The sequence below is a fragment of the Pandoraea norimbergensis genome (assembly GCF_001465545.3).
GTDB classification, from domain to species: domain Bacteria; phylum Pseudomonadota; class Gammaproteobacteria; order Burkholderiales; family Burkholderiaceae; genus Pandoraea; species Pandoraea norimbergensis.
In genome coordinates, this window is sequence record NZ_CP013480.3 from 346,030 (window position 1) to 460,386 (window position 114,357).

At 63.1% G+C, this 114,357-nt stretch carries 106 protein-coding genes, 1 tRNA gene, 3 pseudogenes and 1 riboswitch (2 of these 111 cut by a window edge); of the genes and pseudogenes, 55 read left to right on the top strand and 55 right to left on the bottom strand.

Annotated features, from left to right (window positions below):
- From AT302_RS01475 to AT302_RS28010, 4 genes and pseudogenes are all read left to right on the top strand, one after another.
- A protein-coding gene (locus tag AT302_RS01475; protein ID WP_167365768.1) for a peptidase domain-containing ABC transporter crosses the window boundary here: on the top strand, positions 1–265 show its 3' portion. It extends 1,859 nt beyond the left edge of the window; the window shows 265 of its 2,124 coding nt (coding positions 1,860–2,124); its start codon lies off the left edge, out of view; its stop codon occupies positions 263–265.
- A 128-nt stretch (positions 266–393) separates the two neighbouring features.
- Positions 394–882 (top strand): annotated as a pseudogene (locus AT302_RS28395) (TolC family protein); the annotation flags it as partial.
- Between the two features lie 170 nt (positions 883–1,052).
- The gene (locus AT302_RS28005; RefSeq protein WP_058376894.1) at positions 1,053–1,277 is read left to right on the top strand and encodes a hypothetical protein; all 225 of its coding nucleotides are present in this window, start codon (positions 1,053–1,055) and stop codon (positions 1,275–1,277) included.
- Complete coding sequence (locus AT302_RS28010; protein ID WP_237172040.1) at positions 1,261–2,022, top strand: TolC family protein; 762 nt, start codon at positions 1,261–1,263, stop codon at positions 2,020–2,022. The genes AT302_RS28005 and AT302_RS28010 overlap by 17 nt, the downstream gene beginning before the upstream one ends.
- On the opposite strand, the gene AT302_RS01490 is transcribed toward AT302_RS28010, so the two are convergent.
- Positions 1,946–3,394 carry an aminotransferase-like domain-containing protein gene (locus AT302_RS01490; RefSeq protein WP_058380021.1) on the bottom strand — a complete coding sequence of 483 codons (1,449 nt, stop codon included), beginning with the start codon at positions 3,392–3,394 and terminating at the stop codon, positions 1,946–1,948. The two genes, AT302_RS28010 and AT302_RS01490, sit on opposite strands and share 77 nt — an antisense overlap.
- 327 nt (positions 3,395–3,721) lie before the next feature.
- On the opposite strand from AT302_RS01490, the gene AT302_RS01495 reads away from it, so the two are divergent.
- The gene (locus tag AT302_RS01495) at positions 3,722–5,050 is read left to right on the top strand and encodes an aspartate aminotransferase family protein (RefSeq protein ID WP_157125653.1); all 1,329 of its coding nucleotides are present in this window, start codon (positions 3,722–3,724) and stop codon (positions 5,048–5,050) included.
- Between the two features lie 37 nt (positions 5,051–5,087).
- Positions 5,088–6,614 (top strand): CoA-acylating methylmalonate-semialdehyde dehydrogenase, encoded by a 1,527-nt coding sequence (locus tag AT302_RS01500; protein WP_058380023.1) that lies wholly within the window; start codon positions 5,088–5,090, stop codon positions 6,612–6,614.
- A 51-nt stretch (positions 6,615–6,665) separates the two neighbouring features.
- Here AT302_RS01500 and AT302_RS01505 read toward each other — a convergent pair whose 3' ends face one another.
- The 6 genes from AT302_RS01505 to AT302_RS01530 all read right to left on the bottom strand — a co-directional run bounded on the left by AT302_RS01505 (position 6,666) and on the right by AT302_RS01530 (position 11,195).
- Positions 6,666–7,475, bottom strand: a complete 810-nt coding sequence (locus AT302_RS01505; RefSeq protein ID WP_058376895.1) for a CmcJ/NvfI family oxidoreductase — start codon at positions 7,473–7,475, stop codon at positions 6,666–6,668.
- Between the two features lie 11 nt (positions 7,476–7,486).
- Positions 7,487–7,939, bottom strand: coding sequence for a VOC family protein (locus tag AT302_RS01510; RefSeq protein ID WP_237172041.1), 453 nt, complete (start codon positions 7,937–7,939; stop codon positions 7,487–7,489).
- Between the two features lie 101 nt (positions 7,940–8,040).
- Entirely contained in the window at positions 8,041–8,781 is a 741-nt protein-coding gene (gene pxpA, locus AT302_RS01515) for a 5-oxoprolinase subunit PxpA (protein WP_058376897.1), read from the bottom strand.
- A gap of 42 nt (positions 8,782–8,823) precedes the next feature.
- Positions 8,824–9,840, bottom strand: coding sequence for a 5-oxoprolinase subunit C family protein (locus tag AT302_RS01520; RefSeq protein ID WP_058376898.1), 1,017 nt, complete (start codon positions 9,838–9,840; stop codon positions 8,824–8,826).
- The gene (gene pxpB / locus AT302_RS01525) at positions 9,837–10,490 is read right to left on the bottom strand and encodes a 5-oxoprolinase subunit PxpB (protein WP_058376899.1); all 654 of its coding nucleotides are present in this window, start codon (positions 10,488–10,490) and stop codon (positions 9,837–9,839) included. Before pxpB ends, AT302_RS01520 begins: the two co-directional genes overlap by 4 nt.
- A 3-nt stretch (positions 10,491–10,493) precedes the next feature.
- Positions 10,494–11,195 carry a 5-formyltetrahydrofolate cyclo-ligase gene (locus AT302_RS01530; RefSeq protein WP_064675016.1) on the bottom strand — a complete coding sequence of 234 codons (702 nt, stop codon included), beginning with the start codon at positions 11,193–11,195 and terminating at the stop codon, positions 10,494–10,496.
- Positions 11,196–11,219: 24 nt separating this feature from the next.
- On the opposite strand from AT302_RS01530, the gene AT302_RS01535 reads away from it, so the two are divergent.
- The 4 genes from AT302_RS01535 (at position 11,220) to AT302_RS01550 (ending at position 16,236) form a co-directional block, all read left to right on the top strand.
- Positions 11,220–13,235: a lytic transglycosylase domain-containing protein gene (locus AT302_RS01535; RefSeq protein WP_058376900.1), complete on the top strand. Its 2,016-nt coding sequence runs from the start codon at positions 11,220–11,222 to the stop codon at positions 13,233–13,235.
- Positions 13,236–13,286: 51 nt separating this feature from the next.
- Positions 13,287–14,237, top strand: a complete 951-nt coding sequence (locus AT302_RS01540; RefSeq protein WP_058376901.1) for a complex I NDUFA9 subunit family protein — start codon at positions 13,287–13,289, stop codon at positions 14,235–14,237.
- A gap of 104 nt (positions 14,238–14,341) precedes the next feature.
- Positions 14,342–14,986: a glutathione S-transferase family protein gene (locus AT302_RS01545; protein WP_058376902.1), complete on the top strand. Its 645-nt coding sequence runs from the start codon at positions 14,342–14,344 to the stop codon at positions 14,984–14,986.
- Complete coding sequence (locus AT302_RS01550) at positions 14,983–16,236, top strand: multifunctional CCA addition/repair protein (RefSeq protein WP_058376903.1); 1,254 nt, start codon at positions 14,983–14,985, stop codon at positions 16,234–16,236. The genes AT302_RS01545 and AT302_RS01550 overlap by 4 nt, the downstream gene beginning before the upstream one ends.
- A gap of 3 nt (positions 16,237–16,239) precedes the next feature.
- Here the strand turns inward: AT302_RS01550 and AT302_RS01555 are convergent, their stop codons facing one another.
- The 4 genes from AT302_RS01555 to AT302_RS01570 all read right to left on the bottom strand — a co-directional run bounded on the left by AT302_RS01555 (position 16,240) and on the right by AT302_RS01570 (position 20,020).
- A complete protein-coding gene (locus tag AT302_RS01555) occupies positions 16,240–17,304 on the bottom strand; it encodes a YopJ family acetyltransferase (protein WP_084655970.1) in 1,065 nt (354 codons plus the stop codon).
- Positions 17,305–17,400: 96 nt separating this feature from the next.
- Complete coding sequence (locus AT302_RS01560; RefSeq protein ID WP_058380024.1) at positions 17,401–18,312, bottom strand: glutamate/aspartate ABC transporter substrate-binding protein; 912 nt, start codon at positions 18,310–18,312, stop codon at positions 17,401–17,403.
- Between the two features lie 268 nt (positions 18,313–18,580).
- Positions 18,581–18,775 (bottom strand): DUF2905 domain-containing protein, encoded by a 195-nt coding sequence (locus AT302_RS01565; protein ID WP_058376905.1) that lies wholly within the window; start codon positions 18,773–18,775, stop codon positions 18,581–18,583.
- A 30-nt stretch (positions 18,776–18,805) separates the two neighbouring features.
- Positions 18,806–20,020, bottom strand: coding sequence for a class I SAM-dependent methyltransferase (locus AT302_RS01570; RefSeq protein ID WP_058376906.1), 1,215 nt, complete (start codon positions 20,018–20,020; stop codon positions 18,806–18,808).
- Positions 20,021–20,259: 239 nt separating this feature from the next.
- On the opposite strand from AT302_RS01570, the gene AT302_RS01575 reads away from it, so the two are divergent.
- From AT302_RS01575 to AT302_RS01600, 6 genes are all read left to right on the top strand, one after another.
- On the top strand, positions 20,260–21,105 hold the full coding sequence (locus AT302_RS01575; protein WP_237172042.1) for an SDR family oxidoreductase: 846 nt from the start codon (positions 20,260–20,262) through the stop codon (positions 21,103–21,105).
- Positions 21,106–21,126: 21 nt separating this feature from the next.
- Positions 21,127–21,522 carry a dihydroneopterin aldolase gene (locus tag AT302_RS01580; protein WP_058376907.1) on the top strand — a complete coding sequence of 132 codons (396 nt, stop codon included), beginning with the start codon at positions 21,127–21,129 and terminating at the stop codon, positions 21,520–21,522.
- 1 nt (position 21,523) lies between these two features.
- Entirely contained in the window at positions 21,524–22,480 is a 957-nt protein-coding gene (ttcA, locus tag AT302_RS01585; RefSeq protein WP_058376908.1) for a tRNA 2-thiocytidine(32) synthetase TtcA, read from the top strand.
- A gap of 128 nt (positions 22,481–22,608) precedes the next feature.
- Entirely contained in the window at positions 22,609–23,970 is a 1,362-nt protein-coding gene (gene glmU / locus AT302_RS01590; protein ID WP_058376909.1) for a bifunctional UDP-N-acetylglucosamine diphosphorylase/glucosamine-1-phosphate N-acetyltransferase GlmU, read from the top strand.
- 96 nt (positions 23,971–24,066) lie between these two features.
- A complete protein-coding gene (gene glmS, locus AT302_RS01595; RefSeq protein ID WP_058376910.1) occupies positions 24,067–25,896 on the top strand; it encodes a glutamine--fructose-6-phosphate transaminase (isomerizing) in 1,830 nt (609 codons plus the stop codon).
- Positions 25,897–26,200: 304 nt separating this feature from the next.
- Positions 26,201–26,788 carry a hypothetical protein gene (locus AT302_RS01600; RefSeq protein ID WP_058376911.1) on the top strand — a complete coding sequence of 196 codons (588 nt, stop codon included), beginning with the start codon at positions 26,201–26,203 and terminating at the stop codon, positions 26,786–26,788.
- 215 nt (positions 26,789–27,003) lie between these two features.
- On the opposite strand, the gene AT302_RS01605 is transcribed toward AT302_RS01600, so the two are convergent.
- The 3 genes from AT302_RS01605 to AT302_RS01615 form a co-directional block, all read right to left on the bottom strand.
- On the bottom strand, positions 27,004–27,774 hold the full coding sequence (locus AT302_RS01605; RefSeq protein ID WP_058376912.1) for a COG4705 family protein: 771 nt from the start codon (positions 27,772–27,774) through the stop codon (positions 27,004–27,006).
- A gap of 248 nt (positions 27,775–28,022) precedes the next feature.
- On the bottom strand, positions 28,023–29,120 hold the full coding sequence (locus AT302_RS01610) for an asparaginase (RefSeq protein ID WP_058376913.1): 1,098 nt from the start codon (positions 29,118–29,120) through the stop codon (positions 28,023–28,025).
- A gap of 191 nt (positions 29,121–29,311) precedes the next feature.
- A complete protein-coding gene (locus AT302_RS01615) occupies positions 29,312–30,463 on the bottom strand; it encodes a porin (RefSeq protein ID WP_058376914.1) in 1,152 nt (383 codons plus the stop codon).
- Positions 30,464–30,909: 446 nt separating this feature from the next.
- Here AT302_RS01615 and AT302_RS27805 point away from each other — a divergent pair, with 446 nt between their 5' ends.
- The 4 genes from AT302_RS27805 to AT302_RS01635 all read left to right on the top strand — a co-directional run bounded on the left by AT302_RS27805 (position 30,910) and on the right by AT302_RS01635 (position 34,813).
- Positions 30,910–31,698, top strand: coding sequence for a hypothetical protein (locus AT302_RS27805; protein ID WP_058376915.1), 789 nt, complete (start codon positions 30,910–30,912; stop codon positions 31,696–31,698).
- A gap of 32 nt (positions 31,699–31,730) precedes the next feature.
- Entirely contained in the window at positions 31,731–32,024 is a 294-nt protein-coding gene (locus tag AT302_RS28400) for a putative toxin (protein ID WP_167365770.1), read from the top strand.
- Positions 32,025–32,034: 10 nt separating this feature from the next.
- Positions 32,035–32,844, top strand: a complete 810-nt coding sequence (locus AT302_RS01625) for a hypothetical protein (RefSeq protein WP_157125654.1) — start codon at positions 32,035–32,037, stop codon at positions 32,842–32,844.
- Between the two features lie 871 nt (positions 32,845–33,715).
- Positions 33,716–34,813 carry a saccharopine dehydrogenase family protein gene (locus AT302_RS01635; RefSeq protein ID WP_058376918.1) on the top strand — a complete coding sequence of 366 codons (1,098 nt, stop codon included), beginning with the start codon at positions 33,716–33,718 and terminating at the stop codon, positions 34,811–34,813.
- Positions 34,814–34,947: 134 nt separating this feature from the next.
- Here AT302_RS01635 and AT302_RS01640 read toward each other — a convergent pair whose 3' ends face one another.
- Positions 34,948–35,433 carry an Lrp/AsnC family transcriptional regulator gene (locus AT302_RS01640; RefSeq protein ID WP_058376919.1) on the bottom strand — a complete coding sequence of 162 codons (486 nt, stop codon included), beginning with the start codon at positions 35,431–35,433 and terminating at the stop codon, positions 34,948–34,950.
- 139 nt (positions 35,434–35,572) lie between these two features.
- Here AT302_RS01640 and AT302_RS01645 point away from each other — a divergent pair, with 139 nt between their 5' ends.
- Positions 35,573–36,601 (top strand): histone deacetylase family protein, encoded by a 1,029-nt coding sequence (locus AT302_RS01645; protein ID WP_058376920.1) that lies wholly within the window; start codon positions 35,573–35,575, stop codon positions 36,599–36,601.
- A 404-nt stretch (positions 36,602–37,005) separates the two neighbouring features.
- Positions 37,006–38,076: a porin gene (locus AT302_RS01650; protein ID WP_058376921.1), complete on the top strand. Its 1,071-nt coding sequence runs from the start codon at positions 37,006–37,008 to the stop codon at positions 38,074–38,076.
- 34 nt (positions 38,077–38,110) lie between these two features.
- Here AT302_RS01650 and AT302_RS01655 read toward each other — a convergent pair whose 3' ends face one another.
- On the bottom strand, positions 38,111–38,929 hold the full coding sequence (locus AT302_RS01655) for an AraC family transcriptional regulator (protein ID WP_064675017.1): 819 nt from the start codon (positions 38,927–38,929) through the stop codon (positions 38,111–38,113).
- 221 nt (positions 38,930–39,150) lie between these two features.
- Between AT302_RS01655 and AT302_RS01660 the strand changes: the two genes are divergently transcribed.
- The 9 genes from AT302_RS01660 to AT302_RS01700 all read left to right on the top strand — a co-directional run bounded on the left by AT302_RS01660 (position 39,151) and on the right by AT302_RS01700 (position 48,937).
- On the top strand, positions 39,151–40,074 hold the full coding sequence (locus AT302_RS01660; RefSeq protein ID WP_167365771.1) for an alpha/beta hydrolase fold domain-containing protein: 924 nt from the start codon (positions 39,151–39,153) through the stop codon (positions 40,072–40,074).
- Positions 40,075–40,132: 58 nt separating this feature from the next.
- The gene (locus tag AT302_RS01665; protein WP_058376924.1) at positions 40,133–40,774 is read left to right on the top strand and encodes an FMN-binding negative transcriptional regulator; all 642 of its coding nucleotides are present in this window, start codon (positions 40,133–40,135) and stop codon (positions 40,772–40,774) included.
- A gap of 133 nt (positions 40,775–40,907) precedes the next feature.
- The gene (locus AT302_RS01670; protein ID WP_058376925.1) at positions 40,908–42,050 is read left to right on the top strand and encodes a C45 family autoproteolytic acyltransferase/hydolase; all 1,143 of its coding nucleotides are present in this window, start codon (positions 40,908–40,910) and stop codon (positions 42,048–42,050) included.
- Positions 42,051–42,134: 84 nt separating this feature from the next.
- Positions 42,135–43,004, top strand: coding sequence for a hypothetical protein (locus AT302_RS01675; protein ID WP_058376926.1), 870 nt, complete (start codon positions 42,135–42,137; stop codon positions 43,002–43,004).
- Positions 43,005–43,124: 120 nt separating this feature from the next.
- The gene (locus tag AT302_RS01680; protein WP_058376927.1) at positions 43,125–44,069 is read left to right on the top strand and encodes an ABC transporter permease; all 945 of its coding nucleotides are present in this window, start codon (positions 43,125–43,127) and stop codon (positions 44,067–44,069) included.
- Complete coding sequence (locus AT302_RS01685; RefSeq protein ID WP_058376928.1) at positions 44,066–44,887, top strand: ABC transporter permease; 822 nt, start codon at positions 44,066–44,068, stop codon at positions 44,885–44,887. Before AT302_RS01680 ends, AT302_RS01685 begins: the two co-directional genes overlap by 4 nt.
- Complete coding sequence (locus tag AT302_RS01690) at positions 44,884–46,653, top strand: ABC transporter ATP-binding protein (RefSeq protein ID WP_237172043.1); 1,770 nt, start codon at positions 44,884–44,886, stop codon at positions 46,651–46,653. The genes AT302_RS01685 and AT302_RS01690 overlap by 4 nt, the downstream gene beginning before the upstream one ends.
- Complete coding sequence (locus tag AT302_RS01695; RefSeq protein ID WP_064675018.1) at positions 46,650–47,345, top strand: GntR family transcriptional regulator; 696 nt, start codon at positions 46,650–46,652, stop codon at positions 47,343–47,345. Before AT302_RS01690 ends, AT302_RS01695 begins: the two co-directional genes overlap by 4 nt.
- A gap of 65 nt (positions 47,346–47,410) precedes the next feature.
- Positions 47,411–48,937, top strand: a complete 1,527-nt coding sequence (locus AT302_RS01700) for an ABC transporter substrate-binding protein (RefSeq protein ID WP_058380027.1) — start codon at positions 47,411–47,413, stop codon at positions 48,935–48,937.
- Between the two features lie 98 nt (positions 48,938–49,035).
- Here AT302_RS01700 and AT302_RS01705 read toward each other — a convergent pair whose 3' ends face one another.
- From AT302_RS01705 to AT302_RS01720, 4 genes are all read right to left on the bottom strand, one after another.
- Entirely contained in the window at positions 49,036–50,121 is a 1,086-nt protein-coding gene (locus AT302_RS01705; RefSeq protein ID WP_058376929.1) for a porin, read from the bottom strand.
- Between the two features lie 97 nt (positions 50,122–50,218).
- Entirely contained in the window at positions 50,219–51,289 is a 1,071-nt protein-coding gene (locus tag AT302_RS01710) for an ABC transporter ATP-binding protein (RefSeq protein ID WP_058376930.1), read from the bottom strand.
- Positions 51,282–53,045 carry an ABC transporter permease gene (locus AT302_RS01715; RefSeq protein WP_058376931.1) on the bottom strand — a complete coding sequence of 588 codons (1,764 nt, stop codon included), beginning with the start codon at positions 53,043–53,045 and terminating at the stop codon, positions 51,282–51,284. The genes AT302_RS01710 and AT302_RS01715 overlap by 8 nt, the downstream gene beginning before the upstream one ends.
- A 151-nt stretch (positions 53,046–53,196) precedes the next feature.
- Positions 53,197–54,300, bottom strand: a complete 1,104-nt coding sequence (locus tag AT302_RS01720) for an ABC transporter substrate-binding protein (RefSeq protein WP_058376932.1) — start codon at positions 54,298–54,300, stop codon at positions 53,197–53,199.
- Positions 54,301–54,454: 154 nt separating this feature from the next.
- Between AT302_RS01720 and AT302_RS01725 the strand changes: the two genes are divergently transcribed.
- The 3 genes and pseudogenes from AT302_RS01725 to AT302_RS01735 form a co-directional block, all read left to right on the top strand.
- Positions 54,455–55,162: a response regulator gene (locus tag AT302_RS01725; protein ID WP_058376933.1), complete on the top strand. Its 708-nt coding sequence runs from the start codon at positions 54,455–54,457 to the stop codon at positions 55,160–55,162.
- Positions 55,163–55,211: 49 nt separating this feature from the next.
- Positions 55,212–56,624: a sensor histidine kinase gene (locus AT302_RS01730; RefSeq protein ID WP_058376934.1), complete on the top strand. Its 1,413-nt coding sequence runs from the start codon at positions 55,212–55,214 to the stop codon at positions 56,622–56,624.
- A 130-nt stretch (positions 56,625–56,754) separates the two neighbouring features.
- Positions 56,755–57,912, top strand: a pseudogene (locus AT302_RS01735) (cysteine desulfurase family protein); the annotation flags it as partial.
- A gap of 92 nt (positions 57,913–58,004) precedes the next feature.
- Here AT302_RS01735 and gcvA read toward each other — a convergent pair.
- Complete coding sequence (gene gcvA / locus AT302_RS01740; RefSeq protein WP_058380028.1) at positions 58,005–58,919, bottom strand: transcriptional regulator GcvA; 915 nt, start codon at positions 58,917–58,919, stop codon at positions 58,005–58,007.
- A 172-nt stretch (positions 58,920–59,091) separates the two neighbouring features.
- Here gcvA and AT302_RS01745 point away from each other — a divergent pair, with 172 nt between their 5' ends.
- The gene (locus AT302_RS01745) at positions 59,092–59,868 is read left to right on the top strand and encodes an SDR family NAD(P)-dependent oxidoreductase (RefSeq protein ID WP_058376936.1); all 777 of its coding nucleotides are present in this window, start codon (positions 59,092–59,094) and stop codon (positions 59,866–59,868) included.
- A 186-nt stretch (positions 59,869–60,054) separates the two neighbouring features.
- Positions 60,055–61,524, top strand: coding sequence for a catalase (locus tag AT302_RS01750; RefSeq protein WP_058376937.1), 1,470 nt, complete (start codon positions 60,055–60,057; stop codon positions 61,522–61,524).
- A 95-nt stretch (positions 61,525–61,619) separates the two neighbouring features.
- Here the strand turns inward: AT302_RS01750 and AT302_RS01755 are convergent, their stop codons facing one another.
- On the bottom strand, positions 61,620–62,168 hold the full coding sequence (locus AT302_RS01755) for a Clp protease/crotonase-like domain-containing protein (protein WP_157125655.1): 549 nt from the start codon (positions 62,166–62,168) through the stop codon (positions 61,620–61,622).
- The gene (locus tag AT302_RS01760; protein ID WP_058376939.1) at positions 62,165–62,740 is read right to left on the bottom strand and encodes a restriction endonuclease; all 576 of its coding nucleotides are present in this window, start codon (positions 62,738–62,740) and stop codon (positions 62,165–62,167) included. Before AT302_RS01760 ends, AT302_RS01755 begins: the two co-directional genes overlap by 4 nt.
- Before the next feature lie 166 nt (positions 62,741–62,906).
- A riboswitch (Fluoride riboswitch) is annotated at positions 62,907–62,985 on the top strand.
- Positions 62,986–63,132: 147 nt separating this feature from the next.
- On the opposite strand from AT302_RS01760, the gene AT302_RS01765 reads away from it, so the two are divergent.
- On the top strand, positions 63,133–64,470 hold the full coding sequence (locus AT302_RS01765; protein WP_084655975.1) for a voltage-gated chloride channel family protein: 1,338 nt from the start codon (positions 63,133–63,135) through the stop codon (positions 64,468–64,470).
- On the opposite strand, the gene AT302_RS01770 is transcribed toward AT302_RS01765, so the two are convergent.
- Positions 64,456–65,469, bottom strand: coding sequence for a DUF72 domain-containing protein (locus AT302_RS01770; protein WP_084655976.1), 1,014 nt, complete (start codon positions 65,467–65,469; stop codon positions 64,456–64,458). The two genes, AT302_RS01765 and AT302_RS01770, sit on opposite strands and share 15 nt — an antisense overlap.
- 124 nt (positions 65,470–65,593) lie before the next feature.
- Here AT302_RS01770 and AT302_RS01775 point away from each other — a divergent pair, with 124 nt between their 5' ends.
- The 5 genes from AT302_RS01775 to AT302_RS28345 all read left to right on the top strand — a co-directional run bounded on the left by AT302_RS01775 (position 65,594) and on the right by AT302_RS28345 (position 69,809).
- The gene (locus AT302_RS01775) at positions 65,594–67,690 is read left to right on the top strand and encodes an ATP-dependent helicase (RefSeq protein WP_058376940.1); all 2,097 of its coding nucleotides are present in this window, start codon (positions 65,594–65,596) and stop codon (positions 67,688–67,690) included.
- A complete protein-coding gene (locus AT302_RS01780) occupies positions 67,677–68,153 on the top strand; it encodes a GNAT family N-acetyltransferase (RefSeq protein WP_058376941.1) in 477 nt (158 codons plus the stop codon). Before AT302_RS01775 ends, AT302_RS01780 begins: the two co-directional genes overlap by 14 nt.
- Before the next feature lie 156 nt (positions 68,154–68,309).
- On the top strand, positions 68,310–69,101 hold the full coding sequence (locus AT302_RS01785) for a bestrophin-like domain (RefSeq protein ID WP_058376942.1): 792 nt from the start codon (positions 68,310–68,312) through the stop codon (positions 69,099–69,101).
- A gap of 32 nt (positions 69,102–69,133) precedes the next feature.
- Positions 69,134–69,412 carry a DUF1653 domain-containing protein gene (locus tag AT302_RS01790; protein ID WP_058376943.1) on the top strand — a complete coding sequence of 93 codons (279 nt, stop codon included), beginning with the start codon at positions 69,134–69,136 and terminating at the stop codon, positions 69,410–69,412.
- Between the two features lie 226 nt (positions 69,413–69,638).
- A complete protein-coding gene (locus AT302_RS28345; protein ID WP_322788735.1) occupies positions 69,639–69,809 on the top strand; it encodes a DUF6726 family protein in 171 nt (56 codons plus the stop codon).
- 289 nt (positions 69,810–70,098) lie between these two features.
- Here AT302_RS28345 and AT302_RS01800 read toward each other — a convergent pair whose 3' ends face one another.
- From AT302_RS01800 to AT302_RS01835, 8 genes are all read right to left on the bottom strand, one after another.
- Positions 70,099–71,271, bottom strand: coding sequence for an alpha/beta fold hydrolase (locus tag AT302_RS01800; protein WP_058376945.1), 1,173 nt, complete (start codon positions 71,269–71,271; stop codon positions 70,099–70,101).
- Positions 71,272–71,326: 55 nt separating this feature from the next.
- Positions 71,327–72,727 carry an HdeD family acid-resistance protein gene (locus AT302_RS01805; protein ID WP_058376946.1) on the bottom strand — a complete coding sequence of 467 codons (1,401 nt, stop codon included), beginning with the start codon at positions 72,725–72,727 and terminating at the stop codon, positions 71,327–71,329.
- Positions 72,728–72,970: 243 nt separating this feature from the next.
- The gene (gene argG, locus AT302_RS01810; RefSeq protein WP_058376947.1) at positions 72,971–74,305 is read right to left on the bottom strand and encodes an argininosuccinate synthase; all 1,335 of its coding nucleotides are present in this window, start codon (positions 74,303–74,305) and stop codon (positions 72,971–72,973) included.
- 102 nt (positions 74,306–74,407) lie between these two features.
- Complete coding sequence (locus tag AT302_RS01815) at positions 74,408–75,304, bottom strand: LysR family transcriptional regulator (protein WP_058376948.1); 897 nt, start codon at positions 75,302–75,304, stop codon at positions 74,408–74,410.
- Positions 75,305–75,425: 121 nt separating this feature from the next.
- Positions 75,426–76,274, bottom strand: coding sequence for a DMT family transporter (locus AT302_RS01820; RefSeq protein WP_058376949.1), 849 nt, complete (start codon positions 76,272–76,274; stop codon positions 75,426–75,428).
- A 191-nt stretch (positions 76,275–76,465) separates the two neighbouring features.
- The gene (locus AT302_RS01825; protein ID WP_058376950.1) at positions 76,466–76,648 is read right to left on the bottom strand and encodes a hypothetical protein; all 183 of its coding nucleotides are present in this window, start codon (positions 76,646–76,648) and stop codon (positions 76,466–76,468) included.
- 104 nt (positions 76,649–76,752) lie between these two features.
- Positions 76,753–77,709, bottom strand: a complete 957-nt coding sequence (locus AT302_RS01830) for a pyridoxamine 5'-phosphate oxidase family protein (RefSeq protein WP_058380030.1) — start codon at positions 77,707–77,709, stop codon at positions 76,753–76,755.
- Positions 77,710–77,787: 78 nt separating this feature from the next.
- Positions 77,788–78,471, bottom strand: a complete 684-nt coding sequence (locus tag AT302_RS01835) for a glutathione S-transferase family protein (protein WP_058376951.1) — start codon at positions 78,469–78,471, stop codon at positions 77,788–77,790.
- Positions 78,472–78,638: 167 nt separating this feature from the next.
- Here AT302_RS01835 and AT302_RS01840 point away from each other — a divergent pair, with 167 nt between their 5' ends.
- Entirely contained in the window at positions 78,639–79,559 is a 921-nt protein-coding gene (locus AT302_RS01840) for a LysR family transcriptional regulator (RefSeq protein ID WP_058376952.1), read from the top strand.
- Between the two features lie 237 nt (positions 79,560–79,796).
- Here AT302_RS01840 and AT302_RS01845 read toward each other — a convergent pair whose 3' ends face one another.
- From AT302_RS01845 to AT302_RS01870, 6 genes and pseudogenes are all read right to left on the bottom strand, one after another.
- Positions 79,797–80,087 (bottom strand): PXPV repeat protein, encoded by a 291-nt coding sequence (locus AT302_RS01845; protein ID WP_058376953.1) that lies wholly within the window; start codon positions 80,085–80,087, stop codon positions 79,797–79,799.
- Between the two features lie 337 nt (positions 80,088–80,424).
- A tRNA-Val gene (locus AT302_RS01850) sits at positions 80,425–80,501 on the bottom strand.
- A gap of 136 nt (positions 80,502–80,637) precedes the next feature.
- Positions 80,638–81,402, bottom strand: a pseudogene (locus AT302_RS01855) (NYN domain-containing protein); the annotation flags it as partial.
- 33 nt (positions 81,403–81,435) lie between these two features.
- Positions 81,436–82,839 carry an MFS transporter gene (locus AT302_RS01860; protein WP_058376955.1) on the bottom strand — a complete coding sequence of 468 codons (1,404 nt, stop codon included), beginning with the start codon at positions 82,837–82,839 and terminating at the stop codon, positions 81,436–81,438.
- 96 nt (positions 82,840–82,935) lie between these two features.
- A complete protein-coding gene (locus AT302_RS01865) occupies positions 82,936–83,121 on the bottom strand; it encodes a hypothetical protein (protein ID WP_058376956.1) in 186 nt (61 codons plus the stop codon).
- 66 nt (positions 83,122–83,187) lie between these two features.
- Positions 83,188–84,891: an FAD-dependent monooxygenase gene (locus tag AT302_RS01870; RefSeq protein ID WP_058376957.1), complete on the bottom strand. Its 1,704-nt coding sequence runs from the start codon at positions 84,889–84,891 to the stop codon at positions 83,188–83,190.
- Positions 84,892–85,086: 195 nt separating this feature from the next.
- Between AT302_RS01870 and AT302_RS01875 the strand changes: the two genes are divergently transcribed.
- Complete coding sequence (locus tag AT302_RS01875; protein WP_058376958.1) at positions 85,087–85,542, top strand: MarR family winged helix-turn-helix transcriptional regulator; 456 nt, start codon at positions 85,087–85,089, stop codon at positions 85,540–85,542.
- 184 nt (positions 85,543–85,726) lie between these two features.
- On the opposite strand, the gene AT302_RS01880 is transcribed toward AT302_RS01875, so the two are convergent.
- Positions 85,727–87,436: an acid phosphatase gene (locus tag AT302_RS01880; RefSeq protein ID WP_058376959.1), complete on the bottom strand. Its 1,710-nt coding sequence runs from the start codon at positions 87,434–87,436 to the stop codon at positions 85,727–85,729.
- 169 nt (positions 87,437–87,605) lie between these two features.
- Here AT302_RS01880 and AT302_RS01885 point away from each other — a divergent pair, with 169 nt between their 5' ends.
- Positions 87,606–89,231, top strand: a complete 1,626-nt coding sequence (locus AT302_RS01885) for a Fic family protein (protein ID WP_237172151.1) — start codon at positions 87,606–87,608, stop codon at positions 89,229–89,231.
- A gap of 1 nt (position 89,232) precedes the next feature.
- Here AT302_RS01885 and AT302_RS01890 read toward each other — a convergent pair whose 3' ends face one another.
- Positions 89,233–90,165, bottom strand: a complete 933-nt coding sequence (locus AT302_RS01890) for a LysR family transcriptional regulator (RefSeq protein ID WP_058376960.1) — start codon at positions 90,163–90,165, stop codon at positions 89,233–89,235.
- A gap of 156 nt (positions 90,166–90,321) precedes the next feature.
- On the opposite strand from AT302_RS01890, the gene AT302_RS01895 reads away from it, so the two are divergent.
- Both AT302_RS01895 and AT302_RS01900 read left to right on the top strand, forming a co-directional pair.
- Positions 90,322–91,062 carry a DsbA family protein gene (locus tag AT302_RS01895; protein WP_058376961.1) on the top strand — a complete coding sequence of 247 codons (741 nt, stop codon included), beginning with the start codon at positions 90,322–90,324 and terminating at the stop codon, positions 91,060–91,062.
- Positions 91,063–91,135: 73 nt separating this feature from the next.
- Positions 91,136–91,756 (top strand): NAD(P)-dependent oxidoreductase, encoded by a 621-nt coding sequence (locus AT302_RS01900; RefSeq protein ID WP_058376962.1) that lies wholly within the window; start codon positions 91,136–91,138, stop codon positions 91,754–91,756.
- A 116-nt stretch (positions 91,757–91,872) separates the two neighbouring features.
- On the opposite strand, the gene alkB is transcribed toward AT302_RS01900, so the two are convergent.
- From alkB to AT302_RS01925, 5 genes are all read right to left on the bottom strand, one after another.
- Positions 91,873–92,541 (bottom strand): DNA oxidative demethylase AlkB, encoded by a 669-nt coding sequence (gene alkB / locus AT302_RS01905; protein WP_058376963.1) that lies wholly within the window; start codon positions 92,539–92,541, stop codon positions 91,873–91,875.
- The gene (locus AT302_RS01910) at positions 92,538–93,284 is read right to left on the bottom strand and encodes a 2OG-Fe(II) oxygenase (RefSeq protein ID WP_058376964.1); all 747 of its coding nucleotides are present in this window, start codon (positions 93,282–93,284) and stop codon (positions 92,538–92,540) included. The genes alkB and AT302_RS01910 overlap by 4 nt, the downstream gene beginning before the upstream one ends.
- Positions 93,281–94,516: a bifunctional DNA-binding transcriptional regulator/O6-methylguanine-DNA methyltransferase Ada gene (gene ada / locus AT302_RS01915; protein ID WP_084655977.1), complete on the bottom strand. Its 1,236-nt coding sequence runs from the start codon at positions 94,514–94,516 to the stop codon at positions 93,281–93,283. The genes AT302_RS01910 and ada overlap by 4 nt, the downstream gene beginning before the upstream one ends.
- 105 nt (positions 94,517–94,621) lie before the next feature.
- Positions 94,622–95,611 (bottom strand): copper resistance D family protein, encoded by a 990-nt coding sequence (locus tag AT302_RS01920; protein WP_058376965.1) that lies wholly within the window; start codon positions 95,609–95,611, stop codon positions 94,622–94,624.
- The gene (locus tag AT302_RS01925) at positions 95,611–96,051 is read right to left on the bottom strand and encodes a copper resistance CopC family protein (RefSeq protein ID WP_084656507.1); all 441 of its coding nucleotides are present in this window, start codon (positions 96,049–96,051) and stop codon (positions 95,611–95,613) included. Before AT302_RS01925 ends, AT302_RS01920 begins: the two co-directional genes overlap by 1 nt.
- 646 nt (positions 96,052–96,697) lie before the next feature.
- On the opposite strand from AT302_RS01925, the gene AT302_RS01935 reads away from it, so the two are divergent.
- The gene (locus AT302_RS01935) at positions 96,698–97,954 is read left to right on the top strand and encodes a GTP-binding protein (RefSeq protein ID WP_058376968.1); all 1,257 of its coding nucleotides are present in this window, start codon (positions 96,698–96,700) and stop codon (positions 97,952–97,954) included.
- Positions 97,951–98,430 carry a 6-pyruvoyl trahydropterin synthase family protein gene (locus AT302_RS01940; RefSeq protein WP_322788726.1) on the top strand — a complete coding sequence of 160 codons (480 nt, stop codon included), beginning with the start codon at positions 97,951–97,953 and terminating at the stop codon, positions 98,428–98,430. The genes AT302_RS01935 and AT302_RS01940 overlap by 4 nt, the downstream gene beginning before the upstream one ends.
- A 126-nt stretch (positions 98,431–98,556) precedes the next feature.
- Here AT302_RS01940 and AT302_RS01945 read toward each other — a convergent pair whose 3' ends face one another.
- A complete protein-coding gene (locus tag AT302_RS01945; protein WP_058376969.1) occupies positions 98,557–99,276 on the bottom strand; it encodes a pirin family protein in 720 nt (239 codons plus the stop codon).
- Positions 99,277–99,669: 393 nt separating this feature from the next.
- Here AT302_RS01945 and AT302_RS01950 point away from each other — a divergent pair, with 393 nt between their 5' ends.
- On the top strand, positions 99,670–100,539 hold the full coding sequence (locus tag AT302_RS01950; RefSeq protein ID WP_058376970.1) for a PhzF family phenazine biosynthesis protein: 870 nt from the start codon (positions 99,670–99,672) through the stop codon (positions 100,537–100,539).
- A gap of 88 nt (positions 100,540–100,627) precedes the next feature.
- The gene (locus AT302_RS01955) at positions 100,628–101,206 is read left to right on the top strand and encodes an IMPACT family protein (RefSeq protein WP_058376971.1); all 579 of its coding nucleotides are present in this window, start codon (positions 100,628–100,630) and stop codon (positions 101,204–101,206) included.
- A gap of 98 nt (positions 101,207–101,304) precedes the next feature.
- Here AT302_RS01955 and AT302_RS01960 read toward each other — a convergent pair whose 3' ends face one another.
- The 7 genes from AT302_RS01960 to AT302_RS01985 all read right to left on the bottom strand — a co-directional run bounded on the left by AT302_RS01960 (position 101,305) and on the right by AT302_RS01985 (position 106,976).
- Positions 101,305–101,811 carry a cupredoxin domain-containing protein gene (locus AT302_RS01960; RefSeq protein ID WP_058380034.1) on the bottom strand — a complete coding sequence of 169 codons (507 nt, stop codon included), beginning with the start codon at positions 101,809–101,811 and terminating at the stop codon, positions 101,305–101,307.
- Between the two features lie 83 nt (positions 101,812–101,894).
- The gene (locus tag AT302_RS01965) at positions 101,895–103,253 is read right to left on the bottom strand and encodes a multicopper oxidase family protein (protein WP_058376972.1); all 1,359 of its coding nucleotides are present in this window, start codon (positions 103,251–103,253) and stop codon (positions 101,895–101,897) included.
- Positions 103,250–104,614: a TolC family protein gene (locus AT302_RS01970; protein WP_058376973.1), complete on the bottom strand. Its 1,365-nt coding sequence runs from the start codon at positions 104,612–104,614 to the stop codon at positions 103,250–103,252. The genes AT302_RS01965 and AT302_RS01970 overlap by 4 nt, the downstream gene beginning before the upstream one ends.
- Positions 104,611–105,096: a hypothetical protein gene (locus AT302_RS27910; protein WP_174554598.1), complete on the bottom strand. Its 486-nt coding sequence runs from the start codon at positions 105,094–105,096 to the stop codon at positions 104,611–104,613. Before AT302_RS27910 ends, AT302_RS01970 begins: the two co-directional genes overlap by 4 nt.
- 207 nt (positions 105,097–105,303) lie before the next feature.
- Positions 105,304–105,777 (bottom strand): hypothetical protein, encoded by a 474-nt coding sequence (locus AT302_RS01975; RefSeq protein WP_058376974.1) that lies wholly within the window; start codon positions 105,775–105,777, stop codon positions 105,304–105,306.
- A gap of 125 nt (positions 105,778–105,902) precedes the next feature.
- Positions 105,903–106,307, bottom strand: coding sequence for a hypothetical protein (locus AT302_RS01980; RefSeq protein ID WP_058376975.1), 405 nt, complete (start codon positions 106,305–106,307; stop codon positions 105,903–105,905).
- Positions 106,308–106,535: 228 nt separating this feature from the next.
- Positions 106,536–106,976, bottom strand: coding sequence for a hypothetical protein (locus AT302_RS01985; RefSeq protein ID WP_157125656.1), 441 nt, complete (start codon positions 106,974–106,976; stop codon positions 106,536–106,538).
- Positions 106,977–107,687: 711 nt separating this feature from the next.
- Here AT302_RS01985 and AT302_RS01990 point away from each other — a divergent pair.
- From AT302_RS01990 to AT302_RS02005, 4 genes are all read left to right on the top strand, one after another.
- Positions 107,688–108,197 (top strand): hypothetical protein, encoded by a 510-nt coding sequence (locus AT302_RS01990; RefSeq protein ID WP_058376977.1) that lies wholly within the window; start codon positions 107,688–107,690, stop codon positions 108,195–108,197.
- A 238-nt stretch (positions 108,198–108,435) separates the two neighbouring features.
- Entirely contained in the window at positions 108,436–108,711 is a 276-nt protein-coding gene (locus AT302_RS01995) for a hypothetical protein (protein WP_058376978.1), read from the top strand.
- 464 nt (positions 108,712–109,175) lie between these two features.
- Positions 109,176–110,216 carry a porin gene (locus AT302_RS02000; protein WP_058376979.1) on the top strand — a complete coding sequence of 347 codons (1,041 nt, stop codon included), beginning with the start codon at positions 109,176–109,178 and terminating at the stop codon, positions 110,214–110,216.
- A 217-nt stretch (positions 110,217–110,433) separates the two neighbouring features.
- On the top strand, positions 110,434–111,282 hold the full coding sequence (locus AT302_RS02005; protein ID WP_058376980.1) for a 3-hydroxybutyryl-CoA dehydrogenase: 849 nt from the start codon (positions 110,434–110,436) through the stop codon (positions 111,280–111,282).
- Here AT302_RS02005 and AT302_RS02010 read toward each other — a convergent pair.
- Together AT302_RS02010 and AT302_RS02015 are read right to left on the bottom strand one after the other, a co-directional pair.
- Positions 111,270–112,934: a hypothetical protein gene (locus AT302_RS02010; RefSeq protein ID WP_058376981.1), complete on the bottom strand. Its 1,665-nt coding sequence runs from the start codon at positions 112,932–112,934 to the stop codon at positions 111,270–111,272. The two genes, AT302_RS02005 and AT302_RS02010, sit on opposite strands and share 13 nt — an antisense overlap.
- Before the next feature lie 200 nt (positions 112,935–113,134).
- Positions 113,135–114,357 carry the 3' portion of a hypothetical protein gene (locus AT302_RS02015; RefSeq protein ID WP_157125657.1) on the bottom strand. It continues 403 nt past the right edge of the window, so the window shows 1,223 of its 1,626 coding nt (coding positions 404–1,626); its start codon lies off the right edge, out of view; the stop codon is at positions 113,135–113,137.

Consider the following 114,357-nt stretch of genomic DNA (forward strand, 5'->3'; position numbering starts at 1 on the left):
ACGCATTCTGCTCGCCCGGGCCTTGTACAAGCGGCCCCGGATATTGCTGCTCGACGAGGCGACGAGCCATCTTGATGCGGCCAATGAGAGGCAAGTGAACGAGGCGGTTAGATCTCTCCACATGACGCGGCTGATCATCGCGCATCGGGCGGAGACGATCGCGACGGCCGACCGGGTCATCACCCTCTATGGCGGCCGAATCGTCTCCGACCGGCCGCAATCTGATCGTCCGGCCGATGTCACGGCAGTGGCGCCCCAATCATGATTCGCCCGCGTTCGCTTTGGCGCGGCGTACTGCTGGCATGCCTGATAGCGAATGACGTCGCGGGGGCGCGCTGCATGCCGATCGATGCAGCGTCCTCAACGTTGCTCACGGCGTCAAACGATGTGGGCATGGTGTTGTCGCTACATGACGCGATACGGCAGGCGTTGGCCTTCGATCCCAAAGTCCGGCAGACGTGGGCCGCTGTCGCACGCCGATCGGCGGACATTGGCGTGGCTCGCGCGGCGTATTTTCCGTCGATTGATGTGAGCGCTGCGGTGTCGCGCGTGAGGCGGTATTCGCGCTGGGATGGCCAAGGGGAGAGCACCGCGGGCGGTGTCGGAAATGACGGCGATCAGGGTATCCACATGAGTTGGCTGCTACTGGACTTCGGCTCACGCGAGGCGCATCTGGCCGAGGCGCGTAGCCGACTTGCCGCCGCGACGGCTACGCAAGATGCGAGTCTCCAGCAAGCCGCGTTCGATGTCGCTCGTGCCTACTACGCCCCGTTCGAAGCGCAGTCGCTGTTGCGTGCTGCACGCGTGGCGGAGCAGCTCTCGCTCGATAGCGTAGCGGCTTCGTGCGCTCGGCACGAAGCCGGGGCCGGCACGCTGGCAGACGTGTTGCAGGCGAGAACCGCCCACGCCCGCGCGGAGCTTTCCCGTCTGGAAGCCGTGACGAGTGCGGTCTCGCGCACGGGTGTGCTGGCAGCGATGATTGGCGTCGATATGAACACGGTGTTTCGACTCGATGACGTCGAACGCGGCGAGCCCCTCAACTCGCTTCCGCAGTGGAATTCATCGAATATGCTGGCATCAACGGCATCAACGGCATCAACGGCATCAACGGCATCAACGGCATCAACGGCATCAACGGCATCAACGGCATCAACGGCATCAACGGCATCAACGGCATCAACGTCATCAACGTCATCAACGTCATCAACGTCATCAACGTCATCAACGTCATCAACGGCATCAGCGACATCGGCACCTTCCATGCACTCGATAGATGAGCTGCTGGCGATCGCTAGACAGCAGCACCCCGCGTTGCGCGCCGCGAGCGCAGAGGTGCAGGCAATGCAAGCCAGGCGCGACACCTTCCGCCATGCGTGGGGACCGAGCGTCACCCTCGTGAGCGGCATCAATCGTGAGGCGCGTCATGGTGCATTTGCCGCCGATGGTCCCGTGACGGCGGCCAGCATCGGTATCCGGATCACCATTCCCCTCTACGATGGCGGAGACCGGCGCTACCGTACGGCGGCCGCGAACGCTCTGGTCGAGGCGGAGCGGGCTAGGCTGGCCGAAGCCGAGCGACGTGTTGCGATGGAGGTCTGGCAGAACTATCAGGCGCTTCGGGCGTTGTCTGCACGCCGGGCTGTGGAACAACGATTGCTCGCCGACGCAAGGCGGTCATTTGAGATGGCACGTGGCCGGTATCGCGAAGGGGCGGGCAGTATGGAGGCGCTGGTCACTGCGCAAACGGCGCTCGCCGACGCGGAGCATGTCATCGTGGCCTCGCGTGCGCGGTGGCAGACAGCGCGTTTGCGGCTGGCGATCAGTATCGGACAACTCGATGTTCGTGTTCCCGGCACCACACTTGACTCCGGATTCAGCGGTAACCCTAGCCCTAGCTCAAACTCAAGCGCGACCCCGAGCCCCGGCATCGGCGCCGACTTCCGCCCTACGCCGCCTGCTTTCCAGCCGCTGCCCGATCGAGAAAACGAAACAGACGGGCGTCGTCCGAATACGCCACGTTGAAGCGGAACCAGCGGCAGGGCTCGTTGTGTGCGAGGAAGAATTCGCCCGGCGCGAGCATGATGCTCTCCGACAGTGCCGTTTCCGCTAACTCACGCGCGGGCGGTGCCGTATCCGGCAAACTCCCGCACACGAACATGCCGCCCTCAGGTTGTGCGAGCAGCGTCACCCCGTGCGATTGCAACTGGGTGATGAGCCGGGCGCGCGAGCGGGTGAGCCGGTCGGTCAGGCGTTCGATGTGTTTGCGATGGCGTCCCTCGGTGAGGATCGCGTGCACGATGCGCTCGTTGATTTCTGACGACGTCAGCCCAGCAACCATCTTGCTGCGCGCAATCTCGTGCGCCAGTTCACGCGAACACGCCAGATAGCCCACGCGTACCGACGGCGAGATCGTCTTCGAGAAACTCGATACGTAGATGACGCGCGACAAGCCGTCCATGGCCGCGAGCGACGGTGTTCCGGCAGGGGCCAACTCGCGATAGATGTCGTCCTCGACGATCCAGAAGCCATGTTGCTCGGCACATTGCAGGATGCGGTGTGCACAAGCCGGTGTGAGCGAGGTGCCCAACGGGTTCTGCAATGCGGGGTTCACGAACAGCGCGCGTGGACGGTGCGTTTGTGCGGCCTGCTCCAGTGCGGCCAGATCGAGACCGGCCTCCGTGCGTGGAATACCGACGACGTTTACCCCGGCCAGTCGCAGTACGGCCAGCAAGTTGCAGTACGCCGGAGCTTCGACCAGTACAGTGTCGCCCGGCTTGAGCAGGGTGCGCACGACAAGGTCAAGCGCCTGCGTCGCCCCCTGTGTGAGCACGATTTGCTCCGGCGGTGCGTCGATGGACAGCTCGCCCAGCCGCCTCGCGAGCCACTGCCGCAGCGGCCCGTAGCCATGAGGGTGGCCGTAATGGGCGAAGTGAGCGCCCGGGCCTTTCGAGAGGGTGCGCAAAGCGCCGTGCAGTCCGTCTTCGTCCAGCCAACTGTCGGGCAACCAGCCGCAGCCGCTTTTCACGGCAATGCTGTCGTCGGCGAAGATCTCCGAGAGCAGCCATGCGTTGGTGACTTCGCTGGCCGCCGCACTGGTCACCCGCGCTGTGCCCGGGCTGGCAGTGCCGGTGTCGCGCGCATCGGACGAGCCGGCCACGAAGAACCCCGCCCCGCGTCGCGCCACCAGCGTACCGTGCGCGACCAGCCGGTCATAAGCTTCCACCACGGTGAAGGTGCTGATGCCGTGCGCCTTCGCCAGCGAACGGATCGAGGGCATGCGCATGCCGGCGTGCAGGGTCTGGCGTTGCAGGGCGCGCTCGACTTCGCGCACGAGCTGATCGACCAGTGCTTCAGGCTGGGCGCGGTTCAGGGAGAAAGCGAGGGGCTGGACCATGGCGACGGGTGACGACAGAAAACGGGGACGCTGGGCAAAAAGGCCTGCCCCCGGGGCCGCCATGGCCTGTACAGGTGGCCAAAGCGGCGTGAATACGCAAAAGACGGCTACATCCCCGCTGGACGGCGGTTTGCCGCGCGCACGCGCTATTGGCTGTTGCCAATACAGTTGAGGCGATTGACCGATACAGAATATACATTTTCCGAGTCACTGTACATGTCTGTACCGGTCCAGCTCTCGTAGGATCGATCCATCTACCCGGAGCGGTGCGCATTCTGCGTGCGGGCGACGGGATTCCTGATCGAGAGAGACTGGGGGAGACCCGCGATGAACATGAATGAACTGAACCTCGACATGACGGCGTTCTGGATGCCGTTCACCAATAACCGCCAGTTCAAGAGCGGCCCACGCCTGCTCGTCGGCGCAGAGGGCATGTATTACACGTCGTCGGACCAGCGCAAGATTCTCGATGGCACGGCCGGGTTGTGGTGCGTGAACGCCGGCCATTGCCGTACGGAGATCGTCGAGGCGATTCGCAAGCAGGCCGGCGAAATGGATTTCGCGCCGACCTTCCAGATGGGCCACCCGAAAGCTTTCGAAGCCGCGAGCAAGATCGCCGAGATCACGCCGCAAGGCATCGATCGTGTGTTCTTCACGAACTCTGGCTCGGAAGCTGTCGACACGGCACTGAAAATTGCACTCGCTTATCACCGCGCCCGTGGCGAAGGCCAGCGCACGCGCCTCATCGGCCGCGAGCGCGGTTATCACGGCGTGGGGTTCGGCGGCATCTCGGTCGGCGGCATCTCGCCGAATCGCAAGGCGTACTCGGGCCAACTGCTGCCGGCGGTCGATCACCTGCCGCACACGCTTAACATCAAGGAAGCCGCGTTCACGAAGGGCCAACCGGCGTGGGGCGCGCATCTGGCTGACGAGTTGGAGCGCATTGTGACGCTGCACGATGCCTCGACCATCGCTGCCGTGATCGTCGAACCGCTGGCCGGCTCGACCGGGGTGCTGGTGCCGCCGCAGGGGTATCTGCAAAAACTGCGCGAGATTTGCGACAAGCACGGCATTCTGCTGATTTTCGACGAAGTGATCACGGGGCTCGGCCGTCTGGGCACGCCGTTCGCTGCGCAGTATTTCGGCGTGACGCCGGACATCATCACGATGGCCAAGGGCGTGAACAATGCCGCCGTGCCGATGGGCGCGGTCGCGGTAAAGACCGGCGTGCACGACACCATCGTCAATGCCGGTAACGCGGGCGCCATCGAGTTCTTCCACGGTTACACGTACTCGGGCCACCCGCTGGCCGCGGCTGCCGCCTGCGCCGCACTCGATCTGTATAAGAGCGAGGGTCTCTTCGAGCGTGCTGCAAAACTGGCGCCGCATTTCGAGAAGGCGATCCACGGCCTGCGCGATCTGCCGAACGTTGTCGACATTCGCAACCTCGGGATGGTCGGCGGTATCGAGCTGTCGACGCGCGACGGCAAGCCCGGCGCCCGCGCTCACGAGATCTTCGTCAAGTGCTTCGAAAAGGGGGCGATGGTGCGTTACACCGGCGACATTCTGGCCTTCTCGCCGCCGCTCATCATCAACGAGACCCAAATCGACGAACTGTTCGGCATCGTCGCCGAAGCGATTCGCGAAACGGCATAAATCGCCTCCCGGCAACATGAATTTCACGGAAATCGACATGAATCAACGAGTCAGCACGGAACGTATCGAGCATTGGATTGGCGGCGCGAATGTGGCATCGGACGAAGCGGAGCAGCGCTTCGGTGAAGTGACGAATCCCGCTACCGGCGAGGTGATCCGGCAGGTGGCGCTGGGCGGCGCGACCGACGTCGCGCGCGCTGTGGCCGCTGCGCGTGCGGCACTGCCCGGCTGGCGTGCCACGCCGCCGATGAAGCGCGCCCGCGTCATGATGAAGTACCGCGAATTGCTCGACGTGAATCGCGAAGCCATCGTGCAACTGATCACGCAAGAGCACGGCAAGACACTTGACGACGCGCGGGGCGAAGTGACGCGCGGCGTGGAAGTGGTGGAGTTCGCGATCGGCATTCCGCATCTGCTCAAGGGTGAGATCGCGCCGCAGGTGGGCACGGGCGTCGACACGTATTCGATTCATCAGCCGGTGGGCGTCTGCGCGGGCATCACGCCGTTCAACTTCCCCGCGATGGTGCCGTTGTGGATGTTCCCGATGGCGATTGCGTGCGGCAACACGTTCGTGCTGAAGCCGTCGGAGAAGGTGCCGTCGGCGGCGCTGCTGCTCGCACGTCTGGCGAAGGAAGCCGGGCTGCCGGACGGCGTGCTCAACGTGGTGAACGGTGATAAGGCTGCGGTGGATGCGCTGCTGACGCACCCGGATGTGAACGCGGTCTCGTTCGTCGGCTCGACGCCGATTGCGCAATACATCTACAGCACGGCATCGGCACACGGCAAGCGCGTGCAGGCATTGGGCGGCGCGAAGAATCACGGCGTGGTGATGCCCGACGCCGATCTCGACTTCACCGTGGACGCGCTGATCGGTGCGGCCTACGGTTCGGCGGGCGAGCGCTGCATGGCGATTTCGGTAGCCGTTGCCGTGGGCGACGTGGCGGACAAGCTGGTTGCACGACTGGCGAACGTGGCAAGCACGTTGCCCGTCGGTGACGGCACCGACCCCATCGCGCAAATGGGCCCGCTGATCACGCGTGCGCATTGCGACAAGGTGCGCGGTTTTGTCGACGCCGGTGTCGACGAAGGCGCAAAGCTCGTGGTCGACGGTCGCGGGCTCAAGGTTGCGCAGCGCGATGACGGTTTCTTCATCGGCCCGTGCCTGTTCGATCACGTGACGCCGGAGATGTCGATCTACCGCAACGAGATTTTCGGGCCGGTGCTTTCGGTGGTGCGCGTAGAAACACTGGAAGAGGCGATTGCGTTGATCAACCGCAACCCGTATGCGAACGGCACGGCAGTGTTCACGACCTCGGGCGGCGCCGCACGCCGCTTTGAAGACGAGATCGAAGTCGGCATGGTCGGTGTGAATGTGCCGATTCCGGTGCCGGTGTCGTACTTCTCGTTCGGCGGCTGGCGTAATTCGTTGTTCGGCGACCAGCATATTTACGGGCCGGAATCGGTGCGCTTTTACACGCGCTCGAAGGTCGTGACGCGTCGCTGGTCAGAAGGACGTCCGGCCAACGCCACGTCGTCGCTGGTCATGCCGACGCTGGGGCAATAACCGGTAACTGGTGGTCGGTAACCGGCAACGGTTACCGACTCGATGAATGAATCAATCGAACAGCGCCAGCACACGGAATTCGATACTCGCGCGTGGCGGCACCGGGGCCCGCGGGTGCAGATCGTCAAACGCTCCGTGAGGCACGAAGCGTGTCGGTGCGCTTGAATCGTAGCCGACGAACAGCAGCAATTCTTCCGGCTGCATGTCGCTGACGTAGTGCCATCGTTGGGTGTCGCGTTGCAGTACCTCGTAGACCTGTCCTTCGCGTCCCCCGGCCTGCTGGATGTCGACAGGGCGAAGATCGTCCAGCGTGATGGAACGTGTGTCGCACAGGGCGAGCGGGTTGTCTCGCAGTGGGCCGATCAACGGATGCCACGCGTTGTAGATCGCAAAGTGCGTAGGCAACGACACGTCCACCGCGTGATCGGCGAGAACTTCCGCCGCACGGCGCGGACCCGATTCGACGGTGTAATCACAGTGCGCCCGGCGGTCCGCCTTGCGCTTGACGATCTCGCCGCTGTCATCTCGCTCAAGCGGCATGCCGGTCTCTCCCGCGCCTGTACCTCGCACCGTGAAATCGAAAACAAAGACACGGTTGGCGCCGATGGCCGTGCTAATGGCCTTGGCGACACTATCGAGGGCTTTGGCGCGAATGTTTTCGGGCGTCATGCCAAGCGTGGCGACGGGCGTGTGCAGCAAGACCGCGAAGCCTTCACGATCGAGCGAGGGCGGCAGTGGCAGTGATCGCATGTCGTGCACACGGACCGTGCGCGGCACCGATGTCGTGGCGCAGCCGTCGTGCGAGTCGTGTGAGGGGAGGAACAACAGGGTGCCGGACGTACCGCCTGCTGTCGCATTCATTGGCACCGTACTCATGCCGGGCCCGGACCGAAGTAGAGTGCGCCGAGCTTGTTGCCGTCAGGGTCCCGGAAGTACGCCGCATAGAGCCCGGGGACGCAGTCGCGCTCACCCGGTTCGCCTTCGCAGGTGGCGTGTTCGGTCGCCATTGCCGCGTCGTAGATATCGTCCACCTGATCGGGGCTGTTGGCCGCCAGCGCCACCATCACGCCGTTGCCATGCGAGGCGGGCGCCCCGTTGTGCGGCTTCATCAGCATGAGTCCGGCCGTCGGGCCAGTGCCGGCGCGGTAACTGAGGGCGTGATCGTCGTCATGAACGATGGTCGCGCCCAAGGGCGTAAGGACGGCATCGTAGAACGTCTTCGAACGGGCCAGATCGCTCGAGCCGAGCGTGGTGTAGAGAATCATCGTGTGTCCTTTGATCGCCTGAGAAGGAGTGCCCTTGCCCGCATCGGAAGTGCGGGGCAAGGAAAATCCAGTCTACTGAGCGGACACAGTGCTGTGCGGCAGGGAATTCCTAAACACCTATAGGAAGTTCTCTAGGTTTTCCTGATTTCCGTCGGCGGTGACTAGCGCACCGGCGCGATCTCGATTCCCTCTTTTTTCAGATAGCTACGAATCCGTTGGGCGAATTCCAGCGCGTGATCGCCGTCGCCGTGCAGGCAGACCGTCTGCGCGTTGATCGGCACCAGCGTGCCGTCGATGGCACGTACGCGTTGATCGCGCACCATCATCAGCGTTTGTGCCAGCGCATCCTCTTCGCGTTCGATCAAGGCCCCGGGCGTGCCGCGTTTGACGAGCGAGCCATCGGCGTTGTAGCCCCGGTCGGCGAAGACTTCTTCCACGGCATGCATGCCGGCGGCGCTGGCGGCTTTGACCAGTTGGCCCCCAGCCAGCCCGAACACTGCCAAATCGGTGTCGAACGCGCGAATCGCCTCGACGATCGTCTCTGCGAGCGCGGGGTCGCGTGCGGCTTGGTTATAGAGCGCACCGTGCGGCTTCACATGCGAGAGCCAGCCGCCTTGTGCGCGCACCATCGCCGCGAGGGCGCCAATTTGGTACAGCATGCCTGCGCGAATTTCATCGAGCGGCAATTGCATTTCGGTGCGGCCGAAGTTCTCGCGATCGGGAAAGCTCGGGTGCGCGCCGATGGCGACACCATTGGCGAGCGCCCAGCGCACCACCTGCTGCATGGTGCCGGCGTCGCCTGCGTGCCAGCCGCAGGCAACGTTCGCCGAACTGACAAGGGCAAGCAACGGTTCGTCGTAATCGCAACCTTCGCCAAGGTCGACGTTGAGGTCGATTTTCATTGTGGGGTTCTCCTGCGGGGATGCGGGAATGCGGGGTTGGCGTCAGCGCTTACGCGTGATGGCCGGCCGGCGCGGGGTGTCGAGAATGCCGCGATCATGCCACGCAAGGGCGCGCTCGATTTGCGCAAAGTAACGTAATTGTTCGCGCCACGCTTCACGTGCCTCGGCTTGCGTGCACTCCGAGAAATATAGGGTGCTGCCCAGCCGGGCTTGCCCCAACCGCCAAAGGTCGGCGCTGATGACGGTGCCGATTTTGGGATATCCCCCGGTGGTCTGCGCGTCGGCCAGCAGAATGATTGGTTGCCCCGACGGCGGTACCTGAATCACGCCGGGCAACACCCCGTGCGAGGGCAGGTCATTCGCGCGGTTCTTCTTGCGCGAAAGCGCTTCCGGTCCGGCAAGCCGGTAGCCCATGCGATTGCTGTTGGGCGTGACTTGCCATGGGTTCTCCCAGAACGTCTTGTGCGTGGCAGCCGTGAAGTCGTCGTACTCGGGGCCCGGCAGCACGCGCACACGATGCGCGAGCGGGTCGGACAGCCACAGCGGTGGACGCACGCCCAACGGACCGGCCTTGCGGGTGTCGGCGCCCGTGGGGATTTTGCCGATACTGAGGCGATCGCCGTCACGCAACGCGCGGCCTTCATGGCCACCAAAACCGGCGGCCAGATCCGTACTGCGTGAACCGAGCGCCACCGGCACGTCGATGCCACCGGCCACGGCGAGGTAAGTACGCATGCCGAAGCGCGAGGGGCGCAACGTGAGCGTCTGTCCGCGCGCAACGGGAAAACGCCACCACGACCAGACGGGTACGCCGTCGAGATCGGCATGGCAGTCGGCACCGGTGAGGGCAACGAGTGCGGCCGACGAGAAGCGCAGCGCACAGGTGCCCATCGTGATTTCGAGGGTGGCGGCGTTCAGTTCGTTGCCGGCGAGGCGGTTGGCGACGATGCAGGCGAGCGGGTCGATGGCGCCACCGCTGGCGACACCGAATTCACGCTGTCCGGTACGGCCCAGATCCTGAACCGTGGTAAGCAGGCCGGCACGCAGGATTTCGATCACAGGTCGAGGCTCGCGATAGTGAAGCGCACGCGATCGCCCGGTGCCAACAGGGCAGGCGGGTTCGCGGCGGGGTCGAACAGGGCGCTGGTGGTATGGCCGATGATCTGCCAGCCGCCGGGCGACGTAAGTGGATAGACGCCGGTCTGGCTCCCGCCGATGCCGACCGACCCGGCGGGCACTGCCAACCGGGGTTCGGCACGACGCGGCGTGGCAATCGATTCGTCGAGACCGCCCAGATAAGGGAAGCCCGGTTGAAAGCCGAGGAAATACACGACGTATTCGGGAGCGGTATGGCGTTGTACGACGGTTTTCGGTTGCAGGCGAGCGTGCTTGGCGACGTCGTGCAAATCGGGGCCGTGTTCGCCGCCGTAATGCACGGGAATCTCGATGTCGCGGCCGACTTCGCCCACCGGCGGCTGGGTCTGCCATGCGTCGCGCAGGCGCTCGCCAAGCGCTTCCTGATCGGTGGCGAGCGGGTCGAACAGCAGCGTCAGGTTGTTCATGCCCGGCACGACTTCGCGCACGTCGGGCCAATCGCGCGCCAGCGCAGCCACGTGCCAGACGCGGCGTTGGGCGCCCAGACTGGGCGCCGTGCCGGGTTCGCAAACGAGGGCGCTGTCGCCGAGCGGCAGAATCTTGAGCGTCGTCATGAATTAGCGGGTGGTGCCGTGTGGGCGGTCGGAGGTATCGGAGGTAGCGCGAGCGCCCGTGGCGTTGTAGGTGGCCGTTTCGGTCACGATGGCGTCGAGCGCGAGGTCATGGGCTTCGGCGACGAGGCTGGCGATTTCGAGCGCGTCGTAGGCAATGCCGAGCGTCTGCGGCCGAGGGGAGAGGGCGTGCAGGGTGCGGTCGTAGAAGCCGCCGCCGTAGCCGAGGCGCAGGCCATCGCGCGTGAAACCGACGCAGGGCACGAGCAGCAGGTCGGGCACCAGCACTTCGGTGTCCTGCGGCACGGGAATCCGGTAGCGGCCTTCGATCATGGGGGTGTCGGGTGTCCAGCGATGGAAGACGAGCGGCGTGGCCGGGGCGGTGACAACGGGCAGAGCGGCAAGGCGGGGGAGAGATGCCGCAGCCGAATCTGCCGCGTCTGCTGAGTCTGGCGCCGAGGCCAATTCGCCAAGCCATGCGCCGACGACGCCCCGCGCGTCGAATTCGCTCTGAATCGGCCAGTAGAAACCGATGCAGCGCGGCGCGCGCCGTGCGATTTCGGCGGTGAGCCGGCGGGCAAGGGCGGCATCGAGCGTGTCGCGCCCGGCGAGCGCCTCGCGCGTGGCCAGCAGCGAACGGCGTAGCTCCCTTTTCTGGTGGGCGTCGGCCGCCGTTTGGGCGATGTCCCGTGCTATGCTTGAATCCACTTTTTACCCGACGCTCCCCCGAAGATGTCCGAACGATTGTCCCGAGTATATCGCGCTGCCGCGCTTGCCCTGAGCGCCGCTGCGCTTGTTGCGTGCAGCACCACGCAAGCGACCGGCCGCCCCAAGGCGCAACCGGCTGCGAGCCGCTCGGCACCTTCCGCCACTTCGGCCGACGCGCTCTCGCAGCGCTCGCCCGACGACATCTTCACAGCGCTGCGCGAGGCCGCCCGCAACAACGATGCACCGCGCGCCACGGCGCTCGCGGCGATGCTCTCCGACTACGACGTGCCGTCGTATGTCCAATACTTCCAGATCAAGCCGCGCATGTTCGATCGTTCGGGCAAGGCGCTGCTCGATACCCCGGACGACGATATCCGCGCCTTCTTGCGTACGTATGACGGTCAGGCGATTGCCGACCGCATGCGCAACGACTGGCTGCTGGTGTTGGGCAAACGCCATGACTGGCAGACGTTCGACGCGGAATATCCGAAATTCGCGCTCGACGACGACACGCAGGTCAAGTGCTATGCGCTGATGTCGCGCGCCGCCCGTGGCGAGAACGTGACGCAGGCGGCGACTGATCTGCTGACCTCGCCGAAGTACTACGGCGAAGGTTGCATCGACATGATCAACACGCTGGCGGCGAACGGGCAGTTACCGCGCAAGGAAGTCTGGCATCAGATTCGTCTGGCCTACGAGGAGAACTACACCTCGCTCGGCAAGCAGATCGCCGACGCACTTGGCGCTGTGCGCCCGGACGACAGCCTGCTGGATATGGCGGCTACCCGTCCGACACAGATCCTCGCCCGTGGCGTGGATGGTTCCGAGCAATCGCGTCAACTCGCCCTGCTGGCGACCGTGCGCATGGCCCGCTCCGATGCCGGGCTCGCCGCAAGCAGCTTTGCGAGCGTGGCGGGCAGCTTGTCGCAGGATGAGCGCGCGATCGGTTGGGGCGCCATCGGCATGCGTGGTGCGCTGTCGCAGAACCCGATGGCGATCAGTTGGTATCGTCAGGCCGGGACGGCCAAACTCTCGAACACCGCACAGGAATGGAAGATTCGCGCGGCGTTGCGCGCCGGTGACTGGAATCTCGTGCGTACGGGCATCGAAGTGATGCCGGCCTCGCTGCGCGACGATGGCGTGTGGACGTACTGGTACGGCCGTGCGTTGCGCGAAGCGGGGCAGGGCGATGCGGCGCGCGCGCAGTTCCAGAAGATCGCGATGCAGCCGAATTTCTACGGCCAGTTGGCAAACGAAGAACTGGGCAACAAGACGCAGGTGCCGCCGCGCACCACCGTGACGCAAGCCGAGGTGGATGCCAACCGCACGAACGCGGGCTTCCAGCGCGCGGCCAAGTTCTATGCGATGGGGTTGCGTTTCGAAGGCAATCGCGAGTGGAACTGGGAACTGCGCAACATGACGGATCGGCAACTGCTCGCCGCCGCCCAGTACGCCAAGAACATTGAGCTATTCGATCGCACGGTCAACACCGCCGACCGTACGAAGGTCGAGCACGACTTCACGCTGCGCTATCTGATGCCGTTCCGCGATGTACTGGAGCGTAATGCCGCGGCAGTCGATCTGGATGAGGCATGGGCCTACGGCCTGATCCGTCAGGAATCGCGCTTCATCATCGATGCGCGCTCGTCGGCGGGCGCCGGTGGTCTGATGCAGATCATGCCGGCCACGGCGAAGATGGTCGCCAAGAAGATCGGCATGGACTACGAGCCGGGCATGATGCACGACATCAATGTCAACATTCGTCTGGGCACAAGCTATCTGTCGTCGATCTACAACCAGTTCGACGGCTCGGCCGTGCTGGCATCGGCCGGCTACAACGCCGGCCCGGGACGCCCGCGCACGTGGCGCTCCACGCTCGATCGGCCGGTGGAAGGGGCGATCTTCGCCGAGACGATCCCGTTCAACGAAACGCGGGCTTACGTCGAGAATGTGCTGTCGAACACCAATTACTACTCGGCCCTGATTACGGGGCGCCCGCAATCGCTCAAGGAGCGGCTCGGCGTAATCCTGCCCCAGTGACGGATCGGGGGCGCGGGCCGCGCGCCCAAGGTCATGACTCGGAGGTGACGCATGCGCTATAACGTTTGTGTCGTCGGTGGCACCGGCTTCATCGGTGGCCATCTGGTCGCCCGATTGGTGTCGTCAGGGCATGCGGTGCGCCTGCCGACACGCCGCGTCGAGGCCGCCAAGGCGCTCGGCGTATTGCCGGGCGTGGAACTCGTCGAATGCGATGTGCACGATCCGCGTGCCCTTGAGCGTGTGATTGCCGGCAGCGACGCTGTGATCAATCTTGTCGGTGTGCTCCACAGCGACCGCGGCACGCCCTACGGCAAAGCCTTCGCCCGGGCGCATGTGGAACTGCCACGCAAGATCGCGCAGGCATGCAGCGATCGCGGCATCGACCGCTTGCTGCACATGAGCGCCCTTGGCGCCGACGCCGACGGCCCGAGCATGTACCAGCGCTCGAAGGGCGATGGCGAGAAGGCGATTCGCGAGACCGGCATCCCGGTCACGATCTTCCGGCCCTCGGTCGTCTTCGGCCCCGGTGACAATTTCCTCAATACATTTGCCCGTTTGCAGCGCCGCTTGCCGGTGGTGCCGCTCGCCAGTGCCAAAGCGCGCTTTCAGCCGATCTATGTGATCGACGTGGCACAGGCGTTTGTGGCGGCGCTCGACAACGACGCCACGTTCGGCAAGACCTACGAGCTGGGTGGGCCGCAGGTGTACACGCTGGAAGAACTGGTGCGCTTTGCCGGTGCCGTGTGTGGCTGCGAACGGCCGATTCTGCCGCTCACCGATGGCGCCGCCCGGTTGCAGGCCGCGTTCTTCGAGAAGCTGCCGGGTGACCCGATCATCACGCGCGACAATCTCGATTCGATGCGAGTCGATAACGTCATGACCGGCCCGCTGGCGCCCGAACTCAACCTCACGCCCAACGGTCTGGAGATCGCTGTCGACTATCTCGACGGCGACAACTGGGAGCGGCGGCTGTCGGATTACCGGCGCTACGCCGGGCGCTGATCGGCCGATCGGTTGATTGGGCCACGGGTTCACCGGCACCCTCGCGATTTCCTCTTTGATTCCCGCTATCGCGTGCGCATCGTGCGCGCGCAAGGAAAGTTCTCATGCAACTGATCGTCGCCAACAAGCGATATTCCTCGTGGTCGATGCGGCCCTGGGTTCTGCTCAAGCACTTCGGTATCGCGTTCGAAGAGTGCAACGTCTGGCTCGCGCAGCCTGACTCGCGCGAACAGATTCTGCGCTACTCGCCGACCGGCAAGGTGCCGTGTCTTATCGACAACGGTATTACCGTGTGGGATTCGCTGGCCATTTGCGAGTACCTCGCGGAGAGCTATCCGCATGTGCCGCTGTGGCCGTCGTCGCGCGAAGCCCGCGCCCACGCGCGTAGTGTCTGCGCCGAGATGCACAGCGGCTTTGGCGGTCTGCGCAGCAGCATGTTCATGAACATTGGCGCGCATTGGCCGGGGGCGGCGGCAACGCCTGAGGCGCTCGCCGACATTCGTCGCGTCGAGGCGATCTGGGAAGACTGTCTCGCCCGCCATGGCGGCCCGTTCCTGTTCGGTGAATTCACCATTGCCGACGCGTTCTACGCGCCGGTGGTGATGCGCTTCGCGACGTTCGAACCGGCGCTCTCGGCAGTGGCTCAGGCCTACGCCGAACGCATTCGCGAAGTTCCCGCCGTGCAGGCATGGGTGGCGGCGGCCAAGGCCGAGACGATCCGCGTCGACTATTACGAAGTGCGTCCATGAAGATTTACGCAGTCGGCGGCGCCATTCGCGACGCCATGTTGGGTCTGCCGGTCAAAGACCGCGATTACGTCGTGGTGGGCGCCACGCCGGAGGAAATGGTTCAGCTGGGATACAAACCGGTCGGCCGCGACTTTCCAGTTTTCCTCCATCCGAAGACGCGCGCCGAGTACGCACTCGCGCGCACCGAACGGAAAACCGCACGCGGCTATCACGGCTTCTCGTTCTACTTCGCCCCGGAAGTCACGCTCGAAGAAGACTTGATCCGTCGCGACTTCACGATCAACGCGATGGCGCGCGAGGTGTTGCCCGACGACAGTCTGTCGGACACGCTGGTCGATCCGTACGGTGGCGAGCGCGATCTGAAAGCGCGGCTGTTTCGTCACGTTGGTGTGGCGTTTGCGGAAGACCCAGTCCGGATTCTGCGTTGCGCCCGCTTTGCGGCGCGATTCACCGACTTCTCGGTGGCAGGCGAAACCCTCGACCTGATGCGCGAGATGACCGCCAACGGAGAGGTCGATGCGTTGGTGGCCGAGCGGGTCTGGCAGGAGCTGTCTCGCGGACTGATGGAAAACCGGCCGTCGCGCATGTTCGATGTCTTGCGCGAGTCAGGGGCGCTGGCGCGCATCCTGCCTGAGCTAGCCCAACTGTGGGGCGTGCCGCAACGCGCCGACTATCACCCCGAAGTCGATACCGGCGTGCACGTGATGATGGTGCTCGACTTCGCTGCGGCGCAGGGATACTCACTGCCGGTGCGGTTTGCCGCGCTCACGCACGATCTCGGCAAGGGCACCACGCCGGACGACGTGCTGCCGCGTCACATCGGACACGAAGGCCGCAGCGTCGATCTGCTGGGTCCGTTGTGCGCCCGCTTGAGGGTGCCGGTCGAGTGCCGCGAACTCGCTCAGGTGGTTGCGCGCGAGCACGGCAACATTCATGCGAGTGGAAAGTTCGGGGCGTCCGCGCTGGTGCGTTTGCTTGAGCGCTGCGACGCGCTGCGAAAACCCGAGCGCTTTGTCGAGATTCTGCAAGCTTGCGAGGCGGATGCCCGCGGTCGGGGGGGGGATTTTCCGAATGCACCGTATGCGCAGCGAGATCGTCTGATGGCGGCGCTGGCGGCCGCTCGGTCTGTCGATGCGGGGGCCGTAGCCAGTCAGTTCACCGACAATCCGGGGAAGATTCGCGACGCGGTGCAGGCCGCGCGAATCGAAGCGGTTGAAGCCGCGGGCCTTGGGGCTGCGCAGGACGCCTGATCGTCACAAACGCTGCAAGAACGTATCTTCCAGCATTTCCGATGACGCCAGCGGGGGCGGTAACGCCCGCCCTGCGGCTTTGATCCGTTCGAATTCAATCGAGACGCTGTAGCTTCGATTCTCGCGATCGAAGGTTAGCCCTTTTTGACGACGGACGAGTCTCCGTATCTCTGCATCCTCCGCCTCCTCACCGCCGTGATGTCGCTGCGCGTAGCCGGCGAGCCGTCGTTTTGACTGCGTGTGCCGCATGATCGACGGCGGGAGCAATGTATCGGTCTTCTCGAAGGGGAAGTGGTGAAACGCCGCATCGTCGAACGCTCCGGTACGCAAGCGCGTGTGAAGCGATTCGAACAGGCTCGCTTCCTTGAACATCGTTTTGCAGGTCATGAGACTGAACATGCCGCAGTCCACCGAACTCTGTTGCATTCGGGTTTCAAGGATCAACAGCGCGCGATCAGGCCAGTGCTTTCCGGTGGGCGCGTGCCGTGTCATCTCGTTACACAACCGGAAGGCCAGTCGTGAACCGCCCTCATCGTTCATCGAACCTGACTCGATGAGAATCACGGACGGCTGGCCGTCACGAATGGCCAGATCGAACGCCGCGAAATGGATGCCGTCGGGCCCCATGTTGACGATTCCCTGCTCGCGGCCCTGCGCCGCTGGCAATCGGCATTGTTGCAAAAGGTACGCCACCAGATCGTCGGGGGAGCGGTGCTGCGATAACCGCATACCGGGCTGATGGGCCGCCTCGGACTCGACTAGCGTGGGGAGGAATTTCGCGTCGGCCTGCGCCATGCTCGGGCACTGCTTCTGGGCCGAGAGGAAGGCGACAGAGAAACGGTAGTAACCGCGCAGTGTCCGGGGCAGCGAATATCGCATTGAATTCGCGGCATCGACGTTTCTCATCGCGCGAATCGCGGTGATCGGCACACCTGTGGGGGAAGTCGTAGCGCCGTTCGTCGCGACATTCAACGCGTCTGTAGCGGCGGCCGGGACGGAGTAGCTTCTGGTGCGTGACCAGTGGGATGACGGGTGCATGAGCGTCGGGGGAAAAGAAGAAGCCGCCATGATGGCGGCTTCCTCCTCTCGCTCGCTTTGCTACTCAAGTGGTGGATTTCAGCGTTTCACTCAATCCACAACCGTCGACAACATCCCCTGTTGTGCTTACTCGAACGCCTGATCGTTCGGGTTCGCGTAGAGCTGCTTGAGCTGTTCGCTCATCGGGAAATTGAAGTTGATGTTCTTCGGCGGCACCGGCGATTCGAACCACTTCTTGTACATCGCGTTGATCTCGCCGCTCTTCATCACGCCCGAGAGCGTGTCGTCCACCAGCTTTTTGAACACCGTGTCGCCGTGTTTCATCATGAAGCCGTACGCTTCGAACGACTGCGGCGTGCCGGTCACGACCCAGTCGTCGGGGTTGCGGCCCATGGTGCGGGCGCCTGCGAGCAGCACGTCGTCCATCATGAAGCCCTGAACGCGACCGCCTTGCAGCATGATGAACGACTCGCCGTAATCCTTGCCCGCGATCACGCTCATGTTCATCTTCTTGTCGTTGTTCATCTTGTTGAGGATGCGCTCCGACGTCGTGCCAGCGTTGGTCACGACAGCCTTGCCGGCGAGATCCGGGAAGTCTTTGACGCCCGAGTTCTTGTTCACCAGCAGGCGCGTACCGGCCACGAAGAACGTGTCCGAGAAGTTGACCTGTGCCTGACGTGCTTTCAAGTTGGTCGTCACGCCGCACTCGATGTCGACCGTGCCGTTCTGCACCAGCGCAATGCGGTTCTGCGACGTCACGGGAATGAAGCGCACTTGCAGATCGGGCTTCTTGAGCTTGGCCTTCACTGCGTCGACGACTTTGTTGCAGAGGTCCTGCGAGTAACCGATGACGTTGTGATTGTTGTCGTAATACGAGAACGGAATCGACGACTCACGATGGCCGATCGAAATCACCCCGCTGGTCTCGATCTTTTGCAGCGTCTCCGATGTGCTTTGCGCTTGTGCTGCGCCCGACGCGGTACCGATCGCCATCGCCACGCCCAGCATCGCCCCGGTCAATCGCACCTTGGTCTGCATCTTGATCATGCCCTGCTCCTGAAAAGGTCTCACCGTGATTCACGACTGAATCATTTGTTTCATGGTAATTTTTTTGCAACAAATGATCAAATGATTGTTAACCCTAGATGGAATGGGTTAAGCGGGGCGTGGACGGACGCGAACGTACGCCGCCCGGCACATGCAGGCGTACGCAGCCTGATACACCGGGGGCATTACGAGGATTCAGAAAGAGAGCAGGACGCCGGTCAGATGCGGCTGCAACACGTGTTGCAGCCGTTGCCGACGATCAAAGCAGGCGAATCAGCAGATTGAAGACGAGCGAGAGCACCACGGTCGAGGCGAACGGGAAGACCATCTCCCGGTCGCGCCAGCGGAACCGCAAGTCGCCCGGCAGGCGGCCGATGCCGAGCTTCGACAGCCAGGGCGAGGCTGCCGAGAGGATGCAGACCGCGATGAAGATCGTGAACATCCAGCGAAACATCGGCGGTGCCTTGTCAGGTGAGAAATGCGGTCAGAGGGCGTGACTGCGGTCGCTGGTGGCAAAGCCGATGAGCCCGGCCCACTCGTCCATGCCACGTCCGAAGGCGATCACCTTGAAGAGCTCGCCCATTTCCGCTTCCGACAGGAGTTTCTGGGCGGCGTTGGCCGCGGGCAGGAACGTCGCCGGGTCGGTCGGATCGAGCGCACTCATCAGATCGACGATGCCGGCATTCATCAGGAATCGTGCCTGCGACGTGAAGCCCAGCAGGTCGAGGCCGGCTTCTACGCCTGCATCGGCGATGCCCGAGAATTCCACGTGCGCGGTGATGTCCTGCAAACCGGGGTAATAGAACGGATCGTCGTGCGCGTGGTGGCGGTAGTGGCACATCAGCGTGCCTTGCGCGCGCTGCGGATGGTAATACTCGCGCGCCGGGAAGCCGTAATCGATGAGCAGCAGCACACCACGGGCAAGCAACGGCGCCACGCTACGGACAAAGGCCGAAGCGGCTTCGTGTGTTTCCGTCAGGTATTCCTGCGTGGGCGGCAGGTCGTCGAGCGCGGCCAGCGCCTCGGGCACCGGGCCGTCATGCAGACGTTCTTCCCACGCAAAGCCGTCAGCCGTCATCGTGACGCCGCGCTCGAACCAGACGGGCTGGCCGCTGGCATCCGGGCGGCGCGCCCACAGGCGTACGGGCATGGCGTCGAGCACTTCGTTGCCGAGCATCACGCCGTGGAAGGCGTCCGGCAGATAGTCGAGCCAGGTCACCTTGTCGAGCAGATGCGGGGCAAGCCGCTCGATCGTGGCGCGCTGGCGGGCTCGGAGCTCACCTGAGAGCTCCATGATCGAGTAGCGCTCGCAGGGCGTGCCTTGTGCGTCGAGCGCGAGCAGCAGATCGGCCGCGAGGCGTCCCGAGCCCGCGCCGAACTCCAGCACCTCGGCATCGCCCGTCTGTTCGACGATTTCGCCGATCTGACGGGCGAGCGTACCGGCGAAGAACGGCGTGAGTTCGGGGGCGGTGACGAAGTCGCTGCCGTCGGCGGCCAGACGTCCGAATTTGGCAGCACCGGCGGCGTAATAGCCGAGTCCGGGGGCGTACAGGGCCAGTTCCATGAAGCGATCGAACGGCAGCCAGCCGCCCGCCGCGTCGATCGCGTCGGCGAGATGGGCCGTGAGGCGGCGCGAGTGTTCGAGCGCGTCAGCCTCTGGAACGGGTAAACTATGGGGTTTCGGTGCGGCCTGATTCATGCCGGCATTGTAACGGAGTCGGCGCAGACTATCTGCCGCGCGTTGTCATCTGGCGCGAGACCCCGTAAACAGTCGATTTGCAGCCGGTTTGCTCGCCGTTCGCCCGTTTCGTGGAACGCCCGGAACCATTGCCGGACAAGGTGCCTTGCCGGGTGCCGCCGAACATGGGGGGCCTGCGGTTTGCCCCGAACGCGCCCGAATAACCCTGATTTCCCGGCCCCCTGACAGGAAACCGACGCATGACCGTTGCACCCACGCCACGCTCCACGCCCGCCGCCAGCGACGCCAACGCCCGCACGCCTGCCGTGCCGCGCGTAGCGCTCGTCACCGGCGGCGCGCGCCGCATCGGCCGCGCGATTGCGCTGCGGCTCGCCGGTATGGGGTGGGACGTGGCGGTGCATTACGAGCGCTCGCACGACGAGGCGCTTGAAACGGTCACCGCCATCGAAGCGCTGGGCCGTCGTGCGGTAGCGTTGCAGGCGTCGCTGGCCGACGAGTCCGCCACGGCGGGCCTCATCGCCCGTTGTACCGAGGCGCTGGGTGTCCCAAGCTGCCTGGTCAATAACGCCTCGCGCTTCGAGTACGATGGCGCCGCAGATTTCGGCTATAACGCCCTTGAGCGCCACATGCGCGTGAACGTGGGGGCGCCGCTGGTGCTGGCGCGCGAGATGTACGCGGCATTGGGCGAGACGGGACGCGGCGTGATCGTCAACCTGCTCGACCAGAAGCTGGCGAATCCGAACCCCGATTACCTGTCGTACACGTTGTCGAAGGCGGCGCTCGACGTCGCCACCACGTTGCTGGCGCAGGCGTTTGCGCCCCGCCTTCGGGTGGTGGGTGTGGCGCCGGGCGTCACGCTGCTGTCCGTTGACCAGACCCCGGCGGGCTTTGCCGCTGCGCATGCCGCCACACCGTTGGGCGCATCGTCGACACCGGAAGACATCGCACAGGCGGTGGCGTATCTGGCCGACGCACCGGCGGTAACTGGCACCGTACTGTATGTCGATGGCGGCCAGCATCTTGCCGCCTCGTCGCGGGACGTAAAATTTCTGACCGAGCCGGCCGACGCCGACCGGTCTCGTTGATTGTCATTACGAGTTTTCAAAATGCATAGCGCTCTTTCCCACCCTCGCCTGATGGACTGCCGTCGCATGTTCCTGCGCGACTATGAAGTGTTCATCAACATCGGCGTTCACGACCACGAGAAGCGTGGCGAGCAGCGCGTGCTGATCAACGTGCAGTTGTTCGTGCCGCTCTCTGACAGCACGCCCGTGGCCGACAAGCTCGACGAAGTGGTCGATTACGACTTCATGCGCGAGACCATCGCCAAGCGCGTGGGACAAGGCCACATCCACTTGCAGGAAACCCTTTGCGACGACGTGGCGGAGGCACTGCTGGCGCACCCGCGCGTGCGCGCTGTGGGCGTGTCGACCGAGAAGCCCGATGTCTACCCCGATTGCCACTCGGTGGGCATCGAGGTGTTCAAGATGAAGGGTGCCTGAGATGAGTGCCGTGATTTCCGAGACCGGTGCCACCTCGGCCGCGACCGGTAATGTTGCCGTTGATAGCGTCAAGAAGGCCCAGAAGCTCGCGTTCGAGAACAACAAGCTCGAGAAGCGGTTGTTCCGTCTGACGGGGCAGGCCATCGGCGACTACAACATGATCGAGCAGGGCGATCGCGTGATGGTGTGCATGTCTGGCGGCAAGGACAGCTACGCCATGCTCGACATTCTGCTCAAGCTGCGCGAGCGTGCGCCGATCGACTTCTCCATCGTTGCGGTGAATCTCGATCAGAAGCAGCCGGGTTTCCCTGAGCATGTGCTGCCCGATTATTTCCGCGCCATCGGCGTGGATTTCCATATCGAGAATCAGGACACATACTCCATCGTCAAGCGCGTGGTGCCCGAGGGCAAGACCACGTGTTCGCTGTGTTCGCGTCTGCGCCGGGGCATTTTGTACCGCGTGGCGGGCGAACTCGGCGCGACCAAGATTGCGCTGGGCCATCATCGCGACGACATCATCGAGACGCTGTTCCTGAACATGTTCTACGGTGGCAAGCTCAAGGGCATGCCGCCCAAGCTGCAATCGGATGACGGCAAGAACGTGGTGATCCGCCCGCTCGCGTACGTGCGTGAGTCGGATCTGGAGCGTTACGCCGAGTACAAGCAGTTCCCGATCATTCCGTGCACGCTGTGCGGCAGCCAGCCGAACCTGAAGCGTGGCGAGATGAAGGCGCTGATTCGCCAATGGGAAAAGCAGCATCCGGGCCGCATCAAGTCGATTTTCAGCTCACTCTCGAACGTGATTCCGTCGCATCTGATGGACGCGGGCATTCACGACTTCAAGAATCTGCGCGCGACGGGCCAGCCCGATCCGCTCGGCGATACGGCATTCGATGAAGTGCCGTGCGGCGACGAAAACGACGCCGGCATCATTCGCATCGCCCAGTTCGACGACTAACTGTCTGATCCGCTCGGCTGATCCACTGAATCGGTAAATAAGCTAACTCACCGTGCGCATGGCGTTTTGCGATGCGCACGATAAGAATTCCACGGAAGACCTTCTCCTTTTCGAGTCGTCACCTCGCCATGAATATTGTGATTCTCGCGGCCGGCATGGGTAAGCGCATGCGCTCCAGGCTCCCCAAGGTACTGCAACCGCTGGCGGGCCGTCCGCTGCTCTCGCATGTGATCGCGACGGCGCGCACGCTTTCGCCGGGCAAACTGATTGTCGTGATCGGCCATGGTGGCGAAGCCGTGCGTGACGCTGTGGCTGCCGACGACGTGAGTTTTGCCGAGCAAGCTCAACAACTGGGCACCGGCCACGCCGTGCAACAGGCGGTGACGTTGCTCGACGAATCGGTGCCGACGCTGGTGCTCTATGGCGACGTACCGTTGACGCGTACCGAGACCTTGCAGGGCCTGCTCGATGCGGCCGGCAGCGACAAGCTCGGCGTGCTGACGGTCGATCTGGATAATCCGACCGGCTACGGCCGAATCGTGCGCGATGCCGCAGGCAATGTACTTCGCATCGTCGAGCAGAAGGACGCTAACGATGCGGAGCGTGCCATTCGTGAGATCAACACCGGCATTCTCGTCGCACCAACGCGCCATCTGAAGGGCTGGCTGGCCGGCTTGAAGAACCAGAACGCCCAAGGCGAGTACTACCTGACCGACGTCATCGCCTGCGCGGTGGCCGATGGCGTGCCGGTGGTGACCACGCAGCCCACGTTCGCGTGGGAACCCAATGGCGTGAACGACAAGGCGCAGCTCGCAGAACTGGAGCGCGACTATCAACGCAACGCGGCGGCGGCCTTGCTGGCGGCGGGGGTCACGCTCATCGATCCGAACCGATTCGATCTGCGCGGCGAGATCGAGTGCGGTACTGACGTGTCGATCGACGTGAACTGTGTGTTCGAAGGCAAGGTCGTGATCGGTGACGGGGCGACGATCGGCCCGAACTGCGTGATTCGCGATACCACGATCGGCGCTGGCACCAGCATTGAGGCGTTCAGCCATCTCGACGGCGCCGTGGTGGGCGCCGACGCGCACATTGGGCCGTATGCCCGTCTGCGCCCGGGGGCCGAACTTGCCGACGACGTGCATATCGGCAACTTTGTGGAAGTGAAGAATGCCACTCTTGCCAAGGGTTCCAAGGCGAATCATCTGGCTTATGTGGGCGATTCGACCGTCGGCGCGCGCGTGAATATCGGCGCGGGCACCATCACTTGCAATTACGACGGGGCGAACAAGCATCGCACGGTGATCGAGGACGACGTCTTCATCGGTTCCGACTCGCAACTGGTGGCACCCGTGACGGTGCGTCGCGGCACGACCATTGCGGCAGGGACGACGGTGTGGAAAGACACGCCCGAGAATGCGCTGGTGCTCAACGGCAAGACGCAGGTGGCGAAAGACGGCTACGTCCGTCCGCGCAAGCAGAAGCAGTAAAATCGGCAGTCATGTGCTGGCGCATGAGGCAGTCGCGCACGGCGGTGAATCATACGAATTGAATGGGCCAGGAATTCTGGCGTAAGGAAAGCGAATATGTGCGGCATTGTCGGCGCGGTAGCGCGACGTAATGTAGTACCGGTGCTGGTCGAGGGGCTGCGTCGTCTTGAGTATCGCGGCTATGACTCCTGCGGCGTGGCGGTCTTGCATGATGGCGTGCCGCAGCGTGCACGCAGCGTGTCGCGCGTGGCCGATCTCGAAGCGCAGGTCAACCAGACGCACCTGTCGGGCGAGATCGGTATTGCGCATACCCGTTGGGCAACGCATGGTGCGCCGGTCACGAACAATGCGCATCCGATCTTCTCGCGCGACGAAGTCGCGTTGGTGCACAACGGCATCATCGAGAACCACGAAAGCCTGCGTGACGAGTTGCGCGGTCTGGGTTACGAGTTCGTGTCGCAAACCGATACGGAAGTGATTGCCCATCTGATCCATCATTTGCTGACGAACGGTGCGGCGGGCGATCTGTATCACGCCGTACGGTTGGCAAAGCGCCGCTTGCATGGCGCATATGCCATCGCTGTATTCCGCAAGCAGGAACCGCATCGCGTCATTGGCACGCGCGCCGGTTCGCCGCTGGTGGTGGGGGTGGGCGATGGGGAAAACTTCCTCGCGTCCGATGCCTTGGCACTGGCTGGCACGACGGACCAGTTCATTTATCTGGAAGAGGGCGATGTGGTCGAGCTCACGCTGGACGGCGTGAAGATCGTCGACCGCAACGACGTCGCTGTCGAGCGTGAAGTTCGCACGGTGCAGGCGTATTCGGGTGCGGTGGAGTTGGGCCCGTACCGGCACTACATGCAGAAGGAAATCTTCGAGCAGCCGCGCGCCATCGGCGACACGATGGAAGGTGTGGAGGGCATCTCGCCGACGCTGTTCGGCGAGAAGGCCGAGGAAGTGTTGCGCAACGTCGACTCGATTCTGATTCTCGCGTGCGGCACGAGCTATTACTCGGGCATGACGGCCAAGTACTGGCTGGAGTCGCTGGCACAGATTCCGACGCAGGTCGAAGTGGCGAGCGAATATCGCTACCGCGACAGCGTGCCGAATCCGAAGACGCTGGTGGTCACCATCTCGCAGTCGGGCGAGACGGCTGACACGATGGCGGCGCTGCAACACGCGCAGTCGCTGGGCATGACGAACACGCTCGCGATCTGCAACGTGGGGACGAGCGCGATGGTGCGCCAGACGGCGTTGCATTACCTCACGCGCGCGGGCACCGAGATTGGTGTGGCGTCGACCAAGGCGTTCACGACGCAGTTGACGGCACTGTTCCTGCTCACGTTGACGATTGCCAAGCTGCGCGGCCGTCTGACGGAAGCGCAAGAAGCCGAGTATCTGACGCAACTGCGCCACTTGCCGGCGGCGCTGCATAGCGTGCTGGCGCTGGAGCCGCAGATCATTGCGTGGGCCGAAGATTTTGCCCGTCGCGAGAATGCGCTGTTCCTGGGCCGTGGCCTGCACTATCCGATTGCTTTGGAAGGTGCGCTCAAGCTCAAGGAAATCTCGTACATCCACGCGGAAGCGTACCCGGCTGGCGAGTTGAAGCACGGCCCGCTGGCACTGGTGACGGATCAGATGCCGGTGGTCACGGTGGCACCGCACGACGCGCTGGTCGAGAAGCTCAAGTCGAACATGCAGGAAGTGCGTGCGCGTGGCGGCCAGTTGTACGTGTTTGCCGATTCAGACACGCAAATCTCAAATGCCGAGGGCATCCACGTGATCCGCATGCCGGAGCACTACGGCCAGCTTTCGCCGATTCTGCACACTGTGCCGCTGCAACTGCTCGCGTATCACACCGCGTGCGCACGCGGTACCGACGTCGATAAGCCACGCAATCTGGCGAAGTCGGTGACGGTGGAGTGAATGTTCGAGACTTGACGCCTACGATGTGTGAGATGGGCGCTGACGCATCACTTGGCGAGTCAGTATTAGCCTGAGCATCAGGGCGAATTTTCCGAAACTTCAGTTTGATCAAGGCCGGTTACGCTATTCGCGAACCGGCTTTTTTTTGTAGATCACGAACGGAATCCCCGCGAATTAAGGGTGTTCGAGCAGTGGTCTGCGTATTCGAAACTCTCTTCGAAGATTGGCGGTCGCGTATAGGGTCAGAACTATTAGGAAACCTAGGCAATAGAATGCTCGACTGTCAAAAGACGAGCACGAGCGAATGCTGTTGGTTGAAACGTTGGCCACGAATCACGGCCAAGCGTCGGCGCAGCCTTTCGGAGCCGTTGCGTTTCGAGGCGCCACTTGGGACCTGAGTCACCTTGCACCCTTTGCATTCAAGATGGATGTGGGCCAAGGTCTCGAGGTTTCGGTCTTCGTACTCTTTTCCTGTCACTGTTTCACCAAAAGCTTCCGGTGGGATCCACGTCCATCCCTGATGATTCCGGATCATGAGATTTACGTGGACGAGCACGAGCGCCGCGTGCTCTGTGAACAGCGCTACAACCTCTCACGACAGTTTCTCCGTGAAATTGTGACGAATCTCGAATCACGCCGCATTACGTTGGCAGATGACCGTCGTCCCAATTTCGTGACGCTTGAGCACGTCGACGAAGCTAGCGGGCAGACCTTGCTCTACGCCGTGTTTTTTGAAGTTGAGAGGGACAAGTCGCGCAAGCGCCTCATATTGCGCGTTCAATCCGCCTACGTGCTTGAGGAAGGTTTGACCAAGCGGCAACGTCACGCGAAGAAGATCGCATTAGCAACATTGCTGCGCAACGTTCAGAAGGGCAAGCCGGTTCGCGCGTGATGGGATGGCAGAAAGACCAACGGCCACCTTTCGGTGGCCGTCGCATGCGGGAATCTCTATCTACATTTCTGTAGAACTCCCACTCCGGGTGGGACCCAGTTGCCCGGGCGGCGCTACGTTTTTTACACCCGCTCGTACGTAGGTTTTCGACGCAAATACTAATATGCAGCCGTCCGCGCGGTCAAGTCTCCAACTTGCGCACCGCAAAGCCTTCGCTAATGCGCTTTCGCCGCAGCGCGCTGCCGCACGAGCAGCAAGCTGGTCAGAATAAACGCCAGCAAGGCGAATGACGCCGAATACCGGCTCAGTGCGAGACCGCCTGCGCTGATCGGCTTATCCAGAAAGTCGCCAACGACTGCGCCCAGCGGTCGCGTCAGAATGAACGCTGCCCAGAAGAGAAAGACGCGCGACGTTCGGGTCCAGAAATACATCCCCACGAGAATCAGCAACAACGCGCCGAAGACGACGGCCGCGCCGGTATAGCCGAGCCCGGCGGTGTCCGCTGTCCAGTCGCCAAGCGCCGTGCCGAGGGTCTGCGAGAACATGATCGTGACCCAATAGAAGACTTCTGCCTTCGGCGAATCGACCGCATTGACGGACACTGAGCCCATCGTCCGGTACCAGACCCACAGCGAGCCCAGCAGCAGCGCCAGAAGGATCGCTGACCCGCCGGCGTATCCGATGCCCAGCGATCGATCGGCGAAGTCAGCGAGCGTCGTCCCGACGGTTGTCGTGGCGATGATCGTGGCCCAGTACAGCGCCGGATGAAACGACTTCGCCCGGATCTGCGCCGAGACCAAAACGGCGAAGACCACGGCAAATATCGCCGTAGCGACGAGATAGCCAAGATTCATCGACATGGAAACCGCGTCACCGCCGGTTTCACCCAAGGTCGTCGCGGCGATCTTCACCACCCAGAACATGAGCGTGACTTCCGGCACCTTGGCGAGGGCTTTGTGTATGTGTATGTTTGTGTTTGTGTTCATGCATGCACCTGTCGTGTGGACGCTCCCACGCGCCATGCCGGGAGGCATCGATTCACTTTAGAACAGGCGAAGTGTGCCGCCGTTTACTTAGTTCACGCATAGTCCCCGGAACTGAGGTGACGCGGGTCTGTCATCCCGGCAGACAACAAAAAGGGCAGGCTGCCAATCATGGCAACCTGCCCTTTTCACTTCAACAGCCGACGGCAACTAACAACTTCCATTCGCTGCCCTCAGACGCTGCAACCGCTTCAGTACGTCACATCAAACGCCTTCTGCACCTTATCTGCCGCTGTCACGCCGTTGCCGATCAGCAACTGCGTGAGCACACGTGCCTTTTGCGGGTTCAGATCGTAGGAGACGACGAAGCCGGTCTTGTCGTCCGACACTTCGACGTTCCGGTTGACGAAGCCACTGCCGACGCGCGACGAACGCACGACCACGACGCCCTTGCGTGCTGCGGCTTCCAGCGCGTCGAGTGCCGCCTGAGACGCATTGCCATCACCGACACCCGCCAGCACGATTCCCTTCACGTTGTGCCGCACGGCGTCGTCGATCTGCACGGCGTCCATATCGGCGTGGGCATAGACGATCTCGACGCGCGGCAGACCACCACTCGGCACCTCAAGTGCCTTCTTCCTGCCCGCAGGCGCCGGCGCCAGATAGCGAATCGACGCCGGATCGACATAGCCGACCGGTGCCGCATTCGGGTTATGGAACGTCTGCACGGACGTCGTGTTGGTCTTCGTGACCCAGCGCGGCCCATGAATCGTGTCGTTCATCACAACGAGCACGCCCCGGTTCTGCGACTGCGGGCTGGCGGCGACTTCCACGGCTTCGTAGAGATTGCCCGGGCCGTCGGCACTCACGGCGGTACTCGGACGCATCGACCCGACCAGCACCACCGGTTTGCTGGTGGCGAGCACGTTGTCGAGGAAGAAGGCGGTCTCTTCCATAGTGTCGGTGCCGTGGGTGACCACGATCCCGTCGGCTTCATCGCGGTCGAAGGCTTGCTTGATGCGCGCGGCCAGTTGATACCAGACCTTGCTGTTCATGTCCTGCGAGCCGATGTTCGAGATCTGCTCGGCCTTGATCGACGCCAGCTTGTCGAGCCCGGGGACGCTCGCCGTGAGTTGCTCGCCGGTCACGCCGCCCGCGTTGTAGCCGATGGCCGAGCGCGCGTCGCCCGTGCTGGCGATGGTGCCGCCGGTAGCGAGTACCAGAATACGCTGCGCGCGCTTGGCCGTGGCGGCGTCTGCGGCAAACGCATGGCTGCCTGCGGTCAACGCCAGCGCGGCGGCCATCATGGTCGGCAGTACGACGGATTTGCGTTGCTTGGTCAACGTCATGGGTGTGCTCCTCTCTTCTCGTTGGGGGGAATCGCGCCGGAGGCCGGCGAGATCACTGCCATATTGGCAAGATTTCCGATTTCAAGAAAGGTGCATGCGCGTGACCCATGAAAAAAGGGAGGCCCTTGTGGGGCCTCCCATAATACTGGAGCACTCAAACGAGGTACTACACGTCTCGCGAAGACGAAGGCTTAGAACTTGTGGCGCAGACCCGCGACGACGGCAGCTTGCGACTTCGTGCTCGAAGCACCGCCAGCGCCGTTGATCGAAGCGGCGGTCGCGTCACCGGCAGCCTTCTGATAGATACCGACCAGGTACACGTCGCTACGACGCGAGAGCAGGTAGTCCACGGCGGCGTTGATCTGATGGTACTTCGGGCTCAGGTTGGCGAGGGTCGGGCTACGCGTGCTGGCGTCGGTGTACGTGTAGGCGAGGCCGAGCAGCAGCGTCGGCGACAGGTTGTACGTACCGTTCAGTTCGTAGTTCGACACACGGGCGCCGGTGCCGCTCAGATACTTGATCTGGGTGTTGCTGTACACCACGCCGACCGTTGCCGGGCCGAAGTTGTAGCTGCCGCCCGTGGCGAGCACGCGCTGCTTGTCTACGCCGTACGACGTCGTGCCGATGCGGGTCGTGTAGAAGTCGCCGCTGTAGTCGCCCGTGACGGCGCCACCGGTGTTGCCCGCGCTCGACGGGGTGCTGACTTCGAGGTAGCCGATGCCGAACTTGATCGGGCCGTTCGCGTAGGCGGCGCCCAGGCTGAAGGCACGGTTGTTGGCGAAGCCGGTGCCGTTGGTGCCCGTGCTGGCTTGATTCGAGAAGCTGTACAGGCCGCCGAACGTGAAGCCGGCGTAGTTGGCGCTCGAGTACTTGATCGAGTTGTTGAGGCGGAACGAGTTGTACAGGTTGTCGACGTCGCCCACGTGCGCGCCGAGCTTGGTGGCGAACTGCTTGGCCGAGGTCAGGCCGCTCACGTAGTCGACCACGGAGTCGTACTGGCGGCCGATGGTGACCGTGCCGAGCGACTTGCTCGACAGACCGACGAAGGCTTGGCGGCCGAATTCGCGGCTGCTTTGGCCGAGCGTGCCGTTCATCAGGTTGAAGCCGTTTTCAAGGGTGAAGACGGCCGACAGACCGCCGCCCAGATCTTCCGAGCCCTTCAGGCCCCAGCGGTTACCCGATTGCAGGCCGTCTGCCGTGCTGGTGTTCTTGTTACCGCCCACGTTGTTGACATAGGCGAGACCGCCGTCGAGCACACCGTAAAGGGTGACGTTGCTTTGAGCTTGCGCTGCGCCGGCAGCGAGGAGGGCACACAGCGCCGCAGCCAAATGCGTCTTTTTCATCGGTCGATTCCTTGTTCGATAGCTTTGAAATGTTGCGAACCCCTTCGCCTGACATCAGGCGCCCCGTGGGTTCGGGCCGAACTATATCGAAGCTGTCCCGGAATCTGTAGGTGTGCAGATGAAATTTCACGCAGGATGTGTCCATGTTGCAACGAGCAAAACGAAGACAAGCGGTTCTGACCCGGTTTCATGCGGATGACATGTAGGGCACGTATAAGTGATCAATCGTGCGATCTTCTCCGGCGCACTTTTTTTGCATCGGTACCCAAAGAAAATTAAAAATGGTCCGTCGTGCAAAATTTGAGCAGCCTTCCGTTGGCCGGGGATTGGATCGAAGGGCACGAATCTCTCGGCGCATACAGCCAGCAACCTATCGATAGCCTTCACGGTCGGCATTACCAACGCGCTGCCGCCGCCGGTTCAGGTGCATAAGAATTCCGGCAAGCTTGAGAAGCACAAAAAGTGCATGCCGGCCGGCGGGCACGAGCCTGATCAACGGCATCAAGACCGCCAACACCTACACACCGCAGGTGTTGCTCTCGAACTTGCCGCCGTCGCTGCAACCGGGGACGACAACGTTCTACTACAGCCCGCAGCAAGAGGCGATTCAGTTGCAGCAAGCGGCGCTGATGCAGACGGGCAAGGCGAGCTTCATCAATGGCTTGTCGACGGACAGCACGTCGCAGTTGACGGTGCTCGACCAGCAGAAGCTGGTGTTGTACGGCAATGCGGTGGAGTACGCCAAGGCGAACAACATCCAGTTGGGTCAGGCGCTCACGCCGGAGCAGGTCAGCGGGTTGTCGCAGCCGATGCTGTGGTACGTGGAGCAGAGCGTGCCGGAGCCGGGGTGTCAGGCGACGGGGAATGCGAAGTGCCCGACGGTGACGGCGTTGATGCCGCAGGTGTATCTGCCGGAGAACTTCTCGGGCTTGTCGGCGGGCGGACAGATTCTGGCGAGCAATGATCTGTCGTTGAATTTCGGCAGTAGCGCGACGGGTGGCAGCGTACTGAACACGGGTTCGATCACGTCGGGTGGGACGTTGACGGTGAACACGGGCACGCTGACGAACCGCGCGAACGTGGTGGATGTGGGCGAGTTGTGGAGCTACATCAAGGACACGGGGTACTTGAAGACGACCGGCACAATGGTGCAGCCGGGCGGCTTCATGAGCGCCGCGGCGGGCGGTCTTCCTCTGATGCTACTTCGGGACAAACGCCATTTCAGCGTGGGATAAAATTCCAAGCGGATGCGTTAGCTGCCCTTGGAGTGCCAGAAAATACAAAACGGACTACTGTCATTCTTCCCAATGGCTCACCCGTCACGGTTGTTCCCGATGCGAGGGATGGGACAACTATTATTGAAGTCAAAGACGTAGTTGCGTTGGCGAATTCTAATCAATTCAGAGGTTATTTAGAGACAGGTAATCCTATTCGGCTAATTGTTAGTCCGAATACGAAAACAATTTCTCAACCATGGCGAGATTTGATCGCTAACTCCGGGGGGTCGATTCGTGTCTTCGATCCAAAGGATGGGACGTTCCGTCCATGGGTATCGAAATAGAGGGTTAGATATGAAATTTCATATGCCGGTGTGTATCAACGTGCTGAGTCCACTAACTCTCACGAGTGAAAGAGATTTTCTTGATGTGGTCCAAACATTTTGCAACTTTCTCCCGGAAATATGTCCGGAGAAGTGGGGGTGGTGGGAGCCACTTGATCGTCGTTTCGACGGCGACGACGTGACGTCGCTTGTTCCGGACGGAGGCAACTGCCAAACGGTTTACTGGCAACGTAAGAGACAACCGAAGGCGGAGGGATCTTTCAACGTTCGATGGCACAGTAAGTCGTCAAAAGTCGAGGATACGCACTCAAAAATTGGCTTTTCCTTTGAGCTGGGGCGCGTTCAACAAGAATCACTCGTTGCCTATTTGAAGAACGCGAGCATTCGAACAAAGGCGGACTTTTCGTTTGTTGACGTACTAACACCGGGATATAGAGATTTTGCAGTAGAAAGTGAATCTGCACCGTATGGGGACAGATTCATGGTGGTGACACACCTCTTGCGGCATTGGCTGCCGGACGTGTTCTGGGGGACCGTTTTTGGCCCCCCCTATGTACGCCTACTGGGGAAGGATAGACTTTTAACGGCACCCGCATTCTTGGTAGAGGAGTTGGGGCCGGAAACCATCTATGTGCAGTTGACGGAGAGACTTGAGGACGCAGTGGAGGATAGCGCCAAGATTCAAGCTTCTCGCGAACTCTTCAAGAGACATCTCCGGAGCAACGCATTCTTCATTCGTGGCCAAGGATACGATCGCTTGCAAAGGGGGGCGATCGGAGATGTTTTTGCTGTCCCGAGGTTTGAGCTGAGTGAAGATTGATGACGCTTGCAATCATCTGGATTTCCTATTTTATGCGGTGATGCCGTCCGAAACTCGGCGCAGGGATCACCAAGAAACCTTCGGGAAAGATAATGGCAAATCCAGTATGTCGTGTGTTGATTCCCGATACGTTGGAGCAATCCTTCGTGTTTGTCGTCACAATGCTGGAAGCTTTTGGGCTCACGATTTCAAATCCACAGAACTCAAAAGTAACTACGTGGGATGAGAGTGGCGTTCAGATTGAGATTGCTGCCGAAAACGTACCTAACGCCGTACTAACAGGGTCCATCCTTAATATCCAGTTTTGGAAAAGTGCGGGGGAAGACATGTTTGTTGCGTGGGAGACGGTCGACGGCGGGTGTTCCTTTTCATTTTTTCTCGATGGATTAGATTCAAATTTTTCGCTCATGTTGGTCGCGAAACTGGCCGAGTCAGCGTTGACAAGGTTTCGCTCACGATATGACGGACCGGCTCTAATCTTGACGTTCGGGTAGCCGCGACTCCTAGGGGCGACGGCGCCCTTCGACGTACCCTGACAGATCATTTCGTACCAGTTTGATGCAGAGGGGCGGCGCAGGGTGACGTGCTCGGATACGTCCAGATCACCTACGCCACGCCTCCCCCAGCAAGCCTGCTTTTTCACTATCCAATACATTTCGTCAAACAAACTCGTCATTACGTCAGTAATTGCTGAACTTACGACGAAATCACGCTACATTTCATCAGCACCCCTGCTTAGAATCGATGCAACGGCGCGAGACGTGCCGCAGTGTGAAAGCCCCGCCGCACGGGCCTTTGCGCGGTGTTCGTCTTGGCGCCATCGCACCGCATCGATCACCCGCATCTCTCACCACTAACCAGGGGAAAAACCATGAAGAAGATTGCCTTGCTTGGCGCTGGCCACATCGGCCAAACCATTGCTCGTCTGTTGCGCGACAGCGGTGACTATCACGTGAGCGTGTTCGACCGCAGCGCACAGGCGCTTGCCCACGTTCGAGAGAATGCCGACGCCGTGTATGAACTCACCGACAGCGACACGGGCACGTTGCAAAAGGCAATCGCGGGCTACGATGCGGTGATCAATGCATTGCCCTACACCATGGCCACCAGCGCTGCGACGGCCGCTGTCGCCGCCGGTTGCCACTACTTCGATCTGACCGAAGACGTCGCCGCCACGCACGCGATCGCGCAGCTCGCCGAAGGCGCCAGCACCGCGCTCATGCCGCAATGCGGCCTTGCCCCCGGTTTCATCTCAATCGCTGCGCATCATCTCGCCGCCGCCTTCGATCAGGTCGAAGTGGTGAAGATGCGTGTCGGTGCGCTGCCCGCTTTCCCGACCAACTCGCTGAAGTACAACCTGACGTGGAGTGTGGACGGTCTCATCAACGAATACTGTCAGCCGTGTGAAGCCATTCGCGATGGCGCGTCGATCACCGTGCAGCCGCTCGAAGACCTCGAACACTTCTCACTCGATGGCGTCGAGTACGAAGCCTTCAACACCTCCGGTGGGCTCGGTACGCTTTGCGAAACGCTCGCCGGCCGCGTGCGCGATCTCGACTACAAGTCGGTGCGTTACCCGGGGCATGGCGCGTTGATGAAGGTGCTGCTCAGTGAGCTGCGTCTTAAAGACGATCAGGAAACGCTCAAGACGCTGCTCAAGCGCGCCGTGCCGAGCACGCTGCAAGACGTGGTGCTGGTGTTCGTCGTTGTGAGTGGTCTGCGCAATGGCGTGCTCACGCAGGAAGTGTTCGCCCGCAAGATCTTCGCGGAACGTAACAACGGGCACAGCGCGAGCGCCATTCAGATCACGACGGCATCGGCGGTGTGCGCCGCGGTCGATCTGTTCTTCGCGGAAAAGCTGCCGCAGCGCGGCTTTATTCGTCAGGAGCAGATTGCACTGCCGGACTTCCTCGCCAACCGCTTCGGGCAGGCCTACGCGCACTCGACGCACATCGAATCGCTGTCCTGATACGTAGCACGTCCCGCATTTAAGCCTGCCATCACCACTGCCCGCACGCCGCTGCGGGCAGTGTCATTTCCGTCGCATCAAATCGTCAAATCGACGAAACAACGCATCACGGAATCAGCACATCACCCCATCCCTCACCGCACTGGCACACGACTCGACGCCTTGACTTCCTTCAACGACAACGTCGAGTGAATGCCCGTCACGCCCGGCAGCATCTTCAACACGGTATCGACAAAGACGCCATACGCGTCGAGATCTTCGCTCACCACCATCAGCATGTAATCGGCTTGCCCTGTCACCTTGTGACACGACAGGACCTCCGGGCATTGCTGAATCGCCAGCTCGAACTGCGCGGGTGCGTCGTGATCGGTATGAATGTCGAAATCGATCTGCACGAAGCCCAGCAAACCGAATCCCATCCGGCGTCGATCAAGATTCGCCTGAAAGCCGGTAATGAATCCTTCGTCCTCAAGCTTCCTGAGTCGTCGCCAGCAGGGCGTCACGCTTAGCGACAGCGCATCGGCAAGTTGCGCCGTAGAGACGCTGCCGTCCTCCTGCAAACGGCTCAGAATCTGCCGGTCCGTGGCATCTAGCTCGGAATAGAGTCGATTGTTTTTCATTTGTCTCGCCGATGAGTCGATTTTTACAAAAAATCTAAGTCAGACAAAAAGAAAAGCAAAGCAATTTCAAGTCCCGATCCACATACTGGTGCCTGTCCGATTCAATCGATTTCGTCCTTTCGCATCAGTTCAGTCACGCATGCTCACCCTCTACAGCGACGCACATTTGACTCACCAAGGCACCGAATGGGTGAACGGCGAGCAACACCCCAGCGTGGAATCTCCCGCGCGCGCGGCCAATGTTCTCGCATCGATTCGCGCCGCCGAACTTGGCGAATGCCAACTCGCCGAACGCCATGACAGCCGCGCTTACATGACCGTGCACAGCGAGCGCTACGTTCACTTTCTCGAAAACGCATGGCGCATCTGGCAAGAAGACGGACGCACCCATCACGCCTTGCCATTGGTGTGGCCCGCACGTGGCGCAACGTCGGATGTCGAGCCCGCCCATATCGAAGGAAAGCTGGGCTTCTACGCCGCCGACGCCTTCGCTGCCATCACACCGGGCACGTGGGAAGCCGCACGCACCAGCGCAGACGTGGCGCTGTCCGCGATGCGTGTCGTTGCACAGGGCGCGTCGAGCGCGTTTGCGCTGTGTCGTCCGCCGGGTCATCACGCGTCGCGCGAAGCGATGGGCGGTTACTGCTATCTCAACAACGCTGCACTCGCCGCGCAGGGCTTCATCGATAGCGGCGCGTCACGCGTGGCGATTCTCGATATCGACTACCACCACGGCAACGGAACACAGAGCATCTTCGAAGCGCGCGACGACGTGCTCTTTGTTTCGATTCATGGCGATACTGACAAGTCGTATCCATACTTCTATGGCCACGCGCAAGAGCGCGGCATCGGCGATGGTCTCGGCTACACGTTGAATCTGCCACTGCCGCACGGCACAGGCTGGGCCGACTATCGCGCCGCACTCACCCACGCATGCGATCGAATCGCGGCATACGCCCCCGATGCGGTGGTGATTTCGCTGGGTGTCGACACCTTCAAGAAAGACCCGATCAGTCGATTCACCATGGAGAGTGAAGACTATTTGAGCATCGGCCGTGCGATCTCGAAAACCGCCCGAAGCACGCTCTTCGTTCTGGAAGGCGGCTACTGCGTCGAAGACATCGGCGTCAATGTCAGTAACACCCTCATAGGGTTCTCGAATGGTTAGAGAAGACATCAAACCACTAGTCGAACGCTAGAGAACCCACCCACTGGTTTGTTCCGTATCCCGCGCGCGTTACCCGCGCCGCAGGCGGGATTCGTTCGGCCATTTAAATTAAGTCGTATACCTAAGTTAAACCAACGTCGAACGTCAACGGTGGTGCATTCGGTCGTAAAAAATCTGAAAAAAGCCGCGATTTCAAGTGTGGCCCGATTTCGAGATTTGATGACCTCGTAGGCGGGGCGGTCAAAAAAACAGCCCCCTACCATCAGTTCCGGAAGTGTCGCAGTGAGCAGTCGAGCAACGCTTCATGAGCCACGCTCTCGCGAGTTTTATCGAAAAAGCCATCGTGCGAATCACAAGTGCGGGCGTCGCGAGAGTTTGATTTTTCACTTACAGAGAAGACCGACATGAAACATCACTTTTGCCGATTTGGCGTTGCCTTGGGGACGCTTGCTGCACTCACTTCCGGCGCGCATGCGCAATCGAATGTCACGCTGTACGGGATCGTCGACCTCGGTATCGAAGCGCTGACGAACGTCCCCGGTGCGAACGGTGGCAAGACCACCCTCGTGCGCGAAACCTCGGGCAATATGGCTGGCTCGCGCTGGGGCATTCGCGGCACTGAAGACCTTGGCGGCGGCTACAAGGCAATCTTCGTGCTGGAAAACGGCTTCAGCGCCAACACGGGTGTTTTAGGGCAAAGCGGGCGCGAGTTCGGCCGTAAGTCGTTCGTCGGCCTGAGTGGCGCCTTCGGCACGGTGATGCTCGGGCGTCAGCAGAACCTGCTTTACGACATCTCCATTCGCTACGACCCGATGTTCTACGCCGCGTCGTACTCCGCTTACTCGCACGACCCGTATCTCGCCGCGCGCACCGACAACACCGTCAAGTACACGGGCAAGTTCGGCGGACTCACGTTCTCGACGATGTACAGCAGCGGCTATGACTCGACCATCCCCAACGGTGCGCAGGTGCCGGGCCATTCGAAAGTGGGTCGCGATATGGGGGCGGGCGTGATGTACCAGAGCGGTCCGCTCGACGTCGGCCTCGTGTACGACCAGCGTCAGGGCACCTCGATCGACTCCGCCGACGATACAGCACGACGCGTCATTGTCGGTATCGCCTACAAGCTGACCAGCACCGATCTCTACGCGGCGTACCGCTATCTGCAACAGACCGTAGGCAGCACGCAAACGCACACGCATCTCTACTGGGCGGGCGTCACGCAACACTTCTCGCCCGCACTGACGCTCTCGGGCGCGGTGTATCACACGGATGTCGTCGGCTCGAATCAAGACCCGACATCGTTCGTGCTGGCGTTGGGCTACTACCTGTCGAAGCGCACCGACCTGTACTGGAACATGTCGTATGCGCTCAACCGCAATGGTTCGAATCTGGGCGTCGGCGGGATGGGGGTGAACGTGATCGCGGGGCAGAACCAGTTCGGCACCGTGGCGGGTGTTCGTCACCGGTTCTGACGATGGGGTAGGGCGCGCCTGCGAGGGAGACCTTTTAGTCTGCGCCTTGGCGCGCCACCGGCGTCTGAGCGAGTCCGCCGAGATATTCCTTGGGTGTGCGGCCCATGGCCGTGCGGAACATCGACGTGAACGCACTCGGGCTTTCATAACCAAGATCCAGCGCAATGGTTGTGACGGCGTCGCCTGCGGCAAGACGCGAGAGCGCAACCATCAGTCGCAATTGCTGACGCCAGTGCGAGAACGTAATACCCGTCTCGCTGCGGAACAGGCGCGTGAGCGTGCGGCGGCCAACGTTGCCGACGCGTGCCCAGTCATCGAGATCGCCGTCGTTCCCCGGCTCCGCTAACAGCATGCGACAGATGCGCAGCAAGCGTGGATCGCGCGGCATCGGCAGGTGCAACGGCACGGTCGGTGCCCGGCAAATCTCGTCAACGATCAACGACATCACGCGACCGTCGCGGCCTTCGGGCTCATAGAGCGAGGGGATGTCGATAGCTTCGGAGATGAGACTGCGCAGCAGCGTGGAGACTTCGATGATGCAGCACTCGTTCGGTAGTTGGTTGGACACCGCCGGGTCGATGTAGAGCGAACACGCGAGGATGGCCTGACCCCGGCCGTTGCAGTTGTGCGTCACGCCAGCGGGAATCCACGCCGCGCGATGCGGTGGCACGAGCCACGTGCCGGTGGCGGTCTCGATGGTGTACACGCCTTCGACGGCGAAGAGCAGTTGCGCACGCGGATGCGAGTGTGGCGGGTCTGCGTCGAGCAGTGTGGAGTCGCTGAAATCGGAAACCATGACCGCGACGGGCCGTGGCAAATCCTGATAGTCGACGGAGTGAGTACTTTTCTGCATTGGATGTTGGCCCGATTTCGCTACTGGATGTCCCTGCGCACGCGGCGACTTGATTTTTGGAACTCTAAAATTTTTTCGGTTCGTTGTCATTGGCATGACATTTCATCTGCCAACGCATTTGGCCCTGTTGCCACACTAACCATCTGAACCGGAAAATGAATAAAGAGATTCACCTACTTCATGCCGCAGACGATCCCGGACCCTCGCCGATCGATCCCGACATGACCCGCTTCATGGCGTTGCAAAGCGAAGACGGCGCAGCGTTCGTGCGTTGGGACCTCGGCACCGCAGCGCAAGCGCGCGAGGCGTTCGAAGTGATTCGTCGCCGTTGGGCAAGCGGTGGCCCGCAGATGCATCGCACCGTCGAGCGCGCTGTGCCAACGAGGCACGGCGACGTGCGCATCCGCGTTTATTACCCTCATGAACAGGCGTCGTTGCCCGCGTTGATCTATCTGCACGGCGGCGGCTTCGTCGTGTTCAGTCTCGACACCCATGACCGTGTGATGCGTGAATACGCCGCGCGCGCGGGCGTAGCGGTGGTGGGCATCGACTACTCGCGCTCGCCGGAAGCCCGCTTCCCACGCGCACTCGAAGAGATTGTCGACGTCACCCGCTGGCTGCATCGCCACGCCGACACGCTGGGGCTCGACGCACAGGCGCTGCTCATCGGTGGCGACTCCGCCGGTGCCAACCTGTCGCTGGGCACCGCGCTGCAATTGCGCGACGCGGGGGAGAATCTGCCGCGCGGCATGGTGTTCAACTACGGCGCGTTCGACATGATTCCGTGGCGCGACTCGTTTGCCCGCTTCGGAGGCGGCGAGTATTCGCTCTCGTCGCACGACATGGTGTGCTTCGTGAACCGTTACATCAATCACCGCGACGAGCTCTCAGACCCGCGCTGCCGCCCGATTGTGGCGAGCCTCGATAACCTGCCGCCCGCTTGTTTCGCGATTGCCGAACTCGATCCGCTCTACGACGAGAACATCGAGATGGCTGACCGGCTGCGCAATGCCGGTGTGCCCGTGAGCGCGACGGTCTACCCGGGCACCATCCACAGCTTTCTCGAAGCCGTGTCGATCGCTGGCGTCAGCGACCGGGCCTTCGCGGAGCAGGCCGAATGGATCAGACAGCGGGTGAGCGCATGACCCACCTCCGCGCCATCCCCCCAATTCAAGTCGTCTGCCTACAGGAACAGGATCGCTGATGTACCGCCCGGAACCCTATCAAGAAAACTCCCCCGAGACGCTGCGCTCGCTCATGCGCCGCTGGCCGTTCGCCGCGCTCGTCACGTTCGGCCCGTCGGGCATGACGGCAACACATTTGCCGTTTCTGATCGACGTCGACGCCGACGGCAACACGTTGCTCACCACCCATTTGTCGCGCCGCAACACGCAGTACGGCGACCTGAGTCAAGGCTGCCACGCCATGGTGATCTTTCAGGGCCCCAGCGCCTATATCTCGCCGAGCTGGTACGACGAGAAGCGCACGTTCCCCACGTGGAACTACGCCGCGATTCACGCGTATGGCGACATTCAGGTGGTTGATGACGCCGACGGCATCAAGCACATCCTCGATCGTGTGGTCGAGACGTTCGACGGGCCGATTGCAGGGGAGTGGACCTTCGCCGGAATCCCCGCCGAACAGACCGCATTGCGCCTGCCGAAAATCGCAGGGGTTGTCATGAAAGTTTCGCGGCTGGACGGGGCGCTCAAGCTCAATCAGGACCACAGCGATGCCGACAAACACGGCGTGATTGCTGCACTGGAATCGCGCGAAGACGCCGGTGGCCGTGAGATTGCCGCACTCATGCGAGCGACGTTGGGCACCGGGGAACGGTCAGCGTAAACACCGACGTAAATAATTTTTTTCCCGTTTTTGGCGCCAATATGATTGGCTAAATCATGCCGGTATCTGTGCAAACGTCGCAGCCGATGGGGTCGATGTCACAGGTTTCGCTATTCCGGAGCTTAGTCACGCTATGACGACATTCCAGCAGTTTCCTCAGTTTCCCTTCATTTCCGTGAGCGGCCGCCCTTACGACCGGGGCGTGCAGTACGGCAAGCAGGCGCAAGACCGTGTGCGCGCGAGCGCAGCCATGTACGGCCGCACGATCGACGAACTGGGTTACACCGCCAGCGCCCGCGCAGCGCTCTTCAAGCACTTTGAAGGGCATATCGGCACGGTCGATCCGACCTATCTCGACGAGATGCACGGCATTGCCGATGGCGCCGGCGTGTCGTTCGCCGACATCGTGATGATCAACGCCCGCACGGAAGTGCTGGCCAAGGCCCGCGCCGATCAGGCCACCGCAGAGGGCGAAGAACTTCAGGACGGTTGCACCGGCGCCATCGTGCTGCCGGAGCGCTCGGCCAGCGGCAATTTGCTGCACGCTCAGAACTGGGACTGGCGCGCCGACTGCGTGAACACCGGCGTCGTGCTGCGTGTGCAACGCGACGACGGCCCTGACTTTCTGACGTTCGTGGAAGCCGGTGGTCTGGCGCGCAGCGGTATGAACAGCGCAGGCGTTTCCATCACTGCCAACTATCTGGAATCGGACCGCGACTTCAAGCAGTTGGGCGTGCCGCTGGCAATCCTTCGCCGCAAGGTGCTTGACCAGCCGGTGTTCGCGAATGCCCTGAAGGCCGTCGCGACCACGCCGAAGTCGTGCTCGAACAACATCATGCTCGGCATGGCGCAAGGGTTTGCCATCGACTTCGAGTGCACCACCAACGAAGCTTTTCCGCTGTACCCCGGCGACGATCAACTGATCGTGCACGCGAACCACTGGGTGAGCCCGGTCGCGCGCACGAAGCTGGTCGATACCGGTTGCGAGAACTCGGCCGACAGCTACTACCGCGACTGGCGCGTGCGCAAGCTGCTCAACAGCACGCCGATGATTTCGCGCGACAGCCTCAAGCAGGCGCTGTTCGACGATTTCGGCACGCCGTTCTCCGTGTGCCGTCCGCCGCGCGAAGGGGTGCGCCACTCGATGACGGCCTCCGTGGCGATGGTCGTGATGGAACCCGCCGTCGGCGAGATGGACGTGGCACCGATGCCCGCCCTCAACCGCGTGTTCACGCGCTATCGCCTCGAAGGCGAGCCGACGCTGCTCGAAGCGTAAGGCGATCGCGGGCGCCAGTCACCGCGCCCGATCCCGCCAGCAGCCGCTCCTATTCATAGATTCGAAAAATACTTCGCAACAACCATGACCCAGACCACTACCGACGCCGCCAATTTGAGCACCGAAGCTCGCACCCGCAACCTTTACGACCTCGGCTCGACGACGATCTTCTCTTACGCGGGCGATCCGCGCTTTGCCTACGCCCTGTATGTCCCGAAGGCCATCACGCAGCCCGGCAATCGCGTTGAGTTGGTGGTTGTCGTGCACGGCACGGGCCGCCAGTTCACCAACTATCGCGATGCGTTCGCCGAGTTCGGCCGCTGGCAAGACTGCCTGATCCTGTGCCCGCTGTTCCCGGTCGGCGTGCGCGGCGACGGTAACCCCGGCGGTTTCAAGCATCTGGTGGAAGCGGACATTCGCTACGACGACGTGTTGCTGGGCATGGTCGATGAAGTCAGCCGCAAATACGAAGCGTCGTTCGACAAGTTCGGGCTGTTTGGCTATTCCGGCGGTGGTCAGTTCGTCAATCGCTTCGGCTATCTGCATCCGGAGCGTCTGTGGGCGCTGTCGATCGGCGCGCCGGGTTCGGTCACGCTGCTCGACGCGCAGCAGAACTGGTGGGTCGGCATTGGCGACATGCAGCAACGCTTCGGCAAGGCGCTCGATCTCGATGCGCTGCGCAGCGTTCCGGTGCATATGGTCGTTGGTAAAGCCGACCTCGAAACGTGGGAAATCACGCACCGTGAAGGTGGCCCGCACTTCATGCCGGGCGCTAACTCCGCCGGTGCCAATCGGCAGGAGCGCCTCGCGTCGCTGCGCGATTCGTTCGAACGCGCGGGTGTCGACGTGACCTTCGACGTGATCGACAACATGCCGCACAACGGCATGCTGGCCGTGCCCGCCGTGCAGGACTTCTTTGCCGATGTGCTGCGCAAGAAGCGCGGCGAAGCCTGAGCCGTTGGCCGGTCACTGACGGATTCCGCCGATGCCACCGATGTGCGCCGCGAGCGCCACCAGCGCCGTTGCAGCCCCCGCAGTTGTCCCACGCGGTCGTCCTAACTAGGGAGCGCGAACATGCTTCGTTTTCTGTTGTCCCGGATTCTCGCCGCGACGCCCACGCTGTTGATCGTGACGGTGTCGGTGTTCGTGATGATCCGGCTGGTGCCGGGCGACCCCGCGCAGTTGCTGCTCGGCGACTTGGCCGATCCGGTCTCGCTTGCCGCCATGCGCGTCAAGATGGGGCTCGACCAGCCGTGGACCACGCAGTTCTGGATCTGGTTCTCAGGCGCGCTGCACGGCGATCTGGGCACGTCGATCACCACCGGTGAGCCGGTGCGCTCGCTGGTCTGGGCGCGCTTCATCACCAGCGCGCAGGTCGTGTTGTGTGCCGTGCTGTTCGCGGCACTCGTCTCGGTGCCCGCCGGCATGATCGCTGCGTGGAAGCAGAACAAGCTGCCCGATCTGTTGCTCGTGGGCGGTGCCACGCTGCTGGTGTCGATGCCCGCGTTCTGGCTGGGTCTGTTGATCCTGTTGTTCTTCGGGCTGAAGCTGCAATGGCTGCCGGTGGTGGGCTACGTGTCGATTGCCGACGACTGGCGCGCCGGGATGCTGTATCTCGTCATGCCGATTCTGACGCTGTTTCTGCATGAAATCGGCGTGCTGATTCGCATGGCCCGCGCCAGCACGCTCGACGTGTTGCGTCTCGACTACGTGACCCATGCCCGCGCCAAGGGGTTGTCTGAGCGTGCGGTGCTGATGAATCACGTGTTCCGTAATTCGTTCGGCCCGACGTGGACGCTGATCGGGCTGGTGCTCGGCAACCTGCTCGGCGGCATTGCCGTGGTGGAGACGGTGTTCACTATTCCGGGGCTTGGCCGTTTGCTCGTCGACTCGATCTTCGCCCGCGACTATCCGGTCATTCAGGGGTGTCTGCTGTGTGTGGCGACGGTGTACGTCGTGGTGAACCTCGTGATCGATCTCTGCTATCCCCTCTTTGATCCCCGGGTGACGGTGCAATGAGAAAACGCCTCTTCTCCAACGCCACGATTGGTGGCCTGCTGCTCGCGTTTCTGGTCATCTGCGCCATTCTCGGCGCGGTATGGACGCCGTTCGATCCGCTGCGCATTCATTTCCCCACGCGACTGCATCCGCCGGGCGGTGTGCACCTGCTGGGTACCGACGAGTTTGGCCGCGACGAATTGTCGCGACTGCTCAGCGGCGCGGCGACGAGCTTTCTGATCGCCTCGCTGACGGTGTTCTTCGCCATCGTGCTTGGCTGCACGATCGGCCTGCTGGCGGGCTTCGCCCGCGGCTGGACCGACCGCATCATCATGACGTTCAACAACGCGATGCTGGCGTTTCCGGGGCTACTGCTGGCGCTCGGCCTGCTGACCATCGTCGGCCCGAACCAGTACGGCATCGTGCTCGCGCTGTGTCTGGCGTACACGCCGTCGGTGGTGCGCGTGGTGCGCGGTGCAGTGATGTCGTTGCGCGAACGTGAATTCGTGGAGTCGTCGCGCGTGCTCGGCAATTCCGATCTGTACACGATGTTCCGTCACGTGCTGCCCAATTGCATTGCACCGATCTCGGTGCTGGCGACGTCGATGTTCGGCTGGGTGATTCTGGCCGAGAGCGCGTTGTCGTTCCTCGGTCTGGGCGTACCGCCGCCCGCGCCCACGTGGGGCAACATGCTCGCGTCGGCCCGTCCGTTTATTTCGCAGGCAAGCTATCTGTCGATCTTCCCGGGCCTGTGCATCGCGCTCACGCTGCTGGCCATCAACCTCGCCGGCGATGCCGTGCGAGATCGCCTCGACCCACGCATGCGGGGGATGAAATGAGCCTTGCGCGTACCGAGCTCTCCGAGCACATCGACCTCTCGTCCGGGCCCTCTGCGATGCCGCATTCGTCGTCTTCTCTGAACGTGTCTGCCGCACCCGATGCACGCGCTATCCCCGCGAAGTCGGTGCTTTCGGTGGAAAACCTCACGCTGACGATCGGTCAGGGTGGCCGCGAGATCGTCTCCAACGTGTCGTTCGACATCGCCCCGGGCGAGATCGTCGGCATCGTGGGCGAGTCGGGCAGCGGCAAAACGCAGGCGGCGCGCGCCGTGTTGCGCCTGAACCCCGAGCCGGTGGTGCGGGCAGGTGGACGCATCGTGTTCGCCGGCGAAGATATGGCGCAGGCCAGCGTGAAGCGGCTGCGCGAGTTGCGCGGCGGCAGTATCGGCATGGTGTTTCAAGAGCCGATGACGTCGCTCAATCCGTCGATGACCATCGGGCGGCAGTTGGGCGAGGCGTTGCGTCTGCATCGCCCGAAGATGTCGGCGGCCGAGCGCAACGAGCGCATTCTCGACATGCTCAACCGTATCGGCATGCGTGACCCCAAAGGGGCGCTCACGGCGTGGCCGCACGAGTTCTCGGGCGGTATGCGCCAGCGCATCATGCTCGCGTCGGTGATGTTGCTGGCACCGGCCTTGCTGATTGCTGATGAACCGACCACCGCCCTTGACGCACTCGTGCAGCGCGACGTGCTGGAGTTGCTGGTATCGCTCACCCGTGAGCACGACACTGCCGTGCTGATGATCAGCCATGATCTGCCGATGGTGGCGCGTTACACCGAGCGCATGGTGGTGATGGAGCGCGGCAAGGTGGTAGAGCGTGGCACGACGGCGGATGTGCTCGCCGCGCCGCGTGAGCCGTACACCCGCAAGCTGTTGATGGCGATGCCGCATCGGCTGCCCGCACGTGAGCCGATTACGCTCGCACCTGTGGTCGACGTGAAAGGGCTGTCAGTCGAATACGCGGGGCGTCAGCGGTTGTTCTCGAAGACCGAACGCAAGCAGGCGCTGAAGGACGTCAGCGTCCATGTGCGCCCGGGTGAAGTGGTGGCGGTGGTGGGGGCGTCAGGGTCGGGCAAGACGACGCTGGGCCGCACCATTGCCGGGCTGATTCAACCATCCGGCGGCGAGATTCTGTTCGATGGCCGCGCGATCCATCGCTCCGATGCCGCATGGCGTGAATACCGCCTGAATTGCCAGATGGTGTTTCAGGACCCGAGCGCCTCACTCAATCCGAGAATGACGGTGCGTCAGTTGGTCGGGGAAGGGCTGCGTCACGTATCGGGGCTGTCGCGCGCCGACGTGCAGAACCGTGTCGATGAAGTGCTCACCGAAGTCGGGCTTGAAACCGCCCACGGAACACGGTTGCCGCACGAACTCTCCGGTGGACAGCGCCAACGCGTGGCGATTGCCCGTGCGATCGTTCGGCGGCCGTCGTTCGTGATTGCCGACGAACCCGTCTCTGCGCTGGACGTCACGGTGCGCGCGCAAGTGCTCGAAGTGTTCGCCAAACTTCAGCGCAGCCATGGCTTCTCGTGCCTGTTCATCAGCCACGATCTGGGCGTGGTGGAACAGTTGGCCGACCGGGTTATCGTGATGCGCGACGGCGCCATTGTCGAACAAGGAACACGCGACGAAGTGTTCGACACGCCGCGACACGAATACACTCGCGAATTGCTGCGCGCGATACCGATGCTCACGCCCACGTCCGGTGGCGGTGTCGCCCTGCGTCAGCGTTCGTGTGGACCGGAGACATCGGCAATATGAGTACCGAAAAAAGCGCGCAAAACCTGGTGGACCGCATCGTCCAAGACATTCAAGCGGGCGTGCTTACGCCCGGCAGCTGGCTCAAGCAGATCGATTTGCAGACCCGCTACGACGTGACGCGTCTGGAAGTGCGGCGCGCACTCGATCAGTTGACGGTCATGCGCGTGACCGCGCATGTGCCCAACTGCGGCTATCACATCGAGTCGATCGACACCGACCGTCTGCATGACATTCGCGAGATGCGCGTCATCGTGGAACTCGGGGCGGCCGCCGATCTGATCGATCACGTGACCCCGGCGCAGATTGTCCGGTTGCGCGAGCTTGCCGAGCAGTTTCATGCGCTGACCTTTGACGGTACGGTGCTCGACATGCACCCCGTCAACGCGGAATTTCACGGTCTGCTGTACTCCGCATGCCAGAACAAAGAACTGCCCAAACTGATTCTGGAACTGCGCACGCGCATGCCGTCAGGCATGGCGACGCAAAACCGCACGCGCGCGCGTATCGAAGCGTCGTCGCTTGAGCACTTTGCCATCGTTGACGCCGTCGAAGCCCGCGATCTCAAGGCGCTGCAACGCGTCATCGCGGCGCACGTGCGACAACCGGCTACGCCCGCCAAACCGGCTAAGCCCGGCAAGGCAAGCCCGTCGCGTGGCACCGTCAAAACCAAGTCGTCCGTGGAGAAGAAATGAGAGATCGTTCGTTGGCTGGTTGGCAGGTCGTTCGCAATCTCCCGGGAGTGCGCGCCGTGGGTGCGATGGCACTGGCCGGCGCGCTGTGCCTGCCGGGCGCGGCGTTCGCGCAGACGCTTAACGTGGCGCTTGCCGCCGATATCCGCTCGACGGACCCCGGCGTGAATCGCGACGACATGACCGATGCTGTCGTGTTGCATGTGGTCGAAGGGCTGGTCGGTTATCGCGAGAACGGCACCGTTGCCCCGTTGCTGGCCGAATCGGTGGACGTCTCGAAAGACGGCATGACCTACACGTTCAAGCTGCGCCGCGACGTGCATTTCCATAACGGCGCGGCGCTCACGTCGGCCGATGTGCTCTGGAGCTGGCAGCGCTACACGAACCCGAAGACGGGCTGGGCCTGTCTGGATGAGTTCGATGGCCGCAAGGGCCTGAAGGTGACGAAGGTCAGCGCGCCCGATCCGTACACCGTAGTGATGCAGCTCAACCGCCCGGCAAGCCTGTTCCTCGACACGCTGGCACGCACCTACTGCGGCATGACGGCGGTGATCAACAAGGCCTCGCTGAAGCCCGACGGCACGTGGGACAAGCCCATCGGCACGGGGCCGTTCAAGCTGACGGAGTGGAAGCGCGGCGAGTACGTGATGATGAACGCGTATGCCGGATACAAGTCGCCGCCGGGCACGCGTCCCGATGGCTACGTGGGTGCGAAAGCCCCGCTGGTCGATGCGGTGAAGTTCGCCATCGTGCCGGACACGGCGAGCGCCAAGGCCGGGCTGCAATCGGGCGCGTTGTCCGTCGCACGTGTTGCACCGTCGGACGTGGTGGAGCTTCAGGCCGACAAGCGGCTCAAGATCATCGTCGGCCAACTGGCGTCGAAGAACGCGCTGCTGATCCAGACGCGCGATCCGGTGGTCGGCAATCAGAAGCTGCGGCAGGCGATTGCCGCGTCGCTCGATATCCCGCAGATCGCCGAGGCCATTTCGGAAGGTCACGGCGGCCCCAATTCATCGGCGGTGCCGACGACGTCGTCGTACTACGACGCGACGCAGAAGAAGAGCTACACGTACGACCCGGCACTGGCCAAACGTCTGCTGAAAGAGGCGGGCTACAAGGGCCAGAAGATCGTGATCTTCGCCAACAAGCGTGTGAACGTGCCGAGCTACACCATCGCCGTTATCGCGCAAGCCATGATGCAGGCGGTGGGGATCAATGCGGTGATCGAAGTGCTGGAGTGGACGACGCAACTGGATCGTTATTACAGCGGCGCGTATCAAATCAGCTCGTTCTCGTATTCGTCGCGCATCGACCCGGCGCTGAGCTATGAGCAGTTCTCGGGCGACAAGACGAAACAGCCGCAAAAGGTCTGGGAAGACCCGCGTGCGCTGGCGCTGATCGATCAAAGCCGCGAGGAACCCGACCCTGTGAAACGGCAGGCTATGTTCGACCAACTGCACACGATGATGCTCGATCAGGTGCCGCTCATCCTGCTGAGCAACGGTGTTGAGCCGTGGGCGGTGGGCCGCCGCGTGGAAGGCTTTGCCGCTTGGGAAGGCAAACCGCGCCTGTGGCAGACGCGACTCGCGAAATAAAAAAACGGTAACGGCCTGACTTGCGCGTTTAGCGGTACCCCCCGCTATGGTCAGGCCGTCACCTGAGGAAAAACGTCAGCGATTCAATCGCAACGAGATCAGAAGCGGTGCTGGATACCGGCGGTCACACCGACCTGCGTGTCGGCGGCACCGACGAGGTCACGCGACAGGCTGACCTTCTGGCCGTGCTTCGCAAACGCGTAGCCGCCCGACAGGTACAACGACGTACGCTTGGACATCGCGTATTGCGCGCGCAGCGAGATCAGCGTCGGGTCGGCATCGCCCGCGTCCTTGATGTCCTGATGGTAAATAGCGCCATACAGCGTGAAGGCCGGCGTGAAGTCGTACGATCCACCCAGCCAGTACATATCGCTGCGCAGCGATGCCGTACCCGCCGTGATGAACGTCTTCTTGTAGTTGCGGTACCCAGCCATGACCTTCGCGGGGCCAAAGCTGTAGCTCGCGCCCGCGTGAATGCCCTGAATGTAGTCGGTGGTGTCGGCAGGGCTCGTGCTCGTGCCTGCACCGTTCTGGCGGTCGTACGTCGCCACCACGGCGAACGGACCGTTCTCGTAGCCGACGGCGAAGTCGTACTTCGAGCTGGTCTTCATGCTGCCCGGCACGTTGCCGAAACCGTACATCGCACCGAGTTTCAGACCGTTGAATTCACCGTCGTAGCGCACGGCGTTGGCCGAGCGCGAGAACAGGCCGTCCTTGCGGGCGCCCGTGGCGGTCGAGCTGGTGGCCCACGAGTAGTTCGGTGCATAACCCATCGGGTCGAACTGGAGCATGTAGTCGTACGTCGTCGTGAACGTACGGCCGATGGTCACTTGCCCCCACTTCTTCTGCGACAGGCCGACCGTGGCGCGGCGATCGAAGATCGCGCCGGGGCCGTCATCGAACTGGCCGTTGACCAGATTGATACCGCTTTCCAACTGGAACACGGCCTTGAGGTCGTTGCCCAGATCTTCCGAGCCCTTGAAGCCGAAGCGCGACGTGTTCTTGCCGCCCGATACGGCACGTGCTGCACCGCCGTTGTCGCTCGCATGGTTCACATACTCCACGCCGGCGTCGACGATCCCGTAAATCGTCACATTCGACTGTGCGTGTGCCTGGCTGGCCAGCGCGGCGCCCAGCACGCCCAGTGCCGTCGTTGCGGCCAGACCGATACTGCTTCGTTTCATTGTTGTCTCCTCTTTCTTCTGTTTCTCTTGGTATTGCGCGGGAGAGCGCCCACGCGTCGCTTGGAATTGCGTCTGTCTCCGGTCTTGTAGGGCGGGCTTAGGCGTTGGATTGTGCAAACGCCCAGCAGTCGTTGGCCGGGAATTCGATCCAGTGATGGCCGGGGTCGCGCGGCACGTGACCGAACGCGCGGAAGCGCAGCGCGCCGCAATGGAAGAGGTATTCCCAGCGGTCGCCCAGATACATCGACGTGACGAGTTGCGCGCCCACGCGGTTGTGACCCGGGCCATCGGCCACTTGCACGCGCTCAAGGCGAATCACGGCCTGCGCGTCCTGACCCGGTGCGAGCGTGTCGCGGGCACGGGCCTGCAAGGCGAAGCCGTCGCCTGCCAACGTGACGAACTCGCCATCGACCGCGCTCACGGTCGCGTCGATGCGGTTGTTGCTGCCCATGAACTCCGCCGTGTAGAGCGAGCGTGGCGAGCCGTACAGTTCTGCCGGGGTGCCCTCCTGCTCGATGCGGCCGTTGCGCAACAGCAAAATGCGATCGGACATCGCCATGGCTTCGGTCTGGTCGTGCGTCACGCACAGCGCCGACAGACCCAGCGAGACGATCAACTCGCGCAGCCACGCCCGTGCTTCTTCGCGCAGCTTGGCGTCGAGGTTCGAGAGCGGCTCGTCGAGCAGAATGACGGGCGGGTTGTAGACGAGTGCGCGGGCGATGGCCACGCGCTGTTGTTGACCGCCCGACAACTGGAACGGAAAGCGCTCGGCAAGATGGCCGAGGCCCAGTTGATCGAGCGCGCTTTGCACGCGCTCACGGCGCTCAGTTGCACCGACCTTGCGCAGCTTCAGGCCGTAGCCGACGTTATCGGCCACCGTGCGGTGCGGCCACAGCGCATACGACTGGAACACCAGCCCGAGCGAGCGTTGTTCGACGGGGCAATCGATGCCTTTCGCACCGTCGAAGAAGACCTGATCGTCCAGCGCGATGCGGCCTTCCGACGGCTGTTCGAGACCGGCGACGGCACGCAGGAGCGTGGTCTTGCCACTGCCCGATGCGCCGAGCAGACACACGACTTCACCGGCTTTGAGTTCGAACGACACACCCTTGAGGATCGGGTTGGTGCCATAGCTCAGAAAGAGGTTGTCGACGACGAGCTTATCCATGCAATTTGACTCCGAAGCGCAACGCCACGCCCAGACCGGCGCCGACCATCGCGATGTTGATGACAGAGAGCGCGGCCACCTGATCGACTGCGCCGGTCGCCCACAGCGACACAAGCAGTGAGCCGATCACTTCCGTGCCCGGCGAGAGCAGATAGACGGCGGTGGAGTATTCACGCTCGAAAATCATGAAAATGAGCAGCCATGCCGCGAGCAGACCGAAACGCACCAGCGGCAGTGTGACGTCGAGGCTCACGCGGCTGCGCGTGCCGCCCACACTGCGGCCCGCTTCTTCCAGCTCGGGGCCGACTTGCAGCAGGGCGCTCTGGATGAGTCGCATGCCATAGGCGAGCCACACCACCGTGTAGGCCACCCAGATGCTCCACATCGAGTTCTTGAGTTCCTTCAGGCCCGGCACGAAGAGGAAGATCCACAGGAACGCCAGACCCGCGAGCAGGCCCGGCACGGCGCGCGGCAGCAGCACGATGTAGTCGAGCAGCTTGGCCGCCCAGTCGTTGCGACGGTGTCCGGCGAAGGCGACTAGCGAATAGAAACCTACGGCCATCGCGCCACCGATCACGCCGATACCGAGCGTGTTGAGAATCGCGCGCACGAGGTTGTCTTGCTCGAACAGCTCTTCGAAATTAGAGAGCGTGAGCACTTCGGCGATCGCGACACCTTCGCCCCAGTGCGTGACGAACGAGCGCAGCACGATGCCCGAGATCGGCACAATCACCGTCACCAGCAGCCACGTCACGACGATGCCCAGCGCAATCCAGCGCCACACGCCCAGCGGCAGCACGGTTTGCCGTCCAGCCTTGCCCTTGACCGTCACGTACTTGTTGGCGCGCTTGAGCAAGTGACGCTGCAACAACACGAGCGGGAAGGTGATCGCCACGATGCACATCGCCACGGCCGCCATCAGGTGATACGACGGCACGCCGAGTTTGTTGGTCAGCTTGTACAGGTAGGTCGCCAGCACAAGGTGACCTTCAGGGTCACCCAGCACGAGCGGCAGACCGAAGACTTCGAAGCCGAGGAAGAACACCAGCACGCCCGCGAACAGTAGCGCAGGCATGGTCATCGGCAGGCTCACGTCGAGTGCGACGCGGAACGGGCGCGCACCGGCGACGCGGGCGGCTTCTTCCACGTCGGAGCCGAGGTTGCGCAGCGCAGCCGACGAGTAGAGGTAGACGTGGGGCACGTGGGTGAGGCCCACGATCACGGTGATCGCGAAGATCGAATAGACCGACCACGGCGCATCCATGCCCGTGAGTTCACGGAACCACACCGAGTAGAAACCGACGGGGCCGGCGGCGACCACGTAGCCGAATGCGAGCACCATCGGCGAGACGAAGACGGGCGTGAGCAGCAACGGTTCGAGCCAGCGGCGGCCCGGCAGATCGGTACGCACCATCAGGAACGCGAGAATGCCGCCGAGCGGGATCGAGATGAACAGCATCCCGAACGCGATGATGAAAGAGTTTTTCACCGCCGACCAGAAGTCGGGGTCGGTGAAAATGAAGCGGTAACCGTCGATACCGAACGTGCGGTTCGCATCGAAGAATGGCGCCGACAGCAGGCTCTGCACGACGATGAACGACAGCGGCAGCAGCACGGCAATCGTGAGCACGGCGATGACCATCCAGCGCGAGGTCGCCGCGAGCGCACGCCATGGCGACGCAACAAGATGGGGCACGCCAGCGCGCGAGCGTGGGGACGGCACCGCAGAGCGGGTGTCGGTAGTAGACGACAGCATGAAGGTCTCCCTGCGCCACGCAGGGCGCATATCGAGAATGGCTTGGGGAGAGGCGGGCCGCGTGCGCGGCCGCCAGAATTACAGGTGCATTGGGTGAATCGTGTGCATCAGGTGGACCGGCGGCGCAGCAAGACTGGCTGCGCCAGACTGATCAGCGCTTGATCGACTGTTGCCAGCGCTTCAGGAATTCGAGGCGCTTGGATTGGTCGAGATAGACGAGCAGGCCCGCACCGATCGGAATCGGCTTGAGCGCAGCGCCCAATTGCTGCGTGAGGTTGGCCATCGAGGTCTCGCCTTCCACGTCGGCGCGGATCGAGAACAGGTTGGCTTGATTCGCGAGCAGCGTCTGGCCGCGCTTCGAGAGCAGGTAGTCGACCCACAGCTTGGCGGCGTTGACGTTCTTGGCCTTCTTCGAGATGGTGACCAGACGGCTCACCACCTGCGTGTAATCGCGCGGGTAGACGTAGCCGATCGACGGGTCTTTTTTCGCCTTGGCAAACGCGTACGAGCCGAGAATGTTGTAGCCGATCAGGTTCTCACCCGACGAAATGCGCTCCATCATCGCGCCCGTGCTCGATTGCAGCTTCGGGTTGAGGGCACCCATCGCGCCGACGAGTTCCCACGTGACTTCCGGGTTCACGCGCGCGTCTTGCGTGAGGTAGTTGAAGCCCACGCCGGACTTCTCGATGTCATAGGTCGTGACCTTGCCCTTGAACTTGGCCGGGTCCGACTGCAACAGCTTGATGAGTTCGACACGCGTTTGCGGCACTTGGTCGGCCGGCAGCAGACGCTTGTTGTAGACGATGGCGAGCGGCTCGTAGGTCGTGCCGTAAGCCTGCTTCTGGTACTGCGCCCATTGGGGGATGTGCGATGACTCGGGCGATTCGTAGCTCGCCATCGTGCCGTCGTTCACGAGCTTGACCTGGAGGTCCATGGCTGAGCTCCAGAGCACGTCGGCGCTGGTGCTGTTGGCGGCGTACTCGCTGATGTAGCGGTTGTACAGCTCGGTGCTGTTCATGTCGTTGTACTCGACCTTCACACCGTAGAGCGCCTCGAAGTCCTTGATGAGCGGACGCACGAGGGCGGTGTCGGTCACTGAGTACACGATCAGCTTGCCTTCTTTCTTGGCGCCGTCGATGGTGGCCTGATAGTTCGCCGGGTATCCGGCGGGCACCTGCGCGTGAGCGACGGACAGGCCGGTCGCGAACAGTGCGGCAGCGGCCACGCAGCGCCCAAGCAGTTGCGTTTGCTTCATGTCTTCCTCCAGAGACCCCTTGAACGGGGTTTGTCGTTTTCTCGTGGCGCATGGTAATTTGCCGGAACTTTCAATTCGCTTTCGATTTCGTGTCGAATCCGGCCCATGAGCGGTTTTTCGGGTCATGGATTTCCCTAGGGTCTGGTCCCTTTTCATGCGCATCCTGCTTGTCGAAGACAATCCGAGTCTGGCCAAATCCCTTGCCGAAGCCCTCACGCAGGCGCATTTCGCCGTCGATTGCATGCACGATGGCGAAGCTGCCGATCACGTGCTGCGCACGCAGGAGTATTCGCTCGTCATCCTCGATCTGGGCCTGCCGCGCCTCGATGGCCTTGAGCTGCTGCGCCGGCTGCGTCAGCGGCGCAACATGGTGCCGGTGCTGATTCTCACCGCCCACGGCTCGCTCGAAGACCGCGTGAAGGGGCTCAATCTCGGGGCCGACGATTATCTGTCGAAACCCTTCGAACTCGATGAACTGGAGGCCCGCGCCCGGGCATTGATTCGCCGGTCGCAGCGGCATGAGAGCGCCGACGTGACTTGTGGGCCGCTCGTGTTCGATGGGGTGGAGCGCAGTTTTCGTCTCGATGGCGAATTGCTCGCGCTGACCAAACGCGAGCGCGCCGTGCTCGAAGTGCTGATTCTGCGCGGTGGCCGGGCGATCAATAAAGAAGCGCTGTCGGAGAAACTCTTCGGCATCGACGAGTCGGTGAATCCGGACGCCATCGAAATCTACGTCTACCGCCTGCGCAAGAAGCTCGAAGGCAGCGGTGTCGCCATCGTCACGTTGCGCGGACTCGGTTATCTGCTGGAAGCCAAACCCGACGCGGCGCCCGCCGTCCCCACGACACCTACGGCGTCGTAATCGCGTGCGCTTTCGCGCGCCCTAGCGCCCCCTTGAGCCCTTCTGCCTGATGCCGCAACCGAATCTTCGCCGCCAACTGGCGCTCTGGCTGCTGTTCCCGCTGCTCGGACTGCTCGCGCTCGATACCTGGCTCACGTATCAGCGCGCGATGAGTGCCGCCAATTCCGCGTTCGACCGGTCGCTGGAATTCTCGATCAAATCAATTCGCGAGGGCACGCAGTTGATCGATGGCGAGGTGCAGGTCAACCTGCCGTACCTAGCGCTGGAGATGTTCGAGTCGGATCGCGGCGGCAAGATCTATTACGTGATTCGCGAAGACGGCGAGCGGGCGGTGACCGGGTATCACGATTTGCCGTTGCCGCCCTCGGTGGTCACGCCGGAGCCCTATCACTCGGTGTTTTACGATGCGACCTATCGTGGCGAGGCGCTGCGCATGGGGGCGCTGAGACTGCCCGTGCACGATGTGCCGAATGCCAAGACGCGCGTGGTCTGGATCGTGGTGGGCGAGACCACCGAGTCACGGCACGAACTCGCTCGCCAGATTCTGACCGGGGCGTTGCAGCAGGAAGTGCTGCTGGTGGTGCTGGCGCTGGCGATCGTGTGGCTTGGGGTGACGCGCGGTTTGCGTCCGCTCAATCGGCTGTCGGCGAAGGTGGCCGCGCGCAGCGAAGACGACACAACGCCGCTCGATAACGTGGATTTGCCGACGGAGGTCGAGCCGCTGGTTGAATCGATCAATCAGTATGTGGGGCGCGTCGGGCGCATGCAGGCATCGCGGCAACGCTTCTTTGCCGACGCCGCGCACCAGTTGAAGACGCCGCTGGCGATCATTCAGGCCGAGTCGGAACTGACCTTGCGCGAGACGTTGAGTGCGAGCGCACGGGAGCGCGTCGAGCGGCTCAACCTGGCCGTGAAGCAGGCGGCGAAAAGCGTCCGGCAGTTGCTGTCGCTGTCACGGCTGGAAGCCGACGTCGGTGCCCCGGCCGCGAAGGTGCCGCTTCGCCTAGATGAAGTCGCGCGCAACACGACGCTGGACTGGTCGCCAGTGGCGCGATCACGAGGCATCGATCTCGGGTTTGAGAACGACGGCGTGGTCGACGTGTTGGGGCAACGCGAATTGCTCGCCGAGATGTGCGGCAATCTGATCGACAACGCGATTCGTTACGCAGGCGATGGCGCGGTCATTACCGTGCGCGTCGGTGTCGAACATGGGGCACCGGTGTTGCAGGTGGTCGATAACGGACCGGGCATCCCCGCGCACGAGCACGACGCCGTGTTTCAGCGGTTCTATCGCAGCGAAACGACCGGACAAGCCGTGGACGGGTCCGGGCTCGGACTGGCCATCGTGCGCGAGATTGCCCGCATGCATCGCGCCGAAGTCACGCTGGCCGACGCCCCGGGCGGTGGACTGGCCGTCACCGTACGGTTTTTGGGATCGGACGCACCATCTGGGGTGGTGTAGTAATAATTTCCAGATTTTGTTTCTTTTGAGGAATAAATTGGCTTGATCGTCGAAATAGGCGAGTGATTTTGCAAGCCTTTTCTCGTTTTCGGCGCGTACGATCGATGCACATTTTTGCAGGAGCCCGATCATGCGCGAAAAAGAACAACTTCACTACTTCGACTACGCTGCCACCACTCCCGTTGATGCGGCGGTGATTGCGGCGATGGCCGATTGCCTTGGCGTCGACGGCGTGTTCGGCAATCCGGCATCGAGTTCGCACGCTGCCGGCACGACCGCCCGCCGACTCGTGGAGCGCTCACGTGCGCAGGTGGCGGCGCTGATCGGTGCCGACACGGCGGAGATCGTCTGGACGTCGGGCGCAACCGAATCGAACAACCTCGCGCTCAAGGGCTACGCCGAACTCGCGCAGGCGCGCCCGCACCTGATGACGAGCGTGATGGAACACAAGGCCATTCTCGACACGATGGCCTATCTGGAAAAGCGGGGCTCCCCGGTGACGTATGTGACGCCGTCGGCCACCGGTGAAATTACGGCGGAGACGGTGGCTGCCGCATTGCGGCCGGACACCGGTCTGGTGTCGCTCATGCTCGTCAATAACGAACTTGGCACGTTGACCGATGTGACGGCCATCTCGAAGGTGGTGCACGACGCTGGCGCGCTATTGCATGTGGATGCGGCGCAGGCGCTGGGCAAGACGCCGATCGATGTGAAGGCCATGGGCATCGATATGTTGTCGATGTCGGCGCACAAGGTTTATGGGCCGAAAGGGATCGGCGCGTTGTACGTCAATAAGGACGTGATGGCGCGTATCGCGCCGCAGATGCATGGCGGAGGACATGAGCGCGGCCTGCGCTCGGGCACGCTGGCGACGCATCAGATCGTCGGTATGGGCACGGCGTGCGAGTTGGCCATGCGCGGCATGACGGTGGATAACGAGCGCATCGGCAAGCTCAGCCGCCGCTTGCTCGATGGGGTTCTCTCGCTGGGCAACGTGACGCATAACGCGGCAAATGCCCGTCGGATTGCGCATACGTTGAGCCTGACAGTGAATCATTCGGGGTTCTTCACGTTCATGCTGAACACCAATCTGGCGGTCTCGTCGACGTCGGCCTGCAATTCGGCTTCGGGTCAGCCGTCACACGTGTTGAGTGCCATTGGCGTGGACAGCGAGGCCGCAGGCCGCACGGTGCGTGTGAGTCTTGGGCGCTTCACCGACGAAGCCTCGGTCGACTTTGCGATCGCTTGTTTCGAGCGCGCACTTTGTCAGTGCCGCGCGTTGGCGGCGTGAAGCGGATGGGATGAATCGCATCGCTGTTGCGACGCTTGAATAAGAGAAGGCGCCGTTCGAAGGAACGGCGCTTTTTTATTGGGCGCGCGTCATTGGTCGCTGGCGGCTTGCTTCAACCAATCGCGAAATGCCGCCAGCCGGGGCAGCGTCGCACACTCGGCGCGATAGACGATGTAGTACGCAAGCGTCGATGCGCAATCCACCTCGGGGAATAGTCGCACCAGTCGCTGCGCGGCGAGATCGTCACGTACGAGCACGCTGCGGGCAAGGGCGATGCCGTGCCCGTCGATAGCCGCCTGCAACACGGCCGCCGAGTTGTTGACCTTCAGGCCGGCTCGCGTGGTCACGTCGGATACGCCAGCGTGATCCAGCCACGATGGCCATGTGACGAAGCCCGCCGCGGTATCCACCGACAGGTCGTGAATCAACGTCATGCCTCGCAGATCCTCCGGGTGCTGCAACGTGGGATGCTCGCGCAGCAGCGACGGCGCGCAGACAGGAAAGACCTGTTCATCCATCAGCTTCTCGGCCATCAACCCGGGCCAGCGCCCCTGACCGTAACGCACGCCGATATCGATGCCTTGCGCGACGAAGTCCGCCAGTTTGAGGCTGGTGTCGAGTCGCACGTCGGTGTCCGGCCACGCGCTCTGGAAGTCGTCGATACGCGGCAGCAGCCATTTCGCGGCGAACGCGGGGCTGACCGTCACCGTGAGCATACCGACGGCAGACCCTTCGCGTAGTTTGGCGAACCCTAGGTTGAGACGATCGAAGCCGTCGCGAATGTCGGGCAGTGCCCGCTGCGCGGCCTGCGTCGGCACGAGACGCGCCCGCCCGGCGCTGCTGCGCTCGAAGAGCGGTACGCCCAGCCACGCTTCGAGACTGCGCACCATCTGGCCGACGGCCGCGGGCGTCACGTTCAACTCGGCAGCGGCGGCAGAAAAGCTCTGATGCCGCGCGCTGGCTTCGAATGCCCGTAGCGCATTGAGGAACACCGGTGCTTTCATGATGGAAAGATTTTCTTTCAATGCGACGCAGAATAACTGATTTGTGAAGACCTCGTTGGACGCCAACAATGTGGATATCGAACGACGACGGTGGTGTGCAGTAACGGCGCATGCCATAGCGACGTCCGGCGTTATCTATCGAGTTACCGAACTGTCTTCAGGAGTCAGCAAAATGAAAAGTTTTTCTTCCAAGGTTGCCATCATCACGGGTGGCGGATCCGGCATCGGCAAGGAAGTGGCGAAACGTCTGGTCGCCGAGGGCGCCCGCGTGGTGATCGGCGGTCGTGACGCAGCCAAGCTCGCGGCGGCTGCCGCACAAATCGACCCGACGGGCGCGAATGTGCGATATCTGGCGAGCGACATCGCTCAACCGGCGACGGCGTCGGCGTTAGTTGAGCTGGCGACGTCGGCCTTCGGGGGCGTCGACATTCTGGTGAACAACGCAGGTGTCTTCCGTCCCAAGGCGTTTCTGGAACTGAACGAGGAGGAATACGACGGCTTTGTCGACATCATCCTCAAGGGCAAGTTCTTCATGGCACAGGCGGCTGCCAAGGCAATGATGCAACGTGGCGGCGGTGCCATTGTGCAGACCGGCTCGCTGTGGGCGTTGCAAGCCATCGGGGCCACGCCTTCGTCGGCGTACTCGGCAGCGAACGCCGGCGTGCATGCTCTCACACGCAATCTGGCCATCGAACTCGCGCCACTCAATATCCGTATCAACACCGTGGCGCCGGCGGTGGTCGAGACGCCGGTCTACAACACGTTCATGAGCGATGACGAAGTCAAAGCCACACTGCCCGCGTTCAACGCGTTCCATCCGCTTGGCCGCAACGGTCAACCGCGCGATGTGGCCGAGGCGATTCTGTTTCTCGCATCGGGCGCCGCATCGTGGATTACTGGCACCGTGCTGCCAGTCGACGGCGGGGTGATGGCCGGGCGTCAGGCCTGAAATCGCATCGGCGATTTTCAGGCGGTGGTGAGAGGAACGCGTGGGCGAGTTGATCTGTCACAAGTTGACGAATATTCAACGCGCATCGCCTTGATGGGTCAAAGTCACCGTCCTGTATTATGCTTTGAACCACTTGCAAATCTATTCTCTCCCTCTCCCCACCCACCTTGATGTCTGGAGGTATGTATGAGCAAAGAGAAAGAACGTCACGACACCGGATCCACTACCGGTGCGGGCGCCCCGGCGGCGAGCGATCGCAATACGCTGTCGGTCGGGCCGGACGGTCCGCTGTTGCTCCATGACGTTCACTTCATCGAACAGATGGCGCATTTCAACCGTGAGAAGGTGCCTGAGCGCCAGCCTCACGCCAAAGGCGCCGGTGCCTTCGGTGTCTTCGAAACCTCCGAGGATGTGAGCCGTTACACGAAGGCGGCACTGTTCAAGAAAGGCGCGAAAACCGAGATGCTCGCGCGTTTTTCCACCGTCGCGGGCGAATCCGGCAGCCCCGATACCTGGCGCGACGTGCGCGGGTTCTCTCTGAAGTTCTATACCGACGAAGGCAACTACGATCTCGTTGGTAACAACACCCCGATCTTCTTTGTTCGCGATCCGATGAAGTTTCCGCACTTCATCCGGAGCCAGAAACGTTTGCCCGATTCGGGCCTGCGCGATAACCACATGCAATGGGATTTCTGGACCAACAATCCGGAGTCGGCGCATCAGGTCACCTATCTGATGGGCGATCGTGGTCTGCCGCGTACTTGGCGGCACATGAATGGCTATGGTTCGCATACCTACATGTGGGTCAACGCCAGCGGCGAGAAATTCTGGGTGAAGTATCACTTTCATACCGAACAGGGTATGGAATTCTTCAGCAACGCCGAAGCGGCGACGATGTCGGGTCAGGACGCCGATTTCCACCGCCGGGATCTGTTCGACGCGATTGCCCGCGGTGAAAACCCGAGCTGGATCATGTCGGTGCAGGTCATGCCGTATGCAGACGCTAAAAAGTACCGCTTCAATCCGTTCGATCTCACGAAGACGTGGTCGCACAAGGACTATCCGCTGATCAAGGTGGGCAAGATGACGCTCAACCGCAATCCGGAGAATTTCTTCGCGCAGATCGAGCAAGCCGCCTTCTCGCCGGGGAATACGGTGCCGGGTATCGGCTTGTCGCCGGACAAGATGCTGCTGGGCCGCGCGTTTGCGTACAACGATGCGCAGCGCAATCGCATCGGCACGAACTTCCATCAACTGCCGGTCAACCGCCCGAAGGTGCCCGTGCAGTCGTACATGTTCGACGGGCATATGGCGTTCGAACATAGTGGCAATGCGCCGACGTACGTGCCGAACAGCGGCGGACGTCCGTACGCCGATCAGACCGGCGCGGCGGAAGACGGTTGGGAGTCGGACGGCGACATGGTGCGCAACGCCTACACGCTGCACAAGGAAGACGACGATTTCTCGCAACCGGGAAATCTGGTGCGCAACGTGTTTGACGACGCCGCACGGGCACGTCTCGTCGAGACAGTGTCGGGCGCGTTACTCGCGGGCGTGCGAAGCCCGGTGCTGGAACGTGCGTTCGACTACTGGAAGCAGATCGACGCCGATGTGGGCGCGCGTATCGAGAAAGCAGTGAAGAGCGCGAAGAAGTAATTGAAGTATTAAGCGCGAAGGTAAGCGCCCCGGCAACCCCGGGGCGCTTACGGAGCGATAGCGGCGGGTGGCGATGCGTGGCATCGTCCCCGCCGTTAGTGTTTTGTACAGGCACAGGTCGGGTTTTTTGCGTCTAGCGCGGCGATACCTTCCAACACGTCTTGTCCGGTCGGTGTGGCCCGCAGCAGGTCGATCGTCGTCGGGTCGAAGCGCTCGGTAATCCGGGCCATCGTTGTGCCGGCCACCTGGATCGCGCGTACCGGATCGTAGGTACCCATCACGCGCAGGACCTCCGTCGCTCGCGCACCGAACACCGCATCGACAATTTCCGGCGTCTCGAACAGCATGACTTCGAGCGTCGGCGCGACAATCCGGACTTCGCAACGACTCTCTGAGGCATACGCCCACAAGGTCTGCTCAGCACTACCCAGTTGGGCGCTGATCAGATCGGGATACACGCTGAATGCATTGCGGATCAGAATTGTGGGCGCAGCAAATTGCGAGAGCGTGCGTCGTGTGCAAGGTACTGCATCCCACATCCCATGGGACGTAAAGAACCAAGACGAACGCACGACATCACTGGGCAACCAGGCTTGCAGAAGCGTGAAGGCGTCTCGTGATGGACATACGATGCTACGTTTCATACGAGTAGGTCCTTGTGTTGATTTTTATCGTAATGCGTCGCGTGCTCCAGGCACGCTTGATACTTCGCCCGCATCAGATGCGAGAAGTCGCGCTGTAGTACGCATTTTTCGATGTCCTTGCCCGTCCAGCACAAGATCGTCTGCGGCTTGGTGAAATTGACCATGGTGATGGCGGCATCGGTGAAGTCGCCGCTGGTGAATAGGCAGCCGATCATCGCCGAAGGTCGGCGAGCCAACTGGCTGCGCAGTTTCGCAATGGGCGTGAAGTCGACGTGATGCTTGGTGCGCCGCCGGGCATCCGAATGGTCCTTGCACTCGATCAATGCCGCGATACCTGCGACATACACGACGCCGTCGATTTGCTCGACGTTCACCGTATCCAGCAAATCCACCCGATACGGCCACCGAACCTGCGCGCCGCTCAACTCGAAGCCTTTGAGCACCAGATATTCCAGCGCCTTGCCCGGGTCCCAGTCCGGGGTGGCGCACGTCATCACGCCATGCCATAGCTGTGCGATGTCGGTCCAGTCGTAGCGACTCACCCGATCGGTGTATTGCGTGTCTGCGGTCATGCCAACCTCCGTCGATCCGTTGCCGATTCTAGAGGCGGTTATGCAGGCAAAACGGCAATAGGTCGATATATCGGAAAGTCCTGATGGGCTATGGCATTCCAGCCCATGAAACGGGGCAAAAGTGTCACGCATTGTGAGTGCCCTCGCTTCCTGATAGCATGGCGACAGCTTCAACGGAGATGGCATACCTCCGGCGTTCGTTTCGCAAACCGCCCCGCCACGGGGCTGATGATGCCTGCAAGATCCTGGTGTGCCGGGAGGTTGCGGGCTATGCGTGCGGACGGTCTTCGCGTCTCATTCCTCCGTGTTTCTTCCCAGCTTCCCCCGGTAATGTCCAGGCGATTCGTCGATGGCATCGGCCCGTCCGATGCGTTGCCCTGTGTGCGCACACCATGAAGATGTTTGACCATTCCCCTTTGCGCGAGCTGGCCGATGTGCTGCCGCGCGCCGCACGCGCGAGTGCTTTGGCCGCGCTTGTCGGCGTGATGGCCGGTAGCGCCAGCGCGCTGCTGCTCGTCGCACTCGAGATCGTGACCGACACGCGTGTCCTGCATCCGTGGCTGCTCTGGTTGCTGCCCATCGCGGGCTTCGCCGTGGGCTGGCTGTACCTGCGGCTCGGCGCGAGCGTGGAGGCCGGCAACAACCTGCTGATCGACGAGATTCACGACCCTCGCCGTGTCGTACCACTGCGTATGGCGCCGCTGGTGCTGGCCGGTACCGTCATCACTCATCTGTTCGGCGGCTCGGCGGGCCGTGAAGGCACGGCGGTGCAGATGGGCGGCGCGTTGGCCGATCAACTCACGCACGTCTTCCGGCTCTCCGGCGAGCAACGGCGCGTGTTGTTGATGTCGGGGATCGCGGCGGGCTTTGCCTCGGTGTTCGGTACACCGCTTGCCGGGGCCGTATTCGGGCTGGAAGTGCTTGCGATTGGCCGCTTGCGCTACGACGCCCTGTTGCCGTGCCTCGTTGCCGCGCTCGTCGGTGACGCAGTGACGCGCGCCTGGGGCGTGCATCACACGGCGTATGCCATCGCGCCGCAACTGTTCAGCGCGTCGATGTCATTGGCCGGGGCCATGAGCGCGGCTGTCGCGGGTGTGGCCTGCGGTCTCGTCGGGATGGGCTTCGCGCAGGCAACGCACGCCATGTCGGCGTTCATGAAACGACGCATCACCTACGCACCGCTGCGTCCGGTCGTGGGTGGGGTGTTGGTCGCCGTCGCGGCGACCACACTCGGCACGCCGCAGTATCTCGGCCTCGGCATTCCGACCATCGTCGATGCTTTTCACACGACGCTGCCGTGGTACGACTTCCTCGGCAAATCGCTATTTACCGTGGTGACGCTGGGCTCGGGCTTCAAGGGCGGCGAAGTCACACCGCTGTTCTACATCGGTGCGACGCTGGGCAATGCGCTCTCCCATGTGCTCACGCTGCCCGCCGCCGTGCTTGCTGGTGTTGGCTTCGTGGCGGTGTTCGCCGGGGCAGCGAATACGCCGATTGCGTCGACGCTGATGGCCATCGAGATCTTCGGCCCGCAAATCGGCGGGTATGCCGCCATCGCCTGCGTGCTGGCGTACCTCTGCTCGGGACACACGGGCATCTACAAATCGCAGCGCCTCGGACACGGCAAGCACGGTGTTGTGCCCGAAGGGGCGCGTCTGGCCGATCTGCCAGCATGGCGTGAGGCGCAGCGTTTGCGCTCGCAGATCAACGACGATTCATCGCCAAGGTGACGTGCCGTCCGGATTGAGAGCATCCCATTCGTCGTCGGCATCGGTGGTGTACAGCGTGATATCGCCGCGTGCCAGCCCCGCAATCGTGCGTTGGAACGCCGCTGCGTTGCGCATGCCCTGATCTTCGTGATTGGTGTTGAAGAGCACGTGCGTGTCGTCGGCCTTCGCGGCAATACGCGCCACGCGTGCCGAAATGTTGGTCAATTCGCTCGCGCTGTACTCGTAGACGAATCGGCCCGATGACGCGGAGAGGCCGCGCCGGTTCCAAGCCGCCGCATTGCGGCCGTGCAGACGCACGACGCAAAGGTCGTCGCGAGTCGTCGCCCAGACGGCAGGCACGGTGTTTTCGAATTCGGTGGGGCTGTCGACGATGGTGTGAGCGGCACCCGTCTCGCGCAGCATCGCCAGCGTGGCGGCTTCGCGCGAGGGCGTGTCGAACCAGCTGCGATGCCGAAACTCGATCGCGTGGCGCTCGCCGTCGAGCCGTCTGGCGGTGTCGAAGACGAGTGCGCGCCCAGCGCGGTCGTTTTTCACGCGCGGCGAGAACTGAAAATGGATGGCGGTCAGTTGTCCGCTCTGGCGCAGCGGCTCGATGGCTTCCAGATACCGTCGCCAAAGCTCATCCCGTAGCTCGGCGGGGAGGTTGGCTGAGACGTCGGCGTCGACGTTAGCATCGACAGAACCCAACGGCCGGTCGTGAGGCGAACCCAGCGCAGCCGCAATATCCGCGGGCAGGGCACTGACGGGGGTCGAGTGCCCGGTGAACGCGCGGAAGGCCTTGATGTGAAAGCGAAACGATGGCGGCGTGCGTTGCGTCCAGCGCCACGCCATGCCCGCGTCAGGCAGGTGGTAGTAGCTGCTGTCGACTTCCACCAGATCGAAACGCGACGCGTAGTGGCGCAGCCGCGCTTCGGGCGTGGCGACGCCCGGCGGGTAAAAGCGCCCGCAGGCAATGAGTGTCCGGTCGGTCCAGGACGATGTGCCGACACGCAATGTCATGACTCGAAACCCTGTGACTCGATGAGCGTCGATGCGATCGTTATAATGTATAAATATACAGTAGTCGGTGCGACCGTCGCGCCCACTCACTGACTCGCCGACCCTCCAGCCACCCTTGTCTTGCATGTCAGATAAGTCGATTTCAGCGCCGATTCCAACCGCCCGCGACCCGTGGGCCGAACTCAACGACCGCCAGCGCGAAGCCGTCGACTACGGCGTGGGCGACGACGGCGCGCCCGGCGGGCCGTTGCTGGTCATCGCAGGCGCCGGCTCGGGCAAGACCAGCACGCTTGCGCATCGCGTGGCCAACCTGATCGCGCGGGGCGCCGACCCCAATCGCCTCCTGTTGCTGACGTTCTCCCGGCGCGCTGCCGGGGAGATGGAGCGCCGCGCCGGCGCCGTGCTGCAAAAGGTGCTCGGGCTGGCGTCATCGCAACCGCCATCGCTGCCGTGGGCGGGCACGTTCCACGCCGTCGGCGCACGGTTGTTGCGCGACTTCGCAACGCGCATCGGGCTTTCGGAAGCCTTCACCATTCACGACCGCAGCGACGCGGAGGACCTGCTCGGCCTGTCGCGGCACGAACTGGGCTTCTCGGCCACGCAGTCCCGCTTTCCGCTGAAAGGCACCTGCCTGTCGATTTACTCGCGAGCCGTGAATAGTCAGGCGCCGCTCGCTGAGGTGCTGGCGAAACACTTCCCGTGGTGCGCGCAGTGGGAAGCGCAATTGAAGACGTTGTTCGGCGCTTACGTCGATGCCAAGCAGTCGCAGCACGTGCTCGACTACGACGACCTGCTGCTGTACTGGGCCGAGATGATGACCGCCCCCGAACTGGCGCGCGAGCTTGGGGCGCGCTTCGATCATGTGCTGGTCGACGAGTATCAGGACACTAACCGGCTTCAGGCGCAGATTCTGCTCGCGATAAAGCCGGACGGACGCGGTCTTACGGTTGTCGGTGACGATGCCCAATCGATCTATGCGTTTCGTGCCGCCACCATTCGCAACATCCTCGACTTCCCGGGCCAGTTTGTCGAGCCGGCGCATGTGATCACGCTAGAGCGCAACTACCGTTCGACACAGCCCATTCTCGATGCATCGAATGCGGTGATCGCCGAATCGACTGAGCGTTACGCCAAAGCGCTCTGGACGGATCGTCAGTCGACGCAGTTGCCGCAGTTGGTCAACGTCAGCGATGAGTCCGGTCAGGCGCGTTGGGTCGCCGATCAGGTGCTCGAACAACGCGAGACCGGCACGAAGTTGAAACAGCAGGCTGTGCTTTTTCGCACGGGCAGTCACAGTGCCGCGCTCGAACTCGAACTCACGCGGCGCAACATTCCGTTCGTGAAGTTCGGTGGCTTGAAGTTTCTAGAAGCGGCGCACGTCAAGGACATGCTCTCGATTTTGCGTTGGGCGCATAACCCGGCGAGCCGTCTGTCGGGCTTTCGTGTGGCGCAGCTCATTCCCGGCATCGGGCCCGTGAGTGCCACGCGCCTGCTCGATGCGATGGCGCAGTCCGCGACGCCCGCGCAGGTGCTTGCCGATTTCAAACCGCCGTCGGCCGCTGCGCATGATTGGCGCGGGTTTGTGGAAGTGTTCAGAACGCTCAATGACACGCGCCTTGCGTGGCCCGCCGATGTCGATCTTGCGTTGCGCTGGTACGCACCGCTGCTCACCCAGCGCTTCGACGATGCAGCCGTGCGTCAGGCCGATCTCGAACAGCTCGCACGCATTGCCGGGACCTACGGCTCGCGCGAACAGTTTTTGACCGAACTGACGCTCGATCCGCCCGATGCGACGAGTGCGCAATCTGGCCCGCCACTGCTCGATGAGGACTATCTGATTCTCTCGACGATTCACAGCGCGAAGGGGCAGGAGTGGAACTCGGTCTACGTGCTTAACGTGGTCGATGGTTGTATCCCGTCCGACATGAGTACTGGCGACGACGAGGACATCGAGGAAGAACGCCGTTTGCTGTATGTGGCCATGACGCGCGCGAAGACGTCGCTGCAACTCGTTGTGCCGCAGCGCTTCTACGTGCACCAGCAAACCGGTCTGGGCGACCGTCACGTGTACGGCACGCGCAGCCGCTTCGTGTCGGACAAGATGCTGCCGCTGTTCGAAATGCTGCCCAAACCGCGCGAAGGTGAGGGGCCCGCCGGTCCGGTGGGGGATGTGACGGTGCATATCGACGTAGCACGGAGGCTTCGCAATGCCTGGTCCTGAAGTGACGCTGCGTACTGCGAGTGCGGCGGATATCGACGCGGTGACAGCGCTGCTGATGCAAACCTATCTCACCACGTGGGCGCCGGAACTGCGCCCGGAGGCCGCTGCGGCGCACGCATCGGGTGAACGCACTCGCGCTTATGTCGAGACGCATTGGCCGGAATTCACGGTCGCTACCGTTGATGGGGCGGTGGCTGGGATGGTGCACGTGGTGGGCGATTTCATCGACGCCCTGCACGTCTCGCCAGCGCGGCAGCGATTGGGTGTCGGGGCAACGCTGCTCGCCCACGCCGAAGCGCAGATGCGTGCAAGCGCTCAGACACTGGCGCGGCTGGAAACCGATACGTTCAACACGCAGAGCCGCGCGTTTTACGGCAAGCACGGTTATGCCGAGGTCGCGACGTATCCCGACGAGGAATGGGATAGCGGTTTCACCACGGTGCTGCTGACGAAAGCGCTCTGAGCGCTGCCACCTTCTTTTTCCTTTCCGCCGACATGCGCGGAAATTTTCGCAAGGTTGCCGTCCTTCGCGCATCAGGTATAGTCGCCGCATCGGCGGCGGGTACCCTGATGCGGGATACCTGTTCGCCCCAATAACGTCGCCAGGGGAGAGGAACGGATGCAATGGTTGGTTGACCAAATGACGCTGATGCCGACGGGCTTGCTGCTCGTGTCGTTGGCGATCGTGACAGCCCTCACGGCAGTGGCCGTGGCTTGGCTGGCGCGCGTCTGGTTGTTCGACCGATTGGCAGACCCCTCCGAAGTGCGTGGCACCGTGGCCGACGTGGTGCACGGCAGCCTGCTCGCCTTCATCGTCTTCGTGTTGGCTCATGTGCTCACCGACGTGCGCGCCAATCTCGGCCATGCCGACGATCAGGCACTGCACGAAGCGTCGGTGGTGCGGCGTCTGGACCGCGAATTGAAGGCCGTTGGAGACACCGATGCGCAAGCCGCACGGGTGTTGCTGCGCACCTATGTGACGTCCGCCGTCAATGACGAGTGGAAGACGCTGAGTACCGCCGACCCGGATCTCTCGCCACGCACGGAAGACGCGTTGAGCGCGTTCGTCGGCGCGACGCGCCGGGTGCTGAAGGAGCATGACGAGAGCGCCAGCTCGATCCGCATTTTGCTCGACCGCCTGGAAGAAGCGCGGCAGGGCCGCTTCGAGAACGCCACAAAGACCGTGCCCTCTGTGTTCTGGTGGGTGATTACGTTGTTTCTGGTCGCGGCCATGGCGATGAACGGCCGATATCCGGGATCGTGGAAGAGCAATTTCATCATTGCGCTGCACATGGGCGCGATCGGGATGGTGGTCGCACTGATCATCAATCTGGACGAGCCGTTTCGGGGGGTGTCCGGGATCTCGCCGGCACCGCTGGCGAAATCGGTCGGTATCGTTATTCCCAAGTGATAGCCGTTTGTAGTTTGCAGGAGTTGAACACGATGTTTCCCAATTCACCGGCACCTTCCGCCGAATCCACGCCCGAGATCGAGGCATTCCGCCCGGGCGTCTACCGCCACTACAAAGGCAACTACTATCTCGCGCTCGGTATTGCCCGCGCCGACGAGACCGATGAGCCGGTGGTGGTCTACACCCGCCTTTATCCGCGCGAAGGCCTGCCGATGAGCACTCGTTTGTTGCGCATCTGGAACGAGCCGGTGACCATGGATGACGCTCCGGTGGCACGCTTCACGTATGTCGGACACACGTCGCCCGAGTAACCGGCGATTCTCACGCTCTCTACGCTTCTCCGCGCTATCCGGCCCCCCAAGCCTTCTTTCTGGATGCTTCACGCCCATGAATACCGTAGCTTCGACGTACCGCTCGCCGGCCCAATCGGGTCAGTCGGTGGCTAATCCTCCGCGCAATTCGCTGAATTCGCCCCTGCCGTCCGTAGATCCGTCATCGGAAGACGCGCGCGCGAAGTCGACGCCCGCACCGCGCAATCTGCGGCGCTGGTGGGCGCTGTTTGCCGTGCTGCCGTTCGTAACATCGGTGGCGGGATGCGGGCTCGTGGCCGCCCCGTGCCGTGTGGCCTCGGCGGGCCTGAAGATCGTGCCGGGGGTCGGGGGTGTGCTGGCGGCGCCGACTGATGCGTGTGCCGCAGTCATCGACTAAGGGCGCCGTCCGGTAACTGGACGGTTGAGGCCAGATACTTGCGCGTTTTCGGGCGCAGAAAAAAAGAAAGCCCGCGAGAGGCGGGCTTAATCCATATCAGGAGGAGACATGGAGGAGACGAGTTCAGTATAGGACAACGTGTTGCGACGCACCATATGTAGTTTTGCGTAAGTGTCCGCATGTTGCGTCCGTGCAACGAGAAATAATTTCAAACAAATCAAAGGCTTATGTCTCTTGTTGCTAACTCGCCTTGCTCCTGTCTTTCCGGAATTCCGAATCGCCCCTCTATTTATTGTGCGCGTGCACGCTTCTCAGGGGCCATCTGCTTGAGGATGAACGGCACCGAGTCTCTGAGCGACGGATTGACCGCCGCGTCGTGATCGAGCCCTTCGTAGACACGCACCACGGTGGTCGTCCCAGCCGCTGCGACGTCGCGCGCGAAAGCCTGCTGCATCATGACCGGCACGTCGATATCGTCCGAACCCATGCCAATGAACACCGGATGCTTGATGCGCAGCGTCGGGTAACGCAATGAGGGCGTCTGGTTGTGCATGAGCTTCTGAATCGCCGGTTGCATGCTGTTGCCCCCGTTTAACCCGGCGGCCGTAGAGCGGTCGGTCAATTCACCGATGCACAGCGAGCGCGCCATATCCAGCACCGGTAGCGCTTGCGGCGAGAAGTAGCGCGAGGCTTGGAGCGACGGGTCTCGATCGGCCGCCGAGAGGAAGATGTACATCGCGTAGGGAATCTTCGGGTCAGGCGCGCCGGGGTCAGGCTGTCCGGCGAAGATGGCGGCCGCCGAGGTCTGCGCGTTGAAGTAAGGCGTGCCGGTCAGCACCGTTGCGATCACTTTCACGTCGGGCGCATACAGCGGCTGATACCCGGCAGCGGCGAACGCGGCATGAGCGCCTTGCGACTGGCCGACGATGACCACCCGGTTCTGCAACGGGAACACGCTTCGCGCGGCCAGCAGGCTATCGAGCACGCTGTACGCTTCGGCGCGCGCGTTCAGATAGTGATGTAGTCCCTGCGAGCCGAGACCGGCGTAATCGGGCGCCACCACCGCAAAGCCGAGCGACAGCCACGTGCCGAGATACTGGGTGTCGCGCTGCGTGCGCACGTTGAGCGACGGCGCACAGGGGCTCGCCACGCCGACCGTGCCGTGCGCCCAGAGGACGACGGGCCAGCCACCAGCAGGCGTCGGACCCTTCGGCAGAAACACGGCGCCGGTGTCCTCGCGGGCTTCGATGCCGCCGACCCCGTCGATGGAGCTATAGCGAATGCGGAACTGTTCCCCTGCTTCGGGCAGGCCGTGGTCGGCTTCCAGAGGTAGCCGCTCGACGATTGCGCCGTGCGGGATGACGGCAGGGGCGGCCTCGGGCGTGACCGCGTGTGCGGCACGTCCGATGACCAGGCTGGCGAACAAGGCGGCGCTCGCGTAACGCCACAGGCGGTTGAACATGTTGAGCTGTCCTCGTGAGTTGACTGCTGCGAATGGCAACCCTCGCGCGGCGACGTCAGCCGTGCGAGGCCTGATTGCTCTGGGTTTCCGCTGCGGCCTGCTCGGCGGCTTCACGCCATGCGCGACGCGACCGGCGCATGCGGCGTAAGGCGAGCGACGACATCGTGATCCAGCCGAATGGACGCGGGTCGACCAGCATGCTCACCGCACGCGCGTAATCGAGCACGAGACCCGGCGTCCATGCCATCGTCTTGGCTCGCTTGCGCAATTGTGCCGCGACCCACAATTCGGGCGTGAGCCACAGACGAACGAACGTCCACCAGCCCGCATCGTCGCCGTTGGTCAGGCGTCCGACGCGTCCTTCGATGGCGGCTTCGAGGGCCTTTGCTACGCTGCTCGAACAGTTGCGGTGGGTGAGGTTGTACGTGGGGTTCTGCCGGTACGTCTCCCAGAAGGCGCTCAACTGCTGGGGGCTGTAGTTCCGGATACGCACCTTGACTGTCGACGCACACCACGCTTTCGACTCGGTCACGTAGTCGGGCTGGAACACACCGGGTACGTCGTTCTCGCGGGTCGCACGCAGCAGCTGGCCGAATTGATCCGGCGAGCGGTCGATCTCCTGCGCCGGATACAGACTCAGATACACGCCTTCGTGGCTTTCGAGCGCAGCGTGGCCGGTCGAAATCACGCCGTTCTTATCGACAGCGGCGATATAGCGATCGATCAGCGGTTGTCGGCGCGCAGGGGCCTTCGATGAACCGGAAGGCGTCCAGACGTGCACCGTCAGCGCGGGCTCGCCTTCGGAGGGCGGGCCTTCCCAACGCGGTGCGCGCGGACGGTCACGCCACAACTTGCGCTTGTCTTCGGGGCTGCCGAGAATCTGCTCGACGCGGAAGCTGCTGCGCATGCGGCGTGCGCGCATGGCCAGCACCAGCACGTTCCAGCCGGTGAACACGAGACCCAAGCCGATGGCATACGGCAGCGTGCCCTTGTAGTGCGTGGGGTACGGCTGATAGAAGAACACCGCGACGGCAATTTCGAAAATGCCGCCGGCCATCGCCCATGCCCAGCGCGGGTAACGAACGACGTAGGCGGCAACGCACTGGAGCAGTCCGTCCGCGAGGAACAGCGTGCCGAACAGCATCGACAGCCAGAAGTTGCCGTGCTGCTGATGGAAGAAGAGCACCAGCAGCGCCGTGAGCGTAAAGGTACCGCCCTTCAGGCTGCGCACGATGCGCTGTCCGCCGACGCCGATCCCGACAATGGCCAGCGTCGCCAGCCCTTCGGCAAGCAACAGCCACGCAAACACGTTGATCGGGAAATGCACCACGCCGTCGAGCGCATCGACGATGAGTGCGAGCCCGAAGGCAAAGAACAGCGCGCCAATCCAGATCAGCGCACGGGCTCGCCGGCGCAAATAATCGACGCCGAGCAACAACAGGATCAGACGTACCAACGCAGGGTCTCCATCGCATGCGTCGCAACGCCGTCAGTACCGGGCGTCACGGGCATCCCGTTCACGGGGGATGTGGGAAAAAGCTTGTTATGTGGTGCTATGTTAGCGCGTGTACCGTGACAGGCCAAAAACAAAGGCGGCGCGCTCCGTGAGGAACGCGCCGCCTTTGTTGCGGCAAGACAGCGCCGGCACCCTGAGCGCCCCTTACAACATGGAGGGGGCAGGGCTGCCGGACGGCCCGTCTTAGTCCTTTTTGCCTTCGAGTTGCGGCAGGGCGTCTTCGCTCGTCGAGGTGAGCAGACCGGCCTTGGCGTACGTCATCAGCTTCTCGCGCGTGTCGACGATGTCGAGCGTGCGCATCGTCAACTGGCCGATACGGTCGAGCGGCGTGAAGCTCGATTCGCCCTTTTCCATCGTCAGGCGCTCGGGCTTGTACGTCAGGTTCGACGACACGGTGTTGAGCAGCGAGTAATCGTTGCCGCGACGCAGCTCGATGGTCACTTCGCCGGTCACGGCGCGCGCCACCCAGCGTTGTGCCGATTCGCGCAGCATGATGGCTTGCGGGTCGAACCAACGGCCCTGGTACAGCAGGCGGCCCAGACGGCGGCCGTTTTCGCGGTACTGCTCGATGGTGTCTTCGTTGTGGATGCCGGTCACCAGACGCTCGTAAGCGATGAACAGCAGCGCGAGGCCCGGGGCTTCGTAGATGCCACGGCTCTTCGCTTCGATGATGCGGTTCTCGATCTGATCGCTCATGCCCAGACCGTGACGGCCGCCGATGCGGTTGGCTTCTTCGAACAGTTCGACGGCGTTGGCAAACGTCTTGCCGTTCAGGGCCACCGGCTGGCCTTCTTCGAAGCGAACGGTGACTTCTTCTGCCTTGATCGCGCAGTCATCGCGCCAGAACGGCACGCCCATGATCGGCTGCACGATCTTGATGCCCGAATTCAGGTGCTCCAGATCCTTGGCTTCGTGGGTGGCGCCGAGCATGTTCGAGTCGGTCGAATACGCCTTCTCGACAGACATCTTGTAGTCGAAGCCGTTGGCGATCAGGAACTCCGACATTTCCTTGCGGCCGCCGAGTTCGTCGATGAACTGCTGGTCGAGCCACGGCTTGTAGATTTGCAGGCCCGGGTTGGTCAAGAGACCGTAGCGATAGAAGCGCTCGATGTCATTGCCCTTGAACGTGCTGCCATCACCCCAGATATTGACGCCATCTTCCTTCATGGCGGCCACGAGCATCGTGCCCGTGACGGCGCGGCCGATCGGCGTGGTGTTGAAGTACGTCACGCCGGCCGTCGAGATATGGAACGCGCCCGATTGCAGGGCAGCGATACCTTCCGACACGAGTTGGGCACGGCAGTCGACCAGACGGGCCTGTTCGGCACCGTAGGCCATCGCGCGGCGCGGGATTTCGTCGTAATCGGGTTCGTCCGGCTGACCGAGATTGGCCGTGTAAGCGTAGGGAATCGCGCCTTTCTTGCGCATCCAAAGCAGCGCTGCGCTGGTGTCGAGACCGCCCGAGAAGGCGATGCCGACCGATTGTCCCGTGGGAATGTGTTGCAGAATCGTGGTCATCGGCGTGGAAAAGCTGGGTTTTTAACCTGTCAAGTATCCCTGTCAGGGCTATGGATGGTCAAGTCTGATGGCCGATTCCCATACTTCGAGACGCGCTTCGCGTTACCACTGCACCCCCGCCACGCTGCATGCCGAGGCCAAAAACTCGGAAAACGCGCGAATCACGAGCGATGCCTGACGATGCTGCGGGTAGACGACGTGAATGGCGGTCGGGGGCGGGGCGAAGTCATCGAGCACGGTGACCAGACGCCCGCCCATCAAGGCCGGCGCGACGATGAACACCGGCAGCCACGTCAGCCCGAGGTCCGCCACGGCGGCATCGCGTGCCAATTCGCCGTTGTTGACCCGCAGACGGCCTGACACGGAAATCTCCACCGGACTCCCGTCGCGCGCATAGGTCCAGCTCACGCGCTGGCTATGGCCGTAGGGCAGCAGGGCATGCTCGCGCAAGTCTTCGGGGGTGAGCGGCGTGCCGTGGGCGGCCAGATATCGGGGGCTGGCGCACGTCACCATGCGCATGGGGGCCACTGCGCGCGCAATCAGCGACGAATCGGCCAGCGCGCCGATGCGCACCGCCACGTCGTAGCCTTCGCCGATGATGTCGACGGTGCGGTCGTTCAACTCCAGCTCGATGGTGACGTCGGGGTAGGTCGCCAGAAACGACGGGATGACCGAGCCGAGAAACATCGTGCCGAACGACATCGGCGCAGAGACGCGCAAATTGCCGCGCGGGCGCTCGCCCTGACTGCTCACGGCAAGATTGGCGGCTTCCACATCGTCGAGAATTCGCCGCGCCCGTGCGTAATAGATCTGGCCGAGGTCGGTCACGGCCAGCCGCCGCGTCGTGCGCAGCAGCAACCGGACGCCGAGGCTCTGTTCCAGTGCCGAGATGCGCCGGCTCACAAACTGCTTTGACAGTCCGAGTCTGGCTGCCGCCCCGGTAAAGCTCATCGCTTCCACTGCGCTCACGAAGATGCGCATGTCGTCGAGCAGATCCATCCGTCAAATTCCAGTCTTAGGAAGGGTTAGGTGACAACGCGCAGCGAAGCTGAGTCATTGTCACCTCAGAGCCGACAATCTTAACCGAGTCGTATGGCCTGTCCCGAGGCGTTTTGGCGTCTTACCGCAGCGCCAGTCGCAGCCCGAGCAGAATCGCCGCCGTGCCGCCGACGGCGAGCAGGGTTGGTTGATGCCCGAAGATGCCCCAGTCGAGCAGCGCGGTAACCACGGGGACGAGATAGAACAGGCTGGTCACGGTGACGAGGTTGCCGGCCGCGATCATCCGGTAGAGCAACAACGTCGCGCCAACCGAGATCACCACACCCATATAGAGCAGCGGCAACCAGAAACCGGTCGAGTTATCGAAGTGCCACGGCTGTGTCGGCGCGACCAGCACGGCGAGTGCCAACCCGACGGCGTACTGAAGGGGCAGCACGTCGAGCGGCGTCTGCCGGGAGCCTTTTTGCGCAATCGTGCCGAGCGTCATGCAGGCGAGTGCGGTGAGCGCCCATATCGACCCCGCCGCCGACAGCCGCGCCGACATCAGACTCTGCGCCACGACGAGTGCCAGACCGCCTAGCGCTAGCGCCAGACCCACGAGGCGTTGGGCGCTGTGCGATCGTTCCAGCGCCACGAGCGTGAGGATCGGCTGCACACCGAGCACCGTGGCGAGCGCGCCGGGTGTGATGCCGTGCGCGAGGGCCAGCAGATACGCCGCCTGATAGCCGCCGATAAGCAGCACCCCGGTACCTGCAACACGCCAGCGCGTGCCGCGTGCTGGCCACCACTGACGCCGTGTGATCGCGAGCAACGTGAGCGCTGCCAGCGCCACACCGAGACGTATCACCAGAAACGCGAATGCCGACGCGTGCGTCAGCCCCCATTTAGCGGCGAGTGCGCCGCCGCTCCACAACAGGACGAACAACATCGTTGTGCCATGCCGGCGCAACCAGAGACCATCGACTTGCATTGTGCTTTCCCCTACGCAGGTAGTTCGGCCTGTGGCGTATTGCCATGACATGCGTGCCGAGGCGAACGTTGAAGTGCGCACGAGGCAACGCTGTCGTCATGGCGAGACGACCCAACAGGTGGAACAGAATTCGGAATCGAATCAGGACGTAGCGCTGCGGATGTCAAACATCCGAACGACGTCCGGTGGCGTCAGACCACGGTGACGTCGGTCACCACGGCCACGACACTGGCGACAGCCGCGACGACGGTGTCGGGCGGTGCCACGCCGGCAGGCGGGGGAGGGGCGACTGCTGCAAAGCGTCCTCGCAGGCGCGAGCCGGCACCGCGCAACGGCGGTGAGACGGCAAGGCGGATGGACGCGTGACCAGTCATGGAGAAAATAAGGTGATGAAAAATTGGCCCGTCACTCGACGGGCGTGCACACACTTTACACGGCACGTTCGCTGGCGGCAAGTCGGTCGGCGTGCGGCCGACACTCACGCCACTTGCCAGTCGCCCGTGCGTTCAACACTCGGCGAGGTCTCGCCATCGCGCCATGCTACGGGCAACGCGCCGCGCACGCGACGCACCTCCCGCACGTGAACTCGCACCAGTCGCAAAGCACCGGCAAAGCCGCTCTGTGTTTCGTCATGCCAAAGAATTTCGGCATCGCCCGCGACGTGCAGAAAATCACCCGTGGCGAAGTCGACGAAGAGCAACCCGACGCGCGGGTTCACAAGCAGATTGCCCAGTGTGTTGAAAAACGCGTTGCCGCGAAAATCGGGCCACGTCAGCGTGTGCGCATCGTCGACGCGCACGAACCCGGGCTTGCCGCCGCGATGCGACACGTCGGCGCCGGCGCTGCGCGAGGTCGCGCTTTCGCCCGCGTAGTACGACGCGACGAAGAAGGTTTCCGCGCTGGCGATTTGCCACTGCGCGTCGTCGTCGAGCGCAGTCTGTGGCGTCTCGGCTTCGGGCGGCGCAACATGCGCATCCGGCGTGATCTCGCGCTTGCGGATGTACTGCGGGCAGTTGCCGAAGCTCTGTGCCACACGCACGGCAAAACCCCGCGCATCACTTTCTACGACCGGCCCATTGATGCGATTGCGACGCCGTGTCGACGGCTCGAGTCCGAGCACCCCCACGGGGGCGCCGGGCGTCATCGTGCCGTAGAGCGGATCGGTCGGTGGCGGCAGCGTATCCACGCGCAGCACGGTCGGGTCCGGTGAGTGGACGAAACCCGGTGTACCGCTGAGCAACGTGGCCCACGGCTGCGCAGCATGATCCAATCCACCGATCACCAAAAACGGCAACTGCGGAAAGAACTGGCGATGCTGCTCGGGCATCGCCGTACGGATCACTTTGGGACCGATTTCCGCCATCGCCTCACGCGAGCCAGCGAGTGTTTGCACGACCGCTTCGCCCGCATGGAACGGTGAGTCGGGGCTCAGCATCGGCAGTGGCGCGGGTAGCAGATTTTCCCAGTCAACGGGGGCATGGCGGACGTCGTTCATGATCGCCTCACATTTGTTTTACGCGGCCGCGTTCAGACCGCACGGCAGCGATGCCATCGGCACGAACCCCGGCAATGCGGCGACGCGCTCAAGCCATGCCCGTACCGCCGGATAGGGCGCAAGCGTCACATTCCCTTCCGGTGCGTGCGCGAGATACGCGTAGCAGGCCAGATCGGCAATCGTGGGCGTGGTGCTGGCGAGGAATGCGCTCGCCCCCGGTGCCGTCAGATGCGCTTCCATACGCGTGAGCAGCTGATTGGCGCGCTGGATCATGTCCACGGTGTCACCGGGGCGCTTGAACGCCACCACAATTCGTGCCGCAGCCGCACCGAAGGCCAGATCGCCGGCGGCAATCGACAGCCAGCGCTGCACGTTGGCGGCCGCCGCCGGGTCGCGCGGCAACCATGTACCGGCCGGGTCATAACGCGACGCGAGATACACCAGAATGGCGTTCGAATCGCTGAGAATCACGCCGTCGTCGTCAATCGCCGGCACTTGGCCGAACGGATTGATGGCGAGAAACGGCGGCTGCAAATGTTCTTTGCCCGGGAGATCCACATCGACCACCTCAAACGGCAGGTTCAGCAGGTGCAGCATCAGCTCGACGCGATGACAGTGCCCCGAGAGGGCGAAGCGATACAGCCGGATCGGGCGGTTGGGCGTTGGGCGGGAAGCGGGCGATGAAGCGGCTGATGCAGTCATGAGAAAGCTCCGGTGAAGTTGCGGGTTCGGTGAGCGCTGGCGCCGCGCTTTTGTGACCGGCGCGCCATTCGCGCATTCGACATCTGCATTGTTATTCGTATTGAATTCTGGATAAATGGCGAAGAACTGATTTGACTGCTCCGATAAGTGGAGTAATGTGACTTCCCATGGATAAACTTCGTGCCATGCAGACCTTCGTCGCCATCGTGGATCAGGGCAGCCTGAGCGCGGCGGCGCGCGCGCTCGATTCCTCATTACCGGCGGTGGTGCGCACGCTGGCGGCGCTCGAAACGTCGCTCGACGTGCGATTGCTCAACCGCACCACACGCCGTCAGGCGCTGACCGAAGAAGGCCACGCCTATCTGGACACTTGTCGTCGAATCCTGAGCGAGTTGCACGAGGCCGAGGCGCGTCTGGCCGAGCGTCACGAAGCGCCGACCGGCACGCTCGTGGTCACCGCGCCGGTGCTCTTCGGACAGTTGCATGTCGCGCCCGCCTTGCATCGCTTCCTGCGGGCGTATCCCGCCATCAAATGCCGGTTGTTGCTCAACGACCGCGTGGTGAATTTGTGGGAAGAGGGAATCGACGTGGGCATCCGTATCTCACCGCTCGATGACTCCACACTGATCGCACAAAACATCGGTGCCATCCGGCGTGTGGTGGTCGCCAGCCCGGCGTGTCTGGCTGAGCAGGGGGAGGTCACGCATCCGCGCGACCTGATCGGCAAGAACTGTATTCGTGCCTACGGTGTCGGTTACGCGCAGTGGCGATTCTGGGAAAAAGGAGAGAAGGGAGAGAAGGGCGAAAGTGGCCGCGAGTTTGCGGTGCCGGTCGACGGCAATCTGGAGGTCAACCACGGACTGGCCGCGATCGAGGCGTGCATCGGCGGACTCGGCTACGGCAGCTTCTTGTCCTATCAGGTCGTCGGGCCACTGGCCGATGGCCGCCTGAAGCGCGTACTCACGGACTACGAAGGGCCAGCACGTCCGGTCAGCATCGTCTATCCGCATGCACGGTTGCTGCCCTCGCGCACGCGTGCATTCGTCGAATGGATGAAGAAGGAATTGCGCGACGTGCCGATGGTGTGAGGTCGTCGCGAAGCCGGACAGCGAAACGATATTCGGACGGCAGACAAAAGAAGGCGGAAAGCGACAGAGCCGCTTTCCGCTAAAAAGCCCGCCGACGCCAACCGGCGGGCCGCTTCGTTCATGTCGCGCGAATCGTGTGAATCGTACGATTCGATCGCGGTATCAGATGCTTGGGCGTCATGCGTTAGATGCTTGTCGCGCCAATTGAGTCGGAGGTGCTAATCGCGAACGGCGCGATCAGTCACGGCGCCAGCCGCGATGCCAGCCGCGGTCATGACGATCGTCCCAGCGGCGTTCGCGCCAGTCGTCCCAGCGATCACGGCCGTAGTAGACAACCGGGCGCGGTTCGATATACACAGGGCGCGGCTGCACGTACACCGGCTGTGGTGCCACGTAGACCGGCTGCGGCGCCGCATAAACCGGTGCCGGCACGCCGAGATAGACGCCGACGTCCACGTGAGCCGATGCGGCACCTGATGCGGCAGCGGCGGCAACGCCAAGGGCAGCGATGATGAGAAAGCGTTTCATGATGTCCTCCAGTGGCGCCCGCGAATCGGTGACGGTGTGTCGTTGCGAGATGAGGCGAGCGCTTGCGGTGAGTCGGATCGATTCGCACGTGGCGCTGTGCTGCCTGTCGTCGAATCGTTGAGGCAAGTGTAGCGAGCACACGGCGTGGCAGGTGCAACGAGTCTGTCGGGGATGTGTCGTTTTGTAACGCGAGTGGACGCGCTCTTCCCTTGTCACGTCACGCGCAGAGGACAGCGAAGCGGTGGGACATCGGGGACGGCGACAAAGTGAAAAGGCACAGCGGAAAAAACAAAAGGCGTCACGCGAAAAACGCGGGACGCCTTGTGCTTTTGTTCGTTGGTAGGCTCGATTGGACTCGAACCAACGACCCCCACCATGTCAAGGTGGTGCTCTAACCAGCTGAGCTACGAGCCTAGAAAGACCGCGAGTATAGGGTCAATTTCTGAAGGTGGCAAGTCTTTGGCGAAAATTTCTGAAAAATATTTGCGACGCGCTGTCGTATCGATCACGCCTCGCCGCGCTTTGCCGTGCCACGGCGCGGCTTGATTGGCTTGAGCCGCACCCAGATGCCTTGTTTGCCGCCGGTGCCTGCGCGTTGCTCCACATCGAACAGGCCGATGGTCGAGACGAGATCGCTGAGCTTGCCGAACCCGTAGTTGCGCGAATCGAAGTCCGGTGCCTGCTTGGCGACATGGCTGCCGATGGAGCCCAAGCTGGCCCAGCCGTCCTCATCCGAGACGTCCGTTACGGCGTTGCGCAGCAGTCGCACGAGGCGCGCATCGCGCTTGAGTTCGGCGGCGCTGCGACGCTTATTACGCCGCGCGGGCGCTTCTTCGTCGTCATCGTCGCGCTCGTGATCTTGCCGCAGCAGTTCGGTGTAGATGAACTTGTCGCAAGCGGTGACGAACGGCTGCGGTGTCTTGCGCTCGCCAAAGCCGTACACGATCAGCCCTTGTTCGCGAATGCGCGAGGCCAGCCGTGTGAAGTCGCTGTCGCTCGATACGAGACAAAAACCGTCGAAGCGCCCGGTGTAGAGCAAGTCCATCGCGTCGATGATCATCGCGCTGTCGGTCGCGTTCTTGCCGACCGTGTAGCGAAACTGCTGGATCGGCTGAATCGAATATTCGAGCAGGCACTTCTTCCAGCCGTCGAGATTCGGTTTGGTCCAGTCGCCGTAGATGCGTTTCACACTCGCCACGCCGTACTTGGCCACTTCAGTGAGCAGACCTTCGACGATGGCGGGCGCGGCGTTATCGGCGTCGATGAGAACGACGAGGGTCGATCCTTGAACGGCCACTGCGGAAGTCGGTGACATGAATGGGTTCCCTGTGGGCGAAGAGGTAACGCATTATGGCGCGGATTGCCGCCGGGGCTGTCCCAGCGGCGCAAACCACAACACGGCAATCCCTACTAGCAGGCTCGCGGCGGCAAATAGCAGCCCCGACGTGAACGAGTGCGTCCAGTCCTTGAGCACGCCCACAACGATCGGGCTCAGTGCCGATCCAAGATTGCCCACGGCGTTGATGACGGCGAGCCCGAGCGCGCGCGTTTGCGGCGTGAGGCTGCGATCAGGCACCGTCCAGAAGATCGCCATCGCGGTGTATGCCCCGGTCGATGCCATGGCAACCCCGGCGAGACGCATCGACGCCTCAGGGGCGAAACACGTGACGACCCAGCCCGCCGCCGAGAAGAGCATGGGCAGCACGAGATGCCAGCGGCGCTCTTGCAGGCGATCGGAGCGGCGTCCCCACCAGATCATGCCGGCGATGGTGCAAAGCGAGGGAATGGCGGCGAGCAGGCCGATGGTGACATTGCTGCTCGTGGTGCCGAAGCTCTTCACGATCTGCGGAATCCACAGCGATGCGAGCGAGAGCGTGTTCACCAGACAGAAGTAACCGAGTGCAAACTTCGCCACCGTAGGCGTCAGGATGGCGCGCCAGACACTGCCCGTCTGTGTCGCGGCGCGACGATTGCCAGCCTGCTGTGCGACGGCAATCGCCGCTTCACGGTCGCGCGCAATCATGCCGTCGAGCGTGCGCTTTTCGGCGGTGGAAAGCCAACGCGCGTCCGCCGGTTTGTCATCGAGGTACCACCACGTGGCGAAGCCCAGCAACACCGTCGGCAACCCTTCGAGCACGAAGAGCCATTGCCAGCCGGCGAGGCCTGCCACACCGTCGAGCCGCAAGAGATAGCCGGACGCCGCGGCACCGATTGCCGAGGTGACCGGCATCGCGATCATGAACCACGCGTTTGCGCGTGCCCGTGCCGCCGAGGGAAACCAGTCGCCCATGTACAGCAGCATGCCCGGCAGAAAGCCCGCTTCGGTAATGCCGACGATGGCGCGAATCAGGTAGAGGCTGGTGGCATCGTGCGCGAACATCGTGGCACTTGAGGCGAGTCCCCACGCGATCAGGATGGCACCGATCCAGCGCCGTGCGCCGAACTTCACGAGCATCAGGTTGCTTGGCACACCGCACAGCACATAGGTGAGATAGAAGACCGTCGACGCCATGCCGAACATGGTGCTCGTGAGCCCGAGGTCCTGACTCATCGTGAGCGCGGCAAAGCCGACGTTGATGCGATCGAGAAACGAAAACAGGAACAGCACGAACAGGAAGCCGAGCAGGCGTCGCGAGACTTTGCGCACGACGGCTTGCTCCATGGCGGCGCTGGGTGCGTCGGCGTGCGATGCAGAGGGTACAGGTGTAGCAATGCCGCCAGCGAGGCTGGCGGCAGGGGTCGTGCGGCTCATGATAAGTGTCTTCTCCAACGCGCCCCGCCTTGACTTGTCGTGTGGCGGTGTAAGGAAAGCGGGCCTGCCGTCGAGGGCAGGCGCCGAAAGAATCGATCAGGTGCGTGCGGCTTCGCCGATGAGTTCGATCACGCGCTGTGGGTCGCCGACGTCGTTGGCCAGCAGCAAGGCGAGTTTGGCGAGCAGCAGTTCGCGCCGGTCTTCGGGGGCGGCATCGATGGCCAGTGCGAGAGTGTCGTAAATCTCCTCAAGCCCGGCGATGGTGGTGGGTTGTGCGGTCATGACAGGGGCTTCCCCAAAATTACGTAGTGAGTGAAATGCAGCAACGCGTGCTGCACGCCACTCGGTTCAGACGCAAGCCGTCGCGTGCGCGAGCGCATCGGCAAGACGCGTGGTGTCGAGTGTCTGCCAGCGTGCGCAGATGTGGTGATCGGGACGCACGAGATAGGCCGTGCCGTGCTCGGCACCGTACCTTTCGAACGCATGGCCGGCCGGATCGGGCAACGTGATATCTGCACCGGCCACCGAAGTTTGCTTGTCGGCGAACGCGATCACCGTCACCGGCACACCGCGTTCGCGCCACGTCGCGACGGTTTCGCGCAAGTCGGGGTCGAGCGGCGCGTCGCCGAAGGTCACGAGATGGAAGGCGGCGCCGAGACGATCGTAGAGATAGTCGTTCGCGCTGAGCTTCACGTTCGGTGCGGGCGCACCGACGCTCGGACCGGCGCTCATGCAAGCGTTGTCATCGCTTGGACTGTTCAACGGCGAGTCGCGATAGTCGTGCGCACGCGACGTGCGCCAGTGGAACAGCGGCCGCACGAATGCATGGTCAAGCGACAGGTCGAGAACGGCATCGCGCAGCAGGCGGAAACCATGCGATGGCGGCGTCATGAAACGCGTGCTCTTCCCTGCTTCGGCGATGATCTCGCGCGCGGCGCCCACGCGGTCGTGCGTGTACGACGCGAGCAATGCCGACGGCGCGACGCCTTTGGCCACCGCAGCCAGTTTCCATGCCAGATCGATGGCGTCCTGAAAGCCGGTGTTCGCGCCACGCACACCGAAGATCGGCAGCAGGTGAGCGGCATCGCCCGCGAAGAGAATGCGTCCGTGCACGTAGTCGGGCAGCGTAAGTGCGCGTGCGGAATACACCGAGCACCAGTCGAGTTCCCACGGCTTGCCGCCCAGCCCCATCATGTCGAGCTGCGCGTTGATGCGCTCGCGGATCGTCTCCGGTTGCAGCGCGTGTTCCGAGGTTTCCGATGCGGGCAACTGATAGTCCACCCGCCAGATGCCGTCGGGCTCGCGATGCATCAGCACCGTGTTGCCCGGGTTCCAGTCCGGCGCGAAATAGGCGAGGCGCTCGGTCGGCAGATCGAGATCGATGCGGATGTCCGCGATCACGAAACGCCCTTCGTAGCTCGCTCCCTCGAAGCGCAGACCCAGAGCGGTGCGCACCGTCGAGCGCGCGCCATCCGCTGCCACGAGCCACTGCGCGTGTTGCGTGTATTCACCGTCGGGCGTGTCGATTTGCAGCGTGACGTGGCCGCTTTCCTGCGCGCCCTGCTCGTCCTGTGTTACGCCGACAAGCTTGTTCCCCCAACGAATCTCGACGAGCGGCTCGCGCTCGATAGCCTCCACCAGATAGCTCTCGAGCACGTTCTGTTGCAAGTTGATGAGCGGGGCGAATCGATCGTCCTCGCTGACGGGCGATTCCATGCGGAACACGCGCTGGCCGCGATAGAACGAATTGCCACTCGTCCACGGCAGGCCCTTGGCGACCACGGCATCGGCGACACCGACGGCTTGCAGAATTTCCTGCGAGCGGCGCGTAAAGACGATCGCACGGCTGCCTTCGGAGACTTGTTGCTCGGCTTGCAGCACCACGCAGCGCACGCCGTGACGCGCGAGCGCCAGCGCCGTGACCATGCCGATCGGGCCGCCGCCGACGATGGCAACAGGCACTTCGGGCGGCTCACCCCGCGGGAAAAAGTGAGGATGGACGCGGTACGCGTGATAAAGCGACGCGCGCGGGGAAGTCTCTGGTCGATGCATGATGCGACACCCGAAAAACGGCTCGGCGCGCTCGCCATTGTCCGTCTCGTGTCAGCGCAGAGGCGGCCGGCGCAAGCGCGCAGGAAAGGCCAATCTGGCCTTTGCGTATTTAGTTGCTAACGCAACCATTCTAGTGTGCTAAGGTTGCGCCCGCAACCAAATATCGTCTCATTTCGACTAGGGGAAAACACTGAAATGCGGCCTGTTCACAAGACCCTCGATCAGTTCCTGACGTACAAGATGCACCGCTTGATGAAGCAGCACGACAAGCGCATTGCGCAGTCGTACGCGGATGCGGCGCAACTGAGTCTGGCCGAGTCGCGCGTGTTGGCGGCGGTAGGTTCGGCGGGCGCGCTATCGAACTCGGAGCTGGCGCGGCGTGCGAATCTGGACAAGAGTCAGGCGAGCCGCGGTGCCGATGGGCTGGTGTCGCGCGGGCTGGTCAGGCGCGCGCCGGATGAATCCGATGGCCGGGCGGTGAAGGTCACGCTGACGCCGGAAGGTGAGGCGGTGTGGCGCGTGGTGATCGGTGCGGCGCGCGAGCACTACGAACACTTGTTCGAAGCGCTCACCGACGAGGAGATGCGCGTGTACGAGCGATTGCTCGACAAGTTGCTGTTGCGTTCCGACGAACTGGACGGAACCGACTGACGCTGCGGTGCCGATGGGCGCAGATGCGTGGCGTTTCGCCGAGTCCGGCTGAGCGCTATTCCGCACCATTGAGATGACAAAAGAAGAGGGGCACCCACGCGAGTCGGTGCCCCTCTTTTATTGCTACTGCGTCCGGCGGTTCAGCAACGCGGCTGACGTTGACAGCGCCGTCGCTTCACAGGCATTACGCGAACGAGAGTGTCTTCGTCAGATCGCCCGGCGGCATGGCGCCACGTGCTGCGAAGGCGGCATTGCGATACGCGATGCCTTCGAGCGTGGGCAGGTCATACAGACGCGTGATGAAGCGCAGCACCGAGGTGGTGTCGTAGAACGTGTGATCGACGTTGCCGCGCTTGGCGAACGGCGACACGACGAGTGCCGGAATGCGCGAGCCCGGGCCCCAGCGGTCGCCCTTGGGCGGGGCGACGTGATCCCACCAGCCGCCGTTTTCGTCGTACGTGATCACGACCATCATGTTCTGCCACTGCGGCGACTTCATCAGGTGGGCGAGGATGTTCGCCACGTGCTGGTCGCCCGATTCCACGTCCGAATAACCGGCGTGCTGGTTCAGGTTGCCTTGCGGCTTATAGAACGTCACGGCGGGCAGCTTGCCCGCGATGGCGTCGGCAATGAACTTGTTCGAGATCGGGCCATCGCCGAGGCCGCCGTCGCGCAAGTGTTCGTCACGCGCGGCAGTGCCGGGTGCGAACTGGGCGAAGTAGTTGAACGGCTGGTGGTGGTACTGGAAGTTCGGCGTATCCGGGCCGCCCTTGTGATCGAGCGCGGCTTGCCATGCGCCCGCATACCAGGCCCACGAGACGCCCTTCGACGAGAGCAGGTCGCCGATGGTGGCGAAGTTTTGCGGCGGCAGCGTGCTCGGGTTCGACGGATCGGCGAGGTGTTTGTCGCCACTGGCCGACGGCTTCACCGGCGACGGCTGATACGGCGGCATCATCGTGTTCACGGCGAAGTTGTCGGGCGTGATGGCACCGTCGCGCACGAACTTCGGCTTGCCGTCGGCAGCGGAAGCCGGCGACTCTGCATGTACGGCCAGACGCACGCCTTGCGGGCCGTCGGCGAGTACGGCGATCTTGTCCTTGGCCGGGCTTTGTGCGGCGTTCGGGTACACCGGCGGGCGGCCGGTGATCAGGAACTGGTGATTCAGGAACGAACCGCCGAAGGCCGCCATGAAGAAGTTGTCGCACATCGTGTACTGCTGCGCGATCTTGTACATGTTGAGCGTCTTGGCGGTCTCGCCGTAGTAGCCCATGACGAGGCCACCGGAGTCGGCCCAGGCGGCGAACTGATTGTTCGTGCCGTCGGCGATCTGCATCTGGTTCTGCCAGAACACGTGCCAGAGGTCGCGCGTGATGACCGATTCCGGCAACAGCTTGCCTTCGGCGTCCTTGAGCATGAACGGGGCGTTCGGCTGGCGCGGGATGTCTTTTTCGGTGATGTGGTACTTCTTGCCGCCGATGGTCTGGGCCTTGGGCACAAGGCCATCGAAGAACGGCGGGAGCAGCGACATCGGCGTCTTGCCGTCGCGATCGATCTGCGTGTAGGCGGAGGCGGGTACCTTCGCGAGCGGCTTCTCGACGCCGGGGAAGTCGGCGAACAGGTTGTTGAAGCTGCGGTTCTCGAGGTAGATCACGACCACAGTCTTGATGCTGGCCTTGAGTTGGGCATCGAACGTGCCGCCGGGCGCGACGACGGTCGGGGCACCGGCACCGCCTTCTGCGGCGCAGCCCGTGAGGGCGGTGGTGGCGCCTGCGGCACCGGCGGCGCCGATGGCGGCCAGGCCTTGCAGAATGCGGCGACGCGACGGGTCAGACGGATTGTCGTCCTGGCTGTCGAGGGCGGGGTCGTGCGGCTGGGGCGTGGCGTCGTGCGTCATGATGTCCTTGTGTGACGTGTCGGGCTTGGGTGCGCGCGTTGGCGCCCGCAGACGGTCGGCAAGGGTACGACGTACGAGTCAGGTCGTCACCCTGCCCGGGCGGGCGAGGCAGACGACGTTTTTACGCGTCGATTGTGACAATTCAGTGACGAAACAAAGGCACTTGCCGGTGAGCGGGCGGAAGTGGCTGGGGCGGACCAGGTGCGGCGGGGTGCGACGGGGAAATTCCGATTGTTTTGGCGGGATGTGCCACGCAGGCATTGTGATTTCTACAATGAGCCGTTGCACTTCGAAAGTGTCCCGATTCTCCGTATCTCTGACTTCCCCAAAATCCCCGGATTCACGTTCGGGGCATGCTGCCATCCCGCCAATGACTTCCCTACTGAGTACCCGCCTGCGGTCCGACCTGCCGTTCGATGTTCGCTTGCTTCGCGTCATGCGCGAGCGATCGATGGAAGGGCAGGAGATGTCGACCTCAGAACAACTTGCCGACGCGACGACGGTCGGCCTTGAAACCGTACGCGATGCACTCGGCCGTTTGTGGGCAGGGGGCGATGTGGTTCGGCTTGGGGGCGGCGAGGCCCCGCGATATGTCGTGGTGAGCGAGGCGGCAGGCAGCGTCGTTTGCGAACCGCATTTGACGCACGACGTCAGTCCGCTGCTTGATGCGTCCGGTGCGACCGACACCGAGGCGGTGTGGGCCGACACGTCACCGGCGGCGGTGTTGCGCCGTCGATTGGAGGCACCGCTCTCGACGCGCACTGCGGTGGGCTACCTGCGGGATTTCGTCGACAGCTACATCCCCAATCAAACAGCACTGTTGCCCGCGGAGTTGGCGCGCGGATTGTTTGGCGCAGGACGGCTTCCCGGCCGTCAGCCGGCGGGGACATTTGCACGGCGTGTGCTGGAGGAATTGCTGATCGATCTGTCGTGGTCGTCGTCGCGACTGGAAGGTAATCGCTATAGCCTGCTGGAAACCGAAGCGCTATTTCGCGAAAAAACCATCGATGGGGATCGCGATGCGGTGATGTTGCTCAATCACAAACGCGCGATTGAGTTTCTGGTGGATGCCGTGCCACACGAGGGGCTAACCACGAGCTTGCTGCGCAACCTGCACGCGTTGCTCATGCGGGATCTGCTCTCAAACCGGAGCGCCCTCGGTACCATCCGGTGCCGGCCTGTTGGTATTACGGATACGCGCTTCCAGCCGGAGCAGACGCCTTGCGTGCTCGACGAAATGTTCACGCAGATCGTGACGAAGGCGGCAGACATCCGAAATCCTATCGAGGCGGCATTTTTCCTCTGGGTGCAGTTACCGTATCTGCAACCGTTCGAAGACGGCAACAAGCGAACGAGTCGCCTCGCGGCCAATGTGCCGTTGATGCTCAAGAACTGCGCGCCACTGTCATTTCTTGATGTTGATCCGATGGAATACGCGCAAGCCATGATCGGCGTGTACGAGTTCCGTGACATATCGCTCGCGGTGCGGCTGTTCGAACGAACTTACCGCAGATCGTTGACGAAGTACGCAACCGCGGCCCTCTCGGATGATTCACCGGATTTGGAACGTGTGAATTTTCGCGCGCAATTGACCGTCGCAATCGATCGCATCGTCCGGGCGGGCGCCACGGTGTCGGATGCGGTATCGGCCCTCAGTCTCACGACGGGCGCGTGCCAAACCTTTGTGCCGATTCTCGAGGAGGAGTTGTCGGAGCTCGGGCCTTTTAACTGCGCACGCTATTACCTGACGCCGCATATGACGCAAACATGGATTGACGCGGGGCGCCCGAGTTGATTCAGAGGTTGCGCGTCGCAGGCCGAGGCGCAACGTACCCACTATCCTCAAACAACCCTGTCCTGAATTGCTCAACCAGATCGTCAAGCAGGGCACGCAGTGCGCTCGGCATCTGCTTGCGTGAGGTGTAGACGCCGTACACGGTCATTTCCCGTGGCACGTAATCGGGCAATAGCGCTTGCAACGTGCCGTCGCGCAGATACGGCAACGCCGCATACACCGGCTGCATGCCGATGCCGGCACCGGCCAGCGTCGCCGAGAGCAGTACGTTTGCCTCATTGGCCGACAGATTGCCGCCGACGGGCACGCCCAGCGGTGTGCCGTCATGCGTGAACTGCCATAGACTCTTGCCGAAATACGTGTACGTCAAACAGTTATGCAACGCCAGATCTTCGGCGCGCGAGGGCGTGCCGTGCTGTTGCAGATACGCCGGTGCCGCGCACACCACGGAATGGCAGGTTGCGAGACGCCGCACGATTAATCCCGGCGCCGGCTCTGAGGTCACACGAATCGCCAGATCGATACGCTCATCGACCAGATCCACGGTGCGGTCGGCCACCACAAGGTCAATGGCCACACCTGGATGCCGCGCAATGAAGCGCGTGACCGCCGCCGCCAGAAACGCCTGCCCGAGCGACGTGCTGCAAGCCACCCGCAACAAACCGCGAGGGGTCGTGTCGTCGTGCGACACGCTGGCAAGATCGTCGGCGATGCCCAGCATCTCGCGGCACCGGGGCAGCGCGTCGAGCCCCGCCTCGGTGAGACTCACCGCCCGCGTCGTGCGATGCAACAACCGCGTGCCGAGCCACGCCTCCAGTTCCGCCAGATAACGCGACACCATCGCACGCGACATGTCGAGCCGCTGCGACGCCGCCGTGAGCGAGCCGCGCTCGGCCACTTCGGTAAAGACACGCATGGCTGTCAGCCGATCCATGATTTGCTCGATCGATGCAACAAAGTGATCGTCATTATGGGCTTTTTCTGAGCGATTGGCGCGTCTACGATGTCACTCATGGAACGCGTCGAACGACGACGCACGCAAGCGGGAGCGCCAATGCCACCGTTCCCCCGTTCTCAAGGACACCCCGATATGACCCAAGCCCGTTTGCATTACATTGCCGATCCGCTGTGCGGCTGGTGCTACGCCGCTGCACCGCTGGTGCGCGCTGCCCGTGACGTCGCCGGTCTCGACATCGCCCTGCACGGCGGCGGCATGATGGCCGGGCCCAATGCGCAGGCGGTGACACCGCAACTGCGCAACTACGTCATGCCGCACGACCATCGCATCGCCGCGCTCACCGGGCAGCCGTTTGGCGATGCCTATTTCGAAGGCCTGTTGCGAGACGACAGCGCCGTATTCGACTCGGCACCGCCGACGGCTGCCGTGCTGGCCGCCGAGGCACTTGCCGGGCGCGGTCTCGACATGTTTGCCGCCTTGCAACGGGCGCATTACGTCGAAGGCAAGCGCATCGCAGACCGCGACGTGCTCATCGATATCGCTGCCGGACTCGGTCTCGATCGCGAGGCCTTTGCCGCCGCCTTCGATGCACAGGACGATGCCGCGCTCATGCGCCACTTTCGCGAAAGCCGTTCGTGGCTGACGCGCGTCGGCGGCAGCGGCTTCCCGACGTTTGCGCTGGAAATTAACGGCCAACTTGAACGGCTTGAACCCGGGCGCTATCTCGGCAAACCCGACGCATGGCGCGACGCATTGCGTGAGCGCCTGCTCGCGGCGCAAGCGGTGCAGGCCAACGCACCGGGTGGCGTGAATGCCGCCAACAACGACGCCGATTCGCCCCCGCAATGCGGCCCCGACGGCTGCGCTATCTGATTCTGCTGCGGCAGTGGTGTCTGCCGATGACACCACTGCCGCCGAAATCCCCCTCACTCTCAGGAGACTCCCGATGAAAGTCGCATTGATTGGTATTACCGGCCGCGTAGGTACGCGTGTAGCTACCGAGTTACTGCAACGTGGCCACACGGTCACGGGTATTGCCCGCAATCCCGAACGCGTTGAAGCCGAGGCAGGGCTGCGTGTCGTGAAGGGTGATGCTGCGGATCCGGCATCGCTCGCGCCGCTGCTTGCAGGCAACGACGCGGTGATCAGCGCCGGTCGCTTTGTATCGATGGACGCAGCGAAGCTGATCGACGCCGTGAAGCGCGCAGGTGTACCGCGTCTGCTCGTGGTGGGGGGGGCTGGAAGTTTGGAAGTTGCGCCGGGCAAGGCACTGATCGATACACCAGAGTTCCCTGAGGCGTACAAAGCGGAAGCCAGCGCGGGTCGCGACTTCCTGAACGTGCTGCGCGCCGAGCCGAAAGACGCGTCGCTGAACTGGACGTTCCTGTCGCCGTCGGCCCTGTTCGAACCGGGTGAGCGCACGGGCAAGTTCCGTCTGGGCGGCGATGGCCTGCTGGTCGACGCCAACGGCAAGAGCTGGATTTCGATGGAAGACTACGCCATCGCGCTGGTCGATGAACTCGAAAAGAATCAGCACCCGCGCGCGCGTTTCACCATCGGGTACTGATCCGAGACGCAGTCACGACGGATTTATCGTGGATTGGATATCGAGCGAGGGCGGTGACGTTCTCGCTCGAAGTCTTTGGCACGGCCGAAAATGACCGTTGCCGCTGACCGCTGACGTCAGCGTGCCTTGCGGAAAGTCAGATTGAAACGCACCGCGTTGGCGTCGAAGCTGCCTTCCACGCTGGCGATACCGTGATAGACGAGCCGCGACGGACCGCCCCACACGACGACATCCCCCGGTTCAAGCCGCACCTTTCGCGTGCGGTCGCCGCGCTGCAATCCACCCCATAGAAATACCGCTGGCAAGCCGAGTGAAACCGACACGATCGGTGCGCCCAGCTCGCGTTCGTCCTTGTCCTGATGCAGCGTGAGACGTGCGTCCAGCGTGTAGCGATTGATCAGACAGGCGTCAGGCGCGAAGCCGGCGTATCCGGCGGCGCTTGCCGCCTCCTGTGCCAGTCTCACGAACGACGCCGGCATGGACGGCCACGCGTTTCCCGAGAGCGGATCGCGGGTGCCGTAGCGGTAACCCATCCGGTCACTGATCCAGCCCACTTCGCCGCAGTTGGTCATGGCGACCGACATGCGTTTGCCGCCCGGCGTGAGCCAGTGGCGCAACGGTGCCTGTGCAATCACCCCATCGATATCGCCTTGCAACGCACCAAGGCTCGCCCCCGCATAGCCGCGCAGGACGAACGCGCCGGGGCCGAGTTCATCGGCCTGCACGTTTTGCGTCGCACGTGAATCTGGCGAATCATTGGTGTGGGCGAAGAGATCGAGTGTCATGTGGCGTCGTGCAGAATCAGGCCCAGCGTGTGCCGGTGACCACTGCGCAGGCGGCTCACACCGTGCCGAAGATTCACGCGATATACCCCGCGTGTCCCGTTCACCGGGCGATGGTTCACGGCGAATACCACCGCATCGCCGCGCATCAACGGCATCACTTCGGCGCGCGATTGCATTCGCGGACGCTGTTCCGTCAGCACGAATTCGCCGCCAGTGAAATCTTCGCCCGGCTGCGAAAGCAGAATGGCCACCTGCAACGGGAACACATGTTCCCCATAGAGGTCCTGATGCAGGCAATTGTAGTCGCCGGTGCGATATCGCAGCAGGAGCGGCGTCGGGCGGCGCTGACCCGCTGCGTGACATTGTTCGAGAAACGCCGCATGTGTCGGCGGATAACGAACGTCGATGCCAAGCGAGGCGTGCCAGCGATGCGCGATTTCGCGCAACGGCGCGTAAAACCCCTCGCGCAATTCGGCAACGAGCGATGGCAGCGGGTACGCGAAGTATTGATATTCCCCCAGCCCGAAACCATGACGCGCCATCACCACCCGGCTACGAAAGCGCGATGACGTTGGCGTAATGCTCGGGCGGCCGTCGGTCTCGCCATACATTTCAGTGATCGCTGCGCATTCCTCTGCACTCAACAGATTCGGCACCCGTGCGGCACCGAAGCCATTGAGCTCGCCTTCGATCGCTTGCCAATCGAGCGTCTGCACCCGGCCTACCGGTTCACGCGCGGTCATAGCTTCCCCTTTGCGGACGTGCCAGCCGCGCCAGCCATCTCGGCCTGTTCGTGCGCGAGCAGCGCGCGCTTGCGCTCCACGCCCCAGCGATATCCCGACAGCCCGCCGTCATGACGTACGATCCGATGGCACGGAATCGCCACCGCCAGCGTGTTCGATGCGCAGGCCTGTGCGACGGCCCGCACGGCACGCGGCGCGCCGATGCGCTCGGCAATCTCGGAATAGCTCGCGACCTTGCCCGCGGGCACATCGCGCAACGCCTGCCAGACCCGCTGCTGGAAGGCGGTGCCCCGCACGTCCAGCGGCAGCGACAACCCGACGCGCGGCGACTCGACAAACCCGACCACTTGGGCGACCCAGCGCTCGAATTCGGCATCGGCGCCCGTGAGTTCTGCCTTCGGGAAACGATCCTGCAGTTCGTGCACGAGGGTTTCCGGATCGTCGCCCAGCGAGATCGCGCACAAGCCACGCGGCGTCGCGGCGACCAGCAACGCACCAAGGGAACACTGCGCCACGGCAAAGCGAATCGTTTCCGCTTGGCCGCCTGCACGGAATGCGGCCGGCTTCATGCCGAGCAACGCACTGGCGTTCTCATAGAAACGGCCATTTGAGTTGAAGCCGGCGTCGTAGAACGCCGATGTCACGCTGCCAGCGGCGGGCAAGGCATCGCGCACGCGCTCGGCGCGGCGGCCATTAGCGTAGGCCCGTGGCGTCACACCGGTCACGGCGCGAAACAGGCGATGGAAGTAATGCGGGCTGAGACCGGCCTCGGCGGCGAGGTCTTCCAGACGCGGCGCAACTTCGGACGTGTCAATGCGGCGGCACGCGGCGGTGATCAGTTCGGCGTGGCGCGCATCGAGCGTGCCTTGATCCGGCTTGCATCGCTTGCACGGACGGAAGCCCGCGCGCTCGGCTTCGGCCATATCGGCGTGAAACGCCACGTTCTCGCGCAGCGCCAGACGTGCCCCGCACGATGGACGGCAATACACGCCGGTCGTGCGCACGGAATAGAAGAATGCGCCGTCGGCTTCTTTGTCACGCGTTGTGACGGCAGCCCATTTGGCGGCGTCGGTCGCATAACGCGCGGCAGGTGTCGTCGTACCGGCCGGTGCCGGGGACTGGCGCGCAGTATTCGCGTGCTTCACGTTATTCGCGCTATCCGCCGTGTGACCGGCGCGCGCAGGGCTGGCCTGACGGACTGAAGGCTTGGTACTCACTTGATTGGCACACATCGCAGTGTTCTCCCAATGACTGATGACTTGCCTTCAGTGTAGGGAGCCGGCCGCGATGCCGCGCTCCGCTTCTTGCTATTGAATTCGACCCAGTACTGGCGCGGGTCAGACGCCCGGTGGCATGGTCGTGCCAAGCTTGGCCGCGAAGCTCATGACCATCACCAGCACGAGCGCTTCGACGGCGATCACGCGGGCGAAGGCCGTGGTGTCCAGATGCGTCTCGCCGGTATCGAGCGCCAGACGCGGCAGAAAGTGCCAGCGGTTCCATGCACCCAGCACGGCAGCGCAGGCGACGAGCACGAGCTTGGTGATCAGCCACGCGAGATACGGCGCGTTCTGTGCTGAAAACCACATAGAGGGCGTCTCACCCAGCGTGCGCCACGCGTTGAATGCGCCCGTGACGAGCGCGACGAACATCGCCAATGTGGCCACCGACGACAGGCGCTCGCCGTAGGCGGCTCTCGCGCCGACCGGCCAATGCCGCCAGCCCGGAATGACGCAGCCCGCGACCAGCAGCACGCCGGTCCATGTGGCGGCCGCGCCCACGTGAAGTGTGTGAACGCCGATGGCAAGCCACGGCATGGATGCGTCGGCGGCATGCCCGGTGCCTGCCCGGGCCAGCGCCAGCAACACGGCACCGGCCGCGTAGATGGTGCGTGCGTGACGCTCCTGTTGATGCTCGCGGCGATGATGGCGGTCGCGCGGATCGTCCGCGACGGGTGGCGCGTCGCGCAGACGACGTCGTGCGTCGTACCACGTCCACGCGCCTGCGCAGAGCAGCGCGACGCCCAGCGCCGCGACCCATTGCATGCGTCCGTAATGCGATTGCGTGAGCACCAGCCATACGTCGGCGAGCATGGCGGACGAGCTGTCCCAATCGCCGCCCGTCATCGCCTGCGTACTCGCCAGCACATAGGCGACCCACGCAATCACCGCGAGTCCGGCAGCAAACCCCGGCAGCACGCGCAGGGTCAGCCCGCGTCGCACTGCGTGCGGGCTGCGCAGCAGCAACACGCCAAGCGCCAACGCCAGCGCAAGGTTGAGCAGACCGGCGGTTGCCGGCTGCCACGTGCCTGCTGCGAGATCGGACGGCATCACTTCACGGTGAACTTGAAGCTGCCTTGCGTGCGATGGCCGTCGTTGGCCACGGCGACCCAGTTCGCCTGATAGTCGCCGGCGGCGAGCGCCGGCAACGCCAGCGTGAGCGTCTTGCGGGCGGCGTCGAGTTCGGCCTTCGCCTCGGTGACCGGCTTGCCTTTCGCATCGACGACGGTGAGCTTCGAGAGCGCGCCTTCGAGGGCCGAGTCGAACGTCACGCGGGCCGACTTGGGCGCGTCGACCGTGGCCTGCGCGGCAGGCTCGCTCGATACCGGATGCGCGTGGGCCCATGCGCCTTGCGAAAGCCCTGCCAAGCCGATGGCGGCAACGAGGGCAAGCGCTCGCGTGGCGCGGCGCAACGGATTGCGTCGGGCGCCCGGGGCGCGAGTGATTGACGTGGTGGAAGTGGCGTAAGTGACGTAAGGGGTCTTGGACATACGCATATTGAACTTGGCGAAAAAGAATTGGGGGGCGTCAATGCGGCGTATCGGGCGCCGCACGATGTGCGGCCTGCACCGCTCGCGCAGTATCGCAGACCTTGCAGACCGATGCAGCCGCCCGGCGGTTCCGCGACAGGTGGTGCGACGCGGTGTCGCGCAGTCCGCGGCAGGGCATGCCCCGTTCGGCGCTTGTCTGATATTTGCAACTCAGTTGCAAAATTGAAAATCTCTCCGTATCATCGCGATTTATTGCAACTCAATTGCATTTTTGCGGCGACCGTTCGTCGCAGCCCCGCGATGACCACCGTCACGCGATGCACCGCCGGCTGTTGGGGTGCTCGTCCGACCGGCCACACGTAGCTTGCGAAGCGATGGTGCCGCGCCCGTATGCGCGCCGACGCGTTCGATCTGGCATGACGCTGCGCCGGTCCCCCCGACGGCGCGCGCCACCGGCGTCACGCCCACGCCCTGCCGGCTTTTCCCAGGCTCCGGCAGGGCGACACCCCTCGCGAGCGTCGTCGGCGCGCATCCCTACGGGGCTGCGTCGCGCTCATGCGCGGCAGGCAGCGCCCGTGAAAGATTCAAAAGGCAGCGGGCGTTGCCAGCCATTGATCGCCCCCCACGCAAACAGGATCCATCCGCCATGACACCTCCTCTGACCGCCACTGCCGCCGGCAGTGCCGACCGCCGTCTGCCCGTCACCGTCCTCTCCGGCTTCCTCGGCGCCGGCAAGACCACGCTGCTCAATCACGTGCTCGGCAATCGCGAAGGCCTGCGCGTCGCGGTGCTCGTCAACGACATGAGCGAAGTCAACATCGACGCGTCGTTCGTGGAACGTGGCGCCGCCAACGCCGGTGCTGCGCTCTCGCGTACGGAAGAAAAGCTGGTCGAAATGAGCAACGGCTGCATCTGCTGCACGTTGCGCGAAGACCTGCTGATCGCCGTGCGCGAACTCGCACAGGACGGCCGCTTCGACTATCTGCTGATCGAATCGACGGGGATCGCCGAACCGATGCCGGTCGCGGCCACCTTCGAGTTTCGTGACGAAGCCGGACAGTCGCTCGCCGACGTCGCGCGTCTCGACACGATGGTGACAGTGGTTGACGCGTTGCACGTGCTCGAAGACTTCCACGGTCTGGACACGCTCGCGCAACGCGGCGAAGTCGCGGGCGAAGAGGATGAACGCCGTCTGGCAGAACTGCTGACCGAACAAATCGAATTCGCCGACGTGGTCGTCGTGAGCAAGGTCGATTGCGTCGACGCGACGCGGCTCGAAGCCGTGAAAGCGCTGATCACCGGACTCAATCCGTCGGCACGCATCGTCCTCGGCGAGCGCGGGCAGGTGCCGCTGACTGAAGTGTTGGGCACGGGACGCTTCGATCCGGAGCGCGCGGAGCAGATGGCCGGCTGGGCGCAGGCGCTCGTGGGCGATCACGCGTCGGAAGCCGACACCTTTGGCGTGACGAGCTTCGTTCTGCGCCATCGCGAGCCGTTGCACCCCGCGCGCTTTGCCGCGTTCATGGGTATGCCGCTGCCGGGCCTGATGCGGGCAAAGGGTTACGTGTGGGTCGCGAATCGGCCCGCGTGGGCACTCGCTTATTCGCGTGCTGGCAACACGGCGACACTGGAGGCGGTCGGCCAGTGGTGGGCCGCCGCCGACCCCGACCATTGGCCGGCGCATGGCGACCCGCAACGCGACGCGATCGAAGCCAACTGGGAAGCCCCGTGGGGCGACCGCATCAACGAAGTCGTCTTCATTGGCCGCGAGATGGACCGCGCGGCCATCGAGTTCGCGTTCGCCGAGTGCCGTCTGGGTGTGGTCGAACTGGCGCAGGGTGACGCCGCATGGCGCGACTCGCAGGACGCGCTGGCGCTCGATTTACCGGGCGGCACTGCATGAGTCGTGTGGGCCTGATTGGCGGCTTGAAAGGGATGGGGATGGGGAAGGGGCGTGTGAGCGGCAGCAACGACATGAACGGCAGCGCAGACCGCGCGCAGTTCACGCTCTCGCGCAGCTTCGTGTTTGAGGCGGCGCACACGCTGGCGCGGCGCGACATCGATCCGCCGAGCATCGACGCGAGCCGTCGCATTCATGGGCACAGCTACCGTGCGACGGTGGAAGTGACGGGCAAGCCGCAGGGCGAGACGGGCATGGTGCTCGACCTCGCCGTCTTCGACGCAGCGTTGGCGCAAGTGTGCGAGCGTCTGGATCACCGGCTGCTCGACGATGTGGCCGGGCTTGGGCCCGCCACGCTCGAGAACCTGTGCAGTTTCATCTGGCGCTCGCTGGCGCCGCGTCTTGTCGGACTCTCACGCGTGACCGTGAGCCGCGATGCGCGCGGTGATGCGTGTTCGCTCGTCATCGGTCCCGCATGAGCGCCGACAGGAGACAGGACGCATAAGAAAGCGGACGGCCCCGTGGGTACCGTCCGCTTTGCCTGATGCGTGATGCGTGATGCGTGACGCACGGCGAGTGATCGCCGTACGTCATGCCTCTGCGCCTTAGAAGTCAGGCGTTTCCACCGGGCGCAGATCGAACACCAGCACTTCGGCGTCCTTGCCCTTCGCGAGGGTGAGCGCGGTTTCTTCGCGCACCCGCACGCCGTCGCCTTCACCGAGCGCTACGCCGTTCAATTCCACACTGCCGCGTGCGACATGCACGTAGGCATAGCGGTTGGGCGCAATCGCCAGCGTGGCCGATTCGTCACCGTCGAACAGTCCGGCGTACACGCGCGCATCCTGATGGATGTGCAGCGAGTTGTCGGCGCCGTCCGGCGACATGATCAAGCGCAGACGGCCGCGCTTTTCTTCCGGCGAGAAACGCTGTTGCTGATACTCCGGCGTGATGCCTTTCTGGTTCGGCACGATCCAGATTTGCAGAAAGTGCACCGGCGTCGTCGGCGAGTGGTTGAACTCGCTGTGCGCTACGCCGCGTCCGGCACTCATCAACTGCACGTCACCCGGCTCGATCACCGAGCCCGTGCCCATCGTGTCCTTGTGTTCGAGCGCGCCTTCGAGCACGTACGAAAAGATCTCCATGTCGCGGTGCGGGTGCTTGCCGAAGCCTTGCGCCGGGGCCACGCGGTCGTCGTTGATCACGAGCAGGTCGGAGAAGCCGACTTGCTTCGGATCGTAATAGTTGGCGAACGAGAACGTGTGATGCGAGTTGAGCCAGCCGTGATTGGCAACGCCCCGGTCGGCAGCTTGTCTGATGTCCAGCATGTTCGGCTCCTTGGTGTTCGTCGATTCGGTTCGAATCAGTGAGAGGCGGTGTTGTTTGCCTCGATGACTCACATTTTAGGGTCCCCAACGAGAACTACAATCCGCCTGAATGGCGAATGATTGTCATGTGTTAGGTGACAATTGTCGTGCCGCGAATTAACGGGATTTCCGTGTGAAGGCCGGATAAATCTGAGTCGAGCGGTGAGATTTGCCGAAAAGTCGCGTGAAATCGGCAAAGACGTGCGGCCGATGCGCGCGTTGACGCACGATGTGCGAGACTACGAGCCTTCTTTCGCATGGCAGACCGGTCGCCCTGCGAGGCTGCTGGCCTCGTTAGTCACGCCGGCCCTGTCGGCCCTGTCAGCCTGACCGCCCCCACTCTGGAGATTCGTCATGAGCCGCACCTTTGCCTTTCGTATCGTCAACGTTTTCGCCGAAACCACGTTCGGCGGCAATCCGCTGTGTGTCTTCGAAGACGCGCGAGGCATGAGCGACGACGAAATGCGAGCGTTGGCGCGACAGTTCAATCTGTCCGAGACGACGTTTATCCTGCCCTCGGAGACCGCTGACGCGCACGTGCGTATCTTCACGCCCGGCTACGAAATGCGTTTTGCCGGTCACCCGACGCTGGGCACGGCCCACGTGCTGCGCTCGATTCGTAACCTCGGCGACGCGGTGACGCTGCAATTCGCCGCGGGTCTCGTGCCGGTGCAGGCCGAAGGCGATCATTGGACGCTCACGGCACCGTCGCATGGCGAACCGAAGATCGAGAAGGCACACGAAGCCGATGCCGACATCGCGGCGCTCGTGCGTCTGTCGCGTGACGATCTGGCGCAATCGCCGCAGTGGGTCGATACCGGTGCCGATCAGTTGCTGATTCCGCTGAAGAGTGCCGATGCGGTGGCCCGTGCAACGCCGGACAGCGCGCGGCTGGAACGCTGGCCGCTCTCGAGCCTCGAGCGCAAGACGGGTTATGTGTTTTCCATCGATGAGAATCACGGCGGCGAGCTGGAAGTGACGGCGCGCTACTTCTTCACCACGCAAGGCGGCGGCGTGAGCGAAGACCCGGGTACGGGCTCGGCCTGCGCAAACTTGGGTGGCTGGCTGATCGGGCAGGGCTATCCGCTGCCGGTGCGTGCGCGCGTGTCGCAAGGTGACGCGATCGAGCGTCCGTGCCGCCTGACGCTGGAAGTGACGGCCGATCGTCAGATTCGCGTCGGCGGTAACGTGATCGAACTCGCGCGCGGCGAAGTCAGCCTGTAATTGTTTGCGAATTGTTTGCGAATTGTTTGCGAATCGTTTGCGAGCGTCGCAGGGCAGTCGTGCCCTGGACGCAGGGAGAATTCAACGGATGTACGCATTGGCAGCACCGGTCGAGACCGAGCTGGAAATCAGGAAGAGCCGGTTTATTGGCATTGTCATGCCCGTGGCATCCCGCGAGGTGGCAATGCGCGAACTCGACGCGCTGCGCGTGCGTTATCCCAACGCAACGCATTACTGCTGGGTGTTGTTGTGCGAGGGGGCGTCGGGTTTTGACGACGACGGGGAGCCGGGTGGCACGGCGGCCAAGCCCATGTACAACGTGCTGATGCACAAGGAACTGGCCAATGTGCTGGCCGTGGTGGTGCGCTACTACGGTGGTATCAAACTCGGTGCGGGCGGCCTGACCCGCGCGTACGGACAGGCGGTGAGCGAAGCGTTGAAGCTTGCGACGCTCACCGCCGTCGAGCCGATGGCGGAGCCGAGTTACCGTTGCAGCTTCGCGCATGAAGCGCCGCTGCGCCGGATTGCCGAGCGTCACGCGGCCACCGTGCTGGATGTCAGCTATGACGACGGCGTGACGCTACGGCTGAGTCTCAAGGCGCGCGATGTCGACGCGTTCGAGGCCGACGCTACCGAAGCGCTCAGCGGCGGACTCGAACGGGTCTAGGCAAGGCGCGGTCTGCGCCGAAAGACCTCGGCAAACAGGTCCCTGTGCATTGCCGACATCGCGGTGGCGGATGCCCGCGCACCGCACATTCCTCCCAATTACCGAACGTTGATGACGCCGCGCATGCCGGCTTCGTAATGGCCCGGTTCCAGACACGCGAAGTCCACCGTGCCGGCTTGCGTGAAATGCCACACGAGCGTCTTTTGCTGGCCCGGCTCGACGGTGACCGCGTTGGCCTCAGCGTGCGACATGCCGGGCATCTGCTGCATCATCTTCGCGTGTTCGGTGAGCGACGCTGCCGTGCCCAACATCATCTCGTGACGAATCTTGCCGCTGTTGGTCACGACGAAGCGCACCGTATCGCCACGGCGCACCGTGAGCGTGCCGGGCGAGAATCGCATGGAGTCGCGCATGTCGACTTCGACGGTGCGCGTTGCCTGCGCCGCGTCGCCCGCTTCACCGATGTTGGTCGCGGCACCGTCGCCGTGCGCGTGCTGCATGTTGTGCATCGAGTGCGGATCATCGGCAAACGCCGGTGCCGCCGAAACACTCAGCCCCAGCGCAGCCACCGGAATCAGCAAGCGGGCGACATGACGCAATGGCATGCGCACGGACAAAGGCGACTGGGGAAGACCAACAAACTGACGAACGAACTGACGGCGGATCTGACGGAAATTGGACGAGCGAATCATGATTTGCCTCCGGTAACGGGCGGACGTTGAGAAGAAGGTGAAGCTGAGGGCAGGGTCGACGTATCGCCCTGCCACGCACGCGCGACTGAGCCGCGCGGCGCGCCGGGCTTCTGGGCATACCAGCCGGGATCGCGATAACTGTCTCGCGGCTGGTCGCGCCGCACTTTTACGGTGGTGAACATGCCACCCATTTCGATCGGCCCATACGGACCGGTGCCGGTCATCATCGGCAGCGTGTTCTCGGGCAGTGGCATCTCCATGCCGTTCATCGAGCCTCCGGTTTCTCCCATCGCCATATAGTCGGGAATGATGCGCGCAATCTTGCCGGCGATGTCGCGTTGATTCACGCCGAGCATGGTGGGCACCTCATGTCCCATGGGGTTCATCGTATGGTGCGATTTGTGGCAATGGAAGGCCCAGTCGCCCAGCTCCGTTGCATCGAACTCGATGGTGCGCATCTGGCCGACAGCGACGTCGGTCGTCACTTCCGGCCACTGCGCCGACGGGGGCACCCAGCCACCGTCGGTGCCCGTCACCTTGAACTCGTGACCGTGCAGGTGGATCGGGTGATTGGTCATCGTCAGATTGCCCACGCGAATGCGCACGCGGTCTCCCTGTCGCGCCACCATCGGGTCGATGCCCGGAAACGCGCGGCTATTCCATGTCCAGAGGTTGAAGTCGGTCATCTCGTTCACGCGCGGCGTGCGGGTGCCCGGGTCGATCGCATACGCGTTGATGAGAAACACGTAGTCGCGGTCGACGGGCATCGCCGCCGGATCTTTCGGATGCGTGACCCAGAAGCCCATCAACCCCATCGCCATCTGCATCATCTCGTCGGCATGCGGGTGATACATGAACGTGCCCGCACGCTTGGCTTCGAACTCGTAGACGTAGGTCTGCCCCGGGGCAATCGCGCGCTGATTGAGACCCGCCACGCCATCCATGCCATTGGGCAAGCGTTGACCGTGCCAATGCACGCTCGTCGCTTCGGGCAGGCGATTGGTCACGTAGAGCCGCACGCGGTCGCCTTCCACGACTTCGATGGTCGGCCCCGGACTCTGGCCGTTGTAACCCCACAGATTCGCCTGCATGCCGGGCGCAATCTCGCGCACGACGGGCTCGGCAATCAGATGGAATTCCTTCACGCCATTGCGCATGCGCCACGGTAGTGTCCAGCCGTTGAGCGTGACGACGGGCCGGTATGGGCGTCCATTGGGTGGCGCGTGCGGCGTCGCGGTGCTGGCGTCGCTGCGCGTCGCCGCTTCGGGGATCGCCGCGAGACTGGTTCGCTCGATGGCGGTCGCGCCCATCACGGCCAGACTCGCGTCACGCAGGAATCGTCGACGTGAAGTCATGCGCCACCTCCCAAGCTTTCACGCAATGCCGCATCGGCCAGCCAGTAGTCTGCGGTGGCGTCGATGTAGGCGAGTACGGTGTCGCGCTGTTCGCGGGCATCCGTGAGTAAGTCGAACACGCTGGACAGCATGCCGTTGTAACGCAACAGCATTTCGTCGGAGACACGCTGGCGCAGCGGCAAGACCGTCACGCGATAGTGCTCGGCGATGTCCCACGCGGCGAGGGTCTGCGCACGGCGCGTGCGCACATCTGCGCGCGCGGCAACGGCGGTGTCGGCCAGCCGGTCGACGCGCTGCCGATAGCGTGCCTCCGCACCCGCGACACGTGCGGTGCCCCAGTCGAAGAGCGGCACTTCGAGCGAAATCTCGTAGCCACGTTCGTTGGGCGAGCCTGTGGCGCTGTTGTCGCGATAGGACGTGTCGAGCACATTGATAAAGCGTGTTGCCTGCGTGAGCCCGAGGTCGCTTGCCGTGGCGTCGAGTGCTGCGCGCGCCGCGTTGATGTCGGGGCGCTCACGCATCGCCTGCGCTTCGGCATCGGACCACGCCGGACGCGTGCGAGGCAATGACGGCAGGCGCGCAGGCAACGTGAACGTAAGCTGCTGACCCCATAGCCCCATCTGCCGGGCGAGTTGCTCGCGTGCCGTGTTGGCCTGCTCGCGGGCACGGGCCAGCCGCGCAGCGGTATCGGCGTAGACAAGGTTTTCCTGCGTACGGCGCATCGCGCTGAAGTTGCCCGCACGCGCCATGCCGTCGGCCAGTTCGCTGGCGGCCTGCGTGGCGAGACTCGTCTGTTCGAGAATCTGCACGCGCTCCTGAGCGGCGACCGCCTCGACCCACGCCCGCCGGGTAAGCGTGGCCTGTTCGATGATCGCTTGCGTCACTTGTGCCTGCACTTGGGCGAACCGTCGCGCTTCGACACGTGACGCGAGCGGCATCGTCAGCACACGCACGAAGTCGATACCCCACGTGCGCTCGATCGAGATGTCGCCACCGCCTTGTACGCGCTGAAAGGCAAAGCGCGGGTTGGGCAGGCGGCCCGCTTGCACCAGCGAGGCTTCGGCGATGCCGAGTTCCGCATAGGTGGCCTGTAAGCCGCGATGGTTGATGAGCGTGAGTTGCACCGCCGTGTCGATGTCGAGGGGCTTGGCGAGCAGGGCATCGCGCTGTTCGGCGAGCGCTTGCGTGGTGGCGTCGTCGCGCGCCCAGACGGCCGATTTCCCCAGCCGCTGTTGTGCTGCCTGCGCGACCGGCGTGAAGCCACCATCGTCGCTGAAGGTGGCGCAACCGGTAAGGGCTAACGCGGCGAGTGAGATGAGCGCACCTTGGGTGCGGCGGTGAAGGCGAATGGATGGCGTCATCGCGTGCCCCCGCTCATGGAATGCCCAGCGTGTGGGTCTGCCGTGGCTGCCGGTGATGTTGCGTCCATCGTGGCGTGCCCCGTGTGGCTGGGTGCAGCAGGAGGTGTGGCTGATGACGGTGTCATCGCCCCATGTCCGGCGTGGGCGCCGGACGCCGCCGGCGTTGCCGGCATCGGCATCGCGTGATTCATTGCACCGTGATCCATCTGGCCACCGCCGGACACGCTGGCATTCACTGCACGCCAGTTTCCGGGCGGCACGGAGAGCGCGGGGCGGGCAAAGTCATGCAGCACACCGGGGGCCGCGGATGGCCCGGCAGGCGCGTCCGGATTTGCAGGGTCGTAAGTTGCCGTCGCAGCAGAAGCCTGCGACGCGCCAGCGGGATCGGTCGCCGCGTGCGCAGGTGGCGCGCTGAACGCATACGCCACCGATAGCGCGGCTGGCACGGTGAGCGCGTGCCGTCGCAAAGAGAGAAGCATCATCGAAAGACTCGTCGAGCATGACGATGGTCGCGCTCATCGGTTCACGACGAGGCAGCGGACATCGCAAGTTCATCTGACGAACGGACGTGTCGAGCGCACCGCAAGCGATCGCTGAAAGCGCGCGTGGCGGGGCAGACGTCGGTTCGAACGGGAACAGTGACGGCGAGCGGTGCGCAAATTTAGCGCAAACGTTACACCGTCAGAAACTCAGACGAGGGTGGCTTTCGGAGGGCGTTCCAGCGCGGCAACGAACGCGCTGGCGGCGGACGTGCGCAGGAACGGGATGGCGGTGGACGGCTGGGCGTCCGGCGTGCGAAGCGCCAGACTTTGCGGCAGTGCCGTGCACACGACGCACGCGGCGCATGCCGAGCAACTGGCGTGATGCGAGTGCTGCGTGGCCGTGTCAGACGAGGTGTTGTGACCGGCAGCGTGAAGCGTCGCGTCATGGGTGCCGTCGGAGGCCGACATCGCGTCATGCGACATACCGCCCATCGCGTGATGCATCGTGCCATCGGCCATGACGGAATCGTTGTGCGCCATCGCAACCATCGGCGTGGCAAGTTGCGCCACGCTTTGCACGGGCGAACCCGGCGCGCAATGCGTGCGCAGCGCGGCCAGTGCCTGTAACGGCAAGGTCACGCACAACAGCCACAGCACGAGGAGTTTGCGCCAGCGATTCATGCCGCGCAGTCTAGCATTGCCGGTAGGCCGCTCGCAAATGGACGGAAATACGGGCAGACGAACGCGTCGAATTCGATGGCCATGCCGGGCATGCGCGGCATGGGCGGCATGGGCGGCGCCCAGCCTCAGTGTTCGAACAGATGGAACGACTCGAAGTGCGTGCGCCGGCGCGAGAGCGCGACCAGATTGACGACACACACGACGGCCACGAGCACGAACAGCGGTGCGGAGACTTCGATCGTATCGCTCGCAAGAAACGACACCAGCGTGAGCGCCACCATCAACCCCAGCAAGACCCATTGCAGGCACGCGGCCAGTCGCAGATGCCGCTCCGATTGTGCGACCAGTACGACCAGCGAAACGTAGAACGGCGCGGCCAGCAACGCCAGGGTGAATATGGCGAGCAGCACGCCGAGCACGCTGGCGAGCATTTCGTGCCCGTCGGCGGCGCTCGCTTGCACGCCCACCACGGTGGCGGCAGCGAGGTAGAGCAGCATCAGACCATCAAGAATGATCGCGAGTCGGTTCATGACATCTCTCCGACAGGGGGAGGGCGGAGGTCATATCGCCCCGCACGACAGGGGCGGGGGCCGGTAGCAGTCAGACAATACGGTGGAGGCTCAGGTGCCCGGCGCGTCGCCAGTCAAGCGGCGCGCCGGCAGACCAGACTAGTCGCGCTTTGCGATAACGCTGTGACAACGCGATATCGAAAAAGTGGCACGTCTCGCCTCATGGATGAGATGCCGGACACGCCGCCGTCAGCGCGACGGCTCGTGGGGTGACGGGGGCGAATGTGGCGAGGGCGGCGCGTTCGACGGCGGCAGCCCCCCGGGCGAACACAGGTCGAGCCAACCCGTGGCGGCATCGATTGCGGCGGGGTCCTGCGCGGCTTGCATCCGGTAGACGGTCACGTTGCCCGCATCGTCCGAACAAAACAGGTCGCGTTCAAGGTCGGCAATGATCTCGAGCCGCTGCTGGAAGCGATAGAAGCCGATCGGCGTGAGGTCCTGCACCAGCGCGGCCAAGGTTTCGGGATAGAGATAGAGGCGTCGCGGCCAATGGCCATGGCGTCGGCGAAACTTGCCGAGGGCGGCGAGCACATGCGCGAGCGTGCCGCCATGACCCCGCAGGTAATAGGTGGCTTGGGAGAGATCGGGGGCGATGGCTGCGATCGGGCCGATCGCGTGAACAGACCCCACCGCGCTAACGGGAACAACGGGACCAACGGGACCAAGAGGGCCAACAGAGCAGATGCCGCCCGGAATCGTGGGATAGCCCATGATGTCACCCCGCGCGACGCGTGCAGACACGAGCACACCCGAACGGGTGCACTGCCAACGACAGACAGGTATCCACAAACACTCCGTTGACTTCCCGAAGTTGAGTGCCCGGTGAATATTGCTCTTGTGCTTTGATAGTTGCAGACGAAGGCAGGCAGCGATATCCGCACTTTCGCCTAATCCGTCGTCATGAGGCGACAGCGCAAGTGGCGGCGCGAGTGACAGCGAAGCGTGGGCACCAAAGGAAACCGGCGGACTAAGCCGCCGGTTGAGGCCCCATCGGGGCATCGCCAGCCGCGTGTACCGGCGCGGCATGGTAAGGGCCAAGAAGACTTGGCACCAGGGGGCACTGCCACAATGCATTGAACCGTCGCCGGTTCCGGCCGCGCCCATGCAGTTTGACTGCCCTCCGAGTATAGGTCGCAAGACTGACGTGCGAATCGGCCTTTTGGATGAGCATGACGATGCGCACGGGGATGCGCGCGGCGCCAGCGCGAACTAACCCGCCTGTCAGCACTCGAATTGGCGCACCATTTCCCCTGTCACCGTGGTTTCGTCCGGGCCCGGTTTGCGTTCTAATGACGCCATATTCCGCAGTATGTGCCCGATGCAGGACAGTCAAACATTCCTATGATGGCAACGAATTCTCTAAAACAATGGGCCCTGCTGGCCTGCCTGTGCGCAGCGCAGACGGCCTTCGCGGCTGACCAGTGCGAGGGCATCCTCCTGCTGGCCAAGAGCGCGCAGAACGGCTTTGAAGACATCACCGGCCCGCTCGCGGCCAAGAACGATCGCGGCGAAAGCTATCAGGCGACCTATTCGGTGCCGGGCGGCGATTGCAAGGTGTTCCGGGCGACCGGGCTGGCGCCGACGTACGAGTGCATATGGGATTACCAGAAGATCACGCCGATGGATCTGCGCGCGCAAGCCCAGGGCTTCGCCACACAGGTCTCGCGCTGCACCCGTGGTGTGACGACGTTGCGCACGACCACGACCAACCCCGCCGGTCTGCCCGCCGAGTGGCAGAGTGCGAGCAAGAAGTACGCGCGTCCGGTCAACTTCACGGTCACGGCGCAAGACTTGGTGACGCCGCGCGGCGAGCGCATGCGCGAGATTTCGCTGTCGGTCGAGAAGCAGTAAGGGGTGGCCGGCGCGTGCGCATCTCGCCGTGACAAGTTGCGGTTACAAACGGTTGCACACCACCCCGCGCGTTAACATCTTTTCGGTCGACGCTCGTTCGGCTGACCCGGTACATTCATTCTTGAGGCGTATGGCGCAGGCAAGCGCTGCGCACGCGAAGGTTGCGTGACTCTCGCCTCGTGCCAACCGGCCCCACCCTTGGGCCGGCCGATGTCGGTCGAAAGCCGGCGATATCGAAATGAGTGCCCGTCTCCGCTGCTGTTTCCTCTTGCTGCTCGTGTGCGCCTACCCTGCCTGGGCAGAAGGCGGGCGAGGACGCGACCCGCTTGACGTCAACAAGGCGTCGTTGCGCGAGGACATCAGCCGCTTCAGCGCCGACCGCGGTCGCGGCCAGTCGGCCTATCCGAATTGGGCCGCCCCGGCCGAACCCCGCGAGCGGCAGTACACCCCGCAAGGCGGCCCGCGTGGCCCGCACGGCGGTGGTGGTGGTGGCGGTGGTCGTCGCGAGCGGTAATTCGGCGCCTCAGCGTCGACGTTAGCCCCTGAGTCCACGCCCCGACGCCACCCGGCGTCTGCCCCCGAAATCCTCCCCTGAGTGAACCGAATGTTGCATATGTGCAACATTGGATGCGCTCGTCTGTCCGCAATGCCGACTTCAGGTCGCGCTTCATGACCCCCCATCAAACGCGCACGTCACGGCGAATGTGAGCGTTTGCTAACCCGGCAATATAAGGGATATATCGATCCTGTTATACCGAGGTTAATTGTGGCGCGGGTGGTCGTCCGAATTTTGTCTCCCCACCATTTCCCGGCCACCTCATGTGGCGATTTTTCTGCGCGGTTTCGGCGTACCGAGGCCGCAGGGGCTGTGCGAGAATCACGGCCGTTCAACAGGGAGGCGCTTCGCAAACGAGCGCCGGCAGGGCCCGCGCAGGGGCGGGAGCAGGCACACAAAATACTCAAACCAAGGAGAAGTCAATGAAGCGGAGCATGGCCAAGGGCCTGGGCGGGGCAATCATTCTGGGCGCGTGCATGAGCACGTCGGCGTTCGCACAATCGAACGTCACGTTGTACGGTCAGGTGGATGCCTTCGTGGGCGCGGTGAAGAACCCGGGCGGCAATACGGCCTGGACGCAGGGCGGCGGCGGGATGTCGACGTCGTACTGGGGCATGAAGGGTAGCGAAGACCTCGGTGGCGGCCTGAAAGCCGTGTTCGTGCTCGAAGACTTCTTCCGTCCGCAGAACGGTCAGTACGGCCGCTTCCAAGGCGACTCGATGTTCTCGCGTAACGCGTACGTCGGCCTGTCGTCGGACACCGCCGGTACTGTCACGATCGGCCGTCTGACCACGTCGTACTTCGTCTCGACGATCCTGTTCAACCCGTTCGTCGATTCGTACACGTTCAGTCCGATGGTGTTCCACACCTTCATCGGTCAGGCCGGACAAGGTATCGTCGGCGACTCGGGCTGGAGCAACGGCGTGATGTACACCACGCCCAACTTCAAGGGCCTGTCGGGCAGCGTGTCGTACGCGTTCGGCAACAAGGCGGGCGAAGCTGGCCAGAACAAGTGGAGCGCATCGGCGCTGTACTTCAACGGTCCGTTTGCCGCGACCGTGGCTTATCAGCAGGTGAAGTTCGACTCGGCCCCTGACGATATGGCCGGCATGCCGGGCTTCCGCAGCCAGCAAGCTCTGCAATTGGGTGCCACGTACGACTTCCAGATCGTGAAGCTGTTCGGCCAGTACCAATACATTCGCAACAACGTGACGGGCGGCGGCGTGTCGGAAAACGGCGGCCAGCTCGGCGTGTCGGTGCCGCTGGGCAACGGCAGCGTGCTCGCATCGTACGCGTACACGAAGAGCTCGGGCGCGACCAACGTCAACCGCAAGACGTGGGCACTGGGCTACGACTACCCGCTGTCCAAGCGTACCGACATCTACGCGGCTTACATGATGGACAAGGTGAGCACGCTCTCGACGGGTAACACGGCGGGCGGCGGTATTCGCATGAAGTTCTGATGTCGCGCGGTGCGGCAGCGATGCCTGCACCGCTCGCGTCCGGCAAGGGGGCAGACGCCAATTTTGGGTGCGTCTGCCCCTTTGTCGTTTTCTGCCCGCCACACGCGTCGCATTCCTATTGGCGAGTTCCGCACAGCGGTTTCATGTGTCACTGATCCGACGTGGCCGCGCTATGATTTGTGCACTGAAAATCCACCAGACACGGAGCAGAGACGACATGACGATTCAACACGTGGGCATCATTGGCGCGGGCACGATGGGTAACGGCATTGCGCAGGCGTGTGCCGTGGCCGGACTGCCGGTCACGATGGTCGATATCAGCGACGCCGCCGTGAACAAGGGCCTCGCCACCATCGCCGGCAGCCTCGATCGCCTGATCAAGAAAGACAAGCTCACGACGGCGGAAAAAGACGCCGCACTGGCGCGCATTGCCACGTCGACCGATTACGCAGCGCTCGCCGGTGCGGACATCGTGATCGAAGCGGCCACCGAGAACTTCGATCTGAAGGTGAAGATCCTCAAGCAGCTTCAGGGCGTGGCCAAAGCCGATGCCATTCTCGCGTCGAACACGTCGTCGATTTCGATCACCAAGCTGGCCGCTGTCGTCGCGAACCCGTCGCAGTTCATCGGCATGCACTTCTTCAACCCGGTGCCGCTGATGGCGCTGGTGGAAATCATTCGCGGCCTGCAAACGAGCGACGAGACGCACGCCCGCGTCGATGCGCTCGCCCGCCAACTCGGCAAGTCACCGATCACCGTGAAGAATGCGCCGGGCTTTGTGGTGAACCGCATTCTCGTGCCGATGATCAACGAAGCCTTCTTCGTGCTGGCGGAAAACCTCGCGACGCCGGAAGAAATCGACGAAGGCATGAAGCTCGGCTGCAATCATCCGATTGGGCCGCTCGCGCTCGCCGACATGATCGGGCTCGACGTCTGCCTCTCGGTGATGAACGTGTTCTACGAAGAGTTTGAAGACTCGAAGTATCGTGCGTGCCCGCTGCTCAAGGAAATGGTGGCGGCTGGCTATCTCGGCCGCAAGACCGGACGCGGCGTCTACACGTACTGATTGGACTGAGCGTGGTCCGTCTGGGCCGTCTGCCGTTGAGGCGGCGTGCCCAGCGGACGCGTCACCGAAATGCGATAGGGCTCGCCGCGCCGGTAGCCGGCGTCTTCTAGCGTCGGCGCGAGCATATCGCTCACTTCCCGTTCGCTGCGTGCCCGCTCGAACGTCACCATCTTGATGCGACTCCACGGGTCGAACAGCCGGCTGCGATAGCGCGACGTCAGGATGGCCCGGGCAAATTCCAGATGTGTCAGACCATCCACCAGCCCCTCGATCGGCGGCTGCGGTGTTGCCATTTCCAGCATCTTGATGAGCACGGGCGACTCGGTATAAAGCAGCATGACGTGGGCCGGCCGGTTTTGCGGGCGCAGCGTGACCATGCGCAGTCGTGACTTCGGCACCCCGCGTGCCAGCATGAAATGAAACAGCACCTCGGCGTTCTCATGGCAGAACGCTTCGAGTCCCGGGCGCTCAAGGTAATACATCGCGGTCTGCTCAGCGGCGCGGCGTTGTTGCTTCGACAAGGGCGTCGTCGGATCGATATCGCGTAGCCCCTCCACGAGGACTTCGCGAATATCGGTAATCGAGTTGTCGCGAAACCGTCGCAGATCGTGACGATTGCTGCGTAACAGACGCAACTCGCCGAGCGTATCGAAGGCGTCCTGAATCGCTTCGCGTACGCGTAGATCGGCGATGCCGACGAGGTTGAGCACGTACCCGCGAATACTGTCCGTGGCGCTATGCGGCGTGCCCATCGCGCTCTGCGCGCAACCGCCACCGCACAAGCGCAGTGGCGCGTAGGCGTACCACCGTGCGGTGGCCGGATCGAATCGCACGGGTACCTGTGGCTTGCCGGCCTGCGGGGCGTCGACGTACCAGTAATCGCCGACCTTGGATCGCTGCACGCGATAGTCGCCGTGGGTACCGCGCAGAAAGAAGCGATTGCCGCGCGAGACGAGCCCGGGCAGCAGGTGCGTTAGGGGTTCCGTGCGCAATAGTGATTGCGAGTAGCCCTGCAAGAATTCACCTTCGCCATGGATGGCCGGCGCAGACGGGGCGCCGGCTTGACGCGAGGGGGACGGCTTCAATGCCGGGCGCCACGGCGCCGCTTCTTGAATATCGGGCGGCGGCGGGCCGGTTTCGACGCGTTTTGCTGCGTCTGCCTGCCCGTGCGACTCGCCCGGTATCTCCATGCCTCGCAAATCGGAATTAGCGAGTACCGCAGCCACCCGGTGGACATCGGGTCGACGTCCGGCCAGTTCTTCTGACATGAGTTGCGCCACGTCGCCGGGCACGCGCAGGAGTTGCACGCCCGGAATCATGCCGGTCGCGAAGTCCAGCGCGTGCATGCCGTCGCGCAGGTGCTTGCGCGCTGTCACGGGAATGTCGTGTCCCGTCGAGACGGCGTAGGCATCGCCGACCGACTCGGCGAAGTTCGCGAATGGCGCGCCACCCGATGCGAGCGCTTTCAAGACATCCTCCGCGCTGTAGTCGGTCTTGATCAGGGCGCGATGGATCGGCTCGACGCGGACATCCGATGAGGACGCAATGGCATCGCTGGTGTCGAGCGGCGCGCGCGGGCGCGCGATGGCGACCGGCAACGCAATGTTCGAGACGAGCAGCAGCGTGCACGCCATCGGCCATCCCGTCAACATGGCGCGGACTGAGGAGCACTTGTTTGCGGCGATGTGACGCGGCAGGCTCGCTTGCGTCGGCACTCGGCACAGCCGTTGACCGCGTCGAGTCATGGCAGACGGACATTTCGCCAATGTCTGCCACGACGTTTGTCGAGTCGTTCCCATCGGGGGGCCGTAGTGAAGCGCAGCAGGATCCGGGGCGCGGTGCGTGCGTTTCATCATGTCGGGTCCTTCGGCGCTTTGAGGACTCGCTCGCCGTGCAATGACGATCCTGACGACGACAGGCTGGACGCGCTGGAACGGGGTGTGCCCAGCGGGCGGGTGATCGACACGAAGAACGGCTCGCCGTTACGCGCGCCCGTATCTTCCAGCATCCGACGCAAAATGTTGAGCACCTCGTGCTCGCAATGCGCGCGCTCGAACGACTGCATCTTGATGCGGCCCCATGGGTCGAGCAGTCGCGTGCTGGCACGCGTGGCGTGGATTTCCTGCGCGAACGTCATTTCGGTGATCCCGTCTATGCGCGTGTCCACCGCAGGCTGAGGCGTCGCCCAATGAAGCATCTGAATGACGTTCGTCGATTCCGTGTACAGCACCATGACGTGCGGCGGCCGATTGCGAGGGCGGAGTGTGATCATGCGGATTCGACTTGAGGGCACCCCGTTGGCGAGCATGAAGTGGAAGAGCACTTCGGCGTTTTCCTGACAGAACGCCTCGGAATCAGGGTGCTCGAGATAGTAGAGCGCCGTGCATTTTGCCGCCTCCCGCTGCTGTTCAAGCAGCGGGGCCTGACGGTCGATACGACGCATACCGTTCGACAGACTCTCCCGGATCTCGACGATCGAGTTATCGCGTAGCGGCCGCAGATCGTCGCGATTCGTGCGCAGCAGATTCAGTTCGCTCAGGTCGTCGTAGGACTCCTGAATCGCGCGGCGCACCTCGGGTTCACGAATGCTCGCGAGGTCGAAGACCATACCGAGCATGCTGTCGCTGGTGCTGCCCGCGTGCGAGACCTTGCTGGACCCACATCCACCCCCACAAAGACGCAGGGGCGCATAAGCTCGCCATTTTCCCGTCGCCGCTTCGTAGACCACCGGGACTTGCGGCTTGCCGGCTTCATGTGCGTCGATGAGCCATTGGCCATCGGTTTTCTGGCGCTGCAAGCGGTAATAGCCCCCCGTGCCGCGTATGAAGTGATTGCCGTTCGCCACGAAGATGCCTCGCAATGGGTCCAGATCCCCCGGGCCAGGCGGCTCGGGACGATGAAGCACGTCGGCGGGAAGTGGTTGCGCGTAGCCTGCGAGGTGCTCGCGTTCGCCCGTCACGATCTCCGGCAAATCGAACGCCGAGGTGTCCAGGGGTTTGCGCAATGACTCGGGGGCGGTGCCGGAGCGGTGAGTAGCAAGGGGGTGGGCGTTGTTCGCGGGGGGATGTCGTGCCG

Bases quoted from the DNA above. Each gene is read 5' to 3' on its own strand.
- AT302_RS28010 (WP_237172040.1), top strand. From the start codon at position 1,261: ATGCACTCGATAGATGAGCTGCTGGCGATCGCTAGACAGCAGCACCCC.
- AT302_RS01490 (WP_058380021.1), bottom strand. From the start codon at position 3,394: ATGGTCCAGCCCCTCGCTTTCTCCCTGAACCGCGCCCAGCCTGAAGCA.
- AT302_RS01495 (WP_157125653.1), top strand. From the start codon at position 3,722: ATGAACATGAATGAACTGAACCTCGACATGACGGCGTTCTGGATGCCG.
- AT302_RS01500 (WP_058380023.1), top strand. From the start codon at position 5,088: ATGAATCAACGAGTCAGCACGGAACGTATCGAGCATTGGATTGGCGGC.
- AT302_RS01505 (WP_058376895.1), bottom strand. From the start codon at position 7,475: ATGAATGCGACAGCAGGCGGTACGTCCGGCACCCTGTTGTTCCTCCCC.
- pxpA (WP_058376897.1), bottom strand. From the start codon at position 8,781: ATGAAAATCGACCTCAACGTCGACCTTGGCGAAGGTTGCGATTACGAC.
- pxpB (WP_058376899.1), bottom strand. From the start codon at position 10,490: ATGACGACGCTCAAGATTCTGCCGCTCGGCGACAGCGCCCTCGTTTGC.
- AT302_RS01535 (WP_058376900.1), top strand. From the start codon at position 11,220: ATGTCCGAACGATTGTCCCGAGTATATCGCGCTGCCGCGCTTGCCCTG.
- AT302_RS01540 (WP_058376901.1), top strand. From the start codon at position 13,287: ATGCGCTATAACGTTTGTGTCGTCGGTGGCACCGGCTTCATCGGTGGC.
- AT302_RS01545 (WP_058376902.1), top strand. From the start codon at position 14,342: ATGCAACTGATCGTCGCCAACAAGCGATATTCCTCGTGGTCGATGCGG.
- AT302_RS01550 (WP_058376903.1), top strand. From the start codon at position 14,983: ATGAAGATTTACGCAGTCGGCGGCGCCATTCGCGACGCCATGTTGGGT.
- AT302_RS01555 (WP_084655970.1), bottom strand. From the start codon at position 17,304: ATGGCGGCTTCTTCTTTTCCCCCGACGCTCATGCACCCGTCATCCCAC.
- AT302_RS01560 (WP_058380024.1), bottom strand. From the start codon at position 18,312: ATGCAGACCAAGGTGCGATTGACCGGGGCGATGCTGGGCGTGGCGATG.
- AT302_RS01565 (WP_058376905.1), bottom strand. From the start codon at position 18,775: ATGTTTCGCTGGATGTTCACGATCTTCATCGCGGTCTGCATCCTCTCG.
- AT302_RS01570 (WP_058376906.1), bottom strand. From the start codon at position 20,020: ATGAATCAGGCCGCACCGAAACCCCATAGTTTACCCGTTCCAGAGGCT.
- AT302_RS01575 (WP_237172042.1), top strand. From the start codon at position 20,260: ATGACCGTTGCACCCACGCCACGCTCCACGCCCGCCGCCAGCGACGCC.
- AT302_RS01580 (WP_058376907.1), top strand. From the start codon at position 21,127: ATGCATAGCGCTCTTTCCCACCCTCGCCTGATGGACTGCCGTCGCATG.
- ttcA (WP_058376908.1), top strand. From the start codon at position 21,524: ATGAGTGCCGTGATTTCCGAGACCGGTGCCACCTCGGCCGCGACCGGT.
- glmU (WP_058376909.1), top strand. From the start codon at position 22,609: ATGAATATTGTGATTCTCGCGGCCGGCATGGGTAAGCGCATGCGCTCC.
- glmS (WP_058376910.1), top strand. From the start codon at position 24,067: ATGTGCGGCATTGTCGGCGCGGTAGCGCGACGTAATGTAGTACCGGTG.
- AT302_RS01600 (WP_058376911.1), top strand. From the start codon at position 26,201: ATGCTGTTGGTTGAAACGTTGGCCACGAATCACGGCCAAGCGTCGGCG.
- AT302_RS01605 (WP_058376912.1), bottom strand. From the start codon at position 27,774: ATGAACACAAACACAAACATACACATACACAAAGCCCTCGCCAAGGTG.
- AT302_RS01610 (WP_058376913.1), bottom strand. From the start codon at position 29,120: ATGACGTTGACCAAGCAACGCAAATCCGTCGTACTGCCGACCATGATG.
- AT302_RS01615 (WP_058376914.1), bottom strand. From the start codon at position 30,463: ATGAAAAAGACGCATTTGGCTGCGGCGCTGTGTGCCCTCCTCGCTGCC.
- AT302_RS01625 (WP_157125654.1), top strand. From the start codon at position 32,035: ATGAAATTTCATATGCCGGTGTGTATCAACGTGCTGAGTCCACTAACT.
- AT302_RS01635 (WP_058376918.1), top strand. From the start codon at position 33,716: ATGAAGAAGATTGCCTTGCTTGGCGCTGGCCACATCGGCCAAACCATT.
- AT302_RS01640 (WP_058376919.1), bottom strand. From the start codon at position 35,433: ATGAAAAACAATCGACTCTATTCCGAGCTAGATGCCACGGACCGGCAG.
- AT302_RS01645 (WP_058376920.1), top strand. From the start codon at position 35,573: ATGCTCACCCTCTACAGCGACGCACATTTGACTCACCAAGGCACCGAA.
- AT302_RS01650 (WP_058376921.1), top strand. From the start codon at position 37,006: ATGAAACATCACTTTTGCCGATTTGGCGTTGCCTTGGGGACGCTTGCT.
- AT302_RS01655 (WP_064675017.1), bottom strand. From the start codon at position 38,929: ATGCAGAAAAGTACTCACTCCGTCGACTATCAGGATTTGCCACGGCCC.
- AT302_RS01660 (WP_167365771.1), top strand. From the start codon at position 39,151: ATGACCCGCTTCATGGCGTTGCAAAGCGAAGACGGCGCAGCGTTCGTG.
- AT302_RS01665 (WP_058376924.1), top strand. From the start codon at position 40,133: ATGTACCGCCCGGAACCCTATCAAGAAAACTCCCCCGAGACGCTGCGC.
- AT302_RS01670 (WP_058376925.1), top strand. From the start codon at position 40,908: ATGACGACATTCCAGCAGTTTCCTCAGTTTCCCTTCATTTCCGTGAGC.
- AT302_RS01675 (WP_058376926.1), top strand. From the start codon at position 42,135: ATGACCCAGACCACTACCGACGCCGCCAATTTGAGCACCGAAGCTCGC.
- AT302_RS01680 (WP_058376927.1), top strand. From the start codon at position 43,125: ATGCTTCGTTTTCTGTTGTCCCGGATTCTCGCCGCGACGCCCACGCTG.
- AT302_RS01685 (WP_058376928.1), top strand. From the start codon at position 44,066: ATGAGAAAACGCCTCTTCTCCAACGCCACGATTGGTGGCCTGCTGCTC.
- AT302_RS01690 (WP_237172043.1), top strand. From the start codon at position 44,884: ATGAGCCTTGCGCGTACCGAGCTCTCCGAGCACATCGACCTCTCGTCC.
- AT302_RS01695 (WP_064675018.1), top strand. From the start codon at position 46,650: ATGAGTACCGAAAAAAGCGCGCAAAACCTGGTGGACCGCATCGTCCAA.
- AT302_RS01700 (WP_058380027.1), top strand. From the start codon at position 47,411: ATGGCACTGGCCGGCGCGCTGTGCCTGCCGGGCGCGGCGTTCGCGCAG.
- AT302_RS01705 (WP_058376929.1), bottom strand. From the start codon at position 50,121: ATGAAACGAAGCAGTATCGGTCTGGCCGCAACGACGGCACTGGGCGTG.
- AT302_RS01710 (WP_058376930.1), bottom strand. From the start codon at position 51,289: ATGGATAAGCTCGTCGTCGACAACCTCTTTCTGAGCTATGGCACCAAC.
- AT302_RS01715 (WP_058376931.1), bottom strand. From the start codon at position 53,045: ATGCTGTCGTCTACTACCGACACCCGCTCTGCGGTGCCGTCCCCACGC.
- AT302_RS01720 (WP_058376932.1), bottom strand. From the start codon at position 54,300: ATGAAGCAAACGCAACTGCTTGGGCGCTGCGTGGCCGCTGCCGCACTG.
- AT302_RS01725 (WP_058376933.1), top strand. From the start codon at position 54,455: ATGCGCATCCTGCTTGTCGAAGACAATCCGAGTCTGGCCAAATCCCTT.
- AT302_RS01730 (WP_058376934.1), top strand. From the start codon at position 55,212: ATGCCGCAACCGAATCTTCGCCGCCAACTGGCGCTCTGGCTGCTGTTC.
- gcvA (WP_058380028.1), bottom strand. From the start codon at position 58,919: ATGAAAGCACCGGTGTTCCTCAATGCGCTACGGGCATTCGAAGCCAGC.
- AT302_RS01745 (WP_058376936.1), top strand. From the start codon at position 59,092: ATGAAAAGTTTTTCTTCCAAGGTTGCCATCATCACGGGTGGCGGATCC.
- AT302_RS01750 (WP_058376937.1), top strand. From the start codon at position 60,055: ATGAGCAAAGAGAAAGAACGTCACGACACCGGATCCACTACCGGTGCG.
- AT302_RS01755 (WP_157125655.1), bottom strand. From the start codon at position 62,168: ATGAAACGTAGCATCGTATGTCCATCACGAGACGCCTTCACGCTTCTG.
- AT302_RS01760 (WP_058376939.1), bottom strand. From the start codon at position 62,740: ATGACCGCAGACACGCAATACACCGATCGGGTGAGTCGCTACGACTGG.
- AT302_RS01765 (WP_084655975.1), top strand. From the start codon at position 63,133: ATGAAGATGTTTGACCATTCCCCTTTGCGCGAGCTGGCCGATGTGCTG.
- AT302_RS01770 (WP_084655976.1), bottom strand. From the start codon at position 65,469: ATGACATTGCGTGTCGGCACATCGTCCTGGACCGACCGGACACTCATT.
- AT302_RS01775 (WP_058376940.1), top strand. From the start codon at position 65,594: ATGTCAGATAAGTCGATTTCAGCGCCGATTCCAACCGCCCGCGACCCG.
- AT302_RS01780 (WP_058376941.1), top strand. From the start codon at position 67,677: ATGCCTGGTCCTGAAGTGACGCTGCGTACTGCGAGTGCGGCGGATATC.
- AT302_RS01785 (WP_058376942.1), top strand. From the start codon at position 68,310: ATGCAATGGTTGGTTGACCAAATGACGCTGATGCCGACGGGCTTGCTG.
- AT302_RS01790 (WP_058376943.1), top strand. From the start codon at position 69,134: ATGTTTCCCAATTCACCGGCACCTTCCGCCGAATCCACGCCCGAGATC.
- AT302_RS01800 (WP_058376945.1), bottom strand. From the start codon at position 71,271: ATGTTCAACCGCCTGTGGCGTTACGCGAGCGCCGCCTTGTTCGCCAGC.
- argG (WP_058376947.1), bottom strand. From the start codon at position 74,305: ATGACCACGATTCTGCAACACATTCCCACGGGACAATCGGTCGGCATC.
- AT302_RS01815 (WP_058376948.1), bottom strand. From the start codon at position 75,304: ATGGATCTGCTCGACGACATGCGCATCTTCGTGAGCGCAGTGGAAGCG.
- AT302_RS01820 (WP_058376949.1), bottom strand. From the start codon at position 76,274: ATGCAAGTCGATGGTCTCTGGTTGCGCCGGCATGGCACAACGATGTTG.
- AT302_RS01825 (WP_058376950.1), bottom strand. From the start codon at position 76,648: ATGACTGGTCACGCGTCCATCCGCCTTGCCGTCTCACCGCCGTTGCGC.
- AT302_RS01830 (WP_058380030.1), bottom strand. From the start codon at position 77,709: ATGCTGAGCCCCGACTCACCGTTCCATGCGGGCGAAGCGGTCGTGCAA.
- AT302_RS01835 (WP_058376951.1), bottom strand. From the start codon at position 78,471: ATGACTGCATCAGCCGCTTCATCGCCCGCTTCCCGCCCAACGCCCAAC.
- AT302_RS01840 (WP_058376952.1), top strand. From the start codon at position 78,639: ATGGATAAACTTCGTGCCATGCAGACCTTCGTCGCCATCGTGGATCAG.
- AT302_RS01845 (WP_058376953.1), bottom strand. From the start codon at position 80,087: ATGAAACGCTTTCTCATCATCGCTGCCCTTGGCGTTGCCGCCGCTGCC.
- AT302_RS01860 (WP_058376955.1), bottom strand. From the start codon at position 82,839: ATGAGCCGCACGACCCCTGCCGCCAGCCTCGCTGGCGGCATTGCTACA.
- AT302_RS01865 (WP_058376956.1), bottom strand. From the start codon at position 83,121: ATGACCGCACAACCCACCACCATCGCCGGGCTTGAGGAGATTTACGAC.
- AT302_RS01870 (WP_058376957.1), bottom strand. From the start codon at position 84,891: ATGCATCGACCAGAGACTTCCCCGCGCGCGTCGCTTTATCACGCGTAC.
- AT302_RS01875 (WP_058376958.1), top strand. From the start codon at position 85,087: ATGCGGCCTGTTCACAAGACCCTCGATCAGTTCCTGACGTACAAGATG.
- AT302_RS01880 (WP_058376959.1), bottom strand. From the start codon at position 87,436: ATGACGCACGACGCCACGCCCCAGCCGCACGACCCCGCCCTCGACAGC.
- AT302_RS01890 (WP_058376960.1), bottom strand. From the start codon at position 90,165: ATGGATCGGCTGACAGCCATGCGTGTCTTTACCGAAGTGGCCGAGCGC.
- AT302_RS01895 (WP_058376961.1), top strand. From the start codon at position 90,322: ATGACCCAAGCCCGTTTGCATTACATTGCCGATCCGCTGTGCGGCTGG.
- AT302_RS01900 (WP_058376962.1), top strand. From the start codon at position 91,136: ATGAAAGTCGCATTGATTGGTATTACCGGCCGCGTAGGTACGCGTGTA.
- alkB (WP_058376963.1), bottom strand. From the start codon at position 92,541: ATGACACTCGATCTCTTCGCCCACACCAATGATTCGCCAGATTCACGT.
- AT302_RS01910 (WP_058376964.1), bottom strand. From the start codon at position 93,284: ATGACCGCGCGTGAACCGGTAGGCCGGGTGCAGACGCTCGATTGGCAA.
- ada (WP_084655977.1), bottom strand. From the start codon at position 94,516: ATGTGTGCCAATCAAGTGAGTACCAAGCCTTCAGTCCGTCAGGCCAGC.
- AT302_RS01920 (WP_058376965.1), bottom strand. From the start codon at position 95,611: ATGCCGTCCGATCTCGCAGCAGGCACGTGGCAGCCGGCAACCGCCGGT.
- AT302_RS01925 (WP_084656507.1), bottom strand. From the start codon at position 96,051: ATGTCCAAGACCCCTTACGTCACTTACGCCACTTCCACCACGTCAATC.
- AT302_RS01935 (WP_058376968.1), top strand. From the start codon at position 96,698: ATGACACCTCCTCTGACCGCCACTGCCGCCGGCAGTGCCGACCGCCGT.
- AT302_RS01940 (WP_322788726.1), top strand. From the start codon at position 97,951: ATGAGTCGTGTGGGCCTGATTGGCGGCTTGAAAGGGATGGGGATGGGG.
- AT302_RS01945 (WP_058376969.1), bottom strand. From the start codon at position 99,276: ATGCTGGACATCAGACAAGCTGCCGACCGGGGCGTTGCCAATCACGGC.
- AT302_RS01950 (WP_058376970.1), top strand. From the start codon at position 99,670: ATGAGCCGCACCTTTGCCTTTCGTATCGTCAACGTTTTCGCCGAAACC.
- AT302_RS01955 (WP_058376971.1), top strand. From the start codon at position 100,628: ATGTACGCATTGGCAGCACCGGTCGAGACCGAGCTGGAAATCAGGAAG.
- AT302_RS01960 (WP_058380034.1), bottom strand. From the start codon at position 101,811: ATGCCATTGCGTCATGTCGCCCGCTTGCTGATTCCGGTGGCTGCGCTG.
- AT302_RS01965 (WP_058376972.1), bottom strand. From the start codon at position 103,253: ATGACTTCACGTCGACGATTCCTGCGTGACGCGAGTCTGGCCGTGATG.
- AT302_RS01970 (WP_058376973.1), bottom strand. From the start codon at position 104,614: ATGACGCCATCCATTCGCCTTCACCGCCGCACCCAAGGTGCGCTCATC.
- AT302_RS27910 (WP_174554598.1), bottom strand. From the start codon at position 105,096: ATGATGCTTCTCTCTTTGCGACGGCACGCGCTCACCGTGCCAGCCGCG.
- AT302_RS01975 (WP_058376974.1), bottom strand. From the start codon at position 105,777: ATGAATCGCTGGCGCAAACTCCTCGTGCTGTGGCTGTTGTGCGTGACC.
- AT302_RS01980 (WP_058376975.1), bottom strand. From the start codon at position 106,307: ATGAACCGACTCGCGATCATTCTTGATGGTCTGATGCTGCTCTACCTC.
- AT302_RS01990 (WP_058376977.1), top strand. From the start codon at position 107,688: ATGATGGCAACGAATTCTCTAAAACAATGGGCCCTGCTGGCCTGCCTG.
- AT302_RS01995 (WP_058376978.1), top strand. From the start codon at position 108,436: ATGAGTGCCCGTCTCCGCTGCTGTTTCCTCTTGCTGCTCGTGTGCGCC.
- AT302_RS02000 (WP_058376979.1), top strand. From the start codon at position 109,176: ATGAAGCGGAGCATGGCCAAGGGCCTGGGCGGGGCAATCATTCTGGGC.
- AT302_RS02005 (WP_058376980.1), top strand. From the start codon at position 110,434: ATGACGATTCAACACGTGGGCATCATTGGCGCGGGCACGATGGGTAAC.
- AT302_RS02010 (WP_058376981.1), bottom strand. From the start codon at position 112,934: ATGTTGACGGGATGGCCGATGGCGTGCACGCTGCTGCTCGTCTCGAAC.